Here is a 115,343-nt window from a genome sequence, read left to right on the forward strand (position 1 = left end):
TCGCCTTCGGCCTGCTGTCGTCGCACTCGCGGCTGCACGGCTCGTCGTCGGTGCGCGTGCCGTGGGCCTTCGACGACGAGGCGGTCGACATCGCCCGCTCGTTCACGAAGCTCAAGATGCGGCTCATGCCGTACCTCGCCGGCGCCGCCGAACAGGCGCATCGCTGCGGGACGCCGATGATGCGCCCGATGGCGCTCGAGTTCCCCGGCGACCGCTCGGGCTTCGACGCCGACACGCAGTACATGCTGGGCGACGCGCTGCTGGTCGCGCCGATCTTCACAGCCGACGGCAGCGTCGAGTACTACGTTCCCGAAGGGGAGTGGACCTCGCTCCTCGACGACTCGGTGGTCGACGGGCGTCGGTGGGTCGCCGAGACCCACGGCTACGACTCGGTGCCGCTGCGGGTGCGCCCGGGAACGGTGCTGCCCTTCGGTGCGGACGACACCCGCCCCGACTACGACTGGTCCGACGGCGTCACGCTCCGGTGCTTCGAACTGCCCGACGGCTACGACCACGAGACGCGGGTGCCGGGCCACGACAGCAAGGGATCCATCGACGGCGTCGGGGCGACGATATTCCGCGTCCGCCGTGAGGGCACGGCGATCATCGCGTCGACGGACGACGCGCACGCCCCGTGGGCGCTGCAGGTGGGTGACCGGATCGTTCGGGCCGAGGCATCCGGAGAGCTCCGTATCGAACTGGAGGAGAGCGCACGATGAGTGACACCATGACGGTCCCCACGCCCCCTCCACACGGCGCCGGCGCGCCGCGCGGAGCCTCGGGGCGCGTGGGCCCAGCTGCCGCCACGGCGATCGCCGAAGACCAGGCGTCCGGCCGGCCGGTGTTCCGGCAGGCCGGCCAGCCCCTCGCGGCGCGTGCCCGCGACCTGCTCGACCGGCTGACGCCCGACGAGCGCGTCGCGATGCTGCACCAGGCCGCGCCCGCGGTCGAGCGGCTCGGGGTGTCGGCGTGGCACACGGGATGCGAGGCGCTGCACGGCGTCGCGTGGCTCGGGCGTGCGACCGTGTTCCCGCAGTCCGTGGGACTCGCCGCGACGTGGGACACCGACCTCGTCGAGAGGGTGGGCGAGGTCGCCGCGGTCGAGGTGCGCGCCAAGCGCGCCGAGAACCCGATGGTCAGCCTCAACGTGTGGGCGCCGGTCGTCAACACGCTGCGCCACCCGGGCTGGGGGCGCAACGAGGAGGGCTACTCCGAAGACCCGCACATCACCGGGGTGTTCGGCACCGCCTACTCACGCGGCCTGCGCGGCGACCACCCGCGCGTGTGGCGCACGGTTCCGGCGCTTAAGCACTTCCTCGCCTACAACAACGAGACCGATCGCTCGGTGACCTCGTCCGAGATGTCGCTGCGCACCCTCCACGAGGAGGAGCTGCCCGCCTTCCGCGGCGCGATCGAGGAGGGTGTCGCGGGCGGCATCATGCTCGCGTACAACCGCGTGAACGGCGTCCCTGCGCACACGCAGCCCGAGCTCGTCGCGGAGGCCCGGTCGTGGTCGGACGAATCGATCGCGGTGGTGTCGGATGCCGGCGCCCCGACCTTCCTCGTCACCACCCAGCGCACCCAGCCCGACCACGTGCACGCCGCCGCTGCCCTCGTGACGTCGGGCCTCGACTCGTTCACCGACAACGACGCGAACGCGGCGCCCACCATCGGCTACGTGACGGAGGCGCTCGCCGCGGGCCTGCTCACCACGGCCGACGTCGACCAGGCCGTGCTGCGGCTGCTCGAGCTGCGCATCCGCACGGGTGAGTTCGACGGCGACGCGGACCCGTACGCAGGGATCGGCGTCGACGACATCGACGCACCCGGGTCCCGTGAACTCGCTCGGGAGGCGGTGGCGCGCTCGGTCGTCGTGCTGCGGAACGACGCCGGCGTGCTGCCGCTCTCCCGGGCGTCACGGGTTGCGGTCGTCGGCCCCCTCGCCGACCTCGTGCTCACCGATTGGTACGCCGGCACTCCGCCCTACGCGGTCGGCATCGGCGCCGCTGCCGCCGAGCGCTTCGGCGAGGCCGAGGTCGTGACCGGCGCCGACACGATCGCGCTCCGTGCCTCGTCAAACGGTCGGTATGTCGTGGCGAACGCCGACGGCTCGGCGGTCGAGGCCGCCGGCGACGCCGCGGCCGACGATGCGCTGTTCGACGTGACGGACTGGGGCGACGGCATCCTCACCCTCCGCTCCCACGCGAGCGGGCGGCTCCTCACCGGCGCGAAGTGGCCGATGCGCGCGGACGCGACGCGCGTGGGCGAGTGGGTCGTGCAGGAGAGCTTCCGCAAGCACATCCACGCCGACGGCACGTGGTCGCTGCTGCACCTCGGCTCGGGCCGGTGGCTGCGGGTGTTCCGCGATTCGGGGCTGCTCGCCGCGGAGGCGGTCACGCTCGAGGCCGCCGAGCGCTTCGGTGTGCGCGTGGTGCGATCGGGCGCGACCGCGGTGGCCGAGGCGGCCGCGCGTGCCGACGCCGTCGTCGTCGCGGTCGGCAACGACCCCCACCTCAACGGCCGCGAGACGGAGGACCGCCCGCACCTGCGGCTGCCCGCCGCCTGGGCAGAGGTGTGGCGCGCCGCGCGCGAGGCGAACCCCCGGGCGGTGCTCACGATCGTGTCGAGCTACCCCTATGTGCTCGACGGCGTCGAGGCCGAGACCGTTGTGTGGTCGAGCCACGGCGGCCAGGAGCTCGGGCACGGCGTCATCGATGTGATCTCGGGCGACGTCGAGCCGTCTGGCCGCCTCTCGCAGAGCTGGCCCGCGACCGAGGCGCAGGCGGGCGACCTGTTCGACTACGACACGCTCCGCCAGGGTGCGACCTACCGCCATCAGCCCGACGAGCCGACGTTCGCGTTCGGACACGGACTCACGTACACAACGGTCGCGTACGAGTCGGTGGAGATCCCGGATGCTGCGGTCCCCGCGCCCGCGCCGACCCATCGGCACGCCGGCTTCGCGCCGCGATCGGATGAGTCCGTCGTGCACGCGGTGGTGCAGGTGCGCAACACCGGGAACCGCGATGCCGAGGAGCTCGTACAGCTCTACGCCGTGCCCCCGGCGGGGCTTCCGCTGCCGGCGCCGCGCCGCGTGCTCGTGGCCTACCGCCGTGTGCGGCTCGCGCCCGGCGAGTCCCGCGACGTCGAACTGTCGTTCTCGCCCGCGCGCCTCGCCGTGTGGGATGATGCCGTGCGCCTTCCCCGGGCGGTCGACGATTGGCTGCACGAGGGCGCGCTGCGCGTGCAGCCGGGGACCTACACGGTGGCCGCGGGCCCTTCGGCCTGGGACCTGCCCGTGCGGACTGAGCTGGAGGTCACCGCAGGCTGAGGTTGCGGCATCCCACCGCGCGGGCTTGGCAGCCGACGCCGCCCGTTCTCAACAGGTCAACCGGGCTTCTGCAGGGACGTTTCGGCGCACATGCTCCTGTAGAAGCCCGGTTGACCTGTCGGAGGGATGACACGCGAGGAGCCGGGAACGCAGTCCCGCTCGACTACGGCGCGAGTTCCTCCGCCAGGGCCCGCGTCTCGTCCGGGGTCCACACGCGGTCGCCGAAGACGTGGCGATGCGCGAGCGACAGTTCGGCGCCCGGGGCCAGCACGACGTACTCGTCGAACGAAGGGGACGGGGCGAGCACCGGGATCGGCTCGCTGCGCACGAACCAGCGGATCGGGGGCGCTCCGGTCGAGGTGCCCGCGAACGCGAGGACAGTGGCGCCGCCGTCCACGTCGTCGTGCTCGCCCGAGAAGGCCACCCACGGCGCGACCTGGCCCATCACGCCGTCGTCGCCGGCGTCATCGGGGAAGCCGCCGGCCAGCACACGGCCGCCGGTCCAGGCACGAGGCATCCGGATCATGAAGCCGGTGTAGCCGGCGCCGGGGCGCCCCTCGGTCGTCGGGCTCCCGAGTTCGAGCTCGCGTCCGGATACGTTGCGCAGCGTCGTCGAGAAGTCGAGCACCCACAGGCCGCGGTCGGTGTCGACGCCGTGGAAGCGGTGCGTGCGGGTCTCGGCGAGCCACTCGTCACCGCCCTGCGTGATCCACGTGAGCTCCTCGGTGAAGGAGACCTCGCGCCCGGCGTCGGCCACCGTCGTGAACCCGTCGTGGCGGATGGTGCCGACGTTGTCGAGGAGCGCGTAGTCGCCGTGCTCAGGGCGGAACGTGTTCCCGCCCCAGAAGTTCTGGCCCGACACGTGCGTCCAGGTCATCTGGAGGCCCTTGTGCCACCGGTGGTCCCACGGGCGGAAGCCGGTGAGCAGGGCACCGTCGAGCGCCCGGAGCGGGTGGAGGAAGGGCTTGGGGCCTTCCGAGATGTCGCCTCCCGGGGTGAACGCATAACGCGCGATGTCGACGCCGGCGGCAATGACGGTCACCTCGGTCTGGTCGAGGCGGAGGGTGAGGTCGGTCACGGTCCCATTGTGGCCCAGATCCACGGAAAACGCTTCCCCTCCGCGCGGGCGCGTAATGTACCGCTCCCGAGGCCCGAGCGGTAGAGGCATCCCCGCGCGCATCGGCGGCGATAGCGTCTTCGTCATCTCATACGAGGCCCCGCACCCCCCGCGGAGCCCACGGGACAGAAGGAGAGAAACATGCTCTGGACCATCCTCGGCCTGATCCTCATCGGCCTGATCGCCGGCCTCATCGCTCGCGCCGTCATCCCCGGCAAGCAGAGCATGGGCATCCTGCTGACGATCGTCCTCGGAATCGTGGGCTCGTTCGTCGGCGGGTTCCTCGGCTTCCTGCTTTTCGGAAGCGACCCCAACGGCGGCTTCCTGCAGCCGTCGGGCATCATCGGCTCGATCCTCGGCTCGATCGTCGTGCTCGGCCTCTACGTGCTGTTCACGCGTCGCCGCGGCGTCAACCGCGCCTGACCGGCGATTCCCGGCGCGAACGCACAGTACTTCGCCCGGACCCGTGCGCTCCCTCGCTCGGGTCCGGGCGTCGCTGTGTGCGGCGGCGGTCAGGCGCCGGCGAGCGCCTGCGACACGACGTCGCGGGCCTCGGCCTGCACCTGCGCGAGGTGCTCGGGTCCGCGGAGCGACTCGGCATAGAGCTTGTAGACGTCCTCGGTGCCCGACGGACGCGCGGCGAACCAGGCGTGCTCGGTCTGCACCTTGAGGCCGCCGATCGCGGCACCGTTGCCCGGCGCGTGCGAGAGCTTCGCGGTGATGGGCTCGCCGGCGAGCTCGGTCGCGGTGACCGCTTCGGGCGCCAGCTTGCCGAGCGCCGCCTTCTGCGCGGGGGAGGCCGGGGCGTCCACGCGCTGGTACGCCGAAGCGCCGAACTCGGCCTCGAGCTCGGCGTAGCGCTGCGAGGGCGTCTTGCCGGTGACCGCCAGAATCTCGGATGCCAGGAGGCACAGCAGGATGCCATCCTTGTCGGTGGTCCACACCGAGCCGTCCTTGCGGAGGAACGACGCCCCCGCCGACTCCTCGCCGCCGAAGGCCACGGATCCGTCCAGCAACCCGGGCACGAACCACTTGAACCCGACCGGAACCTCGAGCAGCTCGCGCCCGAGCGATTCGGCCACGCGGTCGATGATCATCGAGCTCACGAGGGTCTTGCCGACCGCAGCATCCGTCGGCCAATCCGGCCGGTGCGAGTACAGGTAGTCGATCGCGACGGCGAGGTAGTGGTTGGGGTTCATGAGGCCGGCGTCGGGCGTCACGATGCCGTGGCGGTCGGCGTCGGCGTCGTTGCCGGTCAGGATGTCGTACTCGTCGCGGCGCGCGACGAGAGCAGCCATCGCCGACGGCGACGACGGATCCATGCGGATCTTCTCGTCCCAGTCGAGCGTCATGAACTTCCACGTCGGGTCGACGTCGGGGTTCACGACGGTCAGGTCGAGGCCGTGCACCTCGGCGATGAGCGCCCAGTACTCGACCGAGGCGCCGCCCAGCGGGTCGGCGCCGATGCGCACGCCGGCCGAGCGGATGGCCTCCACGTCGATGATGTTCGCGAGGTCGCGCACATAGGCGTCACGGAAGTCGTACTCGCCCAGCTTGTCGCCGTCGAGATCCTTGAACGGCGTACGGGCGACGCCCTCGAGGTCCGCCGCGATGAGCTCGTTCGCGCGGTTCGCGATCCAGCCTGTGGCGTCGGTGTCGGCGGGCCCGCCGTTCGGCGGGTTGTACTTGAACCCGCCGTCGCGCGGCGGGTTGTGGCTCGGCGTGACGACGATGCCGTCGGCGCGGCCCGGGTCCGCGGCATCCTTCCCGCGGTTGTAGGCGAGGATCGCGTGGCTGAGCGCCGGGGTCGGCACCCACGAGTCGCGGGCGTCCACGCGCACATCGACGCCGTTCGCGACGAGCACCTCGATCGCGCTGCGCTCGGCCGGCAGCGACAGGCCGTGCGTGTCGCGCCCGAGGAACAGCGGGCCCTCGATGCCCTGGGCCGTGCGGTAGTCGACGATCGCCTGCGTCGTGGCGAGGATGTGCGTCTCGTTGAAGCTCGCCGACAGCGAGGAGCCACGGTGCCCGCTCGTCCCGAACGCGACGCGCTGCTCGGGGACGGCGGGGTCTGGCTTGACGTCGTAATACGCGGCGATCAGCTCATCGATGTCGATGAGGTCGGATGCTTCGGCCGGCTGTCCTGCGCGAGTCATGCGTCCCAGTCTGCCCGTCCTCGGCCTGCGGTGCACGGTTCGTGACACCCTGCGCCCGTGCGCAATTCAGGACCGGTGCGCCGCGCGGTCGGCGCGGCCCCCGGAATTCCGCGGGCGGGGTCGATGTCGCACGACGTCCATCCTGAGTTACGGACGGGATCGGGCCCACGGGGCCCGGGCTAGGCTGGCACGCGTGACTTCCGAGGTCGCCTCCGCCGAGGCATCCGTTCCCGTCCGCCGCACGTACAGCTTCCTGGGCCCCGCGGGCACGTTCACCGAGGCGGCGCTCGCCCAGGTGCCGGAGGCCCGCGGCCACGAGTGGCGGCCGGTGCGCAACGTGGGGGAGGCGCTCGCCGACGTCGTCGAGGGGCGCTCCGACGCCGCGATGATCGCGATCGAGAACTCGGTCGACGGCGGGGTCTCGACGGCGCAGGACGCCCTCGCGACGGTGCCGGGCCTGCGCATCATCGGCGAGTATCTCGTGCCTGTCGAGTTCGTCCTCGTCGGACGCCCCGGTGCGCGCCTCGAGGACATCTCGCTCATCGCCGCACACCCCGTCGCGTACGCACAGTGCCTGCAGTGGCTCTCGGCCGCGCTTCCCGCCCACGCCCACGTACCGGCGGCGAGCAACGTCGCGAGCGCGATGGGCCTGCTCGACGGATCGAGCGACGCAGACGCGGCGATCGCCCCACCCGGGATCCTCGAGCACCACCAGCTCGAGCTGCTGGCCTCGAACATCGGCGACAACCCCAATGCGGTGACCCGCTTCGTGCTGGTGAGCCGCACCGTCGTGCCGCCGCCGCCCACCGGTGCCGACAAGACCTCGCTCATCGTCGAACTGCCCGACGATCACCCGGGCGCGCTGCTCGAGATGCTGGAGCAGTTCGCCACCCGCGGCATCAACCTGTCGCTCCTGGCCTCGCGCCCGATCGGCGACGAGCTCGGCCGGTACCGCTTCGTCGTCGACGCCGACGGGCACCTCGAGGACGAGCGCATGGCCGACGCCCTGATGGGGCTGCGGCGGTTCAGCCCCCGCGTGACGTTCCTCGGGTCGTACCCGCGCGCCGACCGTGCCGTCGTGCGCTACCCCGAGCGCTACGCCGACGACGTCTTCGTCGAGGCGCGCGATTGGTTGCGGGGGCTCATCTCCGGGGAGCCCGAAGTCCAGGACTGAGGGGTTTCGGGCGGGGCTCGGAAGGGTTCCCGCTGCGCGGGATCATCCTCCGGCGCGCGTTCGCGCTCCGTCGACTCGTCGACGTCTCCTTCGTCGGCGGCGACGAGCCGTCGGTGCCCGCCAATCCCGATGCCCGCGCGCTCTCCGGATGATCCCGCTCCGCTGCGCCTGCGGCGGACGTTGAGCGCGCGGGTGATGAGAGGGGTGGGAAAGAAAGGTAGGCCCGAGTCCTGCGCCGCGTTCAGAGCTCCAGCTCGGTGGCCAGCAGCTCGAGGGTCTGCAGGCGGCCGGGTGCGGCATCCATCGGCTCGTCCTCGTACGATCCAGCGATCGGCGAGATCATCACCTCGTCGACGCCGTGCTTCGTGGCGAAGGAGCGGAGATCGGATGCCACGGCCTCCGCCGTGCCGACGAACCACTTCGCGCGGGCCGAGGCCATGAAGGTGTCACCGAGGCCGGCGAAGTCGGCCGCGTTCGCGAGTGCGTGCTCCACGGTCTCGAGGGGGACGAGCGGCTTGTTGGTGCGCAGGCGCGCCGTCATGCGGAGGTTGGGCAAGGCGCGCGCCTCGGCCTCGTCCTGCGTCGGGGCGACGAGCACGTTCGCGGTCAGGAAAGTGCGGGGTGCCGCGAGCGCCTCGGAGGGTACGAAGGAAGAACGGTAGAGGTCGAGCGCGCGCTCGAGGCCTTCGCCCGAGAAGTGGTTCGCGAACACGTACGGCAGGCCCAGTGAGGCGGCGAGCTGCGCGGAATAGTCGCTCGAGCCGAGGAGCCACACCTCGGGCGTGGTCGTCGCGGCGGGCGTCGCGTGCACGTCGTAGGTGCCGCCGGACGTGAAGCGCAGCGAGGCGCCGTCGGGCGCGACGAGCGACATGATGTCGCGCACGTGGTCCGGGAACCGCTCGACGTCGCTCGTGGTGCCGCTCTGGCGCAGCAGCTGCGTGATCACGGGGTCCGAGCCCGGCGCGCGCCCGAGCCCGAGGTCGATGCGGCCCGGAGCGAGCGCCTCGAGCGCCGCGAACTGCTCGGCCACCACGAGGGGCGAGTGGTTCGGCAGCATGACGCCGCCCGACCCGAGCCGGATGCGCGACGTCCGCGCGGCGGCAGCCGCCGCGAGCACCGGGGGAGTGGTCGAGGCGACGGCCGGCATGTTGTGGTGCTCGGCGAACCAGTAGCGCCGATAGCCGAGCCGATCCGCCGCCTCCACGAGGGACATGGATGCTGCGACAGCTTGCGCGCTCGTCTGCCCGGTGCGCACCGGAACGAGGTCGAGGACGGAGAGGGCCGGGGCGGGGGTCGCAGTGCTCATCGCTGAAGGCAACCCGCGCCCCGGCATCCGCATTCCGGATCACCTTTCCCGCTCGTTGAGCGAGCGAGGAACGAGCGAGACGAAACGCGCCGAGCGCGGTCGGAACTCAGGGCAGGCGGTTCGCCTTCGCGAGGTTGTCGCGCAGTTCGTCGGCGGTCTGCGCGACGACGTAGGCGGGGCGGTCGCGCTCGAGGCGCCACGACTCGCTCAGCGGACCGGCGCTCACGGTGTCGAAGCCCAGCGCGTCGTAGACGCCCGTGACGAAGTCGATCGCCTCAGCGTCGTCGCTCGCGGTGCCGAGTGCACGGCGCTGCGAGTCGCCCGCGGCGAGGCCGCCGGCGTTGATGTCGGACGCGTACAGGTGGTTGAACGCCTTCACGACCTTCGAGGTCGGCAGGTGCTGCTGGAGGAGCCCCGAGGTCGTCGCCTCTCCGCGGTCGAGGGCGTCGATGTGGCCGTCGCGCTCGAAGTAGTAGTTGTTCGTGTCGAGCACGATCTTGCCGGCGAGCGGCTCGACCGGGACGTCCTTCAGCGCCTTCATCGGCACCGTCACCACCGCGATGTCGGCGGCCGCGGCCGCGTCGGCGGCGGTCGCCGCGCTCACCTTCGGCCCGAGTTCGTCGACGAGACCCGCGAGGCTCTCGGGTCCGCGTGAGTTCGAGATCACGACGTCGTAGCCGAGTCCCGAGAAGGCGCGGGCGAGCGCGCTGCCGATGTGTCCTGCACCGATGATTCCGATCGTGGTCATGTCGAGCCGCAACCGCGGGGCGCAGCATCCCATTCCGGATCCGTCACGGAAGGATATCGAGGAAACGTTTTCGCGATTCGGCCCGCCACCGCACGAGGCCGTGTGACGATGTCCGCATGGACTACACCCACCTCGGACGAACCGGCACCTCCGTCTCGCGGATCGTGCTCGGAACCATGAACTTCGGCGACCGCACCTCGGATGAGGACTCGTTCGCCATCCTCGACCGCGCGCTGGAGCTCGGCGTCAACTTCATCGACACCGCCAACGGCTACGGCGGCTCGGGCGGCCGCGGCGCCACCGAAGAGATCATCGGGCGCTGGTTCGCCGCCCGTCCCGGCGTCCGTGACGACGTGGTGCTCGCCACCAAGGTCCACTCGCCGATGGTCGACCCGACCGCTGACGGCGACGTGGTCAACGCCCGCGGCGCGTCCGCATGGCAGGTGCGGCGCGAGGCGATCGGGTCGCTCAAGCGCCTGCAGACCGACCGCATCGACCTGTACCAGTTCCACCACATCGACCGGCACATCTCGTGGCAGGAGCTCTGGCAGTCGATGGAGGTGCTCGTCGCGAAGGGCGACGTCGTCTACACCGGCAGCTCGAACTTCGCGGCGTGGAACATCGCCCAGGCCAACGAGATCGCGGCCCAGCGCCACTTCCTCGGGCTCGTGAGCGAGCAGTCGCTGTACAACCTCACGCAGCGCTCGATCGAGCTCGAGGTGATCCCGGCGGCGCAGAATTACGGCCTGGGCATCCTGCCGTGGTCGCCGCTCGCCGGCGGACTCCTCAGCGGCGGATCGAGGGATGCTGCCGCCCGGTCCGGATCGGAGCGCATCACGTCGCAGCGCGAGCAGCGCCGCGACCAGATCGCCGCGTACGAGGCGTTCGCTCAGGAGCGCGGCTGGACGCCGTCCGCACTCGGCCTCGCGTGGCTGCTGCACCAGCCGGGCGTGACGGGCCCGATCATCGGCCCCCGCACGGTCGCCCAGCTCGAGTCGGCCGTGTCGGCGCTCGACATCCACCTGAGCGCCGAGGATCTCGCGGCCCTCGACGAGCTGTTCCCCGGCCCGGGCGGGCAGGCTCCGGAGGCCTACGCCTGGTGACGCCTCGAGCGGGTCGTGCGCTCAGGAGCGCGCGGCCCGCTTGACGTTCTCGTACGCCGCCAGTGCCGCCTTGCGGGTCTCGCCGAGATCGACGAGAGGCTCGGGCCCGTCGTCGTCCAGCGACTCGGGAGCCCACTCGCGCTGGTAGTGCCCGTCGGCGTCGAACTTCTTCGCCTGCAGCTCGGGGTTGAAGATCCGGAAGTACGGTGCGGCATCGGCGCCTGATCCCGCGACCCACTGCCAGTTGAACGGGTTGTTCGCCTCGTCGGCGTCGACGAGCGTGTCCCAGAACCACTCCTCGCCGCGCCGCCAGTCGATCAGCAGGTTCTTCACGAGGAACGATGCGGCGACCATCCTCACCCGGTTGTGCATGTAGCCGGTGCTCCACAGCTCCCGCATGCCCGCGTCGACGAGCGGCACGCCGGTGCGCCCCTGCTGCCACGCCTCGAGGTGCGTCGGTTCGAGCCGGGGCCACGGGAACGCGTCGAACTCGGGCCGCAGGTTCTTCGTCGCGAGCTCCGGGAAGTGGAAGAGCGTGTGCCACGCGAACTCGCGCCAGCCGAGCTCCGAGAGGAAGCGCCCGCCGTGACCCGCTTCGACCGTCTCGTGCCACACCGTGTACGGGCTCACCTCGCCCCACCGAAGTCGGGGCGACAGCAGCGACGTCGCACCGGCCGCGGGCTCGTCGCGCGCCCGGTCGTACCCGGCGAGGTCGTCGTCGAGGAATTCGTGCAGCCGCCGTCGTGCTGCGGGCTCGCCCGGCTCCCACATGTCGCGCAGCCCGCCCGCCCAGTCCGGGTGGTGGGGGAGCAGTCCCCAGTCGTCGAGGGAATCGGATGCTGCACCCCGGCGCACGCCGTCGACCTCGCGCGGCTCCGGCAGAGGTGCCCGCGGCGACGGCAGCGCGAGGCACGCGCGCCAGAACGGCGTGAACACCGAGAAGTGCGTCCCGGCGCCGGTCTTCACGGTCCAGGGTTCGAAAAGCAGCGTGCCGGCGAAGGAGGCGACCTCGACGCCCTCCTCGCGCAGCCCCGCCTTGAGCGCGGCGTCGACCTCCCGCTCGGGGCCGCCGTAGCGCCGGTTCCAGAAGACGGCGCCGGCCGAGGCATCCGTCACCAGCTCCCGTACGACGCGCTCGGCCGGGCCGCGGCGCAGGACGAGGGTCGCGCCGCGCTCGCGCAGCCGCTCGTCGAGCGATGCGAGCGAGTGGTGCAGCCACCACCGCGCGGCGCCGCCGAGCGGGCGGATTCCGGGGGACTCCTCGTCGAGCACGTAGAGCGCGATGATCGGCTCGCCGCGGTCGATCGCCGCGCGCAGCGCGGGGTTGTCGGCGAGGCGGAGGTCATCGCGGAACCACACGATCGTCGGCCGGGCCATGGACCCATCCTTCCGTGACCGCAGCTTCCGGTGTCGGGCATTGACAGCGCACCCGATGTCTGTCGCGCCAGCGCCTTCGCGAGGCAGGGGGTTTCCGTCGAGCCAGGGGACGAGGTCCCCGGTTTCGACGGGAATCCCCGGCTTCGCGAAGCAGTGGTTGTCGGGTGCCCGCGGCCAGGCGCACCCCGCTTGCAGTCGTTTGCGCGATCCTGCAAGTTCTTGCGTACACTGAGCGCATGTCGAAGCGTCTCGCCGAAGTGGCGCGCAAGGTCGGTGTCAGCGAAGCCACCGTCAGTCGCGTGCTCAACGACAAGCCGGGCGTCTCGGAGGCCACGCGCCAGGCCGTGCTCACCGCGCTCGACGTACTCGGCTACGAGCGGCCGACCAAGCTGCGCGGCGAGCGCGCGCGTCTCGTGGGCCTCGTGCTCCCCGAACTGCAGAACCCGATCTTCCCCGCGCTCGCCGAGATCATCGGCGGCGGACTCACGCAGAACGGCTATACGCCGCTGCTGTGCACCCAGAACGCGGGCGGCATCACCGAGTCGGACTACGTCGACCTCCTCCTGCAGCAGCAGGTGTCGGGGGTGATCTTCCTCGGGGGCAATTACAGCCAGGCGGATGCCCCGCACGATCACTACGACCGGATCCGGCAGGTGAACCTGCCGACCGTGCTGGTGAACGCCCGCATCGGCTCACTCGACTTCGCCACGGTGTCGACGGACGACGCCGCGGCGGCCGAGCAGGCGATCCAGCATCTGCATCAGCTGGGCCATCGGCGTATCGGCCTGCTGCTGGGTCCGCTCGATCACATCCCGTCGCAGCGCAAGCTCGCCGCCGCGCGCCCCCTGCTCGAACGCCTCGGTTCGCCTCTCGAGGACTCGCTCGTGGTGCGGGGCCTGTACTCGCTGGAGTCCGGCCAGGCCGGGGCTTCTCGCCTCTTCGCCGCGGGCGCGACCGCCATCGTCTGCGCGAGCGACCCCCTCGCGCTCGGTGCCGTCCGTGCCGCTCGTCGGGCGGGCCTGCGGGTCCCAGCTGACGTGAGCGTGGTGGGCTTCGACGACTCCTTCCTCATGAGCTGCACCGAGCCGCCGCTGACGACCGTGCGCCAGCCGATCGAGTCGATGGGCCGCACCGTGATCGAGCTCCTGCTCTCCCAGATCGCCGGCACGACCGCGGCCGGAGATGAGCTCCTCTTCGAGCCCGAGCTCGTGCTCCGGTCGTCGACAGGCCCCGCCGCGGCCTGACTCCAGCCGAGGTGTGCGCCGGGTTCGGCGCGTTTCGTCTGACTCGTTCCTCGCGTGCTCAACGACCAGGGCAGAGAGCCGTGGTCGTTGAGCGAAGGGCGCTCTGGCGCCCGAAGACGAAACGCCTCGAGTCTTCGGGTCTGCTCGGGTCGAGGTGTGCGCCGGGTTCGGCGCGTTTCGTCTCGCTCGTTCCTCACTCGCTCAACGACCGAGAATCAATCGGATCAAGATCTTGCATGATTCTGTTCAAGACTTGCACCCCTCGTCCAATCGGAATACATTCGTCGCATCAAGTTCTTCCCATCGATGAGGAGACCCGTGGACACCGAGGTCCTGACCCGCGGCCCCCAAGCCGTTCCCGCGAGCGACAACCCGCTGTGGTGGCGGTCGGCCGTCATCTACCAGGTCTACGTGCGGAGCTTCGCGGACGGGAACGGCGACGGCACGGGCGACCTCGCCGGCGTGCGGGCGCACCTCGGCTACCTCAAGGACCTCGGCGTGGACGCCATCTGGTTCAACCCCTGGTACCCGAGCCCGCTGGCCGACGGCGGCTACGACGTGCAGGACTACCGCGACATCGACCCGCGGTTCGGCACCCTCGAGGAGGCGGAGCTGCTGATCCAGGAGGCGCTGGCGCTCGGCATTCGCACCATCATCGACGTGGTGCCGAACCACATCTCGGATCAGCACCCCTGGTTCCAGGCGGCGCTCGCCGCCGGTCCCGGCAGCCCCGAGCGCGAGCGCTTCTGGTTCCACCCCGGCAAGGGGCCGAACGGCGACGAGATCCCGACGCGCTGGGTGTCCAGCTTCCAGGGCGAGACGTGGACGCGCACGACGAACCCCGACGGCACGCCAGGGGAGTGGTACCTGCACATGTTCACGCCGGAGCAGCCCGACCTCAACTGGAACCACCCCGACGTGCGCCGCGAGCACCAGGAGATCCTGAGATTCTGGTTCGACCGGGGCGTCGCGGGCGTGCGCATCGACTCGGCGGCCCTGCTCATCAAAGACCCCGAGCTCCCCGAGGTGGGCGAGAAGCAGGGTCCGGGTGAGCACCCCACGGAGGACCGCGACGAGCTGCACGACGTGTACCGCTCGTGGCGCGCGATCGCCGACTCGTACCCCGGCACGCGTGTGCTCGTCGGCGAGATCTGGGTGCCCGACATCGTGCGGTTCACCAACTATCTGCGCCCCGACGAGATGCACACCGCGTTCAACTTCGACTTCCTCGCGCGGCCGTGGGGTGCGGCATCCTTCCGCCAGTCGATCACCGCGACGCTCGAGGCGCACGCGCCCGTCGGCGCACCGTCGACCTGGGTGCTCAGCAACCACGACGTCACTCGTCCCGTCACCCGGTACGGGCGCGAAGACACGGCCTTCGCGTTCCTCAAGAAGCGGTTCGGCGTGCCGACCGATCCCGAGCTGGGCCTTCACCGCGCCCGCGCCGCGGCGCTGCTGGTCGCGGCGCTGCCCGGCAGCCTGTACATCTACCAGGGTGACGAGCTCGGCCTCCCCGAGGTCGAAGACCTGCCCCTGGACCTCATCGAGGACCCGATGCACTTCCGCTCCGGCGGCACGGACCCGGGACGGGACGGATGCCGCGTCCCGCTGCCCTGGTCGGGCGACCGCGCGCCGTTCGGCTTCAGTCCCGATGCGACCCGCACGTGGCTGCCCCAGCCCGAGGGGTGGAGCGGGCTCACCGTCGCGGCGCAGGAGGCCGACCCGGCGTCGACCCTCAACCTCTACCGCGACGCACTCCGCCTGCGCCGCGAGCTCCCCGAGCTCGGCGACGGTCCGCTCGAGTGGTGGGACGACGCGATTCCCGCCACGAAAGGCGCCGCCCGTCCCGACCTCCTCGCCTTCCGGCGCGGCGATCGCTTCGCGTGCATCGTGAACACCGGCGACGACCCGGTCGCGCTTCCCCCCGGCGCGACCGTCCTCCTCGCGAGCTCCCCCCTCGAGGCCGGCGTGCTGCCGGGCAACGCCACCGCCTGGCTGCGGCTCGAGGGCGCAGCATCCCACACCCGCACCAACACCCCGGAGACGTCCGCGCCGAGAGGCTGACGCGGACCTCCCCCTCAGAAAGGAAAGACGATGAAGTCACCAGCAAGGGTCCTGCTCGCCGGTGTCGCCACTCTGGCGACCGTCGGCGCACTCGTCGGCTGCTCTGCGGCCGGCGGCGACGAGAACAGCGACGGCAAGCTCGAGCTCCGCGTCGCGACCTTCCCGCCCGGCGCCGACGCCGCGGCGTACGAGGCGTTCGCCACGCAGGAGGAGCAGTTCGAGAAGGAGCACCCCGACATCGACATCATCGGTGTCGAGTACGAGTGGGAGGGCCCGACGTTCGCCGTGCAGCTCGCCGGCGGCAGCCTTCCCGACGTGTTCACCGTGCCGTTCACCGACTCGAAGACGCTGCTCGAGAACGGCCAGCTCATGGACGTCACCGCCGAGGTCAAGGAGCTCGGCTACGAGGACAGCTTCAACCCGATCATCCTCGACGGCGTCAAGGACGCCGACGGCAACATCTTCGGCTTCCCGCGCCAGGCCTACGCGATGGGTCTGCACTACAACCGCGACCTGTTCGAGCAGGCCGGACTCGACCCCGACCAGCCGCCCACCTCGTGGGACGAGGTGCGCGAGTACGCGAAGGCGATCCACGACGCCACCGGCAAGGCCGGGTACGCGCAGATGGCGATCAACAACACCGGCGGCTGGCAGCTGACCGCGCAGACCGTCGCCCGCGGCGGCCGCACGCAGACCGATGAGGCCGACGGCAGCGCCACCTCGACGATCGACAACGACGCGACCAAGGCGACGCTCGAGTTCCTGCACGACCTCCGCTGGGAGGACGACTCGTTCGGCGCGAAGGTCGACCTCGACTGGGGCACGATCAACCAGGAGTTCGCCGCCGGCAACATCGGGATGTACACCTCGGGCTCCGACGTCTACACCGCGCTCGTGCGCGACTTCGGCCTCGACCCCGCCGCCTACGGCCTCGGCGTCGTGCCGGTCGAGGGAGACGACCCGGGCACGCTCGGCGGCGGCGACATCGCGGTGATCAGCCCGACGGTCGACGACGAGACCAAGGCGGCCGCGGTCACCTGGATCGACTGGTACTACATGCAGAAGCTCCTCGACGAGGACGCCGCCGTGCAGGACGCCAAGGCCCTCGCCGAGTCCGACCAGGCGGTCGGCACGCCCGTGCTGCCGGTGCTCAGCCGTGAGCTGTACGAGGAGTCCCTCACCTGGATCGAGCCGTACATCAACGTGCCGCGCGACCAGATGACGTCGTTCACCGACAACATCTGGGACCAGACGCCGGTCGGCGAGCCGAAGAAGTCGACCCAGGAGGTCTACGCTCTGCTCGACACAGTGGTGCAGACGGTGCTCACCGACGAGAACGCCGACATCGACGCTCTGCTCGCGCAGGCGCAGACCGAAGCGCAGGCGCTGCTCGACGAGTGAGGAACGAGTGGATGCTGCGACCCGGCCTCGCCGCCGGGTCGCAGCATCCATCCCCCCAGGCCCGTGCACCCGACACAGCAAGGTTGACGATGACCGCCACCCTCCCGGAGCGCTCCGCCCCCGCGGCGGTGCCGCCGCCCGCCGCACCTCCCGCCCGGCGGAAGACCCGACGCACCCCGCTCACCTGGTACCGCGGGGGAGGCCTCGCGAACCTGCTGTTCGTGCTGCCGATGGTGTTCGTGTTCTTCTTCTTCTCGTGGTCGCCGATCGTGCAGTCCGTGATCATGAGCCTGCAGAAGACGAACCTGCTCGTCTCGGAGTGGGTCGGCCTCGACAACTACGTGGCGGTGCTCACCGACCCGCAACTCGGCCGTGCGGTGGTCAACACCGTCTACTTCGCGCTGCTGGCGCTGCTGCTCGGCTTCCCGTTGCCCCTGTTCGTCGCCGTGCTGATGAGTGAGGTGCGCCGGGGCAAGGGGCTCTACTCCGCTCTCGCGTACCTGCCTGTCGTGATCCCGCCGGTCGTGGCGGTGCTGCTGTGGAAGTTCTTCTACAGCGCCGACCCGTCGGGCGTCTTCAATACAGTGCTCGGCTGGTTCGGCATCCCGCCGCAGCCGTGGATCTCCTCGGCCGTGCAGGCGATGCCGTCCCTCGTGCTCGAGGCGACGTGGGCGGCCGCGGGCGGATCGATCATCATCTACCTCGCCGCACTGCTGTCGGTGCCGCCGGAGCTGTACGACGCGGCCGAGGTCGACGGCGCCGGCATCTGGCGCAAGGTCTGGCACGTCACGATCCCACAGCTGCGCGGCATCCTCTTCATCATGCTGATCCTGCAGGTCATCGCGACCGCGCAGGTGTTCCTCGAGCCGTTCCTGTTCACCGGAGGCGGGCCGGCCGGGGCGACCAAGACGATCCTGCTCTACATCTACGACAAGGCGTTCCGCAACAGCCTGGGCGGCGACTACGGGGAGGCCACCGCGGTCTCGGTGCTGCTCGCGGTCGTGCTCGCGATCCTGTCCTGGCTGTACTTCAAGCTCACGAACCGCTGGAGCACCTCATGACCACCACGATCACGAACGCCGAGCGTCGCGAGGGCATGCGCGGCTTCCTCTCGCGCCGCGGGGCCGCCGGCGGGCGCAGGCGGGACTCCATCGACGACATGGCCGAGCGCTCGATCGTGTCGGCCTCGGAGCGCCGCCGCCCCGGCACCCGCTTCGGGATGTCGCTGACCGACGCGTTCCTGTTCGTCACGCTCACCATCGCCGGTCTCGGGCCGATCCTGTGGCTGGCGAAGTCAGCGGTGACGCCCACACAGGACACCCTCCAGCAGCCGTTCGCGCTGTGGCCGAACGGCATCGACTGGGCGAACCTGTCGACGGCGTGGAACGACATCCACATCGACCAGTACTTCTGGAACACGATCGTCATCGCCGCCGGCGCGTGGTTCTCGCAGCTGTTCATCGCGACGACCGCGGGCTACGCGCTCTCGGTTCTGCGCCCCAAGTACGCGCCCGTGCTCAACGCGCTCGTGCTCGCGACCCTGTTCATCCCGGGCATCGTCCTGCTCGTGCCGCTGTACCTCACGATCGTGTCGCCGCCGCTTCTCGGGCGTGACGCGAGCATGCTCAACAGCTACCTCGCGGTGTGGCTGCCGATGGCGGCGAACGCGTTCAACATCCTGCTGGTGAAGCGGTTCTTCGACAATCTGCCGCGCGAGGTGTTCGAAGCCGCGAAGACCGACGGGGCTGGGCCGTTCCGTCTCTTCTGGTCGATCGTGCTGCCGATGTCGAAGCCGATCCTCGGAGTCGTCTCGGTGTTCGCGATCATCGCCGCGTGGAAGGACTACCTCTGGCCGAAGCTCGTGCTGCCCGACCCCGCGGTGCAGCCGCTCTCGGTGCGCCTGCCCGACGTCCAGTCGCAGACCGAGCTCGACGTCTTCCTCGCCGCGCTCGCCATCGCGACGCTCATCCCGATCGCGATGTTCCTCGTGTTCCAGTCCGTGTTCCTGCGCTCCGCGGGACTCGGCGGCGCCGTCAAGGGCTGACTTGGGGGATCACGGATGCTGCGGCCCGCAGCATCCGTCATTCTCAGAGGCCGTCGGTGGTGTGGCCTTTGGGAACCACGACGAGGAGCGCGGCGGCGTCGACCCGGGTCTTGACCGAGAGCGCTTCGCCGAACTCGTCGCCGTCGAGCTGGACCGGGCGTGCCTCGTGCGTTGCGAGCTCGATGCCGGCGCCGCGCGAGTAGACGACCGCGTTGTCCTTCGTGCGCAGGGACAGCACCCGGCGGCCGGCGCGGAAGCGGCGGAGGAAGCTGTTGTCCCACGCGACGCGTCGCCAGACGAAGAGCCAGCCGAAGAGGCCCTTGGGCTGGAAGATCACGATGTCGAGCGCGCCGTCTGCGATGGAAGCCTCGGGGATGAGGTCGAGGCCGGCCGGGAGCTTGCCGCAGTTCGCGAAGAGCACGCTCTGCACCTTCGACGAGTGCAGCCGGTGTCCGGGCAGCTCGTAGACGACGCGGAACGGCTTCGCCGACGGCAGCGACCGGGCGGCGCCGTCGACGTAGGCGACCCAGCCGACGGTCTTCTTCAGCTGCGGGTTCGTGTTCGCGATCATCGCGGCGTCGAGGCCGATGCCGCCCATCACGACGAAGGCGTGCTCGGCCCTGGTGCCGTCAGGACGGGCGATCTCGGTCCAGCCGACGTCCATGGCCAGCGTGTCACCGTCGAACACGGCGCGAACCATGGCGTCGGGCTCGGTGAGCGGGAGCTTGAGGTTGCGGGCCAGCAGGTTGCCGGTGCCGCTCGGAACGATCGCGAGGGGCACGCCGCTCCCGCTCATCGCCTCGGACACGGCGCGCACGGTGCCGTCGCCGCCGGCGACGAGCACCGCGTCCACGCCCTCCTTGAGGGCTTGGCGTGTGACGTCGTCGCCGAGGTCGTCGACCGTGGTCTCGTAGAAGAGGGGCTCCGACCAGCCGGCCTTCGACGCGAGGCGCGTGACCGTGTCGCGCAGCGCATCGGCGTCGACCTTGATCGGGTTGTACACCAGCGCCGCCTTCGGCGAGGAGCGCTCGCCGTCCTCCGAGATCGGGCGGATAGCACCCTCCGTGCCGACACGACGCGCGTGGCCGCGCTCGTCGTCGGCCGTGTCGGGCTCGATGTCGCCGGGCCGGCGGATCACGTCATCGGCGGGCACGCCGTCGGTGGGATTCTCGTCGCCCGATCCGGATGCCGCCGCCATGAGGTACAGATTAGGACCCGGATCGCCGGGCCGGCGCATCGGACGTGGGGCTTGGCACCCCGGGTCTCCGCTTGCGGTCGCCGACTAAGCTTGCAGGGTGATCGATCCCGTGCTGCTTCGCGACAATCCCGAGCTGGTCAAGCGCTCGCAGGAAGCCCGGGGCGAATCACCAGACACCGTCGACGCCGCCGTCGAGGCCGACCGCGCGCGACGCGCCGCGATCACCGCCTTCGAGGAGCTCCGCGCTGCTCAGAACGCGCACGGCAAGAGGGTCGCGCAGGCTCCCAAGGAGGAGAAGGCCGCGCTCGTCGCCGAGGCCAAGAGCCTCAGCGAGCGCGTGAAGCAGGCCCAGCACGCGGTCGCCGCGGCGGAGGAGGCATCCGCCGAAGCCTTCGGAGCACTCGAGAACATCGTCATCGAGGGCGTGCCGGCGGGCGGCGAAGACGACTTCGTCACGCTGCGCACCCACGGCGAGGTGCCGGCGTTCGGCTTCGAGCCGCGCGACCACCTCGAGCTCGGCGAGAAGCTCGGCGCGATCGACATGGAGCGCGGCACCAAGGTGTCGGGCAGCCGCTTCTACTTCCTCACCGGCATCGGCGCGCGGCTCGAGATCGCGCTCATGAACCTCGCGCTCGACCGGGCGCTGCAGGCAGGCTTCACGCCGATCATCCCGCCGACGCTGGTGCGCCCCGAGGTGATGCGCGGCACCGGCTTCCTCGGCAAGCACGCCGCCGAGGTCTACCACCTCGAAGACGACGACCTGTACCTCGTCGGCACGAGCGAGGTGCCCCTGGCCGGCTACCACATGGACGAGATCCTCGACCTGTCGCGCGGCGCGAAGCGCTACGCCGGCTGGTCGACCTGCTACCGCAGCGAGGCCGGCTCGTACGGCAAGGACACCCGCGGCATCATCCGCGTGCACCAGTTCAACAAGCTCGAGATGTTCGTGTACACGACGCCCGAGCAGGCGGAGGAGGAGCACCTGCGCCTCGTCGCCATGCAGGAGGGCATGCTGCAGGACCTCGGCCTGTCGTACCGCGTGATCGACGTCGCCGCCGGCGACCTCGGCTCGAGCGCCGCCCGCAAATACGACGTCGAAGCCTGGGTGCCCACGCAGAACGCGTACCGCGAGCTCACCTCGACCTCGAACTGCACGACGTACCAGGCGCGCCGGCTCGACATCCGCTACCGGCCCGAAGGCGGCAAGACGCAGCCGGTGGCGACCCTCAACGGCACGCTCGGGACCACCCGCTGGATCGTCGCACTGCTCGAGACCCACCAGCGTGAGGACGGCTCCGTCACGGTGCCGGAGGTGCTGCGGCCCTTCCTCGGCGGGCTCGAGGTGATGGAGCCCATCGCGTGAGTGAAGCGCACCTGCCGAAGACCGGCTCCATCAAGGTCGTCGCGCCGAAGAAGGCCGCGAAGATCGTCGAGCAGGTCGCGCGCGACACCGAGAACCCCGCCGTCGCCACCGAGCAGCTTCTCATCGCCCTCGACATCGACGGCACCGTCCTCCTCGAGGACGAATCGCTCAGCCCCGGCGTCGTCGACGCCGTCGAGCACGCGCACCGCGCCGGCCACGAGGTGATGGTCGCGACGGGGCGCAGCTGGGAGGGCACCCGCGGCATCGTGCGCGTGCTGGGCATCGCCCCCGAGTTCGTGGTGTGCTCCAACGGCGCCGTCGTGCTCAAGCGCGTCGAGGCCGACGAGCTGCGCTACGAGCGCTGGCACGTCGAGACGTTCGACCCGCGCGAGGTGCTCGAGCAGCTGCGCGTGCACCTGCCCGACGCCCGCTATCTCGTCGAACTCGCCGACGGGCAGCGCCTCTACACGGAGTACCTCGAGGACTGGAACCTCGTCCACGCGCGCCGCGTGCCGTTCGAGGAGCTCGGCGCTCAGCCGGTCTGTCGCGTGGTCGTCGTCTCGCCCGACAAGGGCGAGCAGGACTTCGTCGACCTCGTGAAGCGCATCGGCCTCAACCACGTCTCCTACGCCGTCGGCTGGACCGCCTGGCTCGACATCGCGCCGAAGGGCGTCGACAAGAGCACCGGACTCGAGCTGGTGCGCACCGAGCTCGGCATCGACCCCGCGCACGTCCTCGTCATGGGCGACGGTCGTAATGACGTCGGCATGTTCCGCTGGGCCCTCGACAACGGCGGCCGCGCGGTCGCGATGGCGCAGGGGCCGCAGGAAGTGCGCGATGCGGCGGGCGAGATCACCGACTCAGTGCACGAGGGCGGCGTGGCCGCCGTGCTCCGCCGCCTCTGACGCGGTCGACTAGACTCGACGATTGTTCGACGGATGCCTCCGCCTGAGGTCGCATCGGTCGGGAGGGTTGTCCGAGCGGCCGATGGACCTGGTCTTGAAAACCAGTGGGCAGCAATGTCCCGTGGGTTCGAATCCCACACCCTCCGCAGAGCGCCTCTGACGCGGCATCCTGTGGCGTCGAGGCTCAGCCGATCTTCGACAGCATCACGTTGCGGGAGCCCTCGGGGCTGGCGAAGAGCGCGCCGCAGTTCGCGTCGACGGTGACCTCGGTGTCGTTGGGTCCGGGCGAGTGCCGCAGCTCCAGCGGGCCCAGGTCGCCGTCGGGAAGCTCGACCTCGTACGAGATCGTCCGCTTCTCGCCCATCTCGAGGAGAAGCGTCCTGCTGATGGCGGTGTTGTCGTGGTCGACGCCCGAACGGTCGCGGAACCGATTGCCCTGCCAGTTCGCGGAGTCCTGCCAGTCGCCCCGCTTGGGGTCGGTCCAGAGGATCTCCGCCCCGGGAGGCGCGAAGAACAGCACGTCCAGCATCATCGTGCGCGGATCGATCCCGCGGAACTGGTTGCGCAGTCCCAGCGTGTACTCACTCTTGATGTCCTCGCTCATGCGACTGTGCAGATCCATCGTCACCGTGATCGTGCGCTCCTCCACATTGCAGCTCGCACGCTGCGTGTAGTCGAGCCAGTAGTTGAGCTTTCCGACGGTGTAGTCGTTGAAGTAGATGCCGAGCTGCGTGGCCTCCGTCGTGTCCTCACGGAGGACTCCGTCCAGGCCGTACTCGTGCGCGAGCGACTGCAGGCCGTCATCCTCGAACCATGCGAACACGCGGCCCTCTTCTGCGCTCCGCACGAGCTGATCCCACATCGCGCCGATCTCCCAGCCTCCGCCGGTGAGAGCGTCGAACATGACCGACGTCACCTCGCTGAAGTACGCGTCCATCGCGGCGTTGTCGGTCCCGAACCGCTCGTACGGCTCGCTCATCAGCAAGGAGGCGGTGTTCTCCGAACTCACCGTCTCTCCGGAGGCGAGGGTCAGCGGCCCCGTCGCCTCGAGCATGTGCGCCAGCACGATCGGGTCGATGGAGATCACCCCGTCGAACTCCGGCTTCCCGGTCAACTCCCGCGTCGCCTGGAACAGCTCCACGGCCCGAGGGAAGTGCGGGGTCATCGTGAAGTTCGACGACCAGTTCGCGAGCTCGAAGGGGTACAGCGAGCGGGTCTCCGCCGGCAGCTTGATGAGCGAGCCGTTGACCGTGTCGAAGCCCAGCGAGGGAAGTTCGCTGTACATCAGGTCCACGCCGTTCTCCTGGCCGAGCAGCTCCATCCGGCCGTTGTCGACCTTCAGTACCAGCCAATGCGCGGGTCCGCCGCCCGTCGCACGGATCTCCGCCGGCGTCTGGATCATCAGCTGGTACAGCATGGGCTTGTCTGCACCCGCGGCGTGCAGGATAGGCGGCAGGTGCTCCTGCACGATGTTCAGCGCCGGAACGGCCACCGCGATCAGCTCCACCATCGAGTCCAGGGGTTCGTACACGGCGGGGAGCACACCCGTCCGATCCATGCCTGCGGCGATCGCCGACGCGTCCTCGAGGGACGAGATGATCGTCGGCAGGACGGGCCCTGCCCCGAGGAAGGGCCGCAGGTCGATCCCGAGGCTGTCCTCGCTGCGCTCATCCGTGCCGGCGGCGGCCATCATGGCGACCAGGGGCGGGAGCGACTGCGACGTGATCGTGTTCACGGCTTCTGCCACGGTGCGCACGGCGAGCACGTTGTTGCCGACCTGGGGGAGCTCCGCGGCGAGGTCCCACAGGAGGCCGTTCGACGTGGCTCGTGCCCGTTCCGTCCGGATGACGACGTCATCGCTCGCCTGCTGCAGCCCGGCGACGTCCATGGAGACGGCGGCGGCGGCGAGCACCTTCAGCTGCTCCTTCGCGGCTTCCATGTCGTCGCGGACCTGCAGTACCTGCTGCACGAACGCCCCGACGGTGAACAGCCCGACAAGAAGCACCGTCGCGAGGGGGCCCACCACCACGCACAGCAGGAGGTACCTGCGCCTGCGTCGGAGCTGCGCCTTCGTCTCCCGCGCGGCGTGACGGGCAAGCGGGGTCGCGGCCGTCCGTCGGCGGGCAGGACGATGCTTCGTGGCTGGATGCGGTGCCGGCGAGGGCCCAGAGGCGGTCACGGCCAGGATGCTACCGGGTGACGGTGACGGAATTCTGACGGGCAGGAGTCGGCCGTCGCCGCGGCGCGCGCCCTCAGCGCACCCACAGGGCGGTGTGTAAGGATACCCCGATGCCTCGGCAGCGCTGTGACGTTGTGCGAGCGAATGATGGAACGACTGTGGAATTCTTGTCTGCGGTGACGTCGCGCGGGTTGCCCCCCACGTCCTCCGCGGTGTGACGACCCCGATGGGAAAGGAACCGAGTGAGTTCGACGCACAAGCCCACGAGGCGCGGCCGCCGCACGGTGGCCCGTCACGGTGAGCTGTCGTCTCCGAGCCCGTTCGGTTTCATCCTGAAGCTCGTCGGCATCGTCGCCGCCGTCGTGCTGGTGTCGGGCGCCGGCGTCGCCGCGTACGCCGCGACCGACATCACGTCGAGCTTCACCGAGGGCGCGGTCGAGCTCGAGGGCCAGGGTTCGGTCCCGCCCGACATCGGCGCGATCGAGGGCGGTGTCGACGTGCTACTGGTCGGCACCGACGAGTGCGAAGAGGAGTTCGCCTACATCTTCGGCGACCGTTGCACGGGAGCGGACGCCGCAGGGCAGCTCAACGACGTCAACATGCTCGTGCACATCTCCGACAATCCGCGTCGGGTCACCGTGGTCTCGTTCCCGCGTGACCTCATGGTGCCGATCCCGTCGTGCACCCGCGAGGACGGCTCGACCACGTCGGCGACCACCAAGACGCAGATCAACGAAGCGTGGGGCTACGGCGGACTCTCCTGCGTCGCCAAGACGATCAAGGAGCTCAGCGGCCAGAACATCCCGTTCGCTGCGAAGGTGAGCTTCGGCAACGTCATCAACATCACCGATGCGATCGGCGGCGTCGACGTCTGCATCGGCAACGGCGGCATCAAAGACAAGTACACCGGCATCAACTGGCCGGCGGGCCCGCGGACGATCCAGGGCGTCGAGGCGCTGCAGTTCCTGCGCACCCGTCACGGCCTGCAGAACGGCAGCGACCTGGCGCGCATCAGCAACCAGCAGCAGTACATGTCGAGCCTCGCGCGCAAGCTCGTGAGCGACGAGGTGCTGTCGAACCCGGCGACGCTGTACAAGCTCGCGGCGACCGCGGTCGACAACATCACGCCGAGCAAGTCGCTGACCAACCCGATGACGCTCGTGCAGATCGCGCTCGCGGTCAAGAACGTGCCGTTCGAAGACATCGTGTTCGTGCAGTACCCGGTGCTCACCGACCCCGCCGACGTCAACCGCGTGGTGCCCGACTACGACTCGGCCGAACAGCTGTGGGCGGCGCTCGCGGCGAACGAGTCGCTCGAGGTCACGCATGACCAGGACCTCACCGGAGGAGTGATCGTGGCCGACCCGCAGCCCACCGAGGCGCCCGCCGACCCCGCCCCCACGGCGACCGCCGACCCGTCGGCGACACCCGCCCCCAGTGAGACCCCCGTGGCGCTTCCGAACAACATCCCGGGCCAGAACGCGGCCCAGCAGACCTGCTCCGCCGGCAACGTCAGGTCCAACGGCTGATGGCATCGGACAAGCGGCCCTCGAGAGAGGGCCAGACGCCCCTTGCGCGCCACGGAGTGCTGAAGTCGCGGCATCCGTTCATGACCCTCTTCGCGATGTTCGGAGTCGTGCTCGCCGTCTTCGGCGTGAGCGCGGCGGGCATCGCGGCGTACAACCTGTTCGACGCGACGCAGACGATCACCGCGAACGCCGTCGTGCTCGACGAGGAGAAGCCGCTGCCGCCGTCGCTGGGCGCGATCGAGGGCGGCGTGAACATCCTCATGGTCGGCACCGACTCGTGCGAGGGTGCGAACGCCGCGCTGTCGGGGGCGTGCCAGGCCAAGGCGACCGAGGGGGAGCGCAACGACGTCACGATGCTCGTGCACATCTCGGACGAGCCCCGCCGCGTGACCGTGGTGTCGTTCCCGCGTGACATGCTCGTGCCGATCCCATCGTGCCCGAAGGAGGACGGCAGCGGCAGTTACTCGGCGATGTCGTCGCAGATGCTCAATGCGTCCTACCAGTACGGCGGGCTCGCGTGCACCGTGCTCACGATCGAGTCCCTCATCGGGGATCAGATCGACTTCGCCGCGGCCATCCGCTGGACCGGTGTCATCAACATGTCCGACGCCATCGGCGGCGTCGACGTCTGTGTCGCCGGCGACATCAGCGATTCGCACACCGGACTCAAGCTGACCGCAGGCACCCACACGCTGCAGGGTGTGCAGGCGCTGCAGTTCCTGCGCATCCGCCACGGCATCGGCGACGGCTCCGATCTCGGCCGCATCTCGAACCAGCAGCAGTTCATGTCGTCGATGGTGCGCAAGCTGCAGTCCGATTCGGTGCTCGCCAACCCCGCGACGCTGCTGAACCTCGCGACCACGGCGATCAGCCAGGTGCAGCAGGAGCAGCTCGTGCTGAGCTCCGGCCTCACGAACCCGACGCTCATGGTGCAGATCGCGATGGCGGTCAAGGACGTGCCGTACGAGGACATCGTGTTCGTGCAGTACCCGACGCGCTACGCCTCGGGCGACGGCGCCAGCCGCGTGATGCCGGTGAAGGACGCCGCGAACGTGCTCTTCGAGGCGCTCAAGGCCAACCAGCCGCTGACGCTGACGGGCGACGCGAGCCAGGGCTACGGCGTCGAGGTGACCGGCGAGGCCGTCAAGCCCGAGACGGCTCCGACGCCCGCCGCGACCGAGGCCGCCGGCGAGACGCCCGCGGCCGAGGCTCCGGTCACCGAGACCCCGGCGGCGGAGACGCGCGTCGAGCTGCCGTCGGCGATCGCGGGGCAGACCGCGGCGCAGACCACCTGCACGCAGCCCGAGGGCCGGTAGCCGACCAGCCGTCGGCGCTCGGATGCGCTGATTCGCCCGCGTGAGCTCCTGCTCACACGGGGTGGCCGAGGCTGTCGGTGCGGTCGGACTGCGTCGAGAACTTCGAGATGAAGGCGACCCAGCTGCCGTCGGGCTGCTGCGTCGCGACCCCACCGTCCTGCCAGATCCCGTTCTCGGGGAACCATTGCGACCCGGCGGGGTCGCCCTGGTTCTGATGGACGTTATGGATGCCTTGCGCCGACGCCGGTGCCGCGCCCTCGGGGAACGGCTCGCCCCAGACGAGCGTGAGCGCGCCGACGCGCAGCGTCGCCTCCAGCGCCTGCGACGCCTGGAGCTGGTCGCCGGAGCGCCACGGCCGGAGGAACGGCACCCAGAAGGGCGAACGATCGGCGGCCACAGCATCCCGTGCACGGAACAGCCACTGCAGGAACCAGCGGATGCCGACGACCCTCAGTTCGCGATGCCGGATGACGTCGAGGGCGCCCGAGGTGGGGGAGGAGAGGAGCTTCGTGAAGGCCGGAGCCGGCGGCGCCGGCCAGCCGAGCCTCGCGCCCGTGGTGCGGATGGTCTTCCACTGCACCCCCGCGGCGGAGTTCTTGCTGTCGACGTCGACCGCGACGCGGTAGTCGCGTGCCCCGCTGCGCAGCTTCAGGTTGACGTGCCACCAGCGTCCGAACTCGTCGGGGTCGTCCCGCTCGTGCGACACGAGGGTTCCGCTGAGCACTCCGTACTGTGTGAACGGCATACCGGGATGAGCGAACGGCGGCGACGGGTGATACCCGACGGCGGGTTCCATGCGTGGCAAGAAGAGGTCCCGGTCTCGGTTATGATTGCTGGGTGCATCCGCGCCCTCGCGGCCGGATGCCTGGAGACGTCGCATAGTCAGGCCTAGTGCACCACCCTGCTAAGGTGGAGTCCTCGTAAGGGGACCGAGGGTTCAAATCCCTCCGTCTCCGCAGAAAAACCCCCGGTCAAACCGGGGGTTTCTCCTTTGTCCGGCTGCGGCGCTCGGCCGAGATCCGGTTTCCGAACGGTGGGTGTCCCCAAGCGTCCCCCACGGGGCCTGCGGTTGGTATGGGTCTTCGCAACACCTCACCGGGTCGCCGTCAAGGGCTGACAGTGTCGAGGACCGTGAGGCGGCCGGCGCGGCCGACCGCCTCACGATTCCGCGCTGAGTCAGGCGATGGTGACGACGGTCTTGCCTCGGGCGCCGCCGGAGGCGAGCGAGCTCAGCGCCTCTGGCGTTTGGGCGAACGGGAACGTCCTGCCGACGACGGGCCGGATGGCCTTCGCGTCGACCAGCTCGGCGATCTGGCGAAGCTGGTCACCCGAGGCCTGCATGAGCAGGAACTCGTAGGTCACTCCCGCCTTCGCGGCCCGGGTCCGGATCTTCCTGCTGAGACCGCTGATCGCGAGCCGGAGGATCGGATTCAGCCCTGCCTTCTTGGCGAACGCCGGGGTGGGCGGCCCCGAGATCCCGATGACCTTCCCGCCGCGCTTGAGGACTCGCAGCGACTTGTCGAGGTTCTCGCCACCGAGACTGTCGAGGACCAGGTCGTAGTCCGAGAGTTCCTGCGTGAAGTCTTCGGTGCGGTGGTCGATCACGACATCTGCCCCCAGCTCTCGCAGGAAGTCGGCGTTCCTGCCCGATGCTGTCGTCGCGACGAAAGCACCGAGATGCTTGGCGAGCTGGATGGCGATCGTTCCGACGCCCCCGCTGCCGGCGTGGATGAGCACCTTCTGACCCGGCTGGACCGCGCCTTCGACCACGAGCGCCTGCCAGGCGGTCAGTGCGACCAGGGGCAGGGAGGCGGCCTCGACTGAAGAGACCGTTGTGGGGCTGAGGGCGACATCGGCCTCGTGCACGGCGATTCTCTCGGCGAAGGTTCCGATGCGGTGATCGCGGGGGCGGGCATAGACGGCGTCGCCAGCGTGGAATCCTGTCACGCTGCGGCCCGTGCGGATCACGGTGCCGGCGACGTCGTGGCCCAGTATCAGCGGAACGCGATAGGGGAGGATCTGCTTGAACTCCCCGAGCCGGATCTTCTCGTCGAGCTGATTCACCCCCGCGGCGGCCACCTCGATGAGCACGTCGTGGTCGCCCACGGTCGGCTCAGCGACATCCGCCTCGTGCAGGGGATGGTTGTACGAATCGAAGACGAACGCTCTCATTGGTCGACCCCGCGTCCTCAGGCGCCGGCTGCGAGCTGGGGGTACACGGCCTCGAGCGGAGCGGACAGGCCCGCCTTCACGCGGCGGGATGTGTCGTCGGCGAGCAGTTCGATTCCACCGGCCTCCAGCGTGTCGAACACCATCGCGACGAAGTCGGCAGGGTCGAGCTTCGGGTCCGCGCTGTGCGCCGCCATGGCGGTGTCGACGTAGCCGACGTGCACGCCCAGCACCTGCACGCCGGCCGGCTGCAGCTCGAGGCGCAGCGAGTTCGTCACCGACCACAGGCCGGCCTTGGTCGCCGAGTAGATGCCGGCGACCGCGTACCAGGACAGCGCCGAGTGGATGTTGACGATCGCCGTGTTGCCGCCATGCGCCCCGAGGGTGGGCGCGTAGGCGCGGGCGAGCGCGAGGGGGCCGACCAGGTTGGTCTCGACGTTGCTGCGGATCTCTTCGTCACTCTGAGCGAGGATGCTGCCCGTGGACGCCGAGGCGCCGGCATTGTTGATGAGCACCGTGACGTCGGGGGCCGCCCGAAGGACACTCTCGACGGACGCCCCGTCGGTGACGTCGAGAGCCAGCGGAACGACGCGCTCGTCGCTCCACGAACGCGGAGTGCGCGCGGTGGCATACACCTTGGAGGCGCCACGAGCGAGCGCCTGAGCCACGAGCTCGGTGCCGATTCCGCCGTTCGCGCCCGTGATGAGGACGACGGCTCCATCGAGAGAGGTCATTTCTTCGTCAGCTTTCTGTCGAGATGAAGAGACGCTGGGCCGCCGCGATCCATACGACGTGCGTGGGAAGATCGTGGGGCGGCCGAGCGTTGTCATTAGTGACTCCACTCATAACTGAGCCTAGTCACAAACTATTCCTGAAAGGTGGCGATGACCGAGGCACCGATTTCGATGGGGCGTCGTGAACGCAACAAGCGGGCGAAGCTCGAACGGATCGTCGCCGCCGCGAGCACTCTGTTCGCAGCGCACGGCGCGGACGACGTGACCACGCAGCAGATCGCGGATGCTGCCGACATCGGCACCGGCACGCTCTTCCTGTACGCCAAGACGAAGGGCGAGCTGCTCCTGCTGGTGCAGAACGCCCACTACGAGGAGGCGCTCGAGCGCGGACGAGCCGCCGCGGACGGCATCGGCGACCCGGTCGACGCCCTCATGGCGGTCATTCGGCCCGTCGTGGAATGCAACCGCGTGCAGGTCGACAACGGGCGTACTTACCTGCGGGAGATGGTCTTCGGAGACCCCACCGAGCCGCGGCATGCCGAGGCGCTCGAGATTGCCCTCAGGACCGAATCTGCGCTCGCCGCGGTGATCGCCCGCCGCCCCGAGATCAGCGAGGCTGATGCGGCTGTGCTCGCGCGGGTCGTGTCGTCCGTGATGTTCCTCACCATGGCCGCGGGCGTCAACGCGACCGCGGATACTGAGACCCTCCTCGCGGACATTCGCACCCAGATCAGCGTGCTCACACGGCGTGGGGAGTAGCGCGATGGGTTCTGGCTCGATCAGGGGCAGACGCGCACGCTGCGTCCCTCGAAGCTGACGACGTCGCCGACCTGCAGCTGCCGTCCGCGGCGGCGATCGACCTCGCCGTTCACCAGCACGAAGCCGTCGATGATGGCCTCTTTCACCTCGCCGCCGGAGTCGAGTACCCCCGCGAACTTCAGGAACTGCCCGAGGCGGATGCTCTCGCCGCCGATCGGAACGTCATCGATCGGCCCCGCGTGCGTCATCCCCGAATGCTAGCCGACGCACGCACATCGGCCGGCCCGAGATCGCTCGGTGTGCGAACCTCGCGACGTCCTTACGCGCCTTCCTTCGACGATGCCTTGTAGCGGTCAGGCTCCGGCGTGCGTGCGAACCACCGGCCCGAGATCTGCGTCGGCACGATACGCACCCACCGGTACTTGAGGGTGGGGATCCAAGGACGCAGCGCAAGTGCGTCGGCCTCGTCGATCTCACGCTGCAGCTCGAGCCGTTCCGCCACTCCTTTCACGATCACGCTCGAGGCGTACGTGTCGTCGTACTCGTCGACCTCGAACGCGACGCGTGGGTGCTCCGAGAGCTCCGCGAGCTTGGACCCGGGGGCCGTGCGGAACAGCACACGGGGTCCATCGATCACATAGTTCACCGGGAAGATGTCGGGGTCGCCATCCGCGTCCAGGGCGAGATGCCCCAGCTCGCCGCGCGCAAGCAGGTTCCAGCATTGCTCTTCGCTGAGAGTCACGACCGCATCGCTCGTTTCCATGACGTCATCTCCGTCGATACTCGTCCGCCGCTGCGCGGCCCCTCTGCGCACACCATAGTTCCGTCACGGCTAAAACGGGACCCGGTCGCCGCCACGATGGAGATGATGGATGCTGCGGGGCACAGCATCCATGTCTGCCCTTTAGTCTTCTCACCATGGGCGCGACGGCGAATGCCTATCTCACCGGCTTCGGCCGGTACCTGCCGGGGGAGCCGGTCGACAACGACGGCATCGTGGCGCGCCTCGGCGGGGACGACGCGGTGACCCAGCGCATCCGGCGGCGCATCCTCGACTCGAACGGCATCCGGCAGCGGCACTACGCGCTCGACGAGCACGGCGAGCCGACCGAGCTCAACGAGGAGCTCGCAGTCAAGGCCCTCCGTGCGGCGTTCGACGATCGCGGCGTCGACGCCCACGACATCCGCATGCTGGCGTGCGCGACGACGATGGGCGACGTGCTCGTGCCCGGTTTCGCGTCGATGGTGCACGGCCGACTCGGCGGCGGGCCGATGCAGCTGCTGTCGGCGTCCGGGGTGTGCGCGTCCAGCCTCGCGGCGCTCGACGCGGTCGTCAGCAAGATCCGGCTCGGCGATCACCCCCGCGCGGCCGTGGTGGGCTCGGAGCTCGCGAGCCGGAGCCTCCGGCAGCGCCGGTACGAGGGCATCCGTGCGGGCATGGACGCCCACTTCCTCCGGTGGATGCTGTCCGACGGAGCCGGTGCGGTCGTCGTCGAGTTCCAGCCCCATCCGAGCAAGCCGTCGCTGCGAGTCGACTGGGTGAGGCACGTCTCGCTCGCCCACGAGCACGACGTGTGCATGCGCGCCGGCATGGTCGGGGCCGAGCCGGAGGTCGGCGGAACCTGGCAGGACGTCGGCATCGCCGAGGGGGACGCGGCCGGCATGTTCCTGCTGCGGCAGGACGTGAGCATGCTCGACGACCTCGCGGATGCCGGCATCCGCCAGTTCGAGGAGCTCGTCGACATCGGGCTCGTCGACGTGCGCCACCTCGACCACGTCGTCTGCCACTACAGCACGAACATGTTCCGCGACGCCGCGTTCGAGGCGCTCCGGCGTCGCATCCCGACACTCGACACCGACCGTTGGTTCTCGAATCTCGAGACCCGCGGCAACACGGGCTCCGCGAGCATCTTCATCGCGCTCGAGGAGGCCTGGCGCACGGGGCGCTTCGCGCCGGGCGAGACCGTCCTTCTCGCCGTGCCCGAGTCGGGCCGGTTCTCGTTCGCCTTCGCCCATCTCACCGTGGTCGCGCCCCGCGACCAGCAAGGAGCATCGACATGAGCAGCACCACGACCGTCTCCGCCGACATCGCCCCCGAGGACGGCGCCGGAACGCTGTTCGAACGCCTGGCGGCCGTCTGGGTGGAGCTCGAGGACCGGTTGGACCGGGTGCCCATCCTGCAGCGCCTCGCCGACGGAACGGTGACGCTCGACGACTACCGGCGCCTGCTCTTCAACCTCCGCCAGCAGGTGGTCGACGGGTCGCCGTGGATCTCGCGTGCGGCGTCGAGCTTCGACATCGAGCACTTCGAGCTGCGTGCGGCCGCGATCCGCCACGCGGAGGAGGAGCACCGCGACTACCTGATGCTCGAGCGCGACTACGTCGCGATCGGCGGATCGCTCGACGAGCTGCGCCGCGGGCGCAAGAACATCGGCTCCGAGGCGTTGTCGGGCTACATGTTCCACTACGCGGGTCAGCCGAACCCGGTCGGTCTGCTGGGCGCGATGTTCATCATCGAGGGCCTGGGCGCGAAGCGTGCGGCGGGGTGGGCGGCGCGGTTCCAGGAGGTGCTCGGTCTCGCCGACAACCAGGTGCACTTCATGCGGTACCACCAGGATGCCGACGCCGAGCACACCGGGGACATGGAGGCGATCCTGACCTCGGGCATCATCGACGACCGCGATGCCGACGACATCGTCCGCTGCGCGCAGGTGGTGGCGCGGCTGTACGCGCTGCAGCTCGAGGAACTGGACCGCTGACGTGGCGGCGCCGCGCCCGAGCATGCCGGAGTTCGTGCGCTCTGACCCGAGTATGTGGGAGGCGGTGTACGCCGATCCCTCGGTGCCACTCGACCGCGCGCTGGTGCGTCAGATCATCAACGACCAGCGACGCCTGTCGCGGCGCTGGCTCTACCCGATCGCGCGGATCGTCTCCCGCGTGCTCGTCGCCGTCATCTCGATCGTGAAGCGCGTGCTGCCGTTCCGATGGATGCCGCTGAGCACGATGGACGCGCTGTGCGTGTGGTTCCTGCGGCGGTTCGTCTCGCCCGGCGCGGTCGAGCTGCTGATCCGGCACTTCGTGGTCGAGACGAACCTCGTGAACTTCATCATCCGCAATACGGCGGTCGACATGGCGCCGGTCACGCTGCGGCCGGAGACCCTCGCGGGACTCGGCGACTCGGCCGTCGTCGAGCACGACGTCAATGTGTACGACGTCCTGATCGCCCTCGACGGTGTTCCGCTCACGCGACCGGAGGTGCTCGACTTCGCGCAGCTCGACATCCCGCCGCTCGATGCCGAGCGCCGGCGTCGCCGCTACCTTCGGCTCGACATCCAGACCGCGCTGTGCTTCATGAACATCCCGTTCTCCATGGCGCTCACCGTGGAGGAGTACCGGCGGGCGGTGCACTCGATCCGGTTCGACGACTCGTTCCTCGAGATCCTTGCGCTCGTCACCGGCGACGACACGTTCCGCCACTGGAAGCTGGCGGGAATGAGCCTGTGGATGGACTCGAACGTCGATGTCCCGCGCATGGTCTACCGGCACGCGCTGGTGTGCGAGTACGCGCACGCCCACCTGGTGAAGCTCGCCGGCGGTGCCTACCCGCGAGACACCGCGGTCGAGCTGGACTGACCTCCGCGCGTCAGGCGATGTCGCGGGCCGGCTCGAACCGGTCCACGAGCGCCTGGACGACCGCTGCGACGTAGTCGCGGTCGAGCGGCTCACCCTCCCACGCCTGGTGCATCGGGAAGGCCTCGACGAGCGCGTCGAGGGCGCGGGCGGTCGGCTCGGTGAAGTGCAGGCCGAGGCTCGCGCGACTCACGAGCAGCCAGTCGCGGCAGAGGTCGTGCACCTTCGCGTCGTAGTTGCCGAACGAGTACATCTCGAAGAGCGCGCGCACCTCGTCGGTCGTCGCATACGAGCCGCAGATCAGGTCGACCACGGCTGCGCAGGCCTCATCGCGGGACCGTGCCCCCTCGAGGCTGGCCCGGTACTGCTCCGCCATGCGGGCCGCCAGTGAGGCGAACGCCTGCTCGAGGATGTCGGACAGCCCGTCGAAGTAGTAGGTGAGGGAGCCGAGTGGCACCCCGGCGCGGGCGGCGATGACGCGGTGGCTGGTCTGGTGCACCCCGCGCTCGCCGATCACCTCGAGCGCCGCCGCGATGATCCGCTCCCGCCGGTCCGGGTCATTCGCGCCTCGTGCCACCATCCGAAACCTCATCTCGTCGGGACCACCAGTTGTGTACGATAGTACAGATCAGTTGTGTACGATCGTACATACATCAAAGGATGCCGATGCCCACGTCTCTTCGCGCGCGCCGCCTCGCCCTGGCCACGCTCTTCTTCGTCCCCGGTGTCGGGATCGCGTCCTGGGTGACGCGCACGCCCGACATCCGTGATCTGCTCGGGGCGTCGACCGCCGAGATGGGACTCGTGCTGTTCGGCCTCTCGCTCGGCTCGATGATCGGCATCCTCTCGTCCGGTGCGCTCGTCGCGCGGCTGGGCGCTCGCCCGGTGATCGCCGCTGGAGCCGCGGGAATCGTGCTGAGCATGCCGCTCATCGGCATCGGCGCAGCCACGGGATCGGCATTCGCGGTCGCCGCGGGCCTCTTCCTCTTCGGCGCCGGCATGGGCGGCGGCGAAGTCGCGATGAACGTCGAGGGCGCGGACGTCGAGCGGGTGACGGATCGCTCCTTCCTTCCGACATTGCACGGATGCTTCAGCCTCGGCACCGTCGTCGGCGCCGTGGTCGGCATCGTGGCAACGGCTGCGGCGTTCCCGGTGCTCTGGCACCTCGTGATCGTCGGAGCGGTGGCCCTGGTCGCGGTTCTTCTCGCGGTCCCCGCGCTGCCGCCGCACACCGGTCGCGCCTACGGGGGCGAGACGACGACGGTGCGCGAGGACCGTCGTGCGCTGTGGAAGGACTCCCGCCTGCTCCTGATCGGCGTGATCATCCTGGCGATGGCGCTCGCCGAGGGCACCGCCAACGACTGGCTCCCGCTGGTCATGGTCGACGGCCACGGGTTCGATCCCGCCCTCGGCTCGACGATCTACGCCGTGTTCGCTGCCGCGATGACGATCGGCCGCTTCTCCGGCGGCTGGTTCATCGAGCGCTTCGGCCGCCCCGCCGTGCTCTGCGCCAGCGGCGTCTTCGCCGCCGTCGGCCTGGCGCTCGTGATCTTCGTCGACAGCCAGGTCGTGGCCGCCGCCGCGGTGCTGCTGTGGGGGCTCGGTGCATCGCTCGGGTTCCCGGTCGCGATCAGCGCGGCGGGCGACTCGGGTCCTGACTCGGCGGCACGGGTGTCGCTCGTGGCGACCGCCGGCTACGTCGCGTTCCTCGTCGGACCGCCCGCGCTGGGCTTCGTCGGGGACGAGTACGGCCTGCGCGCCGCGCTCCTGATCCCGCTCGTGTTCGTCGTCATCGCCGCGATGGTCGCACCGCTCATCGGCGGGCGGCGCCCTGCGCCGGTCCTGGTCGAGGAGGCCTGACAGCTCAGGGGCCGGCGACCAACGCCTTGAGGTGCGCGTACTCGTCCGGCATCCCCGGGTTCGCGAGGCGCGAGTCGCTGGGGACTCGCCCGGCGATGACGTCGTCGAGGTAGCGGCGGTCGGTGTCGAGGCGCGCCACGGCGTCGGACCCTGGCGTGCCGTGGCCCGGGATCACGACGGCGGCCCGGGCGGCGAACGGGGCGAGGAGGTCGAGCGCCGCGACATACGACGGAAGGTCGTCCGGATAGAAGGGGAGGGGCAGCTCGAGGTCGCTGAGCATGTCGCCGGCGATCAGCACCCGCTGTTCGGGCAGCCACACCGCGGTATGACCGGGCGCGTGGCCGTCGTGCACCACCAGCTCGGGGGCGAAACCTCGCGGAACGGACGAGGGCGGGAGCGCAGCATCCACTTCTTCCACCACCCCCATGAGGTCGACCAGCGGCTCCGGGAACTCGGCGCCGAGCGCGGCGACCAGGACATCCCTCTCTTCGCGGGCGAGCGCGGCGGTCGCCGCCGACGCCCAGCGTGGCGCGGAGCCGAAGCGCGGGTGCCACAGCAGGTGGTCGTGGTGGGCGTGCGTGGCGAAGCCGCCGATGACGCGGAGCCCGCGCGCGTCGAGCTCATCGGCGATGGCGTCCAGCTCGTCGGGCATCCACGCCGGATCGACGAGCAGCGCCTCGCGGTCCCGGCACAGCACGGTCGACGTCGTCGACATCACGCGGCTCGTGGCGACGAGCACGCCGTCCGCAACCTCGATCATCGCGGCTCACTCTAACCGCCCGGCTCCCGCCCCGGCGCGTTAGCATCGCACCGACGGAACGCGTGCGATGAGAGGCAGGCGAATGAGCCTGAGCGAGATCGACCCCACCGTGCCGCCCTCGGGTGAGGGCTGCGCCGATTGCGACGACGTCGGCGGGTGGTGGGTGCACCTGCGGCGCTGCGCGGTGTGCGGCGATGTGCGGTGCTGCGACACCTCGCCCGCGCAGCACGCCACGGCGCACTTCCGCGCGACCGGTCACCGGTACGTCCGCAGCTTCGAGCCGGGCGAGGAATGGTTCTGGGACTACGTCGCCGAGGACTACGTCGACGGACCAGAGCTCTCGCCGCCCGAGTCGCGGCCCGACACGCAGCCGTCGCCGGGGCCGGAGGGCCGTGTCCCAGCCGACTGGCGCGAGCTGATCCACCGCTGAGGAAGGAACTGCGATGGGCAACGCGAAGATGACGCAGCGCGAGTTCGAGCGCATGATGAAGCCCGCGCTCACCGACGCCCAGTGGGAGCGCCTGCTGTCGTTCGGCGAGCCGCACGACGTCGAGGCGGGCGAGTACCTGTTCGAGGCCGGCGATCTGGACTACGACCTGATCCTCGTCGACACGGGTGAGCTGGAGATCGTCCGCGTCGCCTTCGGCTGGGTGGGGGAGACCCACGTGGGCACGATGGGTCCGCGCAGCTTCGTCGGCGAACTCGGCCTGCTCAATGGGCAGGGCGCGTTCCTGTCGGCACGGGCGACGAAGGCGGGACGGATGCTGCGGGTCAGCCGTGCGCGCCTTCGCGTGCTGATGGCGGAAGACGACGAGCTGTGCGACATCATCCTCCACGCGCTGTGGGCGCGCCGCGAGATCCTCCGCACCGGACCCGCCGCGTTGACCCTCAAGCTCGTCGGACCTCGATCATCACGCGACTTCCTGGCGCTGCGACGCTTCGCGGAGCGGGTCGATCTCGTGCACACGGCGATCGAGCTGGCTCCGGGCGACCTCTGGACCCTCGGCGACCACGGCATCGGCCTCGACGACCTCCCGGTCGCCTTCATCCAGGGCGAGGCCATGAAGAACGCGACGCCCGGCATGGTCGCCGAACGGCTCGGCCTGAGCTACCAGGGTCGGGCCGACGAGGTGGTCGACCTGGTCGTCGTCGGCGGCGGACCAGCGGGCCTCGCCGCCGCCATCTACGGGGCCTCCGAAGGGCTCAGCACGGTGCTGCTGGATGCTGTGGCCCCGGGTGGGCAGGCCGCGGCGACGTCGCGCATCGAGAACTTCCTGGGCTTCCCGTTCGGCGTGAGCGGCGGCGACCTGATCGGCCAGGCGTCGCTCCAGGCGCTCAAGTTCGGCGTGCGGGTCTACGCGCCGTGCGAGGCGGCCGACCTCCGCCCGGCGGGGCGAGACCTCGACGTCACACTCACCGACGGCCGCGTCATCCGTGCCCGCACGGCGATCGTCACCTCCGGAGCCGCCTACCGCACGCTCGACCTCGATCGATGGAACGAGTTCGAGGGCGCCGGCATCTACTACGCGGCCACGCCGCTCGAGCTCCGGCAGGTGTTCGAGTCGCCGGTGGTGGTGGTCGGCGGGGCGAACTCCGCCGGGCAGGCGTCGCTGTATCTCGCCGCGAACGGATGCCCGGTGCACCTCGTGGTGCGCGGCTCCGACCTCGGCAGCCGCATGTCGTCGTACCTCGTGGACCGGCTGCTCGAAGACCCGCGGATCGACGTGCACACCGGGTCCCGCGTCACCGCGCTCGGCGGAGTGGCGGCCCTCGAGAGCGTGAGCATCGACTCGATCGGCGACGTCGCGGCCCGCGGACTGTTCTGCTTCATCGGCGCGGAGCCGGCGACCTCGTGGCTCGCCGAGCTCGATCGCGACGCCGACGGATTTCTCCGCACCGGCACGGACGTGTCGGTGCAGTCGCTGGAGCGCTGGCAGGGGATGGGCCGCGAACCGCTGCCGTTCGAGACCGCCGTGCCCCGCATCTTCGCCGCCGGCGACGTGCGCCGGGGCTCGATGAAGCGCGTCGCCGCGGCGGTAGGAGAGGGCTCCAGCGCGGTGGCATCCGTCCACCGCGCGCTCGCCGACATCCGCTGACGCCGTCGCGAGGGGTTCTCACGGTACCTGTCACAGCGGGGTCTCCCGCGCGCAGGCTGGCAGGAGTGGGATGGAGGATGCCGCGGGCGAACGCTCAGCGGCGCAAGGAGGAACCATGCACACCAGGCAGCTCGGACAGGGTCTCGAGGTCTCGGCGATCGGCATCGGCGCCATGGGGATGTCGATGAGCTACGGTCCGAACCCCGGGGACCGCGACGACATGATCGGCGTACTCCGCTACGCGGTGGACCAGGGCGTGACGTTCATCGACACCGCCGAGGTGTACGGACCGTACGACAACGAGGTGCTCGTCGGTGAGGCCATCGCCCCGATCCGCGACCGCGTGGTCGTTGCGACGAAGTTCGGCTGGGACATCGTCGACGGCAAGATGGTCGGGACCGACTCGCGCCCCGAGCAGATCCGGCGGGTCGCGGACACCTCGCTGCAGCGGCTCGGCGTCGACGCGATCGACCTGTTCTACCAGCACCGCGTCGATCCCGCCGTGCCCATCGAAGATGTGGCGGGCGCCGTCGGCGAGCTCGTCGCGGCGGGCAAGGTGAAGCACTTCGGTCTCTCCGAGGCCGGTGCGGCCACCATCCGTCGCGCGCACGCGGTTTTCCCCGTGACGGCCGTTCAGAGCGAGTACTCGCTGTGGACCCGCGACCCCGAGGCCGAGGTGCTGCCGACGTGCGCGGAGCTCGGCATCGGGTTCGTGCCGTTCAGCCCGCTGGGCAAGGGGTTCCTGACGGGCACCGTCACGGCAGACGCCACGTTCGGCGCCGGCGAGATCCGCGGCCGCGTCCCGCGGTTCGAGCCCGACAACCTCCGCGCGAACCAGGCCGTCGTCGACGGCGTGCGCGACGTCGCCGCCGCACGTGGGGCGACGCCCGGCCAGGTGGCCCTCGCGTGGCTGCTGTCGAGGCATCCGTCCATCGTCCCGATCCCGGGAACCCGCCGCCGCGAGCGCGTCGACGAGAACGCGGGCTCGACCGCCGTGGCGCTGTCGGCCGACGACATCGCGACGCTCGACGCGCTCGCCGCGGTCGTGGCGGGCAACCGCTACGACGACGCCGGCATGGCGATGGTCGGGCTCTGAGAAGGAGCACAGGATGAGCACGAGCAGGCAGCCGCAAGCGGCGACGGTCAAGGGACCCGCCGACTGGTTCAGCGGCGACGTCTACTTCAACGCCTACTACCGCGGCGAGGAACCCTCGCGCACGCGCCTGAACCTGGTGCGGTTCACCCCCGGCGCACATACCGCCTGGCACCGGCACGCGGTGGGGCAGACGCTCCATGTGACGGAGGGCCTCGGCTGGGTGCAGACGCGCGGTGAGGAGCCGATCGAGCTGCGCCCCGGCGACACGGTCTACACGCCCGCGGGGGAGTGGCACTGGCACGGCGCCGCCGCCGACCAGTTCATGTGCCACCTCGCGCTGTGGGAGGCGCCCGCCCCCGACGCCGACGAGCCCGAGACGGAGTGGGGCGACAAGCTCACCGAGGCCGAATACCCGGCGGGCGGCGCGTCATGACGGCGTGGGACGAGGCGGAGCTGCGCCGCATCGGCGCGGCCACCGAACTGCGCATCTCGTCGCGGCGGCCCGACGGGACGCTGCGCCCGGCCGTCACGATTTGGCACGCGGCCGTCGGTGACGCCCTCTACGTCCGGTCGGCGCACGGCCCCGAGAACGGGTGGTTCCGCCGCGCCGTGCGGTCGGGCACCGGTCGTGTCACAGCCGGCGGCGTCTCGAAGGACGTGACGTTCCGGCTGGCCGACGGGGCCGTTGCATCGGAGGTCGACGCCGCGTTGCACGCGAAGTACGACCGCTACGGGCCTGGTCCCGTCGGGGCGATCACCGGAACGGATGCTGCGGCCACGACCCTCCTCGTCACCCCGGTCTGAAGCGGCTCGACCCCTGCTGCTCACCTGTCACGAAGTGCCGGATCGCCCGGCACTTCGTGACAGGTGAGCAGCTTTCGTCGGCGCTGTGAGCGTCGAGCCGAGGCGTTTCCGCCGAGACAAGGGATACGGCACTCGGTCTCGGCGAGAATCCCCTGGCTCGAGGACAGTGCCGGCGCTCAGCGAGCGGCGGCGGCCGTGGCCGTGGCGTCGAACGCCGCGAACTCGGCGGCCTGCGTGGCCGCCCACGAGGCCAGGAGTTTGAGGGCGTCGGCCGACGGAGAGCCCGCGGGGGCCGTGTAGACGTTGAGCACGAGGCCCGGCTCGCTCGGCAGGTCCATCGACTCGTAGTTCAGCTCGAGGTCGCCGACCACCGGGTGATGCAGGCGCTTGAGGCCGCTGCGGTGGAACTTCACGTCGCGCGAGGCCCAGCGCTCGCGGAACAGCTCGCTCTGCGTGGAGAGCTCGCCGACGAGGCGGATGAGGTCGGGGTCGTGCGGGTTGCGACCCGCCTCCATCCGCAGCATCGCGGCGGAGTCGTGGGTGATCTGGTCGTAGTCGCGCCAGAAGTCGCGGGCAGCCGGGTTCAGGTACGCGAACCGGGTCGTGTTCACGGGCCGGCGCGGATCGTCGAAGACGGGGGAGTAGAGCGCGCGGGCGAGCAGGTTCGCCGCGAGGATGTCGTGGCGGCCGTTGCGCACCCAGGCCGGCGCCTCGGTGAACGCGTCCAGCACCTGCTGCACGGCCGGTCGTACCGTCGGCGAGGGGCGTCGGGCGGGCTTGCGGCCGGGGCCGGCCGCGCGCGCGAGATCGAACAGGTACTCGCGTTCCGCCTCATCGAGCTGCAGGGTGCGGGCGACGGCGTCGAGCACACCCTCCGACGCACCGGCGAGATTCCCGCGCTCGAGGCGCACGTAGTAGTCGACGGAGACGCCCGCGAGCATCGCCACTTCCTCGCGGCGGAGGCCGGCGACCCGGCGGTTGCCGCCGTACGCGGGCAGCCCCGCCTGCTCGGGGGTGAGCCGGGCGCGACGGGAGCTCAGGAACTCCTTGACCTCGGCGCGGATGTCAGCCATGACTCCACGCTACGTCGCCGGATCCCGCGCCGGCAGGTTCTGCGAGTGCCCGTCAACCCCGGCGTCACATCACCAGCCGCCGCGGGTGGGCGTGTGGCCCTCGCGGGCGTCGTCCGGCATCGCCATCTCGGCACGCACGCCGAGGAGCCGGATGGGTCTTCCGGGATCGATCTTCGCGACGAGCTCCATCGTGCGCGCCAGCACGACCTCGCGGTCGGACGTCGACGGGATCTTCTTCGTGAACGTCTTGGTGAGAAACGGCGCGTAGCGCACCTTCAGCCCGAGCCCCACGACGGGACGGTCGTCGGCGGCGACCTCGTCGAGCACTTCGCCGAGCAGCCGGCGGGCGGCGTCCTCGATCTCGATCGGCTCGACGATGTCGACCTGGAACGTCGTCTCCTTGCTGTGGCCCCGGGCGACCCACGGGGTGTCGTCGACGACATTCGACCCGTCGCCGCGACCGAGCTGGCGGTACCAGAGCCCCATCTTCGGCCCGAATTCGCGGGTGAGGGCGTCCGCGTCGGCGACGGCGAGCTCTGACACCGTCTCGACTCCCAGCAGCGCGAGCCGCTTCGAGATCTTCGATCCCACGCCCCACAGGGCGATCGTCGGGCGGTGCCCCATGACCTCGAGCCAGTTGTCTGCAGTGAGGTGGAAGGTGCCGCGCGGCTTGCCGAAGTCGGTGGCGTTCTTCGCCCGGACCAGGTTGTCGCCGATGCCGACGCTGCAGTGCAGGCGGGTGCGGTCGAACACGTCCTGCTGCAGCCTGCGGGCGTACCCTTCCGGATCGTCGGTGTCGACGCCGACGAACGCCTCGTCCCATCCGAGCACCTGCACCACGGCTCCCGGCTGCGCGCGCAGCGTCGCCATGACCTCCTCGGATGCTGCGAGATAGAGCGGCGCGTCGACCGGCAGGATCACCGCATCGGGGATCTTGCGCGCGGCGATGCGCAGCGGCATCCCCGACCCGACCCCGAACTCGCGCGCCTCGTACGACGCCGTGGAGACGACCGCGCGCTCGGTGGGGTCGCCGCGGCCGCCGACGATGACGGGCTTGCCCGCGAGCTCGGGGTTGCGCAGGATCTCGACGGCGGCGATGAACTGGTCGAGGTCGACGTGGAGCACCCACCGCCGGGGCGCGGGCGCGGCGAAGTCGCTCACGATCCCGCCCCTCGCGACCGGCGCATGACACGAGACTAGGCGCCGTCGCCGACACGGCGCATCGGCCGCGGATCAGTGGGAGGGCGGAGCCACCGACTCCCGCACCACCATCTCGGGCTCGAGCACGAGGTGCCGCGCGTGCTCCCCGGTGAGGATCTGGTGGTGCAGCATGCGGAACGTCGCGTCGCCGACCGCGCGGAAGTCGATCCGCATCGAGGTCAGCGGGGGAGAGAAGTACGCCGCCGTCGGCATGTCGTCGACACCGATGATGGAGAAGTCCGCCGGGGCGCGCAGCCCGCGCCCCTCCATCGCGCTCATGAACCCGAGCGCGATCTCGTCGTTGGCCGCGAACACCGCGGTGAAGGCCTCCGGATCGACCAGTTCGCCCGCGCGATGGCCCGACGCCGACGACCAATCGGTGGCGCCCGTCACGACGACGGGTGCGAGGCCCGCCTCGGCGATCGCGTCGCGATAGCCGCGCTCGCGTTCGACGGCCTCGTTGCGCGTGGCGGGACCGGCGACGTGGATGATGCGCCGGTGGCCGAGCGACGCGAGGTACCGCGTCGCTTCGAGACCTGCCGTGTGCGAGTGGGTGCTCGCCGATCCCTCTGCCGACCAGGGGAGCTCGGCGACGGTCATGACCGGAATGTTCTCGTCCCACCCGTCGAGAAGCGATTGGATGCCGGGGATCGGCGTCGACACGACCACACCGTCGACGGGCACCGAGAGGAAGTGGGCGAGCGCGCGCTTGGCCTCGCCCTCCCAGTTCTTCGCCTCGAAGTCGAGGTCGAGCTGGGCGATCATCAGCGTCACGTCGGCCTCGCGGGCCGCGAGCCCGAGCCCGGTGAGCACGCCCGCGCTGCCGTAGTTGAGCGCACCCATCGCGAGCACGCCGACGGTGTTGGTGCGCTGCGATCGCAGGTTGCGCGCCGACTGGTTGGGCACGTAGCCCAGCTCGTCGATCGCTCTCGTGATGCGTGTTCGCGTCTCGGCCCGGACGTAGCCGACCCCGGTGAAGTAGCGCGAGACCGTCTGGGTCGACACACCCGCGAGGCGGGCGACGTCGGCCATGCTCGGGCGCGCTCGGGGGCGTGATGTCGACATGTGCTCACTCTCACAGGCATTTGTAACGATGAGATAACGCTCCCTGTCATCCTATAGGTTTACGTTCACCTATCGCGTAGGTTTTCGATCACCTAATCGGTCAACCGGTTAGACGAACCGTCCCCACAGAGAAGGTCAAGGATGACTTCCATCCCCGACGCCGACGTCACCCGCACCGCGAAGAGCTGGACCCTCGGGACCAGTCCGTGGCAGACGATCCCCGCCGCCGGCGCCCCTCGCGCCCGCGTCATCATCGACAACGACTTCTCGGGCGACCCCGACGACCTGTACCAGCTCGTGCACCACCTGCTGTCGCCGAACGTCGACATCCGCCTCGTGGTCGCCTCGCACCTGCGCGACGGCGACCCCTTCGACAGCGGCCCCGACACGGCCGACAACGCGACCCTGGTCGTGCGCGACGTCTTCGCCCGCATGGGGCTCTCGTCGACCGAGGTCATCGTCACCGGGTCCAACCGGCCGCTCGCCGACCGGGCGACGCCGCAGCCGGCGGAGGCCGTCGAGGCGATCGTCGCCGAGGCGATGCGCGACGACGACACCCCGCTGTTCTTCGTCGCCGGCGGCGGCCTGACCGATCTCGCGTCGGCGTACCTCGTCGAGCCCCGCATCGCCGAGCGACTCACGGTGATCTGGATCGGCGGCCTCGAGCACGCGGGCCTCGCGGTGCCGCCGCCGGACGCGATGCCGATCGAGTACAACCTGCTGATCGACCTCGTCGCGGGGCAGGTGGTGTTCAACGACTCCGACCTCACGATCTGGCAGGTGCCGCGCGACGTGTACCGCCAGTGCCTCGTCTCGGATGCCGAATTGCGCATCCGCGTCGCGGCCGCCGGTCCGGTCGGCCGGTACCTCTACGACGAGACCGCCCTTGTGGTCGAGCGGGCCACCGGCGAGGGCCGCGGCCCCGCCGAGACCTACGCGCTCGGCGACTCGCCGCTGGTGCTGCTCACGGCGTTGCGGTCCCTGTTCGAAGCGGACCCGTCGTCGAGCCGCTACGTCGGGATGCCGACCCCGGCGCTCGCCGACGACGGCACGTATGTCGCGGTGCCGGATGCGCGGCCGATGCGCACGTACACGTGGGTCGACACCCGCCTCATGTTCGAGGACTTCTACCTCAAGCTCCAGGAGTTCAGCGCTTGGCAGCAGGACGACACCCCTTAGCCCGACCCGTACCCGAAGAGCCCGCACCAGGGCCCCAACCCCCAGAAGAAGGAAAGCAATGATGCACACCACGCGCATGTGGGGCGCTGTCGCCCTCACCGCGGCCGCCGTCACCGTCCTGGCCGGCTGCTCCGGAGGGGGCGCCGCGAGCGACTCCGACGAGCTGGTCATCTGGATGCCCACGCAGGAGGACACGCAGGGCACGGCCATCAACGCGCTCATCGACGAGTTCGAGAAGCAGAACGACGGCGTCACGATCAAGCTGGAGCAGCGTTCGGTCGACGAGCACAAGACGGCCCTGCGCCAGGTCGCCGGCACGGATGCGGGTCCCGACATCTACTGGTACTGGGAGGGCTCAGGCCTCGGCGGCGAGCTGGTCGATGCCGGGATGAGCCTCGACCTCACCGACTACTACGACGAGTACGGCTGGGAAGACCGCTTCACCGCAGCGTCGATGAGCGGCATCACCCAGTACGGCGGCTTCAACGGCGTGCCGTGGAGCCAGCAGGGCGAGGGTCTGTACTACAACAAGAAGCTCTTCGCACAGGCCGGCATCACCACCCCGCCGACCACGTACGACGAGCTCGTCGACGCGGCGCAGAAGCTCAAGGACGCCGGCATCACCCCCATCGAGTTCGGCGGCACGGTCAACTGGGACGTCATGCGCCTGCTCGACTCCCTCATCGAGACGGAGTGCGGCGCCGACATCGCCGATGAGCTCAACATGGGCCACGGCGACTGGGGCTCCGAGGAGTGCGTGACCGCCGCATTCACCGAGCTCAAGACGTGGGGCGACGACTACCTCAACGAGGGCTTCATGGGCATCAACAACGACGATGCCGCGCAACTGTTCTTCTCGGGCCAGGCCGCGATGTCGCTCGAAGGCACCTGGTACAACGCGCAGGTCGTCGACAACGGCATGAACCCCGACGACATCGGGATCATCACGTTCCCGACCGACACCGGCCGGCTGTACGGCTTCGGCGAGGCCTTCTACATCAACGCGGCCAGCGGCAACGCCGACCTCGCGGCGAAGTTCCTCGACTTCGGCACCTCCACCGAGGGCCAGGAGCTCGTCGGATCGGCGTGGGCCGCGCTCTCGGTGAACAAGGATGTCGCCGTCGACGACTCCAACCCGCTCAACGCGGTCTGGGCGGACCTGTTCAACCAGGCCGACGGCGGGTACACCAACAACGACCAGAACTTCTCGACGGCCGAGACGACCGAGTACTGGCGCATCCAGAACTCCGTGCTCACCGGCGACATCGATCCGGCCGACGCCGGCGCCGAGTTCCAGAAGTTCCGCGACTCGCAGTAGTCGCTCCCTCGCGGGGCGGGCCGCCCGCCCGCCCCGCCGATTCCATCCGGCCCCTCCGATATCCCAGAGGTGAACAATGGCCACTGTCACTGTCGTGACCCAGGGACGTGCGAAGAAGCGCGCCCCGAAGCACCACCGCTTCACGCTCGCGCTGCCGTACCTGATCCCGGCGGTCGTGCTCTACGGGTGGTTCCTGCTCTATCCGATGCTCGACTCCGTGCGGCTGTCGTTCTTCGAGTGGTCGGGCTTCCGCACCCAGGAGCCCGTGTGGGTCGGCCTGGACAACTACGTGCGACTGTTCACGCAGGACGCCGTGTTCTGGACCGCCTTCCGCAACTCCGTGGTGTGGGTGATCCTGTCGCTGATCCTCCCCACCGGCATCGCGCTGCTCCTCGCGCTCGGCCTGAACCGCAAGATGATCGGGCGCAATCTGATGCGCGCGGTCTTCTACATCCCCGCCGTCTTCGCCTCGATCACGGTCGCGGCGATGTGGCGGTGGATCTACAACCCGACCCTCGGCGCGGTGAACCAGTTCCTCGAGGCCGTGGGCCTGGGCGCCTGGGCGCAGTCCTGGCTGGGGGATCCGCAGTTCGCTCTCGGCTCGATCTTCGTCGCGAACATCTGGCAGGCCGTCGGCTTCAGCATGGTGCTGTTCCTCGCCGGCCTGCAGACGGTGCCCGTCGAGCTGATCGAAGCGGCGAAGCTCGACGGCGCGAACGCGTGGCAGCGGTTCCGTGCCGTCACGGTCCCGGCGCTGCGGCCCACCACGATCGTCGTGATCATCCTCACGATCATCAACTCGCTGAAGGTCTTCGACCTCGTCGTCGGCATGACCGGCGGCGGACCCGCACAGTCCACCCAGGTGCTCGCGCTGTGGTCGTACACGCAGTCGTTCACCAACCACCAGTTCGGCATGGGCGGCGCCGTCGCCACTGTGCTGCTGATCGTCACGCTCGCCCTGGTCATCCCGTACATGGCCTGGTCCATGAAGGGAGAAGACCGATGAGCAGCGCTGTGGCTACCCCGGTCATCGCACCGGAGATCTACGACACGAAGAAGATGCGCCGCCGTCGCGGCAGCCCCGACTACGTGGGCATCGGCCTGTGGATCGCACTGGGCGTCACCGCCCTGCTGTGGTTCCTGCCGCTCTACCTCATGTTCATGACGTCGGTGAAGAGCAAGCCCGACCTCAACAACCTTCCGATGTGGTCTCTGCCCACCTCGTGGGAGTGGGGCAACTACGCCTCGGCGATCGACACCGGAGACTTCTGGACCACCGCAGGCAACAGCCTCCTCGTCGCGATCATCAAGGTGCCGCTCGGTCTCGCGATCGCCGCCGCCGCCGCGTACGCCCTGGCGCGCATCCGCTTCCGCGGGGGCCGCACGGTCCTCATGGTCATCGCGATCGGCTCCATGGTGCCGGTGCAGATCGGGCTCGGCCCGCTGTTCAGCACCATGCTGAACCTCGGCCTGCTCGACTCGCTGTACGGCCTCATCCTCCCGTACCTCGCGTTCGGCATCCCGTACCAGATCTTCGTGCTCTACGGCTTCTTCCGCGGCATCCCCGAGGAGCTCGAGGAGTCCGCCCGCATCGACGGCGCCTCGACCTTCCGGATCTTCTGGCAGATCATCCTGCCGCTCGCGAAGCCCGCGCTCGCCGCCCTGTTCGTGCTCGACTTCGTCGCGACGTGGAACGAGTACGCCATGGCGACCACGCTGCTGCGCACCCAGTCGAACTGGACCATCCCACTCGCCGTGCAGAGCTTCTCCACCCAGCACGGCACCGACTACGGCCCGATGAACGCCTTCATCTTCATGTCGGCGATCCCCGTGCTCATCGTCTACCTGCTGTTCCAGCGCTACTTCGTCCAGGGAGCGCTCGCCGGCGCCGTCAAGGGCTGACCGCCTCCAGCACGGAACGGGACGGATGCTGCGGGCCGCAGCATCCGTCCCGTCTCTGTGTTCGTCGCTCGCTGCCGTCTGCGACCGAGCCGGCCCAGCGTCGACGTGGGAACGTCTCCGCCGAGGTGGCAGTACTGGTCGCCTTGAGCGCCCGGGTCGCGTCAACAGGTGCCACATCCGCTCCCGGCACTCGCCTGAAGGTGGCAGGTTTCGTCGCCTCCGCGCCGGCGTCGCGACGTCGGGTGCCACCTCGAGCATGCGAGGCGGAGTCCTGCGGCGCTGAGCGGTGTCAGCCCAGCGTCGAAATCAGCCGCTCGGCGGCCCGGAGCAAGGCGCCGGGCCGCAGCATCCATCATGCGAACGCGAACACGGGCGGGAAGACCACCACGACGATCGCCGCCCACGTGAGGTAGACGGGCATGAAGCCGGTCTGCCAGCGCTCGAGACGCTCGTAAGGCGTACGCCGCATCGCGAACCGCAGCTGCAGCCAGGCCGCGCCGGCGAGGTTCGCCAGCAGGATGACGTTGAGCCCGAGCGAGGCGAGCTTGTTGGGGCTCGCGCCCCACTCGGCGATACGCCCGATCATCGCGACGAGCACCATGATGTCGACGACGAGCGCCGCGACGACCATGACGAGCTGCATCCGGTCGAACCAGGAGGGCGGCGCCAGCGGATCGCGGGCCGAGAGCGCGTACAGCAGCAGGCCGACCACGACGACGAGCACGATGTCGAAGAGGATGAGCAGGTCGCGCTGGCCGAACATCTCGGTCGAGCTGTCGTCGATGAGGTTCCCCTGGATGAAGCCCGCGACGATGAAGGCGAGCAGCAGCAGCGTGAACAGCGGCGTGAAGAGCTTCGTGAGCACCGGGGCGATGTTCTCGATGACGCTCTGCTTCGCCTCGACCAGCCACGCCGCGATGATGATCGCGCCCGCGAGGCCGCACGGGATCATGACCTCCTCGACGAACCAGCCTGCGTCCAGGTCGATCGCGGCGAAGACCCCCATCGTGAGCGCGATGAGCACGCCGCCGCCGAGCGCGATGAGGGCGAGGTAGACCACCCACTCGCCCGTGAACCGGATGAAGTCCATGCGGGCGCGGCTCGACCTGACGCGTCCGTTGACGTAGCCGATGCCGGTGACGAGCCACAGCACCACGACGAGGTGCGTCGCCGCGAGCATGAGTGTCGCGCCGCCCGGGGCGAACGGATAGACCGCCATCACGACGGCGGCCGCGACGAACGGCACCGCCACGACCGCGATGGTCGGGAGCGCGGCCTTCCGCCGCGTCAGGAAGTACGCCGCGAGGAAGGGCAGCACGAGCAGCGCGTACCAGCGGCCGTAGAAGTCGCCGTTCTCCGCGAACTGAATGCCGAACAGGGCCGGGATCTTCACCGCCAGCGCGGCTGCCACCGCGAGACCGACCGCGAGCAGCAGCCCGCCGCCGGTGCGTGGGGCGCGCGGCTCGTCCTGGAACATCAGCTGCTTCCAGAGCCGCTCGGAGTGCTCGCGCGCGAACTCGCGCGAGAGGTCGTCGAGGCCGCCGAGCCGCTTCACCGCCACGAGGAACGCTTCGTCGCCGTCGAGACCGGAGGCCTCGAGCCGGTCGATCTGGCCGCGCAGATGGTCTTCGAGCTCGTCGACGTCGCGGCCGTCGATCGCCTCCGGGCGCGAGACGTACGCGCGCCACGTCGAGATCTGCTCCTCGATGCGGGGGTCGAGGTCTTCGGTCATGTCAGGCCCCTCCGAACGCCGGGATGCCGGCGAAGTCGGTGCCGCCGTCGCGATCCGACCACACGCGCTGCAGCGCCCGGCTCACGACGGCCCACTGCTGCCGCTGCTCGGCGAACGCCGCACGGCCGGTCTGGCTGAGCCGGTAGTGCTTGCGGGGTCGCCCGTTGGGGGAGGCGCCCCACGACGACTCGACGTGCCCGAGGCGCTCGAGCCGGTGCAGCAGCGGGTACAGCATGCCGTCGCTCCACTCGAGCTCTCCGCCCGACAGCTCGCCCACCCGCTGCAGGATCGCGTAGCCGTAAGACTCGCCCTCCGAGAGGATGCCGAGCACCATCGGCGTCGCCGCCGCGGCGACCAGGTCCTTGCCGATCTTCACGTCGCCTCCATACCTAGAAGTTCTAGGTACATAGAAGTACAAGTTACGTAGAACCGCAAGGTATGAACCATGACGCCCCGTGACACCGCGGGTCGCCGCGGATCGCACGGTGGGAATGCGGTCGCCCGCGCCGTGTTGGGATGGAAGGGCGAACCGCCCCTCCCCGGACGAAGGAATCGAATGACCCTCCCCGCGAGCACCCCCGACACCGTCACCGACGCGCGCTGGCGCGCCGTGTCGAGCGAGCACGGCATCGCCGCGCTGCGCCACACGCACTGGCTCGACAGCGAGCCGCGCGCGTACGACGGAGCGCCTGGGGTGTGGCGGGCGGTCGACGGCAAGGTCGCGGGTGCCCGCCTTCGCGCCGACGCGCCCGGTGCTCCGGCCGATGAGGTCGTGCTCGCTCCCGGCGAGCACCTCGATGTGGGAGGCGTCCGGCTGAAGGCGATCAGCCGTGAGGGCGCGCCGGCGCTGCGGGTGTTCGATCCCGAGACTCCCGGACGCACCCGGCTGCGCGGCATCCTGTCGTTCCCTCACGACGATGCGTGGGCGCTGCCCGGGGTCTTCCGCCCCGCGTCCGAGGGCGAGATCAACGTCATCCGCAGCGTCGACGGCTACGAGCGCGAGGAGCCGGCCGTCGGCACGATCGCACTCGAGGTCGACGGGTCGCCGGTCGAGCTCACGGTCACGGGCGATCCCGCCCAGGGGCTCAGCGCGGTCATCGCCGACGCCACGAGCAACGTCGACGCCTACCGGTTCCGGTTCCTCGAGATCGACGCGCCCGCCGCGGACGGCACCGTGACCGTGGACTTCAACCAGGCGTACCTGCCGCCGTGCGCGTTCAGCGACCACTACGTGTGCCCGCTCCCGCCCGCGAACAACCGCCTCGTCGTCCGCGTCGAAGCGGGCGAGAGAATCACCGAAATCGCGTGAGGGTGATGCTCGCACCCCGGGGTGGGGTGCGAGCACAATGGGGCCACGGCCGGAGCGCATCCGGCATCGCCCGATACGAGGAGCCTCGCCATGGCCCGTTCCCTCTCCGACATGCGCGAGCGGTCACGCGCGCGTGCCCAGGCCCGTGCCGAGGCGCGGTCCGAGCTGAAGAACACCGCGTACGAGATCTTCATCGGCGCGCTGTCGATCCTGTCGATCCTCAACCTCGTGCTGGTCTACGCGGTGAGCGGCGACAGCGCCCTCGAGCTCGTGCTCTCGGTCATGAACGCGCTGTTCAGCGCCATCTTCCTGGGCGACTTCATCTACCGCATCTCGACCGCTCCGAAGGCGTCGCGCTACTTCTTCCGCGGATTCGGCTGGGCAGACCTCCTCGCCAGCCTCCCGTTCCCGCAGTTCAAGATCCTGCGGCTGTTCCGCCTGCTGCGGGTCTTCCGGCTGCTGCGCGAGCTCGGCCCGCGGACCGTCTGGACCACCCTCATCCGCGATCGCGCGAACAGCGCGCTGATGACCCTGCTGCTGATGGGCATCCTGGTGCTGCAGTTCGGCAGCATCTCGATCCTCTACGTCGAAGAGGACGCCGACGGCGCGAACATCACCTCGGCGTCCGACGCGCTCTGGTACACGATCGTCACGATCTCCACCGTCGGCTACGGCGACCAGTACCCGGTCACCAACGCGGGCCGCATGATCGGCACGCTCATCATCGTGGTCGGCGTCGGCATCTTCGGTACCTTCACCGGTTACCTCGCGAACCTCTTCCTCGGTCCTCGCAGAGCCGCAGAAGACGCGGAGACGGATGCTGAGACCCCGGCGACGACCGATGGCGCGACCGCCTCACCCACCGAGGCGCCGCCGTCGATCGCCGATCACGCCGCGAAGGGCGTTGCGGCGGGAGCGGTGGCGGGCGCTGTGAAGGCGGGGGTCGCCGCGGGGCAGGGGAGCGGCCCGGGGGCGCCGATCGCGGGCACGCCGGAATCGCCCGGGCTCGAGCCCGAGGCGGCCGCACCCGAGTCGCCCGAGCACACCGTCGAGCGCCTCCGGGTGCTGCTTGCGCAGTCAGAGGAGACGATGGCCGAGATGCGCCGGCTCCTCGCCGACGCGACGCGGTAGCGGGCGGGTCAGTGGCGCGAGGCGACCGCGTTCCAGACGCCGGCGCCGAGTACGACGGACGCGGCGAGCAGGGGCGCGAGGAGTGCGGTGCCGGCTCCGGTCGCGTCGGCGACGAGACCCGTGAGAGCGGATGCTGCGGACTGGCCGACGACGATGGCAGAGCCGAGCATCGTCATCACGGTGGCGGAACGGCCCCGCGGGCTGAACGCGGCGGCGAGGCTGTACTGCGAGACGAGGGTAGGGCCGATGCCGACGCCGATCACGAGGAGGCAGATCGCGATCGCGCCGATGCTGCCGGCGAACGGCAGCGCGATGGTGCCCGCGACCAGGATCGACGCGAACGTCAGCCACCGCGCGCGCAGCGTGAAGCGCGCCGGGAACAGCGCCACGCCGAGAGCGAGGGCCGCCGAACCGATGCCCATCGCCCCGTAGACGAGCCCGGCCTGCTCGGGCACGCCGCGCTCGGCCATGAAGGCCGTCAGCGAGGTGAGCATCGCGCCGAAGAACAGGCCCATACCCAGCGCGCCGACGACGGGGGCCAGCACGCGGGGACGGAACAGCTCGCGAACGGACGCCTGCTCCGGCCTCACAGCCCCCGCCGATGCGGTCGCGGGCTCCGCCGTCGGGTGCAGCGCGAACGCGCTCACGAAGATCAGGCCCAGCACGGCGGCGCCGATCACCGGCGCGGCGGGGTTGAGAGTGGTCGCGAGCAGGCCCACGATCACCGGGCCGAAGACGAACACGATCTCGTCGGCCGCGGACTCGTACGCCATCGCACCGTTCACGACGGGCGTCCGGCGCTCCTTCGGGTACGCCCGGCCGATGATGCCGACGAGGCGGCTGCGCGAGAGCGGTGCGACCTGGGGCATGGTCGCGCCGATGAAGAACGCGACGGCGAGGAGCGCAGCATCCGGAACCGGCGCGAAAGCCAGCCACGCCATCGTCGCGAGCATCGCGCTGTTCGCCGCGCCCGCGATCAGCAGCACGCGGCGCTGGCCGAAGCGATCGGCGGCCGCTCCCAGCAGCGGACCGACGAGGGCGGTGCCGAGGCCGGTCATGGCGCTCGTCGCGCCGCCGAGCGCGAGCGAACCGCGTGCCGAGACGACGAGTGTCAGGATGCCGACCACCATCATCGCGAACGGCAGGCGCGCGATCAGCGCGATCGGGAAGTAGGCGTAGCCCGCCTCGCGGATGAGGCTGGGGCGCCGGACCGTGGCGCGCGCAGCGGTGTCGGTCTCGACGAGTGTCGTGTGCATCTTGCTCCTGGCCGTGCGCCGAGGGTCGGCGGCTGCTGGTGCCGCCTTGTGCGCAGCCGGGAGCCGCAGACAGGTAGATGCACATCGAAATGGGCACGGCCATCCTACCGTGGCCCACCTGGGCAGGGCCTGGCCGCGCTTTGGTCAGAGCACGGCGCCGACCATCGCCTCGCCGAGCGGGGTGCGTCGGTGCAGCACCCGGGCGCCGTCGCGCGCGCTGGCGACCAGGCCCGCGTCGCGCAGCACGGTGAGATGGTGCGAGGCCGTCGAGATCGCGAGGGCCGTGTCGCGCGCGACCTGCGAGGTGGTGCGCGGTTCGTGCGCGTCGAGCAGGATGCGCGCGCGTGCAGGTCCGAGCAGCGCGCCGAGCGCCGCCGCCACGTCGGCGGGATCCCGTGCCCACGTGGCAGTCACCCCCTGCGCCGGGTAGAAGAGCGTCGGCTGCGCCGGCGGTTCGGTGAGGACGAAGCATCCCGTGGCACCCATCACCGACGGCACGAGCACGAGGCCGCTGCCGCGGCAGTCGACCACCTCGCTCCAGATGCGCATCGTGACCCGCACGGCTCCGTCCGACCATGCGACGCGGTCGTGCAGGCCCTGGATCATTGCGCCGATGCCGCTCTCGGCGATGCGTCGCGAGCGCACCGCGATGTCGGCGCGCAGCAGCCGCTCGAGCTGCGTCCACACCGGAGCGACACCGGAGTTCCACACCGACAGCCACGCCTCGGCGATCATCGCCCGGGCGCGGTCGGGCTGCTCGAGCATCCGCTGCACCGCCGCGCGGCGCGCGCCGTCGGTGCGGACCAGCACCTTGGTCATGTCGACCTCGAAGCGCTCGTCGTCGATGTCGCGCAGACGATCGGCCTCCGCCTCGGGGGTGAGCTCCCACGTCGGGGTGGTCGTCAGGAAGTCGGGGAAGTAGCCCTCGTCGCGGATCAGCAGCGCAAGCACCTCGAAGTCGTCGCGCGGGATCGCACCGCGGGTCGCCCGCATCCATCCCCACTGCAGCGGGTACTCGTCGGGCCGGAGCATCGCGCGCACCGCGTGGCAGAGCTCGTGGCCGGGCGAGATCCCGAACCGGATCGCCGTGAGGTCGTCAGGCGCGAGCTGGAAGTCGACGAACTTTCGATCCACATCGAAACTATAGGGGCGGTGGGCGTCGGCGAGAAGGGTGGGATCACACAGACCGACAGGACGGAGCATCTCATGAGCATCGCGATCCCCGACATCGTCCCGGCCGCCGACATCCGCGTCGGCACGGGGACCTTGCGCCGCTTCATCGGCGCCGAGCATGGCGCCGGCGTGTCGTACTTCTTCGTCGACAACGAGCCCGGACAGGGCCCCGACATCCACCGCCACCCCTATCCCGAGACGTGGGTGCTCCTCGAGGGCGAGGCGCGCATCACGATCGACGGCGAGACGCTCCACGCGGTCGCCGGAGACACGGCGACCGCGCCGGCGGGGGCGTGGCACGGGTTCAAGAACTGCGGCACCGGGCGGCTGCGAGTGCTGTGCATCCACGCCTCCGACCGCATCATCCAGGAGTGGCAGGATGCTCCTGGAGTACTCGACATCCCGTCCACCGGCAGCTGAGGAGATCACCCATGTCGTTCCAGGCATACCTCGACAACATCGAGTCGAAGACCGGCCTCACGCCGCGTCAGCTCATCGAGAAGGCGCACGAGAAGGGGTTCGACGAGAACACCAAGGCGACGCCGATCGTCGAGTGGCTCGCGGCCGACTACGGTCTCGGCCGCGGCCACGCGATGGCCATCGTGCACGTCATCACCAAGGGTCCGCAGATCAGCGACAAGCACGTGGGCACCGACACCACCCACTCCGACCCGTCGAACACGCTGTGGCTCGACGGCAAGGCGACGAACCCCAACCCCTGAACGACGGCAGCCGGCGGGGGCGCGCATGGCGCGACCCCGCCGGCTGCCGTGCGCCGGTGGATCGACCGAACCGACCCAACGGCGCGTGGACTATTTCTCGAGCGTGAACGTCACCTCCGTGGTGTTGCCCGCCACGTCGGTCACGACGAGCAGATTCTCACCGAACTGCGCGCCGACCTCGCCGGCCCGCACGCGATCGAGATCGCTCTTCTTGCCGGCGGACTGCTGCACGACGCCGTTGAGGGCGACCGAAGCGACCCGATCGTTGTCACGGATCTGGAAGCTCACCGTCGTGTAGGTGCCGTTGCCGCCGGTGGTGAAGGCGGCGCCCTTCTTCACCTTCACGATCGGGGCCGCGCCGTCGACCGTGAATGCGAACGAGGTCTTCGCCGAGACATTGCCCGCCTCGTCCGCGGCGTAGTACCGCAGGGTGTAGTCGCCGTCTGCGAGGCCGGCCACCGTCGCGGTGTGGGATTCCGCAATGGCGCCGTCCGCATCGGTCCGGGTGCTCTTGACCAGCTTGCCGCCCCTGTAGACGTCGGCGACGATCTTCGCCAGGCCGACGTCATCCGTCGCATCGACCTGGATCGAGAGCCCGCTCAGTGGCCCTGCGGTCGCGGGCGAGACCAGAACCGTGCTGGGGGCCTCCGTGTCAGGCACCCACAGCGCGACGAGGTCCACCGACGTGGTGCCCGCGGGGATCGTCCAGCCTTCCGGCAGCGGCTCGGTCGAGCCGGCCGGCGCCCATCCGGCGAAGCGCTCGCCGGTGCGGGACCAGTCCTTCCCGGCGACATCCGTGATCGAAGGCAGCGTGAAGCCCTGCGCAGGTGCGTCGACGATCTCCGACTGCCCGCCCGAGGTGAGCGAGACCTTCACCGGCACGACGTAGGCCGACGTGCCCTGCGCCGTCGTGCGGTTCGTGTCCTCGAGCATCCAGCGGGTGCCGGCCCCGGCATCCGTCAGCGTCATCGAGACCCCGGAGCCCGCGCGCCCGTCGAGGACGAGCGCGCGGTCGTTGGCACGGTTCACGAGGTGCCCGTCGTACGCGTTGGCGGTCGTCGAGGCGTCGGCCGCGAACGTCCACGTCTGACGCGGGTCGGCTGCGTCGCGCGCGATGCCGAGGTGCGCGACCTCGGAGTCGGAGACGGCGGTCAGCACACCGCTCCCGTCCGAGGCGCTGATCACGAATCCGCCGCCCTCGTAGGCGACCTTCCACACTCCGCCGCCCCAGCGGAACCAGATGACCATGTCGCGCGACGGATGGTCGGGGTCGCCGGCGTAGCGATCGATCTGATACTCCGAACCCAGGCTGGCGGTCACGATCCGGAAGATGTCGGCACCGTAGTCGACGTCCGTCGCATCCACGCGAGCCGGCTGTGCGGGCTCCTGGCGGAAGTCGCCGTGATGGATGTCGGGGCCGGGGACGTCCCACGGTGAGGGCATCGCGACGTCGTCGGGATAGATCGACGCGAAGAAGGCGTACGAGACGGGGTCGTACTCCTTGAGCTCCGCGCGCGTATTGATGGGGCTGCGCACGCCGTCGTTCCAGTCGGGCTTCTCGGCCATGTTGTCGAACCAGATGGCCGACAGTGTCGCGAAGAACTCGTCGCGGTTGGACATCGCGTAGGTGTTCGGCCAGCGACCGGTCGTGTAGGCGTTCTCGTAGGCGGCGAAGAAGGCGTCGGAGAGCGCTTGGTCGGCCTGCTCCTCGATGCCGACGGACAGCACCGCGTGACCGAACTCGTGCACGAGGATGTTCTCGTTCGGGTAGGCCGTGTTGAGGAACGTGTTCGCGTCGCCGCGCGTGCGCAGCACGTTGCGCTCCGAGATCGACGACACGCAGCTGTTCCACATGTTGCCGCCGTAGCCCTCGACGTCGTACATCGTGGGGTTGTAGCCGCCACGGTGCTCCGGAACGAGGTAGGCGTTCTCGCGCGACCCGTAGACGGCGAGCGAGCATCCGTTCGCGGCCATGGTGGCCGCGATGCCGGTGCCGCTGCGGGCGAGCTGCGCGTCGACCTGGGCGGCGGCCTTCGTCAGGGTGGCCGCGGCGACGCGTTCGCCGGCCTTGACCTCGACGCCCGCACCGGTCATGAGCGACTGCGTGTAGTAGTCGAGCCTCGGCACGCCCGTGTAGGTCGCGGTCTTGGCGGCGTTCCCGCCGGCATCCGCGATCGCGGCGCCGTTGATCTCGAGGGTGAGGGGCAGGCTCGGGTCGATGGTGCCGGTGTAGGCGATGCTCGACAGGTGGAGGTCTTCGGGCAGCCGCGCCATGCTGTTCGCAGCCGTAGCGGCGATCTGCTTGTTGTCCTTGTCGAAGAAGATCGTGTCGGTGCCGCCCTGCGCAGGCTTCGCCTTGAGGGCGATGGTCCGATCGCCGTTGCGCAGCGTGATGTTGCCGGGGCTCACCGCCGCGTTCTCGTCCACGTAGCGGTCCCAGTAGATCTCGAGGTATCTGGCCTCGTTGATGACCCTGACCTCGGTCACCTGCGGTCCGTCGTAGCCTGTGTCGATCTGCACCGTGCCGTCGGCGCCGACGGCCACATCGCCGTCCGCCGCGACGGCGGCGGGGCCGGTCCATGCCAGCGCCGAGGCGACGACGAGGCCGCCGACGGTCAGGCCGCCGACGAGGGTTCTCCTGCGTTTCATCTGCTCACTCCGTTGATCTCAGCCGGGCGACGACGCTCGGAGAACAGCCGGAACTTCAGGGTGGAGCGTCGTCGCATCTCGCACTCCGCGATCCATGGTGTCGCGGTAGTGGTGCAATGTTACTGGTGATATGTGCAATGGCACCAGGAGTTCATGCGACGGAAACGCGGCGCGGCCCCCGGGATTATCCGGGGGCCGCGCGGTCATGCACGTGAGTCAGGGTGCGGTCAGTATGCCGTCGATCCGCCGAGGGATGCCGAGCGGGTTCGATGCCTGCAGCGCCGGAGGCAGCAGGGCATCGGGCATGTTCTGGTAAGTGACGGGCCGGAGGAACCGCGTGATCGCGGCGGCCCCCACCGACGTGGTGCCGACCGCGGTCGTGGCGGGGTAGGGCCCGCCGTGCTGCTGCGCCCAGGTCACCGAGACCCCCGTGGGCCACTCGTTCCACAGCACGCGCCCCGCCTTGGTCGACAGCACGGGGACGAGCTCGGCGGCGACCGCGTCGCCCTCCGATCCCACGACCGTCGCGGTCAGCTGGCCCTCGAGCATCGACGCGACCGCGACCATCTCGGACTCCTCGTCGTAGGTGGCCACGAGGGCGGCGGGGCCGAACATCTCGGAGATGAGGGACTCGTGGTCGGCGCGCAGCGCCGCCGCAGTGGTCATCAGCAGCACGGGGCCCGGGTCGCCGTCCGTGCCGGTCGCGCCCGCGAGGACCTGGACAGCGTCATGGGATGCCGTGGCCTCGACCGCGCCGCGGAAGCCCTCCGCGATCCCGTCGTTGAGCAGCGGCGCCGGGGCCGGGAGCGACGCAGCCGCGAGCAGCGCGTCCAGCCCGGAGTCCGCGGGGACGAGCAGGACCCCGGGCTTCGTGCACAACTGACCCGCGCTGCCGGTCACGGAGGCGACGAATCCGTCGACGATCTCCCTGGCCCGCTCGGACGCGGCCGACCGGGTCACGAACGCGGGGTTGACGCTGCCGAGCTCGCCGTAGAACGGGATCGGCTGCGGCCGGGACGCGGCGATGTCGAAGAGCGTACGGCCGCCCGCGATGGAACCGGTGAACGCAGCCGCCTGGATCAGCGGATCCTTCAGCGCCTGCACTCCGGCCTGCGTGCCGTACACGGTGTCGAACAGTCCGCGCGGTGCGCCGGCGGCGGCCAGAGCGTCCTGCACCACCGTGGTCGTCCGTGCGGAGAGCTGCGGATGCCCGCGGTGGGCCTTGAGCACGACGGCGTTTCCGGCCGCGAGGGCGCTCGCCGTGTCGCCGCCCGCCACAGAGAAGGCGAACGGGAAGTTGCTCGCCGCGAACACGAGCACCGGTCCGATCGGCTCGAGCTGACGGCGCAGGTCGGGCCGGGGCGCGCCCATCGGCCACTCGCCGTCCGCCCGGTCGATGCGCGCGTCGAGCCAGGTACCCTCCTCGAGCACTTCAGCGAACAGCCGCAGCTGGAAGCTCGTGCGCCGCACTTCGCCGCGCAGGCGCGGCTCGGGCAGATGCGTCTCGCGCTTGGCCTCGGCGATGAGCTCGTCGGCGTGCGCGTCGAGCGCGTCCGCGACGGCGCCGAGGGCGCGGACGCGCTCGACGATCGTGCTGCGACGCCAGGCGGTGCCTGCCTCGGCCGCGCGCCGCACGATCGCGGAGACGTCCTCGGGGGTGGTGGCGGGGATGGTCATCGTCAGTCCTTTCCGTCGGCGAGTGCTGCGAGGGCGGCGACCGTCAGCGGCGTCGCGAGTGGCCGCTTCGCGAGCGGCTCGAGGTCTGTCGGCTCGGCGGGCCTTCCGGTCTCCGCCGACACGAGGCAGGCGAGCGCGAAGCCGCACACGCGGCCCTGGCACAGGCCCATGCCCGGGCGCGCGGTGACGCGCACGTCGCGCGGGTCGTCGGCGGCGAGGTCGTGCACGGTGGTGCGCACCGCGTCGGCGTCGACCTCTTCGCACCGGCAGACGGTGGTGTCGGATGCGAGCCACGTGGTCCAGTCGGCCGGCACGGGCGAGGCCCGATGCATGCCGACCGCGAAGCGGCGGCCGCGGGCGATGCGGCGGCGTAGGCGCGAGCGGGCGCGCGGGTCGTCGGCCCGCCCCGCGTCGACCGCCGCGGTGAGCGCCGCGAGCTCGCCCTCGGCGCACGACTGCACCGCGCCGCCGATCCCGGTCGCCTCGCCGGCGAGGTACACGCCGGGGACGCTCGAGCGCTGGTCGGCGTCGGCGACGGCGATGAGGGAGGAATCGACGTCGACGCGGGTCTGCGCGCCCAGTCCGATGGCGAGCTCGAGTTGCGGGGTGAATCCCCAGCCGAGCGCCACCAGGTCGGCCTCGACGGTGCGCCCCGTGCCGGGGCGGACCCGACCGCGGGCGTCGACCTTGGCGAGCGTGACGTGCGAGACGCGCCCGGTGCCGTGGACCGACGCGACCACGGTGCGGGTGCGCAGCGGGATGCGGTGCCTGACGAACGTCGCGGCATAGCCCACGCCCTCCAGCAGCTTGCCGGGCTCCTGGACCGCCCGCAGCGGCGTCGCGGCCCACCGCGACAGCGCGTTCGCGTCGCACACCGCGACGACCTCGACACCGGCGTCGGCGAGGCCGGCGGCGACCGAGAGCAGGAACGGCCCGGTGCCGGCGACCACGGCGCGTCGCCCCGCCGTGACCTGGTTCGCCTTGAGCAGGGCCTGCACGCCGCCCGCGGCCATCACGCCGGGCGTCGTCCACCCGGGGAGGGGGAGCTGACGGTCGTATGCACCGGTGGCGAGCACGAGTCGCTCCGCCCGCACGACGCGCTCGGAGGCCGCCGCGGCATCCGTCGCGTCCGCCCCGGAGATGGGCGTCGTGCGCAGGGTCAGCAGGGTGTCGTCGCGGTCGATGCGCCACACCTGGCGCCCGGGGAGGTGGACGAGCCGACCGCCCTCGACGGCGCGGGCCAGCCGGGTTCGCAGGTCGCGGTAGTGGGACCAGTGATGATGGCCGCTGGATTCCGGGCGCGCGAATGCGTCGAGGTGCCGCTCATCGGGGTGGCGCCAGTACTGCCCGCCGGTCTGGGCGCCGGCGTCGACGAGCGCGACCGTCAGCCCGCGCTCGGCGGCCGCGACCGCCGCCGACAGGCCCGCGGGCCCCGCGCCGATCACGGCGAGTTCGTAGACGGATGCCTCAGCCATCGACCGCTCCCGTCAGCGGCAGTGCCTCATGGGGGTCGTCGCTGCGCACGATCTGCCCCTCGAGCGCGGGGGTGACGCAGGCGCGCTGCGCCCGTCGGCCGTCGACGGTGAGGATGCAGTCGTAGCAGACGCCGATTCCGCAGAACAGTCCGCGCGGCTCGCCGGTGATCCGGGTCGTGCGCCAGGAGGTCACCCCCGCCGCCGTCAGGGCGGCGCCGATCGTCTGCCCTTCGCGGAAGGGGACGCGGCGGCCGTCGAAGGTGAGCGCGCGGGTGCCGTCCGGTGGCGGGGCGGTCATGCGGCGGGCCTTTCGTCGAAGCGGTGCGGCCGGAACGGCTCCAGCGACAGGTCGGTCGGCTCGCCCCGGAGCGACTGGACGAGGAGCTTCGCGGTGCCGACGGACAGGCCTATCCCGGCGCCCTCGTGCCCGGCGGCGTGCCAGAGCCCCGGCATCCGTCCGTCCTCGCCGATGACGGGGAGGTGGTCGGGGCAGTACGGGCGGAAGCCCGAGTAGGTGCGCATGATCTGGACGCCGGCGAGCACGGGGAACAGCTCCATCCCGGCGCGCGCGACGCGGCCCACCGCCTCCGGCGAGAACGCGGTGTCGAATCCGACCCGCTCGCGACTGGCGCCCATGAGGATGGTGCCGCTCGGGGTGCCCTCGACGACCGACGACACCTGGAGCCCGGCGTCCGAGCTCGCGACGTTCTCGACGTACTCCGCCGAGTAGACCTTGTGACGGACGGTGGGCGGCAGCGGCTCCGAGACGAGCACGAAGCCGCGGCGGGGGAGCACCGCTAGGGTGACGCCGGCCAGGGCGGCGACCTCTCCGCTCCAGGGACCCGCGCACACGATGACGGCGCCCGCGTCGATGCGTCCCGCGGTGGTGTCCACCCCGGTCGCGCGTCCGGCGCTCACCCGGATCGCCTGGACGACCGTGTGCGTCAGCAGCCGTGCGCCGTGACCGCGGGCGAGGCGCAGCAGGTGGTGAGCGGCCAGGACGGGCTGCACCTGGGCGTCGTCGGGATAGAACGCGCCGCCGGCCATCGCGGGGTTGAGGTACGGCTCGATCTCGCGCAGCGCCGCCGAATCGGCGACGTCGTCGACGCGGATGCCGAGCCCGCGCTGGTGGGCCACGAGCATGTCGAGGGCGCGCTTGCCGCGCTCGGTCGAGGACACGACCAGCCCGCCCTTGGCCTCGAACTCCCACTGCGGGGCGTGCTCGGCCAGTTCACCGCGCCAGATCGTCTGCGAGTACAGCGACAGCTCGAGCTCGGGTCCGACCTCCTTGTCGGAGACGAGGAGGTTCCCCTCGCAGCGGCTCGTCGTTCCGGACGCGATCGAGCCGCGCTCGACCACCGTCACCGACAGCCCGGCGGCAGCGGCGAAGTACGCGACGGCCGCGCCGAGAATCCCCGCCCCGACGATGACGACGTCCGAGCGGGGTGCTGCTGCCGCGCTCATGCGGGTCTGGGTTCGGCTGCGGACGGGGATCCGGCGGCGGCGAGGTCGGACCAGTCCGTGAGCACGTGCTCGATGTGGGCGTGCACCAGCTCGCGCGCGCGGACGCCGTCGCCGGCCTCGATGGCGTCGAGCATCGCATCGTGCTCGCGGGCGGACGCGGTCAGCCGGCCCTGCTCGGCCAGCGACGCGAGCCCGAACAGCCGGGTCTGCGATCGCAGCGACGCGACGAGCTCAGTGAGGCGGGAGTTGCCGGCGTACTGCAGCAGCGCCAGATGGAAGTCGCTGTCGGCGGTGAGGTACCCGATGAGGTCGCCGGTCTCGGCGCCCTCCACGATCGCGGCGGCTTGCCTCCGCAGCCCGGGCAGAGCCTCGGCGGGGATGAACGGGGTCGCGCGCTCGATCGCGGGAGGCTCGAGCATGAGGCGCAGCTCGGTCACCTCGTACAGATCCCGGGGCGACACCTCGGTGACCTGGAACCCGCGGTTGGGCAGAGCGATGACGAGGCCTTCGCGCACGAGGTCGAGCATCGCCTCGCGGATGGGCGTGGCAGACACGCCGAACTGCTCACCGAGGCTGGGGGCGGAGTACACGCGTCCGGGCTGCATCTCACCGCTGATGATGGCCGAGCGCAGTGCTCGGGTGACCGTGTCGCGGATGCTGGGCTGCTTGCTCAGGCGCACGACGCTGCGAAGCTCGGGACCACTCATGTGTACGCCTCCTCGGACGCGAACGGCTCATCGTTCCGCGTGGACTCCATGATCCTCTCCACGACGGCCAGGTCTTCCCACGCCATGCCGACTCCGGTGTAGAGTGCCGGCGCGCCGGGGCGGCGCACCACTTCACCGCGGACCAGTTCGACCAGGTTGGCGATCGGCTGGGCTCCGCCGGCCCACTCCTCGTCGGTGCGTGCGGCGGCGAGGTTGCCGTTCTCGCGGAGCGCCGACGCGCGCGCCTCGACCACGAGGTCGGCGGCGCGCACCAGCCGGGCGCCGAGCTCACGATGGTCGCGTCCGTGCGACCCGACGGCGGCGACCACGGCATCCGCGCGGACGTCGTCGAGATCGAGCACCGGCGTGGGCGACGAGGTCGCGGTGACGACGACGTCCGCGGCGGCCTGGTCGTCGCGCGAGCCCGGATCGGCGGCGAGGCCCGCCGCGCGCAGCTGCGCCACCGCGGACTCCACGCGGTCGGGCGTGCGTCCGATGATGCTGACACGACCGACCGGCAGCCGGCCGGCGATCGTCAGGGCGTGCTCCACCGCCTGCGGTCCCGACCCTGCGACGGCGAGGCGGGGGATCGACGTCCTCGGGCCTTCGGGGTGTGCGGCGAGGAGCCCGGCGATCGCGACCGTGGTGACCGCGGGGGTGCGCAGCGTCGTCAGGCGCGCCCCGTCGAGCACGGCACGGGGCTCCAGCGTCTCTCGGTCGAACAGGAGGTACCACGCGTGGATCTTCGGCAGGCCCCGCGTGGTGTTGCCCGGCGCGATCGTCGCCACCTTGATGCCCGCCGACGTCGCGGACTCGGCCGGCATCAGCAGGAACTCCCCGCCGGTGAGCGGCGCGAAGAGGCGGTCGTGGTCGTTCTCGACATCCCATCCCGCGCGCAGCGCCGCGGTGATCGCCTCGACGGCGTCCTGGCGCGAGAGGGCCGCGTCGATCCGGGCCGCGCTCACGACCGGGATGCCGGTGGCCGGGGTCGCCGTCACAGCACGAACCCCCGCGGGAACGGGTCGGACGGGTCGAGCATGTACTGCGCCGTGCCCGTGACCCACGCCCTGCCGGTGATCGTGGGGACCACTGCCGGGATGCCGGCGACCGACGTCTCCTCGACCAGGCGGCCGGTGAATGACGTGCCGATGTAGGACTCGTTGACGAAGTCGGTCTCCAGCGGCAGCAGGCCCCGCGCGTGCAGCTGGGCCATGCGCGCGCTCGTCCCCGTGCCGCACGGCGAGCGGTCGAACCAGCCCGGATGGATGGCCATCGCGTGGCGGGAGTGCCGGGCCGTCGAGCCGGGCGCCTCGAGGTACACGTGGTGGCAGCCGCGGATCGTCGGGTCAACGGGATGCTGGGGGGCATCCGCCTCGTCGATCGCCGCCATGATCGCCAGGCCCGCGGCGAGCAGGTCGTCCTTGCGCGCGCGGTCGAACGGGAGCCCGAGGGACTCGAGCGAAACGATCGCGTAGAAGTTGCCGCCGAAGGCGAGGTCGTACGAGACCTGGCCGTACCCGGGGACCTCCGCGGTGCGGTCGAGCCCGACCACGAACGACGGCACGTTGCGGATCGTCACGCGCTCGGCGTGCCCGTCGGCGACGGCGACGTCGGCGATCACGAGGCCGGCCGGCGTGTCGAGCCGGATCGTCGTCACCGGCTCGACCACCGGCACCATCCCGGTCTCGACCAGCACAGTCGCCACGCCGATCGTGCCGTGCCCGCACATGGGCAGGCATCCCGACACCTCGATGTACAGCACTCCGAAGTCCGCGTCGGCGCGCGTGGGCGGCTGGAGGATCGCGCCGCTCATCGCGCTGTGCCCGCGCGGCTCGTTCATCAAGAGGGTGCGGATGTCGTCGTTGTTGGCCATGAACCACTGACGACGCTCCTCCATCGTCTCTCCCGGGAGCACGCCCACCCCGCCGACGATGACGCGGGTGGGCATGCCCTCGGTGTGGGAGTCGACGGCGTGGAGCACGCGCTGAGATCGCATTCGGGTCCTCGGATCAGCGGTAGCCCTTGGCCAGGACGGCCTCGGTGTCGGAGATGATACGCGCGCGCACGTCGTCGGGGAGCGGCAGGCGGGGCGGGCGCGTGGTGATGCCGGCGGGAGCGACCCCGGCGACCTCCTGCGACAGCTTGATGGCCTGGACGAACCAGGTCTTCGAGTCCCAGCGCAGCAGGGCGTGCAGGTCGCGGTAGATGTCGCGCGCCTTGACCCAGTCTGCGGGGTCGTCGGAGGTGGAGAGGTTGTACAGCTCGACGGTCGAGGCGGGGATCGCGTTCGGGTAGCCGGCGACCCAGCCGACGGCGCCGTTGATGCCGAGCTCCAGCACGACGTCGTCGGAGCCGATCGAGATGTCCAGACCCGGCGCGAGCTCCCGGATCTCGAACGCGTGGCGCACGTCGCCAGAGAACTCCTTCACCGAGACGATGAGTCCCTCCTGGTACAGCCGGGCCAGGAGGTCGGGGCGCAGGTCGACCTTCGTGTCGATGGGGTTGTTGTACGCGAGCACGGGAAGGCCCACCGCGGCGACGCGGCGGAAGTGGTCGACCACTTCGTCGTCGCTCGCGCGGTACGCGTTGGGCGGGAGCAGCATGACGGCGGGTGCGCCGTGCTCGGCGGCGTGCTCGGTGAGACGGACGCTCTCCAGTGCGCCGTAGGCGCCCACACCGGGGATGACGGCGGTGCCCGCGGGCGCGGCCTCGACAGCGGTCAGGTAGACGCGTCGCCGTTCGTCCTCGGTGAGCGTCTGGTACTCGCCGAGCGACCCGTTCGGGATGATCCCCGTCACACCGTTCGAGGTCGTGAAGCGCACGTGCTCGGCGTACGCGTCGTAGTTCACCGAGAAGTCGGGGTTGATGGGAAGGGTCGTGGCGAGGTTCACACCGTGCCAGGGCTTGCGGTCGGTCATCGTGTCTCCAGTGTCGAAGGTGCAATTGCAATTGTAATGGGTACCGCGGGAGCTCGTCTACACCGGCGGGCGGGGCGGCAGCACGAGCGTGCGCCGGGGCTCCTCGTTGCCGGCCCGGTCCGTCGCCGCGTACTCGATGACCTGCTCGTGGTCGGTGAGCGCGCGCACGAACGCCTCCTGGAAGGTCGCCCAGAAGGTGCCCGGCCCCTCCCACTGGATCCGCTCTGCCCCCGAGACGTCGTCGCGGGCGACGAAGGTGATCTCGACGCTCGACCCGAGCCGCTTCACGCGCGCCTCGGTGACCGGGGGAGAGGTGTCCACGTGCAGGGTGCGTGCCGCGAACCCGGTGCGTCCCGCGGCCGTCGCGCGCGCCTCGACGCGCACCGCGCCCTCGGCGTCGAGCGGGAACTCGCCGGCGTACTGCTGCCAGCCGCCGTCGCCGACGCGCACCTCGAGCGACTCGAAAGCCTCCCGTCCCGACCCCGCGCGCACGCGGATCAGCGGCGTCGAGGTGTGCCAGCCCGAGGCGGCGGGTTCGGGGACGAGGATCTCCACGATGGGAGCGGATGCCTCGTCCCCGGCGCCCGCCGACTGCTCGAGCCAGGCCGTGGCATCGGCGAGATCGGGAGCATCCTCGGCGCCGGCGCGCAGCGCGCCCGCATCGAGCTCCATCGCGATCCGCAGGACCGTGCGTGCCTCGTCGATGCCGAGGAGGCCGGCGGCGTGTCCGCCGCGCACACCCCCCAGCACACGCGCGACGAACTCGCTCCGGGTGCGCGGAAGCGGCTCGGCCCACACGTCGTCGAGGATCGTGGTGCCGTCCTCGCGTCGTCGCGCGGCGACGCCGGTGTCGACACCCGCGAAGCCGATCGTGGCATCCGCCGAGCGCACGTACATGTGGTACCTGGCGTCAGAACCGGTCCATGTGGGCTCGAAGGCGACGCCGCCCACGCGCACTGCTCCGCCCGAGAGCAGCGCCCCGCGAGGATCGGCGTCGTCGGCGAGGATCGTGCCGTCCAGGAGCCGCCGGCGGTCCAGCCCGAGCTCGAGCCAGGTCGTGCTCTCGGAACGGGCGACCAGCACGCTCGGGCCGAAGGCGAGGTGGCGCACCTGGGCGTCGTCCACGGCGGCGTGGGCGCGAAGGCTCATCGGCAGGTCGATGGCCAGCACTTCTCCCGGCGCCCAGTCGCGGTGCACGTGCGCATACTGCCCCGGCTGCGCGTCGAGGGCAACGGTGTGTCGGCCGATCCGCGCGGAGACGGGACCTGAGACCCAGGCCGGGATGCGCACGTGGGCGGTCAGCGGCACCGGGTCGGGGCATCCGTCGATCCGCTCCACCCGCACCCGCACCGACGAGGCGAGGGGGAGGTCGGAGTCGACGACCACCCGCACGCCCCGCTCGCGCCACGTGAGCTCGGCAGGCGTGTGGGGGTTGATCCACAGCTCGGCCTGAGCGCCCGTTCCGCGGAAGAACACCGAGTCCTGGTACTTGACGTGGTTCTCGAGGCCGGTTCCGCCGCAGCAGGTGCCGACGTTGTCGTACTCGGGGAGCGCGCCGGGGTGCACCGGGAACATGTAGGCGACCTCGGGGCTCGTGTCGGAGCGGACGTCGCGCCGGGAGCCGAGGATGTGGTTGAGGGCGCCGCGCTCGTAGTACTCCATGTACTTCGCGTCGAGCGTGTGCTGGAAGAGAAGGCGCGAGAGCTTCAGCATGTTGTAGGTGGCGCAGGTCTCGGCGTTGCGGTGCCCGATGTCGCCCGCGACACGGCCGGCAGGCCCCCACATCTCGCTCTCCCCGGTGCCGCCGTGCGCGTACATGCGCCCCGGGACCACCTGCTCCCACAGTCCCGCGGCGGCGTCGAGATACGCGCGCTCGCCGGTCTGCTCGTACTCGTGGACGTAGCCGATCAGCTGAGGCAGGTGCTGGTTGGCGTGCATGCCGTCGAGGATGTCGCGGTGCGAGGCGCCGGCGGCGACCAGCTCGTGCTGGTCGAACATGCGCGCCGTCTCGAGGAAGACCGGCTCGCCCGCGACGACGGCCAGGCGCGCCATCGTCTCGTTCATCCCGCCGAACTCGCCGGCGATGTAGAGCGACCACATGTGCTGTCGCTGTGCGTCGTCCAGCCGCGACAGGCGGCCGTGCACCCAGTGGCCCATCGACGTGACCACGCCGAGCGCCTCGTCGCTGCCCACGAGCTCATACGCGTCGAGCAGCCCGGCCATGATCTTGTGGCACGTGTAGTACGGAGCCCAGATCTCGCCGTACGGCGCGCCGCCCTCCAGGCGCGAGAACTGCCACTCGCCGTAAGCGGCGAGGAAGCCGGGGTGGGAGTAGCGACCGGTCGCCGCGAGCGCCGCCTGCACCTCGGCGAGACCGGCGACGACCTCGCCGGTCTTGGCCCGCAGCGCGGGGTCGGCCTCGCCCGCGGCGGACATCGCGAGCATCGAGAGGAAATGCCCCGCATAGTGGCCCCGCAGCAGGTTCGCCGTCTGGGCGGCCTCGCGGCCGGGATAGTCGTGCTCGCCCCACGCGTCTTCGGCGGTGTGGCCGAAGTCCTCCCACGAGCCCGGCGGCACCGCGCCGCGCGTGTCGAGGCCGGCGTTCGCCCGGAACACCGCGAGGAGCCGGTCCACCGGATAAACGCGCGCGAGATGGAGCATCTCGGCGCGTGCGCGCTGGAACACGCTCGCCTCCCCGAGCCTCACGTCGGCGAGAGGGAAGTCCAGCGCCAGCCGCGTCGCCGTCACCGTCGTCATGCGGCGGACCCGAGGTGCGCGCGCGTCCACTGCTCGATGCCCTCGGCGTCGATGGGGAGGGCGTCCGAGAGGACCTCCGAGCCGGACTCGGTGACCAGCACGTCGTCCTCGAGCCGCACACCGATCCCGCGCAGCTCGGGCGGCAGAGTCAGGTCGTGGGCATGGAAGTAGAGCCCGGGCTCGACGGTCATGACGATGCCCGGCTCGAGGTCTGCGCCCATGTAGTCCTCGTAGTGCGCCTGGCTGCAGTCGTGCACGTCCAGCCCGAGGTGGTGCCCGATGCCGCACGCCAGGTACCGACGGTGCTGCTGGCCCGCGGGCGACAGCGCCTCGTCGACCGAGACCGGGAGCAGGCCCCAGTCGTGCAGGCCCTGGGCGACGACCTCCATCGCGGCGAAGTGGAAGTCGAGGTACGGCGTGCCGGGACGGATCTGCTCGAGCCCGGCACGGTGCGCCTTCTCGACGAGATCGTGCACGGCGCGCTGAACGCTGCTGAAGGTGCCGGTGGCGGGGACCGTGCGGGTGACGTCGGCGGTGTACAGCGAGTGCGTCTCGACGCCCATGTCCAGCAGCAGCGCGGCGTGGGGGAGGATCGGCCCGTCGCAGCGGACCCAGTGCAGGATCGGGGCGTGCGCACCCGAGCCGACGATCGTGGAATAGCCCGGGCCGTTGCCGAAGGTGCGGGCGTGACGGTCGAACGTCCCCTGCAGCCATCGCTCCCCGAGGCCCCCCGCGATGGCGCGCGGCACCTCGGCGACGACGGCGGCGAATCCGCCGACCGTCGCGTCGACGGCTGCGCGCAGCTGGGTGATCTCCCACTGGTCCTTGACCATGCGCAGCCGTGCCAGCGTGCGCTCGAGCTCGGGCGACGGCTTCGCGCCGGTCGCGCCGGCCAGAGAGACGGCTGACCGCGCCGCGTCCGCGCCGCTCAGCTGGGCGTGCCGCGCTCCGAGCGCCTCGAGCGGCTCGACGCTCACCTGCAGCGCCTGGCTCCACTCTGCGAGGCCCGCGGAGGGCCCGACCCACAGCTCGCCGTGGACGGCATCCGAGAAGAACCCGGCGTCCCCCGGCCGGAACGGACGGGGCAGATAGAGCACCGCGTCGTGGCCACCGTCGACCGCCCACATGACGAGCACGGCATCCTCCACCTGGCAGCCGGTGAGCCACACGAAGCCGCTGTCGGCGCGGAAGCCGTACGCGGCGTCGTCGTTGCGGATGGGGGCCGCGCCCGCGGCGACGACGAGGGTCCGTCCAGGCATGGCCGCGCTCAACCGGGCGCGATGGGCCGCGGCGGCCGCTGCGGTGCCCGCCGGCAGCGTCGGGTGCACGGCGACGTCGTCCCAGCCCCCGGCGATGAACTCGGTGAACGCGGGGATCTCGGCGAGCCGCGGGTACCGGGTGCCGGCGTACGGCGGGCGAACGGGGGTGGGGTGGTGGTGCGTCATCGTGTCTCTCCTCCGCGGTCGCGCACGAGTTCACGCAGTGCGGTGAACGTCCGGCCCGACCCGATTCCGTCGTGTTCGAATTCGTTGGTGACCCAGTACTGCGCATTGCCGATGCGCGCGAGGGTGTCCAGCTGCAGGCCCGCGTCGACGAACATGTCGTCGAAGTACACGACCGCAGCCAGGGGCACGTCCGAGCCCGCGATGCGGTCGGCGTCGTACAGCGCGGACCACTGCGTCCGCTCGGCGAGGGCATGGACGGCGTCGCGGAACCCGCGCAGCAGCCGCACCTCGTCGAACATCCACGGGAAGGCCATCTCGCCGGTGAACAGCAGCGGCCTGCGATCCGGGCCGAACTCCGGCCGCTCGTCACGGGCGCGCTGCGCGGCCCAGCCGGTCGGACCGCTGTCGGGGTCGCCGTAGATCGACTCCTGCAGCGTCCAGAACAGCGGGTTGCCGGCGCCGGAGGTGAGGGTCATCGCGTCCTGGAGGAACGCGGTCGACAACCGCCCCTGCCGGGTGAACGCCTTCTCGACGAGCCAGTGCAGGCGCTCGTGCCCCGGCTTCATGCCCAGATCGATGCCGAGCGACTGGAACCGGTGCACCGTCAGGCGGTCGCCGTCGGGGAGGACGACGTGCTCCCGGTCGAGCACGTCGGCGATCCGGCCGATCGTGTCCGCGTCCTCCGGGAACCGGCGGTACAGCTCGGCGGTCTTCTGCGCCACGCGGTCGAAGGTCCGCGCGTACACCCCCTGGGCGCGCGGCGGCGTTCCCGGGATGCCGCCGCAGACGTAGCACGCGGCGAGCGCCTCGGGCGCGAGCGACAGATAGGTGAGCGTCAGGAAGCCCCCGTAGCTCTGCGCGAGGGTCGCCCATCGGCGACCGGCGTAGCGGGTCCTGCGCACGTGCTCGAGGTCGCGCACGATCGAGTCCGCGCGGAAGAGGGCGAGCATGTCCGCGCCCGCCTCCGCGCCCAGGGGCTCGATGTCGGCGGCCTCCAGCGGGTGGCTGCGCCCCGTGCCGCGCTGGTCGACGAGGACGACGCGGTAGTGCGCGAGCGCCTCGTCGAGCCAGCCGTCGCGCCGGAGCGGACGCGGGTTGGCGCCGCCCGGGCCGCCCTGCAGGTAGGTGAGCAGCGGCAGGTCGTCGCCGGCGCGGTCGGGATCGACCAGTTCGCGCACGAACACGTCGATCGACGGGCCCGTCGGGTCGTCCCAGTCCAGGGGCACGCCGGCGAACGTCTCGGTGACGCGGATGCCGGGCAGGTGGTATGTCGTCGTCATGATGCCTCCGATGCCATCGCCGCGCGGCGTCGCTCCGCCTCGCGCCGGCGTGCGTCCCACTCGGGATCGATGCGCGGCACCGCTGCGAGGAGCGTGCGCGTGTACTCGTCCTGCGGGTCGGCGAAGATGCGGTCCCGCTCGCCCTGCTCGACGATCCGGCCGCGGCTCATGACCGCCACGCGGGTCGCGATCTGGCGCACGACCGCAAGGTCGTGCGCGATGAACAGGTAGCCGAACCCCTCGTCGCGCTGGAGCGAGCGCAGCAGATTGATGACCTGCGCCTGCACCGAGACGTCGAGCGCCGACACGGCCTCGTCGCAGATGACCATCTTCGGGCTCACCGCGAGGGCGCGCGCGATGCCGATGCGCTGCGCCTGCCCGCCCGAGAACTGCGCCGGGTAGCGGCCGGAGTGGTCGGGGTTGAGCCCCACCCGCTCCATCAGGCCACGCGTGAACGCACGCGCGCCTCCGGGGATCCTGCGCTTCTGATACCGCAGCGGAGCGGTCACGAGACCCTCGACGGTGTGCCGCGGATTCAGTGACGAGTACGGGTCCTGGAAGATCACCTGGACGTCGCTGCGGAAGGAGTGCAGCGATCTGCCCTTCAGGCTCGTGACATCCTGACCCTCGAATTCGACTGTTCCGGAGGTGGGCTCCATCAGGCGCGCGACCAGGCGGGCCGTCGTCGACTTCCCCGAGCCGGACTCCCCGACGAGTGCGAGGGTCTCGCCGCGGAACACCTCGAACGAGACGTCGTCGACCGCGCGGAAGGTCGTGGGGCGGCTGAGCATCGGCCCGTGACTCGTGAACTCCTTCACCAGAGCTGTCGCTCGGCACAGGGGCGCAGCATCCGTCATCGCTTCTCCATTCCGGGCAGGACCGGGATCGCCGTCGTGCGGAGCTCGCCGATCTCGTCGTCGATGCGGGGCACGGCGTCGAGCAGCCGCCGCGTGTACTCGTGTTGGGGGTCGCTGAAGACGTCCTCGACCGACCCCTGCTCGACGAGGCGTCCGCCGCGCATCACCACGATGCGGTCGGCCACCTCGCTCACCACGGCCAGGTCGTGGGTGATGAGGATGAGTCCCGCGCCGGTGTCGCGGCGGATCTCGGCCAGCAGCGCCAGGATCTGGGCCTGCACCGTGACGTCGAGCGCGGTCGTCGGCTCGTCGGCGATGATGAGGTCTGGCTCCATGCTCAGGGCCATCGCGATCATGATGCGCTGGCGCATGCCCCCGGAGAACTGGTGGGGGTAGTGATCGGCCCGACGGGCCGCGTCGTGGATGTGGACGCGCTCCATCGCCTCGATGGCCACCTTCTTCGCCGCCCGGGCCGAGACGCCGGAGCGGTGCGAGCGGTACGCCTCGGCGATCTGGACGCCGACGGTGTAGTACGGGTTCAGCGACGACAGCGGGTCCTGGAAGATCATCGCTATGCGGTCGCCGCGGACGCGGCGCAGTGCGCTCTCGCGCTGCGCCAGCAGATCCTTCCCATCGAAGCGGATGGAGCCGGTCGCGGTGCCGCCCTTGGGGAGGAGCCCCATGATCGCCAGGCTCGTCATGGACTTGCCCGAGCCGGACTCTCCCACGATGCCGAGCGCGCCGCCGCGGGGCACGGCGAAGTCGATCGAGTCGACGACGCGGGTGACCCCTCGCGCCGTGCGGAACTCGACGCTCAGGTCCTCGACGCGCAGCAGGTCGCCGGTCGTGTCGTTCACGTTCTCTCCCGTCATGCGCGTGCCGCCGTCCGCACGCGCGGGTCGATCGCCGTGTACAGCAGGTCGACCACGAGGTTTCCGACGATCACGAAGAACGCCGACAGCAGGGTCACGGCCATGATCACCGGCTGGTCGTTCGACGAGATCGAGTCGGCGGTGAGCTTGCCCACGCCGTTCAGGCCGAAGACCGTCTCGGTGATCACCGCGCCGCCGAGGAGGCCGGCGATGTCCATGCCGAAGATCGTGACGATCGGCGTGAGCGCGGGGCGCAGAGCGTGGCGCCGCCACACGAGCGAAGAGCTCAGGCCCTTCGCGTTCGCCGTGCGCACGAAGTTCTCCTGCAGCGTCTCGATGACGTTCGCGCGCGTGAGCCGGGTGTACACCGCGGCATACCCGACGGCCAGCACGATCCAGGGCATCAGGAAGTTCAGGAACCACTGGCCGGGGTCCTCGGCGAACGGGACGGCCTGCGGGAAGGGGAGCCAGCCGAGGGCGACGACGAGGACGAACTGCAGCACAAGGGCCAGCACGTAGTTCGGGATCGACATCGCGCCGAGGGTGAGTCCGGCGAAGAACTTGTCGGTGAACTTCCCCTCGTGCACGGCGCTCAGCACGCCGCCGATGAGCCCGCCGATCAGCCACAGGATGGCGGCGCCGATCGCGATGGTCGCCGAGATGGGCAGTCGCTGCACGATCATCTCGCTCACGAGCTGACCGGTCTGGAACGAGTAGCCCAGGCACGGCGCGGGGCACGTGACCACGGCACCCGCGACGACGTACTCCCGCCCTGTGAACAGACCCGAGACGTACTCCCAGAACTGCTGCCAGAAAGGGAGGTCCAGGCCCAGATTGACGCGGATCTGCTCGATGCGCTCCGGCGTGCAGTTCTTGCCGCAGATCTGCACCGCAGGGTCCGGCGACAGCACGAAGAAGATCACGTAGGTGAACAGCGTCACCAGGAAGAGCACGACGAGCATGCCCAGGACGCGGGAGCCGACGAAGCGGATCATGCGCGCACCTCCGAACTGCCGATGAGGGCTCGGATGCGGTCGCCCAGCGTCGTGAACGACAGCACGAGCAGGAAGAGGAAGGCGCCGGGGATGAGGAAGTACATCGGATCCACGGCGTACCAGGGGGCGGCCGCCGCGATCATCTGCCCCCAGCTGGGGGTGGGCGGCACCACGCCGACGCCGAGGAACGACAGGCCGGCCTCGGTGCCGATGTAGCCGGGGACCGCGAGGGTGGCCATCACGACGATCGTCGACGTCAGGTTGGGGAGGATCTCGCGGAAGATGATGTGCGCGCCCGACGCACCGGAGGCCCGCGCGGACTCCACGAACTCGCGCTCCTTGAGCGAGAGCGTCTGGGAGCGCACGATGCGCGCGAGGTAGGGCCAGCCGAACAGCGAGATCACGACGACGAGCAGGATGATGCGGTTGTCGGACGGCAGCGCCGAGAGGATCGCGATCATGAAGATGAGGGCGGGGAACGCCATCAGGAACTCCATGACGCGGGAGATCGCGGTGTCGATCCACCCGCCGAAGTAGCCGGCGAGCAGCCCGAAAACGACTCCGAGGATGGTGGTGAGGAACGTCGCGGACAGGGCGACCGTCATCGACACGCGAGCGCCGTACGCGATGCGCGCGAAGATGTCGCGGCCGCTGCCGGGCTCGACGCCGAACCAGTGCTCGGCGCTGATGCCGCCGAACGGCCCGAGGGGGATCGCCCCCATGTTCGGATCGATCGCGCTCTGGTCGAACTCGTACGGTCCCCAGCCGCTCACCAGGACGATGAGCGGCGCGAAGATCGCCATGAGCAGGATCAGGACGATGTAGCCGAGCGAGAGCATCGCCGGCACATCGGTGAGGAATCCGCGCAGAAGCTTCCGGCCAGAGGCCGGGCGGGACTCCAGTGACTCTTCGAGTACTGGGTCGCCGCCCGGCGTGGCCTCGACCTCGATGACGGTCGAGGGGATCGTCATGCTCAGCCCTTCGAGGGGTCCTTCAGACCGATGATCGTGAGATCGGTCATGTTGGTGCTGGGGTAGTAGCCCGCGATGTTCGTGCCCGGCAGGAAGATGCCGTTCTCGAACACGAGCGGCGCGATCGGAGCGAGCTCCATGATCTGCTCGTCGAGGTCGCCCCACGCGGCGTTGGCCTCGTCGACGTCGGTCATGGCGCGCACCTCGGCGATGCGCTCGTTCACGGCCGGATCGTTCAGCTGCGCCAGGTTCTGGTTGCCCTTCTCGGTGATCATGGCGCCGTCGAACAGCGGCGGGATGAACGTGCTGGCGCTCGAAGCCCAGTCGGGGCACCAGCCGGTGATGGCGGCGTCGTTCTGCTTCGCCGGCGTCGCGATGGTCTCGTAGTAGATCGCGGTGTCGATCACGTTGAGGTTCACGGTGATGCCGACCTTCTCGAGCGACTCCTGGACCGCCTCGGCCTGAGCCTGCATGGCCGGCTGCGATCGGATGTCGAGCGTGAACTCGAAGCCGTCCGCCAGGCCTGCCTCCGCGAGCAGCGACTCCGCCTCTTCGGCGTTGCCGCCTTCGTCGCCGGCGGGGTACAGGTCGAAGTCGCGGTGACCGTTGACCGCCGGCGGGATGATCGTGGTCGCGACGTCCGCGAGCTGATTGCCGCCCGAGGCGTTCTGCACGGTGGTGCGGTCCAGGGCCCAGTTGACGGCCTGGCGCACGCGCACGTCGTCGAAGGGCGCCTTGGTCGTGTTCATCGACATGTAGGTCGTGCAGAACGCCGGCGCCTTGATCGCCCGCTCCTGCAGCTCGGGCGTCTGGATGCGCGGCAGCGCGGCGCCGCTGATCTTGCCCGCGATCGCGTTGACGTCGTCGCCCTGGCCGGCGATCATGCGCTCCTCGATCGTCGCGGCGTCGATGCCCATGTCGAACTGCCACGCATCGGGATAGGCCTTGCGGACGTCGTCGGTGTCGGCGCTCCAGTGCTCGTTGCGCACGAGCTTGATGGTGCTTCCCGGCGTGTAGCTGTCGAGCGTGTAAGGGCCCGAGGCGATCACGTCGTTGATGAACTCGTCGCCCCCGCCGGTGCCGACGGGGAACGGCACGGCGTTCGACTGCGCGAGCACGTTGTCGAACTCGGGGAAGGGCTCCTTGAGATGGAAGACGATCGTCTTCTCGTCTGGCGTCTCGATCGTGGGGATGTCGCCGGAGACGTAAGGGCCCTCGTAGTCGGCGGGAGCGTCGATGACGTTCTTCAGGTAGGGGGAGCCGATTCCGATCTGCGGGTCCCACGCGCGTGAGATGCCGAACTTGACCTCTGCCGAGGTGATCGGGTCGCCGTTGTCGAAGGCGAGGTCGTCCTTGAGCGTGTAGGTCCACGTCAGGCCGTCGTCGGATGCCGTGCCCAGCGATTCGGCCAGATCCGGGACGATCGCGTTCGGGTCGTCCGCGTCTCCGGCCGCCTGCATGGTGAGGCCGCGATAGAGCAGGCGGTAGAACGCATTGACCCCGCCATCCCAGCCGCGGGCCGGGTCGAGGTACGAGAAGTCGGCGTTCTGCAGCATGTGCACGGTGCCGCCCTTCTGCGGCTCGCCGGACGCGGCCTCGGTGGGGGCGGAGGAGGACGTTCCTCCCGAGCATCCGGCCAGCAGCAGGGCTGCGGTCATGCCGGCGGCGAGTAGTCCGGCGGCTCTCATCTTGGCGGTCATCTGGTCGACCATTCCTTCCTCTTGCTCCGTTGCGTCGAGTGACTCAACAATGAAACAACATGACGGTGCAATGTACAACTGCACCTGATACTTAATGTTTTCTATCTCGTCGGGCGCCCGTCTTGCAGCGGCTGTGACCGAATCGTCATTCTGGAGGTCCGATGTTTACACCCGCGAAACACGCGACGGGCGCAGCCCCGATGGAGCACTACCTCGCGGCGTTCGAGCCCACCCCGGGCCACCTGGACTTCGCGCGCTTCGGCCCGCCCTCACGCAGCGTGTGCGAGGCCGCGTCTGACTTCTGGAGCTCCGCGGCCACGGGAGACGTGGACGAGGCGGCCGAAGACCTCGGTGCCCGCGAGCAGGTCGCACGGCTCCTCGCGATGCCGGCGGCCGACGTCGCCCTTGTGCCGAGCACGTCGCTCGGGCTGTTCCATGTCGCCTTCGCGCTGCGCGGCGCCGAGGTGCTGGTGTCGAGGGGGGAGTTCCCCGCCAACCTGTACCCGTGGTGGCGTGCCGAGGAGCTCGGGATCCTGCGCGTGCGCGACCTGCCGGGTGACCGTCTGACGTCGCCGGTCACCCCGGAACGGGTCGCCGCGGCGCTCGCCCCCACGACGACGGCGGTCGCGGTCAGTGCCGTGGACTTCAGAACCGGCTGGCGCGCCGACCTGGCGGGCATCCGGCAGGTGATCGGCGACCGCCTGCTGATCGTGGACGCGATCCAGTCGGCCGGCGCCGTCGACCTCCCGTTCGCGCACGGCGACATCGTGATCGCGGGCGGCCAGAAGTGGCTCCGCGCAGGCTGGGGCACGGGCTTCGTCGCGGCGACTCCCCGTGCCCTGGCCGTGATGGAGCCGAGCCTGAGCGGGTGGACCGGCGTCGAGCGGCCGGGCGGATACGACGGTCTGCGGCATCCCGTGCTCCCCGGCGCGAAGCACCTCGGCCTCACGAACGGCTCGCCCGCGACCGCCCGCATGCTCACGCGGGCGCTCGAGCTCGTCGGCTCGGTCGGGGTCGCCGCGGTCGAGCGGCGGATCTCGGAGCGCGTCGAGACGCTGATCTCGGAGCTCGACGCCGTCGGCGTCGACGTCGTCTCTCCCCGGCGACCCGCCGACCGCGCCGGGATCGTGGTGGCGCGGTGGGCGGACGGGTCCGCCCCCGAGCGCCGCCGCCGGCTCGCCGAGCACGGCGTGGCCGTCACGGTGCACGGCGAGGAGAGGCTGCGGTTCGCGGTGCATGCCACGACAGGACTCGACGACCTCCCGCGGGTCGCAGCGCTGGTGAGTGCGCCGCTCTGACGGCGGCCCCGCGCTCAGCCGGCCGCTGGGATCCACACCCGCATCGTGGAGGGGCCCCGTTCGGCCCACTCGTGGTAGGGCACGAGGGGCACGGATACGGATGCTGCGCCCCCGAGCCCGTCACCGGGCTCGCCGTACGGCCAGCCGCCGTCGCTCTCGTGGCGCCGCACGACGTCGATCCACACGCGGCCGTCGCGCTCGACGGGCGCGGAACCGGGCGCGAGTGCGACCTGGGCCACGTCATCGACGCCGGCGGCAGCGAGATCCACCGATTCGAGGGCGAACACCTCCGGTCCGCGCTCGATGACGAGGCATCCGCGCACGGCGTCGATGCGCTCGTCGGGAGCGGTCAGTCGGGGTGCCATGGGCAGCTCGAGCTCGACGACGTCTCCCGCTCGGAAGGCCCGTCGCACCTCGACGGCACCGGGCGCGGCATCCGACTCGCCGACGATATCGCCGCTCGTGGCAACGACCCGCAGGCGCGCACCGTCGGCCCACGCGGGTACGCGGAGCGTGAGCGTCCATTCGGCGTCGGGCGCAGCATCCGTCACGATCACCCGGACAATCCCCGATACCGGGTATTCGGTCTCGACGTCGAACGCGATCACACGGCCGTCGGGCAGCGTGGTGCGAACGGACGCCGGGGCGTACTGCTGCAGCTGCACCCCCTCGTCGTCGGCGGTCGCGAGGTACGTGTCGAGGCTCGCCAGTGTGCGGGCGACGTTCGGCGGGCAGCACGACACCTCGAACCACGGCGCGCGCAGCGACGACGAGGCGCGCGGCGACGTTGTGTCGGGGTCGGCGGGGATGCCCGGCACGCGCTGGTGCAGCGTGTTCGCGTAGAAGAACGCCCGGCCGTCGGGTGCGGGCGAGGTGGCGACGACGTTGTAGAGCGTGCGCTCGATGAGATCGGCGTGGCGGGGGTCTGCCCCGGCCAGCAGCAGTCGCCATGAGAACATGATCGATCCGACGCCCGCACAGGTCTCGGAGTACGCCCGGTCGGCGGGCAGCTCCCAGTCCTCGCCGAACGCCTCGTCCTGGTGGTGGGAGCCCTGGCCACCCGTGACATAGGTGCGGCGCGCGACGGTGCGGTCCCACTGGCGGCGCAGCGCCTCGAGCAGCCGGTCGTCGCCGGTGTCGATCGCGACGTCGGCGGCACCGGCTGCGAGGTAGTTCGCCCGCACGGCGTGGCCGCGCAGCGCCTCGGCGTCGCGGACCGCGACGTCGTCCTGGTAGTACTTGCGTCCCCATTCGATGTCGCGCAGGGTGCCCCGGCCGTGCCGCTCGACGAACAGGCGCGCCTGCTCGAGGTAGCGGTCGTCGCCGGTGACGCGGGCGAGCTCGGCGAGGCCGACCTCGACGACCGCGTGGCCGCAGATCGCGTCGCGCCCGTCGGCGCCGAACTCGCGGCACACCATGTCGGCGGCGCGTCGCGCCACCTCGAGGAGCCCGTCGTCGGCCCCCGGCCGCGTGCGCTCGCGGGCGACGGCCGCCTGGAAGAGGTGGCCGAGGCAGTAGAGCTCGTGCCCCCACTCGAGGTCGGACCACCGTGCGCCCTGTCCGGGGCGGCCGAACCGCGTGTTGAGGTACCCGTCGGCCTCCTGAGCGGCGGCGACGCGACTCACGACCTCGCGGAAGCGCGCCTCCAGCGCGGCGTCGTCGGTGCGGCCGATCTCCCACGCGAGGCCCTCGAGGTACTTGTAGACCTCCGAGTCCGAGAACTCGCGGCCGCGGCGTCCCTCGGCGAGCCCGCCCGACACGGCGAGATCGAAGTTGGGGAGCCATCCCTCGGATTCGAGGCGCGCGCCGATGTGTCGCAGCGTGCCGGCGGCGTTGACCGACTGCCGGTCGCCCCAGAAGCCGCCGGTGATGCGGACCTCGTTCTGGCCCAGCGGGCGCAGGCGTCCCCTCGACGGGGCGACGGGCGCCTGAGGTGCGGTGGTGGTGATCTGCATGGTCATCCCTTGAAGGCTCCCGACATGAATCCGCGGACGTAGTGGCGCTGGAGCACCAGGAACAGGACGACGCACGGCAGCGCGAGCACGACGACTCCCGCCTCCGTCGCGCCGTAGTCGATGACGCCCATCACCTGGCCGCGGAGGTTCGCGACCGCCAGGGGGAGCGTCATCCGGTTCGTGTCGGTGATGAGGATGAGGGGCGCGATGAAGTCGTTCCACGCCGTGAGGAACGCGAACAGTCCCACCGTGATGAGCCCGGGCTTGACGGCCGGCAGCAGCACGCGCCAGAGCGCCGAGAAGCTGTTGCAGCCGTCGACGAGCGCCGCCTCATCCATCTCCTTGGGGATCGATTCGAACGAGATGCGCATCATGAACATCGAGAACGGCAGCTGGAACATGGTGAGCACCAGCGCCACGCCGACCAGCGAGTTGTTGAGGCCGATCGCGTTGAGGATCACGTACAGCGGAATCAGCAGCGTCGCGTACGGCACCATCAGGATCGCGAGCACCAGCAGGAACAGCAGGTTCTTGCCCGGGAACGAGAAGCGCGCGAATGCGTAGCCGCCGAGGAACGATGTCACGAGCGTCAGGACGACGGTCAGCAGCGAGACGAACAGCGAGTTCCCGAGGTAGACCCAGATGCCGGCCTGGAAGTTCGCCAGCGACTCGTAGTTGCCGAAACCCCAGCCGTCGGTCTGGGCAGAGCCCGCCTGGGGGCTGAACGACGACACGGCGGTCCACACGAGCGGGTACAGGAAGATGATCGCGAGCGCGCCGGTGAAGACGACATACGGGATGCCGTATACGAGGCGCCCGCGCGGACGACCTGTCCGCGTCCCCCGATAGTCCGGCGCCACGATGGTGCGCGTCGAGGTGGTGTCTGTGAGGGTCATGTCAGCCCTCCTCGGGCTTGCGGAACGCGCGCAGCTGCACGACGTTGATGACGATGAGGGCCAGCAGCACGATGACCGACAGCGCCGCAGCGATTCCGAGGTCGTTCTTCCCCTGGAAGGCCACGTTGTAGATCAGCTGGACGATGGTCATGGTGCTGTTGTCGGGTCCGCCCTTGGTGAGGATGTAGAACTGGTCGAACGCCAGCAGCGACCCCGTCACGCACAGGACGATCGTCAGGGCGAAGGTGGGGCGCAGCAGTGGCACGGTGATGTGCCGGAAGGTCTGCCAGCGCGAGGCGCCGTCGATGCGGGCCGCCTCGAAGACGTCGTCGGGGATGCCCTGCAGGCCGACCAGCATGAGCAGCATGTAGAAGCCCGCATACCGCCACACGATGAGGAACACCGTCGACCACAGCGCACCCTCCGGTGTGCCGAGGAAGGTGAAGCCCCATGTCTCCATGAGATCGGCGAACGGGCCGGCGAACGGCGAGTAGAGCACATAGAAGAGGAGGGATGCCGAGGCCAGGCCGAGCGCACTCGGGATGAGGAACGACGTGCGCAGGAAGCCCTTCCACGCGCTCGACTCCTGCACGAGCAGTGCGAGGCCGAGGCCGAGGCCGATCAGCAGCACGGTCGTGATGATCGTGTACTTGAGCGTGAACCAGATCGAGTCCCAGAACAGCCGGAGGTCCACGGCATCCGCGTAGTTCTCGGGGAAGTTCCAGCCCTGGTTGCCGCGCAGCAGCGGCCAGTCCGACCCCGACATCTGGAGCACCAGCAGCAGCGGGATGAGGAACAGGGCGACCACGAACAGCGCCGTCGGCAGGGCGTAGAGCCACCCTTGGACGGGGCCGCCGAGGGCGCTCCGGCTCTGGCGGTTCGCGCGCGGTGCTCGCGCGCGGCGCGCAGTGGTCGTGAAAGCCACGTCAGTCCTTCGTTCGGGGCTTGGGGAGAAGGTGAGGAGAGAGCGCGGGGCGCATCGCTCGGTCGGTGCCGGCGATGCGCCCCGCCGGCGGATCACTCGCCGAGGACGGCGGTGATCTCGTCGTTGTCGGCGTCGACCGTGTCGGTGCCTTCGAGCACCGCGTTGCGCACGAGGGTCAGCCACGGGCTTCCCGGTGCGTTGAACGCCTGCTGGAACTGCAGTGCGACGGGGGTGTCGCCCTCACCGGCGACCTCGTTGATCGTCACCAGACGCGGGTCCTCCGAGGAGTACTCGTTGTTGGCGAGGTCGGAGCGCGAGACCGCGTTGCCGTCCTTCGCGAGCACCTGCACCTGCGCGTCGTCCGACATCATCCAGGAGAGGAAGTTCCACGCCTGGGCCGAGAGCTTCGAGTCCTTCGAGATGCCGATGCCGTCGCCGCCGACGAACGTCGATGCGCCGCCGTCGACACCGGGAAGACCCGCCACGCCGGCGTCGAACTCGAGGCCCGACAGGAGGGTCGCGGGGTACGGCATGATGCCGACCTTGCCCTCCTGGAACCCGGCGACCCAGGTCGGTCCGGTCTCATCGGCCGAGCCGGGAGCCACGGCGCCTGCGTCGTACAGTTCCTTCCACGTGGAGTAAACCTCCTGCGCGGCCTCGCTGTTGAGCAGCGACTCGGTGCCCTCTTCGTTCATCACCTGGTCGCCCGAGGCCCAGACGCTCGGGAACCACGTGAAGACGAGGCATCCGCCGCAGTTGAGGCCTGCGGACGTGCCGGAGACGCCGTCCTTGCCGAGAGCCTGGACGGCCTGAGCAGCTTCGGAGAACTCGGCGAGGGTCTCGGGGGCCTTCTCGGGGTCGAGCCCCGCCTCGGCGAACAGCTCCTTGTTCCACATGAGCATCGACAGGTCGAGGACGAAGGGCAGCACGTGCTCCTGTCCCTCGTAGGTGCCGGCCGACAGGTGGCCCTTGTTGATCGAGTCCTTGTAGTCGAGGCTGTCGATCTGGTCGGTGATGTCGGCGAACAGGCCCTGCTCGACCCAGTTGGGGACGTAGACGATGTCCGCGGCGAACAGGTCGGGCAGCCCGCTCGCACCGGCGGCGGCGCCGACCTTCGCGACGTAGTCGTCGTTGGGGACGACGGTCAGCTCGACCTGGTTCTTGTGGCTCTCGTTGTACGCGTCGACCAGCAGGTTCGCCTGGCGTTCCATCGGCGCGCGCGTCCACAGCGTCAGGGTCGAGCCGTCGTCGACTCCTTCAGCGGGAATGGATGCGGCGGGTTCGGGGCTGTCGCCGCCTCCGGCGCAGGCGGCGAGGCCCCCGATGAGGGCTCCCGCTGTGACGAGGACGGTGGCCGTCCGCAGTGCGGCACGACGTCGGGTGGTGATCATGCAACTGTCTCCTCTGGCTCTTCTTCGAGCGGATGACGCTGGACGGGTCGGCATCGCTGCGAGTGGGTGCAATGGACGAGAACCGAAATCGGCGAAATCCATTTCGAGCAAGCTATCGTGGCGATTGCGAGACCGTCAAGTATGGTCTTCGATAACGTTTGAGCACCCGAAAGGAAGGTGACTCGTGGCAACGAGCGAAAACGGGTCGCGCGCCGCGACGCTGAGCGATGTGGCTCGGCGCGCGGGAGTGTCGATCGCGACGGCGTCGAAGGCGCTCAACAACCGCGACGACGTCGCCGTCGCGACGCGGCAGCGCGTCCTGCGCGCGGCCGACGAGTTGTCGTTCACCCCCAACGCGATGGCCAAGGGACTGCTCGCCGGCCGCACCGGCACTGTCGGGCTTCTCACCAGCGACCTCGAGGGCCGCTTCATGATCCCCATCCTGATGGGTGCCGAAGACGCGTTCGGTGCGGGGCAGATCAACGTGTTCCTGTGCGATGCGCGCGGCGACGCCATCCGCGAGCAGCACCATCTCAAGGCCCTGCTGAGCCGTCGCGTCGACGGGATCATCGTCGTCGGGCGGCAGACCGATCCCCGCCCATCCCTCGGGCAGGACCTCCCGGTTCCCGTCGTGTACGCCTATGCGCCGTCCGACGACCCGCGCGACCTCTCACTGACCCCTGACAACTACGCGGGCGGGCGCCTCGCCGTCGAGCACCTGATCGCCTGCGGGCGATCCCGCATCGCCGTCATCACGGGCGACCCCGCCTACGCGGCAGCGCAGGACCGCGTCGCGGGAGCTCGCGCCGGGCTGGCGGCGGCGGGGCTGGAACTCGTGGGCGAGCCGATGTTCTCGGAATGGACGGAGCACTGGGGCCGGGATGCCGCGGCGATCCTGCTGCAGCGGCACCCCGACGTCGATGCGATCTTCTGCGGATCCGACCAGATCGCGCGCGGAGCGCTGGACACCGCGCGCGACCTCGGACGCAGCGTGCCCGACGACCTCGCGGTGATCGGCTACGACAACTGGGAGGTGCTCGCGACCAATTCGCGACCTCAGCTCACCAGCATCGATGCGAACCTCCAGCAGCTCGGGCGCCAGGCCGCGCAGCGGGTGTTCGACGCGATCGACGGCGTGAACATCGGCCAGGGAAGCCACCACCTTCCGGTGCGGCTCGTGATCCGGGGATCGACGATCCCGCGTCGATGACGCTGTGTGCCGTCGAGGCCGGCACGCGGGTTTCGAAATTCTCGAAAACGATTGCGCTCACGCGGCGGTCACTGCCAAACTGCCCCTCACGCGGGATTTCAGCGTCGAGAACACCAATTGTGAGCGCCAACATCGCTGCTGTGGTGTCAACCGGTTTCGGTGCTCGTCGAGTCGCTGTCGCGTACCCGGCCGAGACCAGCCGCTGACGAAACAAAGGTGATTCACGAATGAACGACCACGTCCTGGCGCGGGCAGCGGTGGCGACAGCCGCCGCTGTCGCGCTGATCCTCGCAGGCGGCGCCGCACCGGCATCCGCCGCCGACGCCCCACCACCGACGCGCACCATCACATCCGCGGGTAACCCGATCATCGCCGACGGATCCCTGTACACCGCCGACGCCGCACCTCTCGTGGGGGCGGACGGCCGGCTGTACATCTACACCGGCCACGACGAGGCGTCGGCGCAGCAGGCGGGGTTCGCGATGCGCGACTACGCGGTGCTCGCGACCGACGACGTGGCATCGGGCGAATGGGACGTCTACCAGAACGCCCTCGACCCGGACGCCGTGTTCTCGTGGGCCTCGGGCAACGCGGCCTACGCCGGTCACGCCGTGCTGGGCGGTGACGGCAAGTACTACTGGTACGTGCCGGTCGAGTCGAAGGACACGACCCAGGCCAACCGCATGGCGATCGGCGTCGCCGTCTCCGACTCGCCGGTCGGGCCATGGACCGACGCGATCGGGGCGCCGCTGGTGAAGTGGTCCGATGTGTTCGGCTCGAGCACCAACGGCCAGGAGGTGATCGACCCGCACGTGTTCACGGATACGGACGGCACTGTCTACCTCTACTGGGGCTCCTGGAGTGTCGCGCGCGTCGTGAAGCTCACCTCCTCGATGACCGCGCTCGACGGCGCGATCTCGACGATGTCGGGTCTCACCTCGTTCTACGAGGCGCCGTGGGTGTTCAAGAAGAACGGGCTGTACTACCTGCTCTACGACTGGAAGCAGGGCGGCAGCGCCTGCACACCGTCGAACTATCAGGCGTGCATCGCGTACGCGACGTCGACGAGTGCCACGGGGCCGTGGAACTACCAGGGCATCATCCTGTCGGGCACGTCCGCGACGACCGTGCACCCGTCGCTGATCGACTTCAAGGGCAAGTCGTACCTGACCTACCACACCAAGGATGCGGTGGGCGGTGGGCACTTCCGCCGGTCCGTCGCGATCGACGAGGTCCAGTGGGACGGCGCGAAGATCCTGCCCGTCACGCAGACCCTCGCGAAGGATCCGAAGCGGATCCCGTCGGCCAACCTCGCGCTCGACGCGCAGGTGAAGGCGTCCTTCACCGAACAGCCCCCGATGCGGACCACCGCGGTCAATGACGGATTCCGCGCCACGACGGCGCTCCTGCCGCCCGACCAGTGGGGCAACTACCGGGGAACGACGAGCGCCAACGAGACCGACTGGCTCTCGTACCAGTGGACGGCGCCGGTGCGCACCGGCTCGGTCGGAATCCAGTTCCACCAGGACTCCAACTGGATCCGCCCGCCCGCCTCGTGGAAGCTCGAATACCTCGACGCCGCGGGGGACTGGCGGCCGGTCGAGAACGCGACCTACCCGACGACGGTCAACACGTGGCTGACGGTGAACTTCACGCCGGTGACCACGACGGCGCTGCGCGCGACGTTCGCCGGCCGTGCCAGTGGCGCGTACTTCAACTCCGTATCGGTTTCGGAGTGGGAGGTCTATGCTCGCGAGGCCGCGGTGCCCGCACCCGTCGCGGTGCACACCAAGCCCGCAGTCGCACCGGTGCTCCCCGCCGCTGTGCGGATCACGGTCGACGGCGCGCAGCAGTGGGCGCCGGTCAACTGGCTGCCGGTGAAGGCGTCCGACTACGCACAGGCGGGGACGTTCACGGCGACCGGCCGCGCGCTCGGTGTCGCCGCGGGTCTGGTCCAGGCGGACGTCACCGTCAGCTCGGACGACCCGCCCGCACCGCCGGCCGACCACGATGCCCCGACCGTCACGCTGGCGGCCTCCGGGACGTCGGGCGCTGACGGCTGGTTCGCCTCGAACGTCACGCTGCGCGCCTCGGCCGAGGATGCGGTCGACTACCTCACCACGGTGTCGACCCGCATCGGCGCCGGCGCCTGGACGGCGACGCCGAACGTGCGCTTCGCCGAGGTCACGGTGACCGCAGAGGGTACGAGCACCGTCGCCGCCCGCGCCGAGGACTCGTCGGGCAACGTGTCGAGCGAGGTGAGCCGCACCGTCAAGATCGACAAGACGGCTCCGACCGCGAACGCCGCGCTCGACGCTGCCGCGCGCACGGTGTCGATCACCGCGACCGACGCCGGATCCGGCGTGGCCGCGATCGAGTATCGCTTCGACGGCGCCGGGGCATGGGTGGCGGCGACGGCGGGCGCGGCGATCGCCGCACCCGACGGGCTGCCGCACCAGGTCACGTACCGCGTGCGCGACGCCGCAGGCAACACGGCCAACGGCTCGGTGACGATTCCCAAGGACCCGAACGCCCAGCTCACGGGCAACATCTCGTCGTACGCGACGGCCACTGCCTCGTTCACGAGCGGCTGGGAGAACGTCAACGGCCTCAAGGACGGCACCAACGCGCCGTTCGAGAACGCGGCGGCCAAGTACGCGACGAGTTGGGGAACCTGGCCGCAGGCCGGCCAGCAGACCGCACGGTTGACGTGGTCGTTCTCGGTCGACGTCGACTCGGTGGGTGTCTGGTGGTACCGCGACAGCCCCGATACCGCGAACGCCGGCATGATCCCGCCCAAGAGCTGGGTGCTGCAGTACCTCGATGCCGACGGCACGACGTGGCGTGACGTCACTCTTGACGCCGGGCAGTCGTACGGTCGCACCGGCACCGGATTCGACCGCGTCGATTTCGCCCCGGTGAAGACGACGGCACTGCGGATCGTGTCGCAGTCCTGGGGTGCCGCGGAGGGTGGCGGATCGACCGGCATCCGCGAGTGGCAGGTCATCGCAGCCGCGCCTGCCGCGGCGCCCGCGATCGAGGTGCCGGCCACCGCCGTCGCGGCGGGGTCCGAGTTCCCGGTGACGCTGACCGGCGGCATCCCGAACGTGGACTACGCGGTGACGCTCGAACCGGGCGGGATCGCTCTCGGCACGCTGCACACCGATGGCAGCGGCGCGGGATCGCTCACGGCGGGGCTTCGCACGGACCTCGCCGCGGGGGAGTACACGGTGCGCGTCGCCCGCGGTGACGTCACGATCGAGAAGAAGATCACGGTGGCGCTGCCCGCGCTGCAGGTCGAGGCCTCTGCGACTCCTCGCTGTGTCGCCGGGAAGGTGCAGCTGGTGACCGTGGTGAAGAACGTCAGCGGCACGGCGCTCCAGGTCGACGTGTCTTCGACGTATGGATCGAAGTCGCTCGCCGTGCAGCCGGGCAAGTCGGCGTCGGTCGCCTTCGCCACGCGCTCCGCGTCGGTCGCCGGCGGCGCGATCGCCGTCGCCGCCGCCGCGGAAGATGGACGCGCGGCGCAGGTGGAGGCAGCCTTCTCGGCCACCACCTGTCAGTAAGCGCTCGCGCTGAGCGCGCGAGCTCGTGAATGGTGCGGCGTCCCAGACTCGGAGGATCCGGGTCTGGGACGCCGCACCTTTCGGCTCGCACGGCCGGCGCGTGTGCACGTGACAGGGGGTCAGGCCGAGCGGCGCACCACGAGAGAGCAGTCGGTCATGAGTTCGGCGGGTGCGGCCGCGCGTCCTTCGACCCGCGATGCCAGCAGATCGACGGCCTGCTTGGCGATCTGACCCGTCCCCGGGTCGATCGTCGTCAGCGGGGGCACCGAGAACTCGGCCATCGGAACATTGTCGAAGCCGATGATCGCGATGTCGTCGGGCGCGCGCAGCCCTCGTGCGGCCAGCGTATGCAGCGCGCCGAACGCGAGAGTGTCGTTGAAGCAGAAGACCGCTTCGGGCGGCTCGGGCAGGCTGAGGAGCTGGGCCATCCCGGTCGCGCCGTCGCGCAGATGCCACTGCTTCGCGACGACGACGTAGTCATCGCGGACGGGGAGCCCGCGATCGACCAGCTCCCGGGAATAGCCGTCCAGCCGGAGCGAGGCGGCACTCACCGTGCTGACGTCGGGGTTGGACCCGATGACGGCGATTCTGCGGTGACCGCGGTCCAGGAGGTAGCGCGTCGCCATCGCGGCGGCTTCGGTGTTCGCCATGCCGACGTGGTCGACCGGGCCGTTGAAGATGCGGTCGCCGAGGATGACGAGCCGGTCGTTGCCCGCGAGATGACGTTCGTCGCCCGGTCCGAGGGCATGCGGCTGGAAGATCAGGCCATCCGAATGCTGGCGACGCGCTCCCGAGAGGATCGCCAGCTCGGTTTCGCGCCGCGCCCCCGTCTGCTCGATGACCACCCCCCAGCCATGGCGTTCGGCCTCGATCATGATGCGGCTCGCGAGGTCACTGAAGTAGTCGATGCCGAGATCCGGGATGGCGAGGCCGATGGTGCCGGTGCGTCCGGTCCGCAGGCTGCGCGCCGATGTGTTCATCCGGTAGCCGAGCTCCTCGACCGCGCGGAGCACCCGCTCCCGAGTCTCTGGGCGCACGGCGGCGCTGCCGGAGAGGACGTTCGAGACGGTGCGGGCGGTCACCCCCGCGCGTTCGCCGACATCGGCCATCGTGACGCTGGTCATCGGTGTTCGCACGACCCCCCTCATCCGTCGACCGAACAGGCCAGCTCGATCCCCGCCCATGATATGGGTGGCAGCGTCAGACGCAGCCGGCCGCCTTCGAGCACCGTCGTCGGGGTGCGGCGCGTCACCCGCACGCGGGACTGCGCGGTGTTCGCGGCGTGCGGGTCGGGATGCCACAGGAGCTCGGCGCGGTCGACCCGGTTCGGACGGAATCGCGCGAGGTCGACCTCGATGACGGCCGGCGTGTCCGTCGAACGATTCGTCAGGAAGACATGGGCGGCGCCCCCCGACGGATCGCGGGTGACCGTGGTCACGACGTCCGAGTCGGCGGTGGGATTCGTCGCGAAGACCGTGTGCCCGGCACTGCGAGCCATCGCGGCGAAGGGGAAGTAGGTGGTCTGGCGCCAGGCCGGCCCGTCTGCTTCGGCGCGGATCGGCCCGATCACGTTGACGAGTTGAGCCATGGCGGCGATGCCCACGGTGTCGCAGTGCGCGAGGATGCTCTGCAGCAGCGACCCCACGACGACGGCGTCGGCGACGGTGTAGTCCTGCTCGAGCAGGCGGGGAGCCAGCTCGAAGTCCCGCTCCTCCTTGATGTCGTCGTACGCGCGGAAGTTCCACACGTTCCACTCGTCGAGGCTGATCCGGACGTCTCGGGCCCCGGGGTGCCGTACGCGGACCCGGCGGATCACATCCTGCACACCGTCGAGGAAGGCGTCCAACCTGTCTGCGGAGCGGAGGAAACCCGCGAGGTCGTCGTCTTCGTAGAAGTAGATGTGGCATGAGAGATAGTCGACGAGTTCGATCGTGCGCTCGAGCACCGTCTCCTCCCAGGCGCCGAAGGTCGGCATGTCGGCGTTCGAGCTGCCGACGACGACGAGCTCCAGCGACGGGTCGAACATGCGCATGGCGTTCGCCGCGGATGCCGCGACGTCGGCGTAGTGCGCGGCCCTCTTGTGTCCGAGCTGCCAGGGGCCGTCGAGTTCGTTTCCGAGGCACCAGGTGCGCACATCGTGGGGGAGTGGGGCGCCGTTGCCGATCCTCTCGTCGGAGAGCGTCGTGCCGCCGGGGTGGTTCGCGTACTCGAGCAGCTGCAGCGCCGATCGAACGTCCCCGAGCCCGAGGTTGAGCGCCAGCATCGGCTCGGTGCCCGCCGCACGGCACCACGCGATGAACTCGTCTGTGCCGAACTCGTTCGTCTCGACGGACTTCCACGCGAGGTCGAGACGACGCGGGCGCTCGGCCACCGGTCCGACGCCGTCGCGCCAGTCGTATCCGGAGACGAAGTTGCCTCCCGGGTACCGGACGACGGTCACCCCGAGTTCGCGCACCAGCGCGATCACGTCCGAACGGAAGCCCTCGGCATCGGCGGCGGGGTGCGCCGGATCGAAGATCCCGCCGTACACGCCGCGCCCGAGGTGCTCGACGAACGACCCGAACAGTCGAGGATCGGCCGTGCCGATGGGTGCTCCCACGGCGACGGGTACGTGGTGCGGCGCGCTGGTCGCAGCGGACCCGCGGGGAGCGGCGATCAGCGGACGTGTCACGAAAGACCTCATTTCATCGATGAACTGATCGCAAAGCTAATCGGCCCGTTCCCCGGGTGTCAAGCCGGAGCGGCAGGAATCAGAATCCGCAGAATCCAGTTGACGAAAGCGATTTCGATCGCCATGATGCCCAAAGAAGCGATTTGCCACATCGAATTTCATCGATGAAATCGTGGGCTCTCACACATCACAGGAGGCGTAAGCAATGAAGCACACTCGTCTACGGCCGCTGGCCGGGCTGACGGCCGGCCTGGCCGTGGCCGCACTCGCACTGAGCGGCTGCGCCGGCGGCGAAGATTCGGGCGGCGGCCCGGTGACCCTCACGGTCTGGCACTACTACAACACCGATGGCCAGGTCGCGACGCTGGAGGCGATGGCGGAGTCCTTCACCGCCGAGCACCCCGATGTCACCGTCGACTACCAGTACATCCCCGTCGAGCAGATGACGACGAAGGCCGTCACCGCGGCCGGAGCCAAGACCGGCCCCGACGTCATCGTCTTCGGCGCATCGGGCACCTACGACCTGTCCCAGTCGGGGGCGATCGAACCGATGGACTGGTTCGAGGACTTCGACGGCGCCGACCAGTTCCCCGACGGCGCCATGCAGCGCATCGACGGAACCCTGTTCGGGGTGCAGGGGTTCGTGAACCTGCTCGGCCTCTGGTACAACTCCGACATGATGGCCGAGCTCGGCATCGACGCGCCGCCGGCCACGATCGACGAGCTCGAGGAGGACATGGCCCTGGCGGTCGCCGCCGGCAAAGAGGGGATCACCCTGACGGGCAAACCGGGCCTCGAGAGCCAGTGGCAGGGGTTCCCCTGGTTCACGTCCCACGGCTTCGACTATGCGGATGCGCAGGCCGAACCTATGGCAGACACCTACACGATGCTGCAGGACTGGGTGGACGCGGGTTACCTCTCGAAGGAGGCGGCCACGTGGGATCAGACCGTCCCGTTCCAGCAGTTCGCCGCCGGCTCCGCGCTGTTCGCCGTCAATGGGAACTGGCAGATCGCGGCGGCCGAGGAGGCCGCCTTCGAGTACGGCGTCGCGCCCCTGCCCATCACTGACAAGGGCGGTGTGCTGCTCGGCGGCGAGGTGCAGAACATCGGCGCCTTCTCGAAGCACAAGGACCTCGCGCAGGAGTACCTGGAGTCCACGTTCTTCTCCACGGAGGGCGAGCTCGAGCTGCTGAAGGGCTTCGGCGCGATCCCCACCCGGTCGGACGCGGCATCCGCCTCGGAGATCGGTGACGACCCCATCCTCAGCGTCTTCGCACAGATCGTGCAGGCGCAGGGCCGGCCTTCGCCGAGCCCGGCCGTGCCGTCGGCCAACGTCAACGCGGTCGAAGGCCTGGTGGGCGACTTCTGGAGCAAGGCCATCGCGCAGGAGGGCTCGCCGGACCAGCTCGCGGACGACCTCTTGACGCAGCTGCTGCCGTTGCTGGAGAACTGAGACCGCAATGACAGGGACGGAATCCGTCACAACGATGCGGCCCTCCCGTCCGCTCGTGTCGTCCCCGCCGGGCTCGCGCCCGGCGGGGACGACCCGCGCGCGACGCGGGCCCGCCGCATCCGACCGGCGTCTCGCGTTCGCCCTGCCCGCGGCCGCCCTCCTTGCGGCCCTTGCGGTGTGGCCGCTGCTGGTGCTGGGACGCATGAGCGTGAGCGCCGTCACCGGGGCGACCCTCAACCGCGAGTGGGAGTTCGTGGGCTTCGCCAACTACGCACAGCTCCTGGCCGACCCCGACTTCACGAAGGTCGTCGTGAACACGGTCGCCTTCGTGGTGGTCGTCACGGCTCTGGGGATGGCGGGCGGTTTCGCGGCAGCCGTGTCGGTGTGGTCGGGCACGAAGGGCGGCGGGTTCCTCCTGGGCATGATGGTGTTCGTCTGGGCGCTCCCGCCGGTCATCAACGGCTCGATCTGGAAGTTCCTGTTCGCCGACCACGGCCTGGTGAACGAGTCGCTGCGCGCGCTCGGACTCGGCGCGGGTGGTGTCGGCTTCCTGTACGACCCGAAGCTGGCGCTGTGGTCGGTCGCCCTCGTGAACGCGTGGGCCGTGATCCCGTTCAACGCGCTCATCTTCCGCGCCGCGTTGCTGAGCATCGACGAGTCGGTCCTCGAGGCGGCCGAGGTGGACGGCGCGCGGCCGCGGCATCGCGTGCGCTACATCTTCCTGCCTCACGTGCGCCCGGCTGCCACGGTGCTCACCGTGCTGACGATCGTCTACGCCTTCCGCAGCTTCGACTTCATCTACGTCATGACCGCGGGAGGCCCCGGCACGTCGTCCACTACGCTCCCGTACCTCGCCTATGTCGAGGCGCTCCAGCGACTGGACTACGGGGCGGGGGCTGCGACTGCGCTCTTGTCGCTCGTGGTCGTCGTGGTGTTCGCCCTCGTCTACGCGCGAGATGTCCGTCGCAATGAGGAGGTGCTGTGATGACCGCCACCCGACGACGTGCGGAGCCGCTCGCCTTCACCGTCCGCATCGTGCTGTTCCTCCTGTACGGACTGCCGCTGCTGTGGATCGTGCTCACCTCACTCAAAAGCCAGAGCGAGGTGCTCACGTCCCAGGCCTCCGTGTTCTTCACGCCCACATGGGATGCCTACGCCTCCGCGTTCGCAGACCCGCAACTGGGTGCATCGATGCGCCAGTCGGCGATCATCGCGATCGGCACGACCGTGGTGTGCCTCGTCTTCGCGATCCCGGCCGCCTATGCGCTGGCCCGCGTGACGAGCAGGATCGTGGTGCCGGCGCTCGCGCTGCTCGTGGTGCTGCAGATGATCCCGCAGACGGCGAACCTCATCCCGCTGTTCTGGCTGCTGGCGCAGTTCGGGCTGCTCGACACGGATGCGGGTCTGATCCTGGCGGACGCCGCGCTGCTCCTGCCCTGGGCGGTGCTCCTACTTCGGCCGTTCTTCTCCGCGATTCCGCTCGCGATCGAGGAGGCCGGCCGCATCGACGGGGCGAGGACTGTCCGCGCATTCTTCTCGCTCGCGCTGCCGCTGGCCAGGAACGGAATCCTGACCGTCGGGTCGATCCTCTTCCTGGTGTCGTGGGGCGAGTTCCTGTACGGGATCACCTTCATGCTGTCGCCCGAGAAGTACCCGATGAGCGCCTTGATCGCGCAGCAGGCAGGCGCCTTCGGCATCGACTGGCCGAGGATGATGGCCTTCGCGGTCGTGTCGGCGCTGCCGGTGTTCGTCGTGTACGTCTTCAGCTATCGGCTCTTGCGCACCGGACTCACTCTGGGTGCGGTGAAATGACGGCCGTCACCCCCGTGGGCGCCGCCACCACGGGCGACGCGGGGGTGCGGCATCCGTCTCCTCTGCGATCGATGCGGCGCGCGCTTCCCGCCGTTCGCGCCACGCGGCCAGCTCGGCCTCGACGTCGCGCGTGGGTGTCACCACCGGCGGCCCGCCGAGCAGCTGGCGGCGGGCTTCGATCACCCGGCGGTTGAAGTCCTCGACGGCCTCGCGCACGTCGGTCTCGTGCCCGAGGCCGTCGAGCCTCGCCTCGAGCCCGGCGTTCTCGACGCGGAGCATGAGCGCCGGCGGGCCGAGGCCGGTGAGCTGCTCGGTCTCGATCTTGCGGCGGATCCACCAGTCCGGGTCGTGCGTCTCGCCGAGGCTCGGGATCGGCTTGCCGGCGCCGGGCAGGTCGTCGAACTCGCCCCGGCGGATCGCCTGCTGGATCGCCGTCTCGACGACCGCCGCGCGATCGGCCGCGGAGTACGCACGCGCGGCCGGCGAACCCGGGGGCGGGGGGACCGTCGACTCGTCGTCCTCGGCCTTGTCGCTGTGCGCCGCGCGATAGCGGGCGGCGGCGAGGCGCGGGTCGTCGGTCATGAGCTCGAGACGTGATCCCGCCACGAGTGCTGCGGGTCGTATCCGAGCAGGCGCCGGGCCTTGTCGATCGACAGGAGAGTGTCGTGCTCTCCGAAGTCCCGCGTCTCGACGCCGGGGAAGACCTCCGCGACCAGTTCCGCGTTGGGCCGCGACATCACGGTGTCGGCGGCGGCGATGATGTAGGTCTCGAAGCCCGGGGGAGCGACCTCGAGTGCACGCTCGACCGCCTGCGCGCCATCACGGGCGTCGATGTAGCCCCAGAGGTTCCACTTGCGCTTCAGCGCGTCGTCGTCGAACGACGGGAACGCCTCGTAGTCCTCCGGCACCATCACGTTCGAGAACCGCAGGCCCGTGATCGACAGATCGGGGTGCCAGCGCACGAGCTCGACGGCCATGCGCTCCTCGAGCGTCTTCACGAGCGAGTACACGGACTCGGGGCGCGGCGGGTACTCCTCGTCGACCGGGATGTACGGCGGCGGCACGTCGAAGGGGAGTCCCAGCACCGTCTCGCTCGACGCGTACACGATGCGACGGACGCCGAGCCTCACGGCCGCCCAGAACACGTTGAACGTCGCCGTCATGTTGTTGTGGAAGGTCGCGACATCGGAACGGATGCCGGGAGCCGGGATCGCTCCGAGGTGCACGACGGCGTCGAACCCGTCGTGCCGGTCGTTCACGGCGGCGAGGGCGTCGACGACCTGGCCGTAGTCGGTGAGGTCGACCTGGACGAAGTCCGGGCCGCGGGTGCCGACGACGTCGATGCCGATGACGTCGTGACCGGCCGCGCGAAGCTCGCGGGCGACGACGGTGCCGAGTTTGCCGGACGAACCGGTGAGGGCGATGCGCATGGATCCAGCTTGCCAGTACTGGCCGACGCCGGGGCAGCCCCAGCACGCTCGTACGGGCCGTCTACACGTCGCAAGCGTTTTCGGCTTGAAGGAGGGTGAATAGATACCGGTAACACGAAAACTTCGAAAACCATTGCGCTCGGGCTTTCGTCACTGCTTTACTGGCGCGGACCCGGTTCGCCCCGACCGTCCCCGTGCGGCGTCGCCGAGTCATCCGTTCCCCGATGGAGAGGATGGGCGATGTCGCCTACAACCAGGAGAAGAACGGCTGCCGCAGCGACGATCTGCGCGCTGACGGCAGCCACACTCGCGTTCGTGCCGACGAACGCATTCGGAGCCCCCGTGCCGGGCAACGAATCCGACGTCGGCGTCTACACGAACGGCCAGACCGACACGATGGACATCGGCGACCCGACGTACACGAACCTCGCGGAGGTCGAGCAGAAGCTCGTTCCCGGCGTGGACTGGACGGCGGAGAGCATGCACGGCGCGATCTTCGAGAAGGATCTCGCCGCAGGAGGCACCGATTACTACCTCGACCGCATCCTCGGAGTGACGGGCACGGCGAACAACACCGTGCTCCAGACGCGCGGTCGCTCGCTGTACCTGCGCGGCGGCAGCACGTGGGGCGTCATGGGCTTCGCAGGCTCGACCTATGTCGGCGGGCCCAACAACCTCGGATCCTTCTACTCGGTCATCGTGCCCGGGCAGACCGTCACGGAGGTGGGCGCCCAGCGGTTCAACGCGCCCAGCCACGCGAAGTCGCGGTACAACATCGGCACCACGGGCGTGGTGGCCGACATGAAGAAGTTCATCACGTACGACAACGTCGCCGTCACCACGATCGCGTTCCAGAACCCGGGCGGCGCCGCACAGACCTTCACCGTTCGCGCCGCATCGCCGCTGGCGACCGGCGCCGGTGACGCGGGCGACGAGCTCGTCGGCACGCGCACCATCACCAGCGGTTCCAACAACGGCCTCAACGACACGGCGTGGTCGCAGGTCGACATCGCACTGAAGGCACCCGGCTTCACGCGGTCGGGCTCGAACCTCGACCGCCAGATCACGGTTCCGGCCGGTGGCACGGTCGAGATCTCCGTCGTCGGAGCGCTCTCCAGCGACGGCATGCCTGCCGGAGCGCAGCAGCTGCAGGCGTACGCCGGGCTCGCGCCGGCGGACGCGTTCCGCACCGGCGTGACCGAGTTCAACCAGCGCTGGGCCGAGGACATCCCCTACATCGATGTGCCCGACGCGGCGATCGAGAAGGCGATCGTCTACCGGTGGTGGGGCGAGCGCTACAACGCGCTCGACACGAACGAGGCCGGCTACGTCTACCAGTACCCGACCACCGTCGAAGGCTCGAACCTCTACCAGAACGCGGTCGTGCTGACGCAGCCGATGCACCTGCAGGACACGAAGTGGATCCGCAACCCGTACCTCGCGTACGGCCAGATCCTCAATGTGGGAGAGCTGTCGGGATCGTCGGCGTTCCTCGACAGCCCTGGTCACACGAGCTGGAACAACCACTACTCGCAGTACATCGGCACGGCCGGCCTCGAGGCGTACAACGTCTACGGCGGCGGACCGGCGATCGCGGAGAAGTTCGCGTCGTACTTCGAGGGCGACGGTGTCGGTCAGCTCGAGCACTACGACGGCAACGACGACATGCTGATCGCGTACGACACGAACTACATGCCCGGCAACGACTCCGACGCCATCACCTTCGGCTACCCGAAGACGAACGCCTCGGCCGCGGGGGCTCGCACGATCGAGCGCCCGGAGTCCGCGTACGTGTGGGGCGCCTTCGACGCGGCCGCTCAGCTCTACGAGCAGGCGGGTGCGGATGCCTCGAAGGTCGCCGAGATGCGCACCGCCGCCGACGGGATCCAGAGCGAGGTCCTGGACCGGCTGTGGAGCGAAGAGATGCGGATGTTCCTCGCGGGCACCTCGCACGGAGCCCAGGCCGCCGCATCCTCGAACGGCGGGGCCAACCCGCTGAGCACTGCGGAGCGGGATCTCATCCCGGCCAAGGAGTCGAACCTCTACGACATCTACTCGGAGGGGCTCATCCCCAAGGAGGACGCCGAGAAGTACGTGGACGGCTACCGGTTCCTCCGGTACGGCGACAACTTCCCGATCTTCCCGTTCTACACGGCCAACCAGTACGACCGGGCGAAGTTCGGGATCGGGGGGTCGAACAACTTCTCGAACATCAACTTCACCGTGCAGTACCGCGCGGCGCGGGCCGCGCTGCGCGACTACGACCCGGAGCAGAAGTACATCACTCCGGAGTACGCCGAGCGCCTGCTGCAGTGGATGGCGTGGAGCATCTACCCGAACGGTGACGCCCGCGTGGCCAACCAGTCCGAGTACTACTCGAACTGGAACCCCGCCACGAAGACGTACAACCGCAACAACCCGAACCACGTGATGCTCGGCAACATGAACTACATCTACGTGGAGGACATGGGAGGCATCCGTCCCCGCGCGGACGACAAGATCGAGCTCTGGCCGATCGACCTCGGCTACGGGAACTTCATGGTGAACAACCTGAACTACCACGGCAAGGACCTGACGATCGTCTGGGACGAGGACGGCTCGGAGTACGGCCTGGGTGCCGGCTACAGCCTGTTCGTCGACGGCGAGCGCAAGGCGACCGCCGATGACCTCGGCCGGTTCGTCTACGACCCGGCGACGAACGAGATCGTCGAGTCGGACGAGGGCCTGGACGTGACGGTGGTCGCCGAGGAGGGCGCCGACGTGCCCACCGCCGTCGACACCCCGATCCAGGACGAGCGGGTCGTGTCGTACCTCAAGACCGCGGGCATCGACCTCGAGGAGGAGGCGGCCAACCTGGCCTCCGGTGCCACGCTGTCGTCGTCCGCGACCCAGCAGGGTGCGCGCCCCGCCGCGTGGCGCAACTTCCACACGCCGGGCTTCTCGACAGGGTCGATGAACTACACGCCGGGTGCCATCAAGGAGACCGAGCGGCCGGTGTCGCTGAACGCCGTCACCGACGGCATCACCGCGAACGAGCCCTACTGGGGCAACTACGGCACCGGTGAGGCCGGCGGCTACGTCGACATCGACTTCGGCTCGCCGAAGACGTTCGACAACGTCAAGGTGTGGTTCGTCAGCGACCGTCAGGCCGGGGGCTACCACGAGCCGCAGGGCTACGCGATCCAGGTGCAGAACGGTGCGGGCGAGTGGGTCACCGTGCCCGACGCCTTCAAGGCGCCGAAGATCCCGGGGCCGAAGTTCAACGAGGCGCTGTTCGAGACGGTCACCGCGAGCAAGGTGCGCGTGGCGTTCACGAACACACCGTCGTTCTCCACGGCGATCTCGGAGATCCAGGTCTTCGACTCGGGCCGCGAGGTCCCGGTGGTCGTCAACGACGCGCCGGTGGTCACCGCGACCGCCGACCGCTCCCGCGACGGCAACCTCTCGACGACGCTCGTCGGAACGGCGACGGACGACGGCATCCCGGAGTCGGGCACGCTGACGTACAGCTGGTCGACCGTGTCGGCACCCGCGGGCGCCGGCGTCATCTTCTCGGACCAGAACGCACTGCGCACCACCGTGACGGGCACCGTCGCCGGCGCGTACGTGTTCCGGCTCCAGGCGAGTGACGGCGCGCTCACCACGCAGCGCGATGTGTCGCTCGACCTCACCGAGAAGGCCACGTCCGCCGAGTACGGCGCGGTCGCGACGATCACCTCGAGCGGTGTCGCCTCGTGGGAGAACCAGAACCGGGTGAACGAGGCCACCACACCCGCCAGCTCGAACCCGGGTGCGGGCAACGGCTGGGGCAACTGGGGTCAGACGGCCAACGGCACGTCGGTGGCGAACGCCGCGTGGCTGCGGTACACGTGGCAGTCGCCGGTGCGGATCAGCTCGACGGAGATCTACTGGTACGACGACAACGGCGGGACGCGGTCGCCGCGAGCCGACACGTACGTCATCGAGTCGTCCAACGACGGCACCAACTGGACTCCGGTCACCCTCACCAACGGCTCCACCTACGCCGCGGGCCTCAAGCTGAACGCCTTCAACCGCTTCGAGTTCGAGGCGATCGAGGCGAGCCAGCTGCGCGTGCGCATCACGGGCGTGCAGACCGGCGGCGCGGGCACCGGTGTGCTGCGCTGGCGGGTCAACGGCGAGACGGTCGCGTCTGTGGACGCGCCTGTCGTGGTCCGCACGGTCGTGGGTGAGATCCCGCAGCTGCCGGCTGAGCTGGATGTCGTCTTCGCGAGCGGTGCGCGGGGCTCGGTGCCCTTCACCTGGCAGGCGATCACCGCCGAGCAGGTCGCCGAGACCAACGTCGAGCCGTTCACCGTGTACGGCACCAACACCGCGTACGGGCTCATCGCCCAGGCGCAGGTGTACGTCCGGCCGGAGAACTCGCAGGGCGGCATCTCGATCCAGGGAGCGCAGCAGTTCGAGCAGGCCGTCGAGGTCGGCGAGCTGCCGTGGCTGCCGGAGCGGGTTGCCGTGTCGTACAACGACGGCTCACGCGACAACCGGGCGATCGGCGTCGAGTGGGACTTCGACGAGTCGATCGTGCAGACGCCGGGCGTCTACGAGATCCGCGGTCAGCTGATCCTGCCGTCGTACGTCAGCACCGCCGGCACCACGTCGACGACGCTGACCCTGACGGTCGGTGACGGCATCGCACCCGGGCCGAAGGTGTCGGCCACCGTCGACACCCGCTGCGTGGCGGGCAAGATCCAGCTGGTCGTGAAGGCGACCAACGAGCACGACGAACCCGTCACTCTCGCGCTGGCATCGGACTACGGCACCAAGCAGGTCACGGGCGTCGGCGCCGGCAAGTCGGTCAGCAACGCCTTCGCGGTACGCGCCGCGTCGGTGACCGCCGGTGAGGTGTCGGTGACCGCCACGGCGGCCGACGGCTCCACCACCACGGTGAAGGCGCCGTACACGGCGAAGTCCTGCGGCTGATCCACAGGCCGGAGGCGGCGACGGTCCATCCGTCGCCGCCTCCGCACAACCCACACACCGCTGCCGGGTCCCCCAAGGGGCCCGGCAGCGGTGTTTCAGGTGCCACGGCACGCGGGATCGCGGCTGTCATCCCACGCGTTGCGCAACCTGAACGGGTGGGACCGTGGCGGGGGACGGCGCCGACCACGTGTCGTCCGACAGGGGGCTCGTGGGGGCCCCGGACGGGCTCGCCGGTGTCATTCCATGCGTCGCCCGACGGGAACGGTCCGCACCGGCGCGCGGGGCGGGCCGGCGGAGTCGGCAGAGTGGATGCCGCCACCCCGACCGGTGCGGCGCTCGGCGGGCGGCCGAAGGTCAGACGGCTGACGGTGCGGGGGGTGCGCCCTGTGATGCGGGGGAGGGCTCAGAGAGCGCCGCATCGGAGGGGGCGGCTGCGCCGTCTGTCTCCGCCTCGGCCGCGGGCAGCGGCGGCGGCAGCGGCTGGAACGACGAGACCGGCTCGAGCAGTGCCTCGCGGACGATGCGGCGAGGGTCGTACTGACGAGGGTCCAGCTTCTGCCAGTCGACCTCGTCGAACTCCGGTCCCATCTCGTCGCGCATGCGTGCGGTCGTGCGGGCCAGCGCGGCCTTCGCCGCCTGCACCCCCTGGGCGAGCCTGCGCGACAGTTCCGGCAGGCGTTCGGGGCCGACCAGGAGAGCCCCGACGACACCGATCAGGAAAAGCTTTTCGACGGTGAGGCCGAAGAACACCGCAGGCGCCTCAACTCGACGAGCGCGTGTCCGCGGGGGTTGCCGCCGGCGTCTGGACGGCGGTCGCGGGGGAGTCCGCTTCAGCGTCGGCGGTCTTGGGGGCGTGGCGCATCTCGCCCTTCAGGATCCGTGCCGATTGCCCGACACTCTTGGCCAGGGCAGGGAGACGGGCTGCTCCGAACAGGAGCAGGATCACCGCCAGCACGATCAGCAGATGCCAGCCGTTGAGGTTCGCGAGCACGTCGTGGTCTCCTTTGATCGACGGTGCGCTGTTAGCACTAACACCACGCGCGAATGCTCAGTATGACCCGTTCCCGAAGCGCGGTCAAGCAGCCTTCCGAAAACTTTCGAAAAGCTTGTTAGCGCTCACTGATATCGCTAACGTGCAAAGCGGGCCAGCCGTGATCTTCCGTGCTCGGGTGCGCCTCAAGGTCCGAAGAAGAACCGAAAGGATCAGTGATGATCGGAGAGAACCCGTCAGGGCTCACTCGGCGCAGGGTGCTCGGCGGCGGGCTCGCCATCGCCGGCGCCGTCGCGGCGACCAGCCTCCTCGACGCTGGGGGCGCGCAGGCTGCGGCACCCGCACCCGGGGCGGCGTTCCGCACCGCGGGGGCGGCGTATCCCACACGCATGGTGCGCGCGGCGCAGACGCTCGTGTACCCCCAGTCGTGGAGCGTCCGTCCGTTCCCGCTCACGTCCGTCACGCTCGGGCAGAGCGTCTTCACCCGGGCGCTCAACCAGCACCTCGTGCTGTACCGCGCCTACTCGGTCGACAAGGTGCTCGCGGTCTTCCGCCGCAACGCCGGACTCCCGACGAACGGCGCCACGCCGCCCGGCGGCTGGGAGGAGTTCGGACCCAACCCCGATCTCCAGCGCTGGGGCCCGCGCGAATACGTGCGCGGCCAGAACGCCGCGGGTGCGGGCGGATGCCTGCGCGGCCACTACGGCGGCCACTTCCTGAGCGGCATCTCGATGGCCTACGCCTCCACCGGCGAGGTGGCCCTCCTCAACAAGGTCAATGCGATCGTCGACGGCCTCGAGGAGTGCCGCGCGGCACTCGCCGCCCAGGAGTACCAGGGCGCCCCGCGCTACTCGCACCCCGGGTTCCTCTCGGCGTACGGAGAGTGGCAGTTCTCGGCGCTCGAGGAGTTCGCGCCCTACGGCGAGATCTGGGCCCCGTACTACACGCTGCACAAGATCCTCGCGGGCCTGCTCGACGCGCACGCGCTGGCAGGCAGCACGAAGGCGCTCGCGCTCGCCGAGGGCATCGGCCACTGGGTGTACAGCCGCCTCTCCAAGTGCACACCCGCCCAGCTCGCCCGCATGTGGGGCTCGTACATCGCCGGTGAGTACGGCGGGATGAACGAGGTGCTGGTTGAGCTCTACTGGCGCTCGAACGACGCGGCGAAGAGCGAGTTCCTCGATGCCGCGCACCTGTTCACCCTGCACACGCTCGTCGACGCGTGCGCCGCCGGCACCGACACGCTCAACGGCAAGCACGCCAACCAGCACATCCCGCAGTTCCCCGGCTACATCAAGCTCGCCGCGCAGACCGGCGACGACCACTTCCTGGACGCCTCGAAGGGCTTCTACGACATGGTCGTCCCCGGGCGCTCGTATGCGCACGGCGGCACGGGCGAAGGCGAGCTGTGGGGACCGGCGAACACCGTCGCCGGCGACATCGGTCCGCGCAACGCCGAGTCCTGCGCCGCATACAACATGCTCAAGGTCGCGAGCTACCTGTTCTTCAACGAGCAGAACCCGAAGTACATGGACTACTTCGAGCGCACCGTGCTGAACCACATCCTGGGCGGTCGCCGCAACCAGGAGTCGACCTCCGGCCCCGAGAACCTGTACATGTTCCCGGTGCAGCCCGGGGCCCGCAAAGAGTACGGCAACGGCAACATCGGCACGTGCTGCGGCGGGACCGGGCTCGAGAGTCACGTGAAGTACCAGGAAGGCATCTACTTCCGCTCCGCCGATCAGAGCGAGCTGTATGTCAACCTCTACATCGCGTCCACCCTCGAATGGGAGGAGACCGGGCTCGTGCTCGAGCAGGTGTCGTCGTACCCCGAGGGGGAGACATCCACTCTCACGGTCAAGACCGCCCCGTCCGGTCCGCTGACGGTGCATCTGCGCATCCCCGGCTGGTCGTCGGGCGCGGAGGTCCAGGTCAACGGCGCGCCGGCGGGAGTCGACGCGGTGCCCGGCACCTACGCGCGCATCTCGCGCGCGTGGACGGCCGGGGACACCATCACGGTGCGCATCCCGCTCACGGTGCGGGTGGAGGCGGCGATCGACCGGCCCGACATCCAGGCGCTCATGTACGGACCCGTGGTGCTGACGGCGACCAGCTCGTCGACCAGCTACCTGAAGGTGTCGCTCGCTGACCGGCTGAACCTGTCGGGCGACGTCACCCGCGGCATCTCGAAGACCGCCGCGAACGTCTTCACGATCGGGTCGCAGTCGTACGAGCCCGCCTACAACGGACGCGATGTGGCCTACCACATGTACTTCCAGCGCAATGAGCCGTCGGTCACGTTCGCCGGCCAGGACGCGGGAGTCGCCAACCCGAAGCGGGCGAACAAGACCCTGCTCGACGAGGTGTGGGAGCAGGCGCCGTTCGCCGACCGATTCGCGTTCCTGGGCGCGGTCGGCGAGGTCTCGGCGGCGTATGTCGCCGCCGGACTGCTCACCGCCCGCAACCGCCAGAGGATCCTCCTCGCCGCCGGCCGTGCGCCGATCGACGGAGGCAACTGACATGCCGATCACAGAGAGGACACCGATGCACACGCGCGCCCGCAGAGCCGGTGTGAAGAAGGCCGCGCTCGCGCTGGTCGCGGCCGTGGCGCTCATCGCCGGCGGGGCAGCGGTCGCGATGCCGGCGGGGGCCGCCGACGAGCCGATCAACCTCGCCCTGGCCTCCGGTGAGAACGCGCCGGTCACCGAGGTCAGCTACGTCCCCAGCTGGAACTCCGCCGCCGCGCTCAACAACGGCGTCGTCGGCCCGACGAACACGCTCTCCGCCATGTGGGGAACGTGGGGCGCGCCCGGCAACCCGACACAGGACACCGCCACCTACACCTGGGAGCGTCCGGTCACGGTGAGCTCGTCGAAGCTCTACCTGTGGCAGAACCACCTCACCTCGGGCGGCGACTCGGGTGTGATGATCCCGGCATCGTGGAAGGTCGAGTACCGCACCAGCGCAGGGGAGTGGGCCCCGGTCACCGGCTCGGGCCTCACCTACCCGGTGCCGGTCCTGAACACGGCCGCCCCGGTCGCGTCCCAGCCGGTCGTGCAGGCGAACTTCGACGCCGTCACCACCACCGCGGTGCGGCTCGTGCTCGACCGGCAGCTCTTCCAGAGCCAGCGCAAGGCGACGAGCGTGATCGAGTGGGAGGTCTGGGGTGTCAACGCGCCGGTCGTCGAGCCGGAGCCCGAGGACCCCGACGCCTTCATCGACTCGCAGGCCGTGGCGGTCCGCACCGTCACCGGCACGGCGCCGACGCTGCCCGACAGCGTCTGGGTGATCGGCGAGAACGGTCCGCTGCGCTACGTCGACGTCGAGTGGGCAGGCGTCGCGGCGTCGAGCTACGCCTCTCCGGGGCAGTTCGAGGTCGTGGGTGACCCCGCCGGGTACGACGGGCAGACGGTGAGCGGCACGGTGTACGTGGCGAACAGCCTGTCCGACGAGATCGAGAGCGTCGACTATTCGGCGACCATCACGACGGCCGGTGTCGAGCCGGTGCTTCCGGAGACGGTCCGTGCGACCTATGAGGACGGCACCGCCTCGAGCGGTGTCGGCGTCGAGTGGGATTCGATCGAGCCCGCAGCCTACGCCGAGGTCGACGCGATCTTCGACGTCGAGGGCGCCGTCGCCGGCTATGCGCCTGGCGCGATCGCGACGGTGTTCGTCGTCGAGCCGCTCGACCAGAACGAGCCGATCGTGTCGCTGTCGTTCGACGCGGCACCCCAGGGCAGCGGCTGGTACACCACCGCCCCGACCGTGACGATCACGGCCGAGGAGACCGCGAGCCCCGTGGAGAGCATCGAGTACAGCCTCGACGGCGAGACGTGGAACGCCTACACGGCGCCCTTCGCGGTCTCGGCGCAGGGCGAGGTCACGGTGAGCGCACGTGCGACCAGCGAGGACGGCGCCGTGGGCGAGGCATCCGAGACGGTCAAGGTCGACACGGTCGCCCCCGTCACCGGAGTCGACTGGGTCGTCGTGGACGGAACGTCGGCCACGTTCACCCTGGTGCCGAGCGACGCCTCGCCCGGCTCGGGTGTGACGCGCACGGTGTGGTCGGACGGCCCCGACTCGTCGCCGACCGGCGAGCTGAACAACATGTACGCGACGTACGAGGAGCCCTTCTCGGTGCAGCTCACCGAAGAGCCCCGCTACGTGCACGTGCAGGCTCAGGACGCGGCGGGCAACATCGAGGATTACGTGACGATCGAGCTGCCCACGCTCGTGGCGAACGCGCTCGATCTGCAGCCGACGGTCACCCAGCGGTGCGTCGCCGGCAAGGCGTACCTCGCGGTGTCGGTGAAGAACGCCGACGATGTCGCGGCCGACGTCCAGATCGCCACCCCGTACGGCTCCAAGACCCTCACCGGTCTCAAGGCCGGCGCCACGGTGACGAGCACGTTCAACTCGCGACTGGCGACCGCGCCCGCCGGCGAGATCGAGGTGACCGGCACGGCCGGTGGCCTGGTCTACTCCGGCACGGTGGAGTACTCCGCGCACAGCTGCGGCTGACGCGGCACGCATGAGGGAACGGCCCGCGGTCTTCGGATCGCGGGCCGTTCCTTCGTGCGCGGGACGCACCGCAGGAGCGGGACGGATGCCGCCGCCCCGTGGTCTGCGTGACCGCGTCCACGTGCTGTGCCCGCGGCCGGAACCCGTCCGCGACGGGCGGGTCGCAGCATCCGTGTCCCCACGATCCGACGGCTCGGCGGACGGGCGATGCGCCGGGGTGCAGCAGAGAGGCCCGCCCGCTTGCGCGGACGGGCCTCTCTGGGCTCAGTGCGTGATCAGCCGCAGGTGGCGCCCGGCGTCGCCACCTCGCGCGTCACGGTGACCGGCGAACCGTTCACCGTGGCCGTCGCGGTGAGCACCGCCGTGTCCGGGGGCACCGACGTCAGACGCGTCGTGAACGACGCCGACACCGACTTGCCGGCCGCGACCGCGCCGAACGCCTTCGACCCGAAGCCGGTCGTCGCCGACATCGTGACCGGGAAGCCCTCGGCGTTGGTCACCGTCAGCACCTGAACGACCTTGCCGGCCACGCAGCGCGACGTCACGACACCCGAGACCGCGAGCTGCGGTGCCGCAGGACCCGTGACGGTGACGGTGAGCGTCACCGTGCGGTTGCCCGGCGCCACCTCCTCGTCGCGGGTCTGGTTGAGCACCGCCGAGCCGTCGGCGGCGAAGTGCACCGTCTTGACGCGGGCGTGCCGGCTGGGGTCGTTGAGTCCGCCGTCGGCGCCGGGGATCCACTCCGCCACCGGCGGGCGGGCGTGGTAGACGATCACCGGGTTGCCGTCCTCGTCGAGCGTGAACGAATTGTGGCCGGGTCCGTTCTGCTGGCCGCCGAAGTCGTCCGATGTCAGCAGCGGATAGCCGGTCTTCGACCACGTCGCGGGGTTCATGAGGTCGCCGTCGACCGGTGCGCGCAGCATCCCGATCGAATACGTCTCGTTCACCTCCGATGCCGAGAAGAACACGAACACCTCGTCGTCGCTCTTGATGACGGCGGGGCCCTCGTTGATCACCTGGCTCGTCGTGCGCTCCCACGCGTAGTTGGGCGTCGACAGGAGGATCGACTTCGACGTCAGCTGCGTCGGGTCGGCGGGGTTGATCTCGGCCATCCGCAGATCCGAGCTGCCCGGCTTCTCGGCCCACACGAGGTAGTCCTTGCCGTTCGCCTCGAAGTGCGTCATGTCGAGCGAGAAGCTCGTGAACGCGGCGGTGTCGCCGGCCGCGGCCTTGACGTAGCCGAGCACGCTCCAGTTCGACGCGACCATCGGGTCGGTGTCGCCGGGGGCGCGCATCACGGTCGGGCGGATGTTCCACACGTCGGTGCTGCGGCTCGACGTGAAGAAGATGTACCAGTCGCCGTTGATCTTGTGCAGCTCCGGCGCCCAGAAGTACCGGTAGTTGCTCGAGGCGATCTTCGAGCCGTTCGAGGTGTCGGGCGCGGCCGCGTTGTTGGCCCAGAGCAGCACCTGCTCCTGCGCCGTCGTGAGGCCGTTGATCGTGCTCGCGCGCCGCAGGACGATGCGGTCGTAGCCGACGCCGGCGTTCGACTGCGTCGTGGGGTACGAACCGGTCAGGTAGTACTCCGTGCTGCCCGTGCGCTCGTCGTCGCGGAAGACCCAGGGGTCCGCCCGCTCCTTCACGAGGATGCCCTTCGCGTCGCCGTAGACCGGCTGGTTGACCGTGCCCGTGACCGTGTAGGTCCCGGGAGTGGCCAGGTCGACCGCGCTCGTGTCCCAGTTGACGCCGAGCTGCTTCGACGAGCCGTCGGAGTAGCCGAGGTCCACCTTCTCGGGGAGGTCCAGCTCGCCGCCCACCTCGACCTCGACGTCGTCTCCCGCGTCGACGGTCGTGTTGACGATCCGGCCGAGCGACTTCTGAAGCTGAGACAGCTCCGCCTGGGTGACGGGAAGAGCGGATGCCTCGATCCCGCCGGTCGGCAGACCCGTCAGGGTCGGTGCGGCCGGGGCGGTGATCGAGACAGGGGCGCTGAACGTCGTGAAGTCCGCCGTCGTCACCTCGTAGGCGGCGCCCGCGGCGGTGCGCAGCGTCACGCGGTAGAGCCGCGTGCCGTTGTCGTAGGTCACATCGGCGCGCGAGACGACGATGTTCTGCGTGTTGGTGAGCACCCACTTCTGGTCGGTGAAGGTCACGAGGTCCTTCGACGAGTAGACGAAGATGCGGCCGTTGGCGGCGTTGTCCGTCGCGACGAGGCCGTAGGTGCCGTCGGGCTTGCGGAACAGCGTCGGGTTCGCGAACTGCGAAGTGCCGGTGCCGAACGTGGGGTACAGCACGCCCTTGTTGTTGTTCAGCGCGACGAGCGGATCGCCGTTCTTCGCGGCCGCGAGGTGGAGCACCTCGGTCTTGGCCGTGTTGCCCGTGCGGACGTAGGCGACGGCCTGGCCGACGTCCTGCGCCTTGACGGTGACGTCGTACGTGCGCTGCGTCGAGTTGCCGGCACGGCTGAACGTCGCCGTCAGCGTGACGGGGGCATCGGCGGCGGCTCGCGTGACGGCGCCCGTCGCCGAGACGACGGCAGGGGCAGACGAGGCCCAGGCGATCGTCGCACCCTGCGACTCGGTGTTGAGCACGATGTCGGACGCGGCGACCGTGATGCCGAGGTCGAAGGCGTCAGCCGTGCGCTCGAGGTCGCGCTGCGGGTTGAGCGCCGGGACCGCGACCGTGTAACCGCGCGTGATCGACTGGCCGCCCAGCGTGAAGGTTCCCGTGAGGGTGACGGAGGCGTCCGCCTGGCCCTCTGCCGGACGCGTGAGCTTGCCGTCGGCGGCGATCACCGACGGCTGCGACGACTCCCACGTGACGCGCGAGAGGTTGGGCGCGCCGGTGGCGGGGAGCGCGATGTCGGCCGTCGCCTCGCTCGGGAGCGACACGGCGTCGGCGTCGGCCGTGAGGGCGGCGTTCGTCTGGTCGGTCGTCGTGCGGTCGCTCTGGTGGTAGAGCTCTGCGATCTGGCCCGCGTTGTACGCGGACGTCGACACGATCACGTCGTCGACCGAGCCCTTGTAGAAGGGGTCGGCGTACGTCGAGCGGCCGATGTAGCCGACGAGTCCGGTGCCGAACTGGGTCACCGTGCGGCTCGTCGCCACGGTGCCGACGAGCGCTCCGTTGTAGTAGCCCGTGATCGAGGTGGGAGTGATGACCGTGGTGTACATCGCCCACGCGGTGCCGGTGGTCGGCCCGGCCACGCCCTGCGAGGCGGTCGTGGGGGAGATGCCGTACTCGGTGCCCCACGGAGCGCTCGGCGTGTTGCCGTTGGTGATGACCGACTTGAAGCGGCTGGAAGGGTTGCGCGGGTTCAACAGCCAGTACTGCGCGGGGAAGGTGCCGGTGCCCGAGCCGAAGAACATCGCGGCGTAGTTCCCGGCGCCGGTGTCATTGCGCAGCCAGGTCGAGATCGTCAGCGTGTCCTTGCCGTCGAACAGGTTCGCGGGGAAGCGCACGTACCCCGCGCCGCTGTTCGCCGCGCCTCCGGGCAGTGTCAGCACGCCGTCGACCACGGTCGCGCCGGCGCCGACGATCGTGCCGTTGTTTCCGTGGCCCGAGACGTCCGTCACCGCACCGGCGGTGCTGAAGTCGTAGTGCAGGACCAGGTTCGGGTCTTCCGGAACCGGGTCCGCGTGAGCAGCGGGTGGGGCGAGAGCGCCGATGGCAAGAGCGGCGATCGTCGCTCCTGCCACCCCGATTCGCCGCCAGGACTTCGTCGCCATATGAAACCTCTTCATCGCGGTCTGGCGCCCGCGCGGGTCGCGGGCAACGGTCGCCAATGTAGCGCGTTACCGCTCACATTCATAGAGTCGCCGCCGCCGTCACGTCCGACCCGATTGGAGGGCACATCTCATGAAACGTGTTGCGCAATGGCGAGTTACCGCTAATGTGAGCGATAACAGCCCTGTTCGACGAAGTTCAGTCACTTGATGGAGAGTGGAATGCGACTGTCCCTGAACCCCCGCCGAGCCGCGATCGGGATCGCCGCCGTCGGCGCGATGATCCTCGGCCTCGGCGCCACCACGACCGCTGCCGCCGCGGTGCCCGAGGACGGCTTGGTGGCGTCCTACGCGTTCGACCTCGCGAGCGGATCGTCCGTGCCCAACGAGGTCGCCGGCTCCACGTTCGGCGACGCCACGGTCCGCAATGTCCAGGCCACCGACTGGACCGGTTCGGCGCTCACCCTCCGCGGCGGCGCCAAGACGTCCACCGGCAACTGGGTGGAGCTGCCCGACAACCTCCTGGCCGGCAAGGCGTCCGCGACCGTCGTCGCCGAGGTGAAGGCCTCGCAGGCGATGCTCAACGGCTTCCACTTCCTCTGGAACATCGGCAACGAGTCCTCGGCGACCGAGTACTTCTTCGCATCGCTCAACTGCGCGTCCGGCCGTGCGCCTCTCGTGGGCATCAAGTCCGCCGGCGTCGAGCGGCTCGTGCAGTCGACCTCGTGCGGGGTCACCGCGAACCAGTGGGTGAACGTGACGTCGGTCGTCGACGGCGCGTCGGGCACGGCATCCCTCTACATCGACGGCGTCCGCGTCGCGAACGGCGGCGTCGACCGCACCCCCGCGAACATCGTCGACCAGTCGCTCAACACCATCGGGCGCGCCCCGTGGCCCGACCCGCTCTTCCAGGGCGCGATCTCGTCGTTCCGCGTGTACGACCGCGCCCTCTCGGCCGTCGAGGTCGCCGCGGGATCCGACGCCGACGCTGAGGCTCACGCGGCCGAGCTGCAGGCGCAGGCCCAGGCGATCCTCAACGGGCTCGTGCTCGGCGACCGGGAGACCTCGACCGACATCGACCTGCCGACGGCGGGCGGCAAGGTCGCCTGGAGCTCGAGCAACCCCGCGGTCGTGGCTGCGGACGGCTCGGTCGCCGCACCCCTCGCCGGCCAGCCGGCCGTCGAGGTCGAGCTCACCGCGACGGCGGCCATTCGCGGCATCACCGCCACCCAGACCATCACGGTCACGGTGCTGCCGTCGTCCGAGACCGCCGAGCAGCGCGCGACGCGACTGGCCGAGCTCTTCGTCATCCCCGCGGTCGTCGAGTCGGGCACGGCGCTGCCCGCCGCCCCCGCGGGCACCGAGGTCGAGGTGACCTCGACGAGCGACGGGATCACGGCCGATGAGACGATCGTGTCCGCGGGTGACGACGCCGTCGACGGCCAGGTCGCGGTCGAGGTGACGGACACGGCGACCGGGGTCGCGGCATCCCGCACCTTCGATGTCACCGTGCTCCCCGCCGACACCACCACGCAGCTGCTCGCCTACAGCCGCGTGCCCACGACGGTTGCGCAGGCGAACAACGCCGACGTCGCGCTCAGCATGCATCTCGCCCTCGAAGGCGGCGACGGATGGGGCCCGCTCAACGAGAACTACGGCATCTTCTTCGCGAAGACCTCGGTCGCGGTTCCCGCGAACGGCACCAGCGACAGCATCATCCGGAGTCTCCGCGACCCTCACCTGTTCACCCTCGAGGACGGCGGCTACGGCCTGGTCGCGACGCGTACCGCTCGCGGCGGCGGCGCCGACGGCACCCAGACCTCCAGTGTGCTCTTCGCCCGCAGCAGCGACCTGCGCACCTACGACGAGGTCGGCATGGTGAACCTCGGCGTGACGAGCGGTGTCAACGAGCCAGCGGCCGTGTACGACTCGGCCTCCGATCGCTACATCGTGACGTGGACGTCGGATGCCGGGGCCTCGATGTATACGACCTTCACCGACATCGCCGACCCGGCCACACGGGGCGAGGTCGGCCGTGGGGTGGTGTCGGCGACCGCCGGCGCAGCCGGTGACGGCATCCCGGATTACGACTCCGGCAACACGCTTCCCGTCGACGCCCAGACCGTCGAGGCGCTCGAGGGGCGGTTCGGCCGCATCGCGAACACCGGCGTCGCCCAGCTCGACGGCGTGGAGATCGAGCAGGGCGGAGAGCTGGATGCCGCGGCCCTGCCGAAGCGCGCAGAGCTGTCGTACGACGACGGCTCCAGCGCCTCGCGCGTGATCGCATGGGATGCGGACTCCCTCGCCGCTGTCGACACGGCGACCCCCGGTACGTACGAGGTCACCGGGTCGCTCAAGACCACCGAGTACGCCACCCCGTTCGCGGACGAGCGCGCCGACCCGTCGGTGTTCCGCTACGACTGGAACGGCCAGGAGAAGTTCCTGATGATCGCCACCGAGGACATCTACGGCGGCAACATCAACCCGCAGGGCGGCGCGCACATGCCGATCCGCATCGCGGACAGCATCGAGGACCTCTCGGACGAGGCAGTCGACGCAGGCCGCAACGTCGAGATCGACCTGCTGCGTCGGGGCGACACCGACGCCGACGGCGCCGTGATGACCGGCTGCTTCTGGGCGCCGGAGTATCACGTCATCGGCGGCAGGCTGTCGATCCTGTTCATGCCCTGCTACAACGGCACCAACGGCCAGCCCGACATGTGGACCGGGCGGGCGAGCATCATCCAGCTGAAGCAGGACGCCCAGGGCAAGGACCTCGACCCGGCGGTCCCCGCGAACTGGACGAAGGCGCAGAAGGTGCTGCGCTCGAACGGCGGCATCCTCAACCCGTCGCAGAACATCTCGCTCGACATGACGTACCTCGAGGACTCCGGTCAGTCGTACTACGTGTGGCAGCAGCTCGGAGCCCTGTTCATCGCGAAGATGGATCCCGCGAACCCGACCCGCCTGACGTCAGAGCCGGTGCGCATCCTCGTACCGGAGTACGCGTGGGACAACACCATCGCGGAGGGCCCGAACGTGTACGCCCACGACGGCGTGCTGTACCTGATCTACTCGGGATCGACGGTCGGCGACACCTACACGACGGGGCTCGCCACCGCGACGGCCGGAGAGGGCGTGGACCTCACGTCGCCCGCCGCCTGGAGCAAGCTGAACTACCCGATCCAGAAGTCCGGCGTGTTCAACGGCGATTGGCAGCTCGGCACCGGCCACGGCATGTGGTCGCACGACGAGGACGACAACCTGCTCTACGTCTTCCACGCGCGCACCGACAACAACGGCCTGAGCGGCCGCGACATGTTCGTCCGCCGCGTGCACTGGGCCGCCGACGGCCTGCCGGTCTTCGACATGGAGGCGGATGAGGAAGTCGCGCCCGACAACCGCGCGGTGTCGACCACGGTCACCGTCACGGCCCGCGCCCCCGAGCTCGACGTGACCGGCAAGATCACCGCGCGCTGCGTCGCCGGCAAGGTCGTCCAGGTCCTCACGGTGACCAACGGTGAGGGCGTCCCGGTGACGGTCTCGGCGGCCGGTCCGTTCGGCACGAAGGCATTCGGCGCGGTGTCCGCGGGCAAGAGCACGTCGACGTCGTTCACGACCCGGCAGGCCTCGATCTCGGACGGATCCGTCACGCTCACCGCCGCTGCGACGGTCGGCGGCTCACCGGTGACGGTGACGACCGCCGTGCCGTATCCCGCGGCGAACTGCGGCTGAAAGACCCGGAACCGGGCGGCACGAGCGCCGCCCGGTTCCGAACCACTCCCGCGCGCGGGAGCTCTGGCGTCTCGCGGCCACGACCGCGGCCGGCGGAGCAGCGTGCGGTCGAACGATCACACCACCCGGAGGAAGGGAACGCAGTGAATCGAAGAGGCAGTGAGATCGCGGGGGCGCCGAGGGGCCCACGCACGGCGCGGGGGACGAAGATGCTCTCGGGCGCCTTGGGAGTCGCCCTCGTGGCCGGCACCATCGGGATGAGCGCCCCGGGGGCGGCGGTCGCCGCAGAGCCGGCGTCGCTGCTGGCGTCGTACGACTTCTCGGAGGCGAGCGGCACCGTCGTGCACGACGTCTCCGGGGCGGGCCGTGACGGCACCGTCGTCGGGGGAGCGGCCTGGCGCGGCGGCTATATGCAGTTCACCGGCGCGAACCATGTCCAGCTGCCGAACAACCTGCTCTCCGGGCAGAGCGCGGCCACGATCGTCATCGAGACCAGCCCGACGGCACTGTCCGGC

General features: G+C 70.1%; 92 protein-coding genes and 2 tRNA genes (2 of these 94 running past the window's edge). 45 read left to right on the forward strand and 49 right to left on the reverse strand.

Going from position 1 to position 115,343, the window contains the following annotated elements:
* Together yicI and ACFC1K_RS05295 are read left to right on the forward strand one after the other, a co-directional pair.
* A protein-coding gene (yicI, locus tag ACFC1K_RS05290; protein WP_375870750.1) for an alpha-xylosidase crosses the window boundary here: on the forward strand, positions 1-719 show its final stretch. 1,660 nt of this gene lie to the left of the window's left edge; 719 of the gene's 2,379 nt are visible here — the last part of the coding sequence; the start codon falls outside the window, past its left edge; its stop codon occupies positions 717-719.
* Positions 716-3,331 carry a glycoside hydrolase family 3 C-terminal domain-containing protein gene (locus tag ACFC1K_RS05295; protein WP_375870751.1) on the forward strand — a complete coding sequence of 872 codons (2,616 nt, stop codon included), beginning with the start codon at positions 716-718 and terminating at the stop codon, positions 3,329-3,331. Before yicI ends, ACFC1K_RS05295 begins: the two co-directional genes overlap by 4 nt.
* Positions 3,332-3,494: 163 nt before the next feature.
* Here the strand turns inward: ACFC1K_RS05295 and ACFC1K_RS05300 are convergent, their stop codons facing one another.
* Positions 3,495-4,409 (reverse strand): PmoA family protein, encoded by a 915-nt coding sequence (locus ACFC1K_RS05300; protein ID WP_375870752.1) that lies wholly within the window; start codon positions 4,407-4,409, stop codon positions 3,495-3,497.
* A gap of 180 nt (positions 4,410-4,589) precedes the next feature.
* On the opposite strand from ACFC1K_RS05300, the gene ACFC1K_RS05305 reads away from it, so the two are divergent.
* A complete protein-coding gene (locus tag ACFC1K_RS05305; protein WP_310285804.1) occupies positions 4,590-4,871 on the forward strand; it encodes a GlsB/YeaQ/YmgE family stress response membrane protein in 282 nt (93 codons plus the stop codon).
* 89 nt (positions 4,872-4,960) lie between these two features.
* On the opposite strand, the gene pgm is transcribed toward ACFC1K_RS05305, so the two are convergent.
* The gene (gene pgm / locus ACFC1K_RS05310; protein WP_375870753.1) at positions 4,961-6,604 is read right to left on the reverse strand and encodes a phosphoglucomutase (alpha-D-glucose-1,6-bisphosphate-dependent); all 1,644 of its coding nucleotides are present in this window, start codon (positions 6,602-6,604) and stop codon (positions 4,961-4,963) included.
* A 193-nt stretch (positions 6,605-6,797) separates the two neighbouring features.
* On the opposite strand from pgm, the gene pheA reads away from it, so the two are divergent.
* Positions 6,798-7,778 carry a prephenate dehydratase gene (gene pheA, locus ACFC1K_RS05315; RefSeq protein ID WP_310285797.1) on the forward strand — a complete coding sequence of 327 codons (981 nt, stop codon included), beginning with the start codon at positions 6,798-6,800 and terminating at the stop codon, positions 7,776-7,778.
* A 241-nt stretch (positions 7,779-8,019) separates the two neighbouring features.
* On the opposite strand, the gene ACFC1K_RS05320 is transcribed toward pheA, so the two are convergent.
* Both ACFC1K_RS05320 and ACFC1K_RS05325 read right to left on the reverse strand, forming a co-directional pair.
* Positions 8,020-9,084: an LLM class flavin-dependent oxidoreductase gene (locus ACFC1K_RS05320; RefSeq protein WP_375870754.1), complete on the reverse strand. Its 1,065-nt coding sequence runs from the start codon at positions 9,082-9,084 to the stop codon at positions 8,020-8,022.
* A 106-nt stretch (positions 9,085-9,190) separates the two neighbouring features.
* Positions 9,191-9,832: an NADPH-dependent F420 reductase gene (locus ACFC1K_RS05325; protein WP_375870755.1), complete on the reverse strand. Its 642-nt coding sequence runs from the start codon at positions 9,830-9,832 to the stop codon at positions 9,191-9,193.
* Between the two features lie 116 nt (positions 9,833-9,948).
* Here ACFC1K_RS05325 and ACFC1K_RS05330 point away from each other — a divergent pair, with 116 nt between their 5' ends.
* Positions 9,949-10,935 carry an aldo/keto reductase gene (locus tag ACFC1K_RS05330; protein ID WP_375870756.1) on the forward strand — a complete coding sequence of 329 codons (987 nt, stop codon included), beginning with the start codon at positions 9,949-9,951 and terminating at the stop codon, positions 10,933-10,935.
* 21 nt (positions 10,936-10,956) lie between these two features.
* Here the strand turns inward: ACFC1K_RS05330 and ACFC1K_RS05335 are convergent, their stop codons facing one another.
* Positions 10,957-12,312 (reverse strand): cryptochrome/photolyase family protein, encoded by a 1,356-nt coding sequence (locus ACFC1K_RS05335; protein WP_375870757.1) that lies wholly within the window; start codon positions 12,310-12,312, stop codon positions 10,957-10,959.
* A 236-nt stretch (positions 12,313-12,548) separates the two neighbouring features.
* Between ACFC1K_RS05335 and ACFC1K_RS05340 the strand changes: the two genes are divergently transcribed.
* From ACFC1K_RS05340 to ACFC1K_RS05360, 5 genes are all read left to right on the forward strand, one after another.
* Complete coding sequence (locus tag ACFC1K_RS05340) at positions 12,549-13,556, forward strand: LacI family DNA-binding transcriptional regulator (RefSeq protein ID WP_310285786.1); 1,008 nt, start codon at positions 12,549-12,551, stop codon at positions 13,554-13,556.
* 306 nt (positions 13,557-13,862) lie between these two features.
* Positions 13,863-15,620: a glycoside hydrolase family 13 protein gene (locus ACFC1K_RS05345; protein WP_375870758.1), complete on the forward strand. Its 1,758-nt coding sequence runs from the start codon at positions 13,863-13,865 to the stop codon at positions 15,618-15,620.
* A gap of 30 nt (positions 15,621-15,650) precedes the next feature.
* On the forward strand, positions 15,651-17,021 hold the full coding sequence (locus tag ACFC1K_RS05350) for an ABC transporter substrate-binding protein (protein WP_375870759.1): 1,371 nt from the start codon (positions 15,651-15,653) through the stop codon (positions 17,019-17,021).
* An 89-nt stretch (positions 17,022-17,110) separates the two neighbouring features.
* Positions 17,111-18,082 (forward strand): carbohydrate ABC transporter permease, encoded by a 972-nt coding sequence (locus ACFC1K_RS05355; protein ID WP_375870760.1) that lies wholly within the window; start codon positions 17,111-17,113, stop codon positions 18,080-18,082.
* Positions 18,079-19,065, forward strand: a complete 987-nt coding sequence (locus ACFC1K_RS05360; protein WP_375870761.1) for a carbohydrate ABC transporter permease — start codon at positions 18,079-18,081, stop codon at positions 19,063-19,065. The genes ACFC1K_RS05355 and ACFC1K_RS05360 overlap by 4 nt, the downstream gene beginning before the upstream one ends.
* A 43-nt stretch (positions 19,066-19,108) precedes the next feature.
* On the opposite strand, the gene ACFC1K_RS05365 is transcribed toward ACFC1K_RS05360, so the two are convergent.
* Positions 19,109-20,263, reverse strand: a complete 1,155-nt coding sequence (locus tag ACFC1K_RS05365) for a diacylglycerol/lipid kinase family protein (protein WP_375870762.1) — start codon at positions 20,261-20,263, stop codon at positions 19,109-19,111.
* A 97-nt stretch (positions 20,264-20,360) separates the two neighbouring features.
* Between ACFC1K_RS05365 and serS the strand changes: the two genes are divergently transcribed.
* The 3 genes from serS (at position 20,361) to ACFC1K_RS05380 (ending at position 22,677) form a co-directional block, all read left to right on the forward strand.
* Entirely contained in the window at positions 20,361-21,626 is a 1,266-nt protein-coding gene (gene serS, locus ACFC1K_RS05370; protein ID WP_375870763.1) for a serine--tRNA ligase, read from the forward strand.
* Positions 21,623-22,531: an HAD family hydrolase gene (locus tag ACFC1K_RS05375; RefSeq protein WP_375870764.1), complete on the forward strand. Its 909-nt coding sequence runs from the start codon at positions 21,623-21,625 to the stop codon at positions 22,529-22,531. The genes serS and ACFC1K_RS05375 overlap by 4 nt, the downstream gene beginning before the upstream one ends.
* Before the next feature lie 61 nt (positions 22,532-22,592).
* A tRNA-Ser gene (locus ACFC1K_RS05380) sits at positions 22,593-22,677 on the forward strand.
* 38 nt (positions 22,678-22,715) lie between these two features.
* Here the strand turns inward: ACFC1K_RS05380 and ACFC1K_RS05385 are convergent.
* Positions 22,716-24,560, reverse strand: a complete 1,845-nt coding sequence (locus tag ACFC1K_RS05385) for a DUF4012 domain-containing protein (RefSeq protein ID WP_375870765.1) — start codon at positions 24,558-24,560, stop codon at positions 22,716-22,718.
* Between the two features lie 392 nt (positions 24,561-24,952).
* Between ACFC1K_RS05385 and ACFC1K_RS05390 the strand changes: the two genes are divergently transcribed.
* Positions 24,953-26,239, forward strand: coding sequence for an LCP family protein (locus ACFC1K_RS05390; RefSeq protein WP_375870766.1), 1,287 nt, complete (start codon positions 24,953-24,955; stop codon positions 26,237-26,239).
* Between the two features lie 80 nt (positions 26,240-26,319).
* Complete coding sequence (locus ACFC1K_RS05395) at positions 26,320-27,555, forward strand: LCP family protein (RefSeq protein WP_310285763.1); 1,236 nt, start codon at positions 26,320-26,322, stop codon at positions 27,553-27,555.
* A gap of 52 nt (positions 27,556-27,607) precedes the next feature.
* On the opposite strand, the gene ACFC1K_RS05400 is transcribed toward ACFC1K_RS05395, so the two are convergent.
* On the reverse strand, positions 27,608-28,300 hold the full coding sequence (locus ACFC1K_RS05400) for a DUF2278 family protein (protein ID WP_375870767.1): 693 nt from the start codon (positions 28,298-28,300) through the stop codon (positions 27,608-27,610).
* Positions 28,301-28,422: 122 nt separating this feature from the next.
* Here ACFC1K_RS05400 and ACFC1K_RS05405 point away from each other — a divergent pair.
* A tRNA-Ser gene (locus tag ACFC1K_RS05405) sits at positions 28,423-28,511 on the forward strand.
* Positions 28,512-28,731: 220 nt separating this feature from the next.
* Here ACFC1K_RS05405 and ACFC1K_RS05410 read toward each other — a convergent pair.
* Complete coding sequence (locus ACFC1K_RS05410) at positions 28,732-29,727, reverse strand: NADP-dependent oxidoreductase (protein WP_375870768.1); 996 nt, start codon at positions 29,725-29,727, stop codon at positions 28,732-28,734.
* A gap of 17 nt (positions 29,728-29,744) precedes the next feature.
* On the reverse strand, positions 29,745-30,458 hold the full coding sequence (locus tag ACFC1K_RS05415; protein WP_375870769.1) for an SDR family oxidoreductase: 714 nt from the start codon (positions 30,456-30,458) through the stop codon (positions 29,745-29,747).
* A gap of 150 nt (positions 30,459-30,608) precedes the next feature.
* Here ACFC1K_RS05415 and ACFC1K_RS05420 point away from each other — a divergent pair, with 150 nt between their 5' ends.
* The gene (locus ACFC1K_RS05420; protein ID WP_375870770.1) at positions 30,609-31,217 is read left to right on the forward strand and encodes a TetR/AcrR family transcriptional regulator; all 609 of its coding nucleotides are present in this window, start codon (positions 30,609-30,611) and stop codon (positions 31,215-31,217) included.
* Between the two features lie 20 nt (positions 31,218-31,237).
* Here ACFC1K_RS05420 and ACFC1K_RS05425 read toward each other — a convergent pair whose 3' ends face one another.
* Positions 31,238-31,465, reverse strand: a complete 228-nt coding sequence (locus ACFC1K_RS05425) for an RNA-binding S4 domain-containing protein (protein ID WP_375870771.1) — start codon at positions 31,463-31,465, stop codon at positions 31,238-31,240.
* A gap of 71 nt (positions 31,466-31,536) precedes the next feature.
* On the reverse strand, positions 31,537-31,980 hold the full coding sequence (locus ACFC1K_RS05430; protein WP_375870772.1) for a pyridoxamine 5'-phosphate oxidase family protein: 444 nt from the start codon (positions 31,978-31,980) through the stop codon (positions 31,537-31,539).
* A gap of 155 nt (positions 31,981-32,135) precedes the next feature.
* Here ACFC1K_RS05430 and ACFC1K_RS05435 point away from each other — a divergent pair, with 155 nt between their 5' ends.
* From ACFC1K_RS05435 to ACFC1K_RS05445, 3 genes are read left to right on the forward strand one after another with little or no spacing between them, the layout of a single operon-like run.
* Complete coding sequence (locus ACFC1K_RS05435; protein ID WP_375870773.1) at positions 32,136-33,278, forward strand: 3-oxoacyl-[acyl-carrier-protein] synthase III C-terminal domain-containing protein; 1,143 nt, start codon at positions 32,136-32,138, stop codon at positions 33,276-33,278.
* Positions 33,275-33,976, forward strand: coding sequence for an iron-containing redox enzyme family protein (locus tag ACFC1K_RS05440; protein ID WP_375870774.1), 702 nt, complete (start codon positions 33,275-33,277; stop codon positions 33,974-33,976). Before ACFC1K_RS05435 ends, ACFC1K_RS05440 begins: the two co-directional genes overlap by 4 nt.
* 22 nt (positions 33,977-33,998) lie before the next feature.
* The gene (locus ACFC1K_RS05445; protein WP_375871154.1) at positions 33,999-34,850 is read left to right on the forward strand and encodes a DUF6999 family protein; all 852 of its coding nucleotides are present in this window, start codon (positions 33,999-34,001) and stop codon (positions 34,848-34,850) included.
* A 10-nt stretch (positions 34,851-34,860) separates the two neighbouring features.
* Here ACFC1K_RS05445 and ACFC1K_RS05450 read toward each other — a convergent pair whose 3' ends face one another.
* The gene (locus tag ACFC1K_RS05450; protein WP_375870775.1) at positions 34,861-35,427 is read right to left on the reverse strand and encodes a TetR/AcrR family transcriptional regulator; all 567 of its coding nucleotides are present in this window, start codon (positions 35,425-35,427) and stop codon (positions 34,861-34,863) included.
* An 86-nt stretch (positions 35,428-35,513) separates the two neighbouring features.
* Between ACFC1K_RS05450 and ACFC1K_RS05455 the strand changes: the two genes are divergently transcribed.
* Positions 35,514-36,707, forward strand: coding sequence for an MFS transporter (locus ACFC1K_RS05455; protein ID WP_375870776.1), 1,194 nt, complete (start codon positions 35,514-35,516; stop codon positions 36,705-36,707).
* A 4-nt stretch (positions 36,708-36,711) separates the two neighbouring features.
* On the opposite strand, the gene ACFC1K_RS05460 is transcribed toward ACFC1K_RS05455, so the two are convergent.
* Positions 36,712-37,467: an MBL fold metallo-hydrolase gene (locus ACFC1K_RS05460; protein WP_375870777.1), complete on the reverse strand. Its 756-nt coding sequence runs from the start codon at positions 37,465-37,467 to the stop codon at positions 36,712-36,714.
* Positions 37,468-37,549: 82 nt separating this feature from the next.
* Here ACFC1K_RS05460 and ACFC1K_RS05465 point away from each other — a divergent pair, with 82 nt between their 5' ends.
* The 5 genes from ACFC1K_RS05465 to ACFC1K_RS05485 all read left to right on the forward strand — a co-directional run bounded on the left by ACFC1K_RS05465 (position 37,550) and on the right by ACFC1K_RS05485 (position 41,463).
* Positions 37,550-37,897, forward strand: coding sequence for a UBP-type zinc finger domain-containing protein (locus tag ACFC1K_RS05465; protein ID WP_310285731.1), 348 nt, complete (start codon positions 37,550-37,552; stop codon positions 37,895-37,897).
* Positions 37,898-37,910: 13 nt separating this feature from the next.
* Positions 37,911-39,563: an FAD-dependent oxidoreductase gene (locus ACFC1K_RS05470; protein WP_375870778.1), complete on the forward strand. Its 1,653-nt coding sequence runs from the start codon at positions 37,911-37,913 to the stop codon at positions 39,561-39,563.
* 115 nt (positions 39,564-39,678) lie between these two features.
* Complete coding sequence (locus tag ACFC1K_RS05475; RefSeq protein ID WP_375870779.1) at positions 39,679-40,659, forward strand: aldo/keto reductase; 981 nt, start codon at positions 39,679-39,681, stop codon at positions 40,657-40,659.
* Positions 40,660-40,672: 13 nt separating this feature from the next.
* On the forward strand, positions 40,673-41,092 hold the full coding sequence (locus ACFC1K_RS05480) for a cupin domain-containing protein (protein ID WP_310285722.1): 420 nt from the start codon (positions 40,673-40,675) through the stop codon (positions 41,090-41,092).
* Positions 41,089-41,463: a DUF2255 family protein gene (locus ACFC1K_RS05485; RefSeq protein WP_375870780.1), complete on the forward strand. Its 375-nt coding sequence runs from the start codon at positions 41,089-41,091 to the stop codon at positions 41,461-41,463. The genes ACFC1K_RS05480 and ACFC1K_RS05485 overlap by 4 nt, the downstream gene beginning before the upstream one ends.
* Positions 41,464-41,639: 176 nt before the next feature.
* Here the strand turns inward: ACFC1K_RS05485 and ACFC1K_RS05490 are convergent, their stop codons facing one another.
* The 3 genes from ACFC1K_RS05490 to ACFC1K_RS05500 form a co-directional block, all read right to left on the reverse strand.
* Positions 41,640-42,536 carry a helix-turn-helix transcriptional regulator gene (locus ACFC1K_RS05490; RefSeq protein WP_310285717.1) on the reverse strand — a complete coding sequence of 299 codons (897 nt, stop codon included), beginning with the start codon at positions 42,534-42,536 and terminating at the stop codon, positions 41,640-41,642.
* Between the two features lie 69 nt (positions 42,537-42,605).
* Positions 42,606-43,661: a DNA polymerase IV gene (locus tag ACFC1K_RS05495; protein WP_375871155.1), complete on the reverse strand. Its 1,056-nt coding sequence runs from the start codon at positions 43,659-43,661 to the stop codon at positions 42,606-42,608.
* A gap of 108 nt (positions 43,662-43,769) precedes the next feature.
* Positions 43,770-44,801 (reverse strand): LacI family DNA-binding transcriptional regulator, encoded by a 1,032-nt coding sequence (locus ACFC1K_RS05500; RefSeq protein ID WP_375870781.1) that lies wholly within the window; start codon positions 44,799-44,801, stop codon positions 43,770-43,772.
* A gap of 141 nt (positions 44,802-44,942) precedes the next feature.
* Here ACFC1K_RS05500 and ACFC1K_RS05505 point away from each other — a divergent pair, with 141 nt between their 5' ends.
* The 4 genes from ACFC1K_RS05505 (at position 44,943) to ACFC1K_RS05520 (ending at position 49,200) form a co-directional block, all read left to right on the forward strand.
* Entirely contained in the window at positions 44,943-45,980 is a 1,038-nt protein-coding gene (locus ACFC1K_RS05505; protein ID WP_375870782.1) for a nucleoside hydrolase, read from the forward strand.
* A 61-nt stretch (positions 45,981-46,041) separates the two neighbouring features.
* A complete protein-coding gene (locus tag ACFC1K_RS05510; RefSeq protein WP_375870783.1) occupies positions 46,042-47,298 on the forward strand; it encodes an ABC transporter substrate-binding protein in 1,257 nt (418 codons plus the stop codon).
* 76 nt (positions 47,299-47,374) lie between these two features.
* On the forward strand, positions 47,375-48,304 hold the full coding sequence (locus tag ACFC1K_RS05515; protein WP_375870784.1) for a carbohydrate ABC transporter permease: 930 nt from the start codon (positions 47,375-47,377) through the stop codon (positions 48,302-48,304).
* Positions 48,301-49,200, forward strand: a complete 900-nt coding sequence (locus tag ACFC1K_RS05520) for a carbohydrate ABC transporter permease (RefSeq protein WP_375870785.1) — start codon at positions 48,301-48,303, stop codon at positions 49,198-49,200. The genes ACFC1K_RS05515 and ACFC1K_RS05520 overlap by 4 nt, the downstream gene beginning before the upstream one ends.
* A gap of 352 nt (positions 49,201-49,552) precedes the next feature.
* Here the strand turns inward: ACFC1K_RS05520 and ACFC1K_RS05525 are convergent, their stop codons facing one another.
* Both ACFC1K_RS05525 and ACFC1K_RS05530 read right to left on the reverse strand, forming a co-directional pair.
* Positions 49,553-50,932 (reverse strand): permease prefix domain 1-containing protein, encoded by a 1,380-nt coding sequence (locus tag ACFC1K_RS05525; RefSeq protein WP_375870786.1) that lies wholly within the window; start codon positions 50,930-50,932, stop codon positions 49,553-49,555.
* A gap of 1 nt (position 50,933) precedes the next feature.
* Complete coding sequence (locus ACFC1K_RS05530) at positions 50,934-51,308, reverse strand: PadR family transcriptional regulator (RefSeq protein WP_375870787.1); 375 nt, start codon at positions 51,306-51,308, stop codon at positions 50,934-50,936.
* A gap of 180 nt (positions 51,309-51,488) precedes the next feature.
* Between ACFC1K_RS05530 and ACFC1K_RS05535 the strand changes: the two genes are divergently transcribed.
* Positions 51,489-52,241: a DUF1684 domain-containing protein gene (locus ACFC1K_RS05535; RefSeq protein ID WP_375870788.1), complete on the forward strand. Its 753-nt coding sequence runs from the start codon at positions 51,489-51,491 to the stop codon at positions 52,239-52,241.
* Positions 52,242-52,331: 90 nt separating this feature from the next.
* On the forward strand, positions 52,332-53,372 hold the full coding sequence (locus ACFC1K_RS05540) for a potassium channel family protein (protein WP_375870789.1): 1,041 nt from the start codon (positions 52,332-52,334) through the stop codon (positions 53,370-53,372).
* Positions 53,373-53,380: 8 nt separating this feature from the next.
* On the opposite strand, the gene ACFC1K_RS05545 is transcribed toward ACFC1K_RS05540, so the two are convergent.
* Entirely contained in the window at positions 53,381-54,628 is a 1,248-nt protein-coding gene (locus tag ACFC1K_RS05545; RefSeq protein ID WP_375870790.1) for an MFS transporter, read from the reverse strand.
* A gap of 144 nt (positions 54,629-54,772) precedes the next feature.
* Positions 54,773-55,762, reverse strand: coding sequence for a DUF5937 family protein (locus ACFC1K_RS05550; RefSeq protein WP_375870791.1), 990 nt, complete (start codon positions 55,760-55,762; stop codon positions 54,773-54,775).
* Between the two features lie 72 nt (positions 55,763-55,834).
* Between ACFC1K_RS05550 and ACFC1K_RS05555 the strand changes: the two genes are divergently transcribed.
* Both ACFC1K_RS05555 and ACFC1K_RS05560 read left to right on the forward strand, forming a co-directional pair.
* Positions 55,835-56,221, forward strand: coding sequence for a cupin domain-containing protein (locus tag ACFC1K_RS05555; RefSeq protein ID WP_375870792.1), 387 nt, complete (start codon positions 55,835-55,837; stop codon positions 56,219-56,221).
* Between the two features lie 11 nt (positions 56,222-56,232).
* Entirely contained in the window at positions 56,233-56,523 is a 291-nt protein-coding gene (locus tag ACFC1K_RS05560; RefSeq protein WP_310285670.1) for a DUF4287 domain-containing protein, read from the forward strand.
* Between the two features lie 90 nt (positions 56,524-56,613).
* On the opposite strand, the gene ACFC1K_RS05565 is transcribed toward ACFC1K_RS05560, so the two are convergent.
* From ACFC1K_RS05565 to ACFC1K_RS05645, 17 genes are all read right to left on the reverse strand, one after another.
* Positions 56,614-59,172: a hypothetical protein gene (locus ACFC1K_RS05565; RefSeq protein WP_375870793.1), complete on the reverse strand. Its 2,559-nt coding sequence runs from the start codon at positions 59,170-59,172 to the stop codon at positions 56,614-56,616.
* A 216-nt stretch (positions 59,173-59,388) separates the two neighbouring features.
* The gene (locus ACFC1K_RS05570; RefSeq protein WP_375870794.1) at positions 59,389-60,849 is read right to left on the reverse strand and encodes an aldehyde dehydrogenase (NADP(+)); all 1,461 of its coding nucleotides are present in this window, start codon (positions 60,847-60,849) and stop codon (positions 59,389-59,391) included.
* A 2-nt stretch (positions 60,850-60,851) separates the two neighbouring features.
* Positions 60,852-62,324, reverse strand: a complete 1,473-nt coding sequence (locus ACFC1K_RS05575) for an FAD-dependent oxidoreductase (protein WP_375870795.1) — start codon at positions 62,322-62,324, stop codon at positions 60,852-60,854.
* A complete protein-coding gene (locus tag ACFC1K_RS05580; protein WP_310285658.1) occupies positions 62,317-62,622 on the reverse strand; it encodes a (2Fe-2S)-binding protein in 306 nt (101 codons plus the stop codon). Before ACFC1K_RS05580 ends, ACFC1K_RS05575 begins: the two co-directional genes overlap by 8 nt.
* Positions 62,619-63,788 carry an NAD(P)/FAD-dependent oxidoreductase gene (locus tag ACFC1K_RS05585; RefSeq protein ID WP_375870796.1) on the reverse strand — a complete coding sequence of 390 codons (1,170 nt, stop codon included), beginning with the start codon at positions 63,786-63,788 and terminating at the stop codon, positions 62,619-62,621. Before ACFC1K_RS05585 ends, ACFC1K_RS05580 begins: the two co-directional genes overlap by 4 nt.
* Positions 63,785-64,495 carry a GntR family transcriptional regulator gene (locus ACFC1K_RS05590; protein WP_375870797.1) on the reverse strand — a complete coding sequence of 237 codons (711 nt, stop codon included), beginning with the start codon at positions 64,493-64,495 and terminating at the stop codon, positions 63,785-63,787. The genes ACFC1K_RS05585 and ACFC1K_RS05590 overlap by 4 nt, the downstream gene beginning before the upstream one ends.
* Positions 64,492-65,493 (reverse strand): ornithine cyclodeaminase family protein, encoded by a 1,002-nt coding sequence (locus ACFC1K_RS05595; protein WP_375870798.1) that lies wholly within the window; start codon positions 65,491-65,493, stop codon positions 64,492-64,494. The genes ACFC1K_RS05590 and ACFC1K_RS05595 overlap by 4 nt, the downstream gene beginning before the upstream one ends.
* Positions 65,490-66,491, reverse strand: coding sequence for a proline racemase family protein (locus ACFC1K_RS05600; protein WP_375870799.1), 1,002 nt, complete (start codon positions 66,489-66,491; stop codon positions 65,490-65,492). The genes ACFC1K_RS05595 and ACFC1K_RS05600 overlap by 4 nt, the downstream gene beginning before the upstream one ends.
* A gap of 13 nt (positions 66,492-66,504) precedes the next feature.
* The gene (locus ACFC1K_RS05605) at positions 66,505-67,413 is read right to left on the reverse strand and encodes a dihydrodipicolinate synthase family protein (protein ID WP_375870800.1); all 909 of its coding nucleotides are present in this window, start codon (positions 67,411-67,413) and stop codon (positions 66,505-66,507) included.
* Between the two features lie 57 nt (positions 67,414-67,470).
* A complete protein-coding gene (locus tag ACFC1K_RS05610; protein WP_375870801.1) occupies positions 67,471-70,170 on the reverse strand; it encodes a beta-L-arabinofuranosidase domain-containing protein in 2,700 nt (899 codons plus the stop codon).
* Positions 70,167-71,615, reverse strand: coding sequence for an aminopeptidase P family protein (locus ACFC1K_RS05615; protein WP_375870802.1), 1,449 nt, complete (start codon positions 71,613-71,615; stop codon positions 70,167-70,169). The genes ACFC1K_RS05610 and ACFC1K_RS05615 overlap by 4 nt, the downstream gene beginning before the upstream one ends.
* On the reverse strand, positions 71,612-72,895 hold the full coding sequence (locus ACFC1K_RS05620) for an alpha/beta fold hydrolase (protein ID WP_375870803.1): 1,284 nt from the start codon (positions 72,893-72,895) through the stop codon (positions 71,612-71,614). Before ACFC1K_RS05620 ends, ACFC1K_RS05615 begins: the two co-directional genes overlap by 4 nt.
* Positions 72,892-73,752 carry an ATP-binding cassette domain-containing protein gene (locus ACFC1K_RS05625; RefSeq protein ID WP_375870804.1) on the reverse strand — a complete coding sequence of 287 codons (861 nt, stop codon included), beginning with the start codon at positions 73,750-73,752 and terminating at the stop codon, positions 72,892-72,894. Before ACFC1K_RS05625 ends, ACFC1K_RS05620 begins: the two co-directional genes overlap by 4 nt.
* Positions 73,749-74,624 (reverse strand): ABC transporter ATP-binding protein, encoded by an 876-nt coding sequence (locus tag ACFC1K_RS05630; RefSeq protein WP_375870805.1) that lies wholly within the window; start codon positions 74,622-74,624, stop codon positions 73,749-73,751. The genes ACFC1K_RS05625 and ACFC1K_RS05630 overlap by 4 nt, the downstream gene beginning before the upstream one ends.
* Positions 74,621-75,619, reverse strand: coding sequence for an ABC transporter permease (locus tag ACFC1K_RS05635; RefSeq protein ID WP_375870806.1), 999 nt, complete (start codon positions 75,617-75,619; stop codon positions 74,621-74,623). The genes ACFC1K_RS05630 and ACFC1K_RS05635 overlap by 4 nt, the downstream gene beginning before the upstream one ends.
* Positions 75,616-76,590, reverse strand: a complete 975-nt coding sequence (locus tag ACFC1K_RS05640) for an ABC transporter permease (RefSeq protein WP_375870807.1) — start codon at positions 76,588-76,590, stop codon at positions 75,616-75,618. The genes ACFC1K_RS05635 and ACFC1K_RS05640 overlap by 4 nt, the downstream gene beginning before the upstream one ends.
* A gap of 2 nt (positions 76,591-76,592) precedes the next feature.
* Complete coding sequence (locus ACFC1K_RS05645; protein ID WP_310285625.1) at positions 76,593-78,290, reverse strand: ABC transporter substrate-binding protein; 1,698 nt, start codon at positions 78,288-78,290, stop codon at positions 76,593-76,595.
* Between the two features lie 200 nt (positions 78,291-78,490).
* Here ACFC1K_RS05645 and ACFC1K_RS05650 point away from each other — a divergent pair, with 200 nt between their 5' ends.
* Positions 78,491-79,588, forward strand: coding sequence for an aminotransferase class V-fold PLP-dependent enzyme (locus tag ACFC1K_RS05650; RefSeq protein WP_375870808.1), 1,098 nt, complete (start codon positions 78,491-78,493; stop codon positions 79,586-79,588).
* Positions 79,589-79,602: 14 nt separating this feature from the next.
* Here ACFC1K_RS05650 and ACFC1K_RS05655 read toward each other — a convergent pair whose 3' ends face one another.
* From ACFC1K_RS05655 to ACFC1K_RS05670, 4 genes are all read right to left on the reverse strand, one after another.
* Positions 79,603-81,549, reverse strand: a complete 1,947-nt coding sequence (locus ACFC1K_RS05655) for a glycoside hydrolase family 127 protein (RefSeq protein WP_375870809.1) — start codon at positions 81,547-81,549, stop codon at positions 79,603-79,605.
* Positions 81,546-82,439 (reverse strand): carbohydrate ABC transporter permease, encoded by an 894-nt coding sequence (locus ACFC1K_RS05660; protein WP_310285617.1) that lies wholly within the window; start codon positions 82,437-82,439, stop codon positions 81,546-81,548. The genes ACFC1K_RS05655 and ACFC1K_RS05660 overlap by 4 nt, the downstream gene beginning before the upstream one ends.
* Before the next feature lies 1 nt (position 82,440).
* Positions 82,441-83,364, reverse strand: coding sequence for a sugar ABC transporter permease (locus ACFC1K_RS05665; protein WP_310285615.1), 924 nt, complete (start codon positions 83,362-83,364; stop codon positions 82,441-82,443).
* 92 nt (positions 83,365-83,456) lie between these two features.
* Positions 83,457-84,755, reverse strand: coding sequence for a sugar ABC transporter substrate-binding protein (locus tag ACFC1K_RS05670; protein ID WP_310285612.1), 1,299 nt, complete (start codon positions 84,753-84,755; stop codon positions 83,457-83,459).
* Between the two features lie 184 nt (positions 84,756-84,939).
* Between ACFC1K_RS05670 and ACFC1K_RS05675 the strand changes: the two genes are divergently transcribed.
* Positions 84,940-85,965, forward strand: a complete 1,026-nt coding sequence (locus ACFC1K_RS05675) for a LacI family DNA-binding transcriptional regulator (protein WP_310285610.1) — start codon at positions 84,940-84,942, stop codon at positions 85,963-85,965.
* Between the two features lie 227 nt (positions 85,966-86,192).
* The gene (locus ACFC1K_RS05680; protein ID WP_375870810.1) at positions 86,193-89,531 is read left to right on the forward strand and encodes a family 43 glycosylhydrolase; all 3,339 of its coding nucleotides are present in this window, start codon (positions 86,193-86,195) and stop codon (positions 89,529-89,531) included.
* Positions 89,532-89,650: 119 nt separating this feature from the next.
* Here ACFC1K_RS05680 and ACFC1K_RS05685 read toward each other — a convergent pair whose 3' ends face one another.
* Together ACFC1K_RS05685 and ACFC1K_RS05690 are read right to left on the reverse strand one after the other, a co-directional pair.
* Entirely contained in the window at positions 89,651-90,655 is a 1,005-nt protein-coding gene (locus ACFC1K_RS05685; RefSeq protein WP_375870811.1) for a LacI family DNA-binding transcriptional regulator, read from the reverse strand.
* Positions 90,656-90,675: 20 nt separating this feature from the next.
* On the reverse strand, positions 90,676-92,202 hold the full coding sequence (locus ACFC1K_RS05690; RefSeq protein WP_375870812.1) for an alpha-N-arabinofuranosidase: 1,527 nt from the start codon (positions 92,200-92,202) through the stop codon (positions 90,676-90,678).
* A gap of 205 nt (positions 92,203-92,407) precedes the next feature.
* Here ACFC1K_RS05690 and ACFC1K_RS05695 point away from each other — a divergent pair, with 205 nt between their 5' ends.
* The 3 genes from ACFC1K_RS05695 to ACFC1K_RS05705 are packed head-to-tail and all read left to right on the forward strand — an operon-like array spanning position 92,408 to position 95,467.
* Positions 92,408-93,655, forward strand: a complete 1,248-nt coding sequence (locus tag ACFC1K_RS05695; RefSeq protein WP_375870813.1) for an extracellular solute-binding protein — start codon at positions 92,408-92,410, stop codon at positions 93,653-93,655.
* Positions 93,656-93,710: 55 nt separating this feature from the next.
* Positions 93,711-94,640, forward strand: a complete 930-nt coding sequence (locus ACFC1K_RS05700; protein WP_375870814.1) for a carbohydrate ABC transporter permease — start codon at positions 93,711-93,713, stop codon at positions 94,638-94,640.
* Complete coding sequence (locus tag ACFC1K_RS05705; RefSeq protein ID WP_375870815.1) at positions 94,640-95,467, forward strand: carbohydrate ABC transporter permease; 828 nt, start codon at positions 94,640-94,642, stop codon at positions 95,465-95,467. Before ACFC1K_RS05700 ends, ACFC1K_RS05705 begins: the two co-directional genes overlap by 1 nt.
* A 6-nt stretch (positions 95,468-95,473) precedes the next feature.
* Here ACFC1K_RS05705 and ACFC1K_RS05710 read toward each other — a convergent pair whose 3' ends face one another.
* Positions 95,474-96,049 carry a DUF1992 domain-containing protein gene (locus ACFC1K_RS05710; RefSeq protein WP_375870816.1) on the reverse strand — a complete coding sequence of 192 codons (576 nt, stop codon included), beginning with the start codon at positions 96,047-96,049 and terminating at the stop codon, positions 95,474-95,476.
* A complete protein-coding gene (locus tag ACFC1K_RS05715; protein ID WP_375870817.1) occupies positions 96,046-96,897 on the reverse strand; it encodes an NAD-dependent epimerase/dehydratase family protein in 852 nt (283 codons plus the stop codon). Before ACFC1K_RS05715 ends, ACFC1K_RS05710 begins: the two co-directional genes overlap by 4 nt.
* A gap of 315 nt (positions 96,898-97,212) precedes the next feature.
* Between ACFC1K_RS05715 and ACFC1K_RS05720 the strand changes: the two genes are divergently transcribed.
* Positions 97,213-101,856 carry a discoidin domain-containing protein gene (locus ACFC1K_RS05720; protein WP_375870818.1) on the forward strand — a complete coding sequence of 1,548 codons (4,644 nt, stop codon included), beginning with the start codon at positions 97,213-97,215 and terminating at the stop codon, positions 101,854-101,856.
* A 354-nt stretch (positions 101,857-102,210) separates the two neighbouring features.
* Here ACFC1K_RS05720 and ACFC1K_RS05725 read toward each other — a convergent pair whose 3' ends face one another.
* On the reverse strand, positions 102,211-102,606 hold the full coding sequence (locus ACFC1K_RS05725) for a twin-arginine translocase TatA/TatE family subunit (protein WP_375870819.1): 396 nt from the start codon (positions 102,604-102,606) through the stop codon (positions 102,211-102,213).
* A gap of 10 nt (positions 102,607-102,616) precedes the next feature.
* Positions 102,617-102,847, reverse strand: a complete 231-nt coding sequence (locus ACFC1K_RS05730; RefSeq protein WP_375870820.1) for a twin-arginine translocase TatA/TatE family subunit — start codon at positions 102,845-102,847, stop codon at positions 102,617-102,619.
* Between the two features lie 218 nt (positions 102,848-103,065).
* Between ACFC1K_RS05730 and ACFC1K_RS05735 the strand changes: the two genes are divergently transcribed.
* Positions 103,066-105,366, forward strand: coding sequence for a beta-L-arabinofuranosidase domain-containing protein (locus ACFC1K_RS05735; protein ID WP_310285588.1), 2,301 nt, complete (start codon positions 103,066-103,068; stop codon positions 105,364-105,366).
* Between the two features lie 25 nt (positions 105,367-105,391).
* The gene (locus ACFC1K_RS05740; protein WP_375870821.1) at positions 105,392-107,368 is read left to right on the forward strand and encodes an OmpL47-type beta-barrel domain-containing protein; all 1,977 of its coding nucleotides are present in this window, start codon (positions 105,392-105,394) and stop codon (positions 107,366-107,368) included.
* A gap of 275 nt (positions 107,369-107,643) precedes the next feature.
* Here ACFC1K_RS05740 and ACFC1K_RS05745 read toward each other — a convergent pair whose 3' ends face one another.
* A complete protein-coding gene (locus tag ACFC1K_RS05745; protein ID WP_375870822.1) occupies positions 107,644-111,096 on the reverse strand; it encodes a family 43 glycosylhydrolase in 3,453 nt (1,150 codons plus the stop codon).
* Between the two features lie 219 nt (positions 111,097-111,315).
* On the opposite strand from ACFC1K_RS05745, the gene ACFC1K_RS05750 reads away from it, so the two are divergent.
* Together ACFC1K_RS05750 and ACFC1K_RS05755 are read left to right on the forward strand one after the other, a co-directional pair.
* Positions 111,316-114,828, forward strand: a complete 3,513-nt coding sequence (locus tag ACFC1K_RS05750; RefSeq protein WP_375870823.1) for a family 43 glycosylhydrolase — start codon at positions 111,316-111,318, stop codon at positions 114,826-114,828.
* Between the two features lie 239 nt (positions 114,829-115,067).
* A protein-coding gene (locus ACFC1K_RS05755; protein ID WP_375870824.1) for a family 43 glycosylhydrolase crosses the window boundary here: on the forward strand, positions 115,068-115,343 show its 5' portion. The gene runs 3,039 nt beyond the window's last position; the window shows 276 of its 3,315 coding nt (coding positions 1-276); its start codon is at positions 115,068-115,070; the stop codon falls past the right edge of the window.

Source organism: Microbacterium sp. NPDC056057 (assembly GCF_042266945.1).
In the GTDB taxonomy this organism is placed as follows: domain Bacteria; phylum Actinomycetota; class Actinomycetes; order Actinomycetales; family Microbacteriaceae; genus Microbacterium; species Microbacterium trichothecenolyticum_C.

Bases quoted from the DNA above. Each gene is read 5' to 3' on its own strand.
- ACFC1K_RS05295 (WP_375870751.1), top strand. From the start codon at position 716: ATGAGTGACACCATGACGGTCCCCACGCCCCCTCCACACGGCGCCGGC.
- ACFC1K_RS05305 (WP_310285804.1), top strand. From the start codon at position 4,590: ATGCTCTGGACCATCCTCGGCCTGATCCTCATCGGCCTGATCGCCGGC.
- pgm (WP_375870753.1), bottom strand. From the start codon at position 6,604: ATGACTCGCGCAGGACAGCCGGCCGAAGCATCCGACCTCATCGACATC.
- ACFC1K_RS05320 (WP_375870754.1), bottom strand. From the start codon at position 9,084: ATGAGCACTGCGACCCCCGCCCCGGCCCTCTCCGTCCTCGACCTCGTT.
- ACFC1K_RS05325 (WP_375870755.1), bottom strand. From the start codon at position 9,832: ATGACCACGATCGGAATCATCGGTGCAGGACACATCGGCAGCGCGCTC.
- ACFC1K_RS05330 (WP_375870756.1), top strand. From the start codon at position 9,949: ATGGACTACACCCACCTCGGACGAACCGGCACCTCCGTCTCGCGGATC.
- ACFC1K_RS05335 (WP_375870757.1), bottom strand. From the start codon at position 12,312: ATGGCCCGGCCGACGATCGTGTGGTTCCGCGATGACCTCCGCCTCGCC.
- ACFC1K_RS05340 (WP_310285786.1), top strand. From the start codon at position 12,549: ATGTCGAAGCGTCTCGCCGAAGTGGCGCGCAAGGTCGGTGTCAGCGAA.
- ACFC1K_RS05345 (WP_375870758.1), top strand. From the start codon at position 13,863: ATGAGGAGACCCGTGGACACCGAGGTCCTGACCCGCGGCCCCCAAGCC.
- ACFC1K_RS05350 (WP_375870759.1), top strand. From the start codon at position 15,651: ATGAAGTCACCAGCAAGGGTCCTGCTCGCCGGTGTCGCCACTCTGGCG.
- ACFC1K_RS05355 (WP_375870760.1), top strand. From the start codon at position 17,111: ATGACCGCCACCCTCCCGGAGCGCTCCGCCCCCGCGGCGGTGCCGCCG.
- ACFC1K_RS05360 (WP_375870761.1), top strand. From the start codon at position 18,079: ATGACCACCACGATCACGAACGCCGAGCGTCGCGAGGGCATGCGCGGC.
- ACFC1K_RS05365 (WP_375870762.1), bottom strand. From the start codon at position 20,263: ATGGCGGCGGCATCCGGATCGGGCGACGAGAATCCCACCGACGGCGTG.
- ACFC1K_RS05395 (WP_310285763.1), top strand. From the start codon at position 26,320: ATGACCCTCTTCGCGATGTTCGGAGTCGTGCTCGCCGTCTTCGGCGTG.
- ACFC1K_RS05400 (WP_375870767.1), bottom strand. From the start codon at position 28,300: ATGCCGTTCACACAGTACGGAGTGCTCAGCGGAACCCTCGTGTCGCAC.
- ACFC1K_RS05410 (WP_375870768.1), bottom strand. From the start codon at position 29,727: ATGAGAGCGTTCGTCTTCGATTCGTACAACCATCCCCTGCACGAGGCG.
- ACFC1K_RS05415 (WP_375870769.1), bottom strand. From the start codon at position 30,458: ATGACCTCTCTCGATGGAGCCGTCGTCCTCATCACGGGCGCGAACGGC.
- ACFC1K_RS05420 (WP_375870770.1), top strand. From the start codon at position 30,609: ATGACCGAGGCACCGATTTCGATGGGGCGTCGTGAACGCAACAAGCGG.
- ACFC1K_RS05425 (WP_375870771.1), bottom strand. From the start codon at position 31,465: ATGACGCACGCGGGGCCGATCGATGACGTTCCGATCGGCGGCGAGAGC.
- ACFC1K_RS05430 (WP_375870772.1), bottom strand. From the start codon at position 31,980: ATGGAAACGAGCGATGCGGTCGTGACTCTCAGCGAAGAGCAATGCTGG.
- ACFC1K_RS05435 (WP_375870773.1), top strand. From the start codon at position 32,136: ATGGGCGCGACGGCGAATGCCTATCTCACCGGCTTCGGCCGGTACCTG.
- ACFC1K_RS05440 (WP_375870774.1), top strand. From the start codon at position 33,275: ATGAGCAGCACCACGACCGTCTCCGCCGACATCGCCCCCGAGGACGGC.
- ACFC1K_RS05445 (WP_375871154.1), top strand. From the start codon at position 33,999: ATGCCGGAGTTCGTGCGCTCTGACCCGAGTATGTGGGAGGCGGTGTAC.
- ACFC1K_RS05450 (WP_375870775.1), bottom strand. From the start codon at position 35,427: ATGGTGGCACGAGGCGCGAATGACCCGGACCGGCGGGAGCGGATCATC.
- ACFC1K_RS05455 (WP_375870776.1), top strand. From the start codon at position 35,514: ATGCCCACGTCTCTTCGCGCGCGCCGCCTCGCCCTGGCCACGCTCTTC.
- ACFC1K_RS05460 (WP_375870777.1), bottom strand. From the start codon at position 37,467: ATGATCGAGGTTGCGGACGGCGTGCTCGTCGCCACGAGCCGCGTGATG.
- ACFC1K_RS05465 (WP_310285731.1), top strand. From the start codon at position 37,550: ATGAGCCTGAGCGAGATCGACCCCACCGTGCCGCCCTCGGGTGAGGGC.
- ACFC1K_RS05470 (WP_375870778.1), top strand. From the start codon at position 37,911: ATGGGCAACGCGAAGATGACGCAGCGCGAGTTCGAGCGCATGATGAAG.
- ACFC1K_RS05475 (WP_375870779.1), top strand. From the start codon at position 39,679: ATGCACACCAGGCAGCTCGGACAGGGTCTCGAGGTCTCGGCGATCGGC.
- ACFC1K_RS05480 (WP_310285722.1), top strand. From the start codon at position 40,673: ATGAGCACGAGCAGGCAGCCGCAAGCGGCGACGGTCAAGGGACCCGCC.
- ACFC1K_RS05485 (WP_375870780.1), top strand. From the start codon at position 41,089: ATGACGGCGTGGGACGAGGCGGAGCTGCGCCGCATCGGCGCGGCCACC.
- ACFC1K_RS05490 (WP_310285717.1), bottom strand. From the start codon at position 42,536: ATGGCTGACATCCGCGCCGAGGTCAAGGAGTTCCTGAGCTCCCGTCGC.
- ACFC1K_RS05500 (WP_375870781.1), bottom strand. From the start codon at position 44,801: ATGTCGACATCACGCCCCCGAGCGCGCCCGAGCATGGCCGACGTCGCC.
- ACFC1K_RS05505 (WP_375870782.1), top strand. From the start codon at position 44,943: ATGACTTCCATCCCCGACGCCGACGTCACCCGCACCGCGAAGAGCTGG.
- ACFC1K_RS05510 (WP_375870783.1), top strand. From the start codon at position 46,042: ATGCACACCACGCGCATGTGGGGCGCTGTCGCCCTCACCGCGGCCGCC.
- ACFC1K_RS05515 (WP_375870784.1), top strand. From the start codon at position 47,375: ATGGCCACTGTCACTGTCGTGACCCAGGGACGTGCGAAGAAGCGCGCC.
- ACFC1K_RS05520 (WP_375870785.1), top strand. From the start codon at position 48,301: ATGAGCAGCGCTGTGGCTACCCCGGTCATCGCACCGGAGATCTACGAC.
- ACFC1K_RS05525 (WP_375870786.1), bottom strand. From the start codon at position 50,932: ATGACCGAAGACCTCGACCCCCGCATCGAGGAGCAGATCTCGACGTGG.
- ACFC1K_RS05535 (WP_375870788.1), top strand. From the start codon at position 51,489: ATGACCCTCCCCGCGAGCACCCCCGACACCGTCACCGACGCGCGCTGG.
- ACFC1K_RS05540 (WP_375870789.1), top strand. From the start codon at position 52,332: ATGGCCCGTTCCCTCTCCGACATGCGCGAGCGGTCACGCGCGCGTGCC.
- ACFC1K_RS05545 (WP_375870790.1), bottom strand. From the start codon at position 54,628: ATGCACACGACACTCGTCGAGACCGACACCGCTGCGCGCGCCACGGTC.
- ACFC1K_RS05555 (WP_375870792.1), top strand. From the start codon at position 55,835: ATGAGCATCGCGATCCCCGACATCGTCCCGGCCGCCGACATCCGCGTC.
- ACFC1K_RS05560 (WP_310285670.1), top strand. From the start codon at position 56,233: ATGTCGTTCCAGGCATACCTCGACAACATCGAGTCGAAGACCGGCCTC.
- ACFC1K_RS05565 (WP_375870793.1), bottom strand. From the start codon at position 59,172: ATGAAACGCAGGAGAACCCTCGTCGGCGGCCTGACCGTCGGCGGCCTC.
- ACFC1K_RS05570 (WP_375870794.1), bottom strand. From the start codon at position 60,849: ATGACCATCCCCGCCACCACCCCCGAGGACGTCTCCGCGATCGTGCGG.
- ACFC1K_RS05575 (WP_375870795.1), bottom strand. From the start codon at position 62,324: ATGGCTGAGGCATCCGTCTACGAACTCGCCGTGATCGGCGCGGGGCCC.
- ACFC1K_RS05580 (WP_310285658.1), bottom strand. From the start codon at position 62,622: ATGACCGCCCCGCCACCGGACGGCACCCGCGCGCTCACCTTCGACGGC.
- ACFC1K_RS05585 (WP_375870796.1), bottom strand. From the start codon at position 63,788: ATGAGCGCGGCAGCAGCACCCCGCTCGGACGTCGTCATCGTCGGGGCG.
- ACFC1K_RS05590 (WP_375870797.1), bottom strand. From the start codon at position 64,495: ATGAGTGGTCCCGAGCTTCGCAGCGTCGTGCGCCTGAGCAAGCAGCCC.
- ACFC1K_RS05600 (WP_375870799.1), bottom strand. From the start codon at position 66,491: ATGCGATCTCAGCGCGTGCTCCACGCCGTCGACTCCCACACCGAGGGC.
- ACFC1K_RS05605 (WP_375870800.1), bottom strand. From the start codon at position 67,413: ATGACCGACCGCAAGCCCTGGCACGGTGTGAACCTCGCCACGACCCTT.
- ACFC1K_RS05610 (WP_375870801.1), bottom strand. From the start codon at position 70,170: ATGACGACGGTGACGGCGACGCGGCTGGCGCTGGACTTCCCTCTCGCC.
- ACFC1K_RS05615 (WP_375870802.1), bottom strand. From the start codon at position 71,615: ATGACGCACCACCACCCCACCCCCGTTCGCCCGCCGTACGCCGGCACC.
- ACFC1K_RS05620 (WP_375870803.1), bottom strand. From the start codon at position 72,895: ATGACGACGACATACCACCTGCCCGGCATCCGCGTCACCGAGACGTTC.
- ACFC1K_RS05625 (WP_375870804.1), bottom strand. From the start codon at position 73,752: ATGACGGATGCTGCGCCCCTGTGCCGAGCGACAGCTCTGGTGAAGGAG.
- ACFC1K_RS05630 (WP_375870805.1), bottom strand. From the start codon at position 74,624: ATGACGGGAGAGAACGTGAACGACACGACCGGCGACCTGCTGCGCGTC.
- ACFC1K_RS05635 (WP_375870806.1), bottom strand. From the start codon at position 75,619: ATGATCCGCTTCGTCGGCTCCCGCGTCCTGGGCATGCTCGTCGTGCTC.
- ACFC1K_RS05640 (WP_375870807.1), bottom strand. From the start codon at position 76,590: ATGACGATCCCCTCGACCGTCATCGAGGTCGAGGCCACGCCGGGCGGC.
- ACFC1K_RS05645 (WP_310285625.1), bottom strand. From the start codon at position 78,290: ATGACCGCCAAGATGAGAGCCGCCGGACTACTCGCCGCCGGCATGACC.
- ACFC1K_RS05650 (WP_375870808.1), top strand. From the start codon at position 78,491: ATGGAGCACTACCTCGCGGCGTTCGAGCCCACCCCGGGCCACCTGGAC.
- ACFC1K_RS05655 (WP_375870809.1), bottom strand. From the start codon at position 81,549: ATGACCATGCAGATCACCACCACCGCACCTCAGGCGCCCGTCGCCCCG.
- ACFC1K_RS05660 (WP_310285617.1), bottom strand. From the start codon at position 82,439: ATGACCCTCACAGACACCACCTCGACGCGCACCATCGTGGCGCCGGAC.
- ACFC1K_RS05670 (WP_310285612.1), bottom strand. From the start codon at position 84,755: ATGATCACCACCCGACGTCGTGCCGCACTGCGGACGGCCACCGTCCTC.
- ACFC1K_RS05680 (WP_375870810.1), top strand. From the start codon at position 86,193: ATGAACGACCACGTCCTGGCGCGGGCAGCGGTGGCGACAGCCGCCGCT.
- ACFC1K_RS05685 (WP_375870811.1), bottom strand. From the start codon at position 90,655: ATGACCAGCGTCACGATGGCCGATGTCGGCGAACGCGCGGGGGTGACC.
- ACFC1K_RS05695 (WP_375870813.1), top strand. From the start codon at position 92,408: ATGAAGCACACTCGTCTACGGCCGCTGGCCGGGCTGACGGCCGGCCTG.
- ACFC1K_RS05705 (WP_375870815.1), top strand. From the start codon at position 94,640: ATGACCGCCACCCGACGACGTGCGGAGCCGCTCGCCTTCACCGTCCGC.
- ACFC1K_RS05710 (WP_375870816.1), bottom strand. From the start codon at position 96,049: ATGACCGACGACCCGCGCCTCGCCGCCGCCCGCTATCGCGCGGCGCAC.
- ACFC1K_RS05715 (WP_375870817.1), bottom strand. From the start codon at position 96,897: ATGCGCATCGCCCTCACCGGTTCGTCCGGCAAACTCGGCACCGTCGTC.
- ACFC1K_RS05735 (WP_310285588.1), top strand. From the start codon at position 103,066: ATGATCGGAGAGAACCCGTCAGGGCTCACTCGGCGCAGGGTGCTCGGC.
- ACFC1K_RS05740 (WP_375870821.1), top strand. From the start codon at position 105,392: ATGCACACGCGCGCCCGCAGAGCCGGTGTGAAGAAGGCCGCGCTCGCG.
- ACFC1K_RS05745 (WP_375870822.1), bottom strand. From the start codon at position 111,096: ATGGCGACGAAGTCCTGGCGGCGAATCGGGGTGGCAGGAGCGACGATC.
- ACFC1K_RS05750 (WP_375870823.1), top strand. From the start codon at position 111,316: ATGCGACTGTCCCTGAACCCCCGCCGAGCCGCGATCGGGATCGCCGCC.